This window comes from Paenibacillus sp. J22FR83 (genome assembly GCF_059691955.1).
The window spans coordinates 1-115343 of the sequence record NZ_JCAUAM010000011.1 but is presented as its reverse complement, the minus strand read 5'-3'; the positions used below and the strand labels follow the sequence as shown (position 1 = coordinate 115343).

The 115343-nt window shown below is 44.6% G+C and carries 113 protein-coding genes, 3 tRNA genes, 1 pseudogene and 1 other annotated feature; of the genes and pseudogenes, 82 read left to right on the top strand and 35 right to left on the bottom strand.

Features of this window, described 5'->3' with window-relative positions:
* Positions 1-186: 186 nt before the first annotated feature.
* From pyrR to pyrE, 7 genes are all read left to right on the top strand, one after another.
* Positions 187-735, top strand: coding sequence for a bifunctional pyr operon transcriptional regulator/uracil phosphoribosyltransferase PyrR (pyrR, locus tag AC58PV_RS20415; protein ID WP_497434204.1), 549 nt, complete (start codon positions 187-189; stop codon positions 733-735).
* Entirely contained in the window at positions 732-1640 is a 909-nt protein-coding gene (locus tag AC58PV_RS20410; RefSeq protein WP_497434202.1) for an aspartate carbamoyltransferase catalytic subunit, read from the top strand. The genes pyrR and AC58PV_RS20410 overlap by 4 nt, the downstream gene beginning before the upstream one ends.
* A gap of 21 nt (positions 1641-1661) precedes the next feature.
* Positions 1662-2945, top strand: a complete 1284-nt coding sequence (gene pyrC / locus AC58PV_RS20405; protein ID WP_497434201.1) for a dihydroorotase — start codon at positions 1662-1664, stop codon at positions 2943-2945.
* A gap of 183 nt (positions 2946-3128) precedes the next feature.
* Positions 3129-4301, top strand: a complete 1173-nt coding sequence (gene carA / locus AC58PV_RS20400) for a glutamine-hydrolyzing carbamoyl-phosphate synthase small subunit (RefSeq protein ID WP_497434200.1) — start codon at positions 3129-3131, stop codon at positions 4299-4301.
* Complete coding sequence (carB, locus tag AC58PV_RS20395) at positions 4288-7497, top strand: carbamoyl-phosphate synthase large subunit (protein WP_497434198.1); 3210 nt, start codon at positions 4288-4290, stop codon at positions 7495-7497. Before carA ends, carB begins: the two co-directional genes overlap by 14 nt.
* Before the next feature lie 15 nt (positions 7498-7512).
* On the top strand, positions 7513-8244 hold the full coding sequence (gene pyrF / locus AC58PV_RS20390; protein WP_497434197.1) for an orotidine-5'-phosphate decarboxylase: 732 nt from the start codon (positions 7513-7515) through the stop codon (positions 8242-8244).
* Positions 8245-8283: 39 nt separating this feature from the next.
* The gene (gene pyrE / locus AC58PV_RS20385) at positions 8284-8925 is read left to right on the top strand and encodes an orotate phosphoribosyltransferase (RefSeq protein WP_497434196.1); all 642 of its coding nucleotides are present in this window, start codon (positions 8284-8286) and stop codon (positions 8923-8925) included.
* A gap of 192 nt (positions 8926-9117) precedes the next feature.
* On the opposite strand, the gene AC58PV_RS20380 is transcribed toward pyrE, so the two are convergent.
* Positions 9118-9999 carry a LysR family transcriptional regulator gene (locus AC58PV_RS20380; RefSeq protein WP_497434195.1) on the bottom strand — a complete coding sequence of 294 codons (882 nt, stop codon included), beginning with the start codon at positions 9997-9999 and terminating at the stop codon, positions 9118-9120.
* Positions 10000-10120: 121 nt separating this feature from the next.
* On the opposite strand from AC58PV_RS20380, the gene dapA reads away from it, so the two are divergent.
* Both dapA and AC58PV_RS20370 read left to right on the top strand, forming a co-directional pair.
* Positions 10121-10996 (top strand): 4-hydroxy-tetrahydrodipicolinate synthase, encoded by an 876-nt coding sequence (gene dapA, locus AC58PV_RS20375; RefSeq protein ID WP_497434194.1) that lies wholly within the window; start codon positions 10121-10123, stop codon positions 10994-10996.
* Positions 10997-11018: 22 nt separating this feature from the next.
* Positions 11019-11417 carry a RidA family protein gene (locus tag AC58PV_RS20370; protein WP_497434193.1) on the top strand — a complete coding sequence of 133 codons (399 nt, stop codon included), beginning with the start codon at positions 11019-11021 and terminating at the stop codon, positions 11415-11417.
* A gap of 389 nt (positions 11418-11806) precedes the next feature.
* Here AC58PV_RS20370 and AC58PV_RS20365 read toward each other — a convergent pair whose 3' ends face one another.
* Both AC58PV_RS20365 and AC58PV_RS20360 read right to left on the bottom strand, forming a co-directional pair.
* A complete protein-coding gene (locus tag AC58PV_RS20365) occupies positions 11807-12310 on the bottom strand; it encodes a GNAT family N-acetyltransferase (protein ID WP_497434191.1) in 504 nt (167 codons plus the stop codon).
* 30 nt (positions 12311-12340) lie between these two features.
* The gene (locus AC58PV_RS20360; RefSeq protein WP_497434190.1) at positions 12341-13741 is read right to left on the bottom strand and encodes a dipeptidase; all 1401 of its coding nucleotides are present in this window, start codon (positions 13739-13741) and stop codon (positions 12341-12343) included.
* 225 nt (positions 13742-13966) lie between these two features.
* Between AC58PV_RS20360 and AC58PV_RS20355 the strand changes: the two genes are divergently transcribed.
* The 3 genes from AC58PV_RS20355 to AC58PV_RS20345 all read left to right on the top strand — a co-directional run bounded on the left by AC58PV_RS20355 (position 13967) and on the right by AC58PV_RS20345 (position 14381).
* Positions 13967-14131, top strand: a complete 165-nt coding sequence (locus AC58PV_RS20355; RefSeq protein WP_164483565.1) for a hypothetical protein — start codon at positions 13967-13969, stop codon at positions 14129-14131.
* 89 nt (positions 14132-14220) lie between these two features.
* Positions 14221-14297 (top strand) — tRNA-Met (locus tag AC58PV_RS20350).
* A 10-nt stretch (positions 14298-14307) separates the two neighbouring features.
* Positions 14308-14381: transfer RNA gene (locus AC58PV_RS20345), tRNA-Ile, on the top strand.
* 132 nt (positions 14382-14513) lie between these two features.
* Here AC58PV_RS20345 and AC58PV_RS20340 read toward each other — a convergent pair.
* Complete coding sequence (locus AC58PV_RS20340) at positions 14514-15125, bottom strand: DUF7010 family protein (RefSeq protein ID WP_497434189.1); 612 nt, start codon at positions 15123-15125, stop codon at positions 14514-14516.
* A 158-nt stretch (positions 15126-15283) separates the two neighbouring features.
* On the opposite strand from AC58PV_RS20340, the gene AC58PV_RS20335 reads away from it, so the two are divergent.
* From AC58PV_RS20335 to AC58PV_RS20305, 7 genes are all read left to right on the top strand, one after another.
* The gene (locus tag AC58PV_RS20335; RefSeq protein ID WP_497434188.1) at positions 15284-16537 is read left to right on the top strand and encodes a hypothetical protein; all 1254 of its coding nucleotides are present in this window, start codon (positions 15284-15286) and stop codon (positions 16535-16537) included.
* Positions 16538-16597: 60 nt separating this feature from the next.
* A complete protein-coding gene (locus AC58PV_RS20330) occupies positions 16598-17323 on the top strand; it encodes an ABC transporter ATP-binding protein (protein ID WP_497434187.1) in 726 nt (241 codons plus the stop codon).
* The gene (locus tag AC58PV_RS20325) at positions 17310-18062 is read left to right on the top strand and encodes an ABC transporter permease (protein WP_497434185.1); all 753 of its coding nucleotides are present in this window, start codon (positions 17310-17312) and stop codon (positions 18060-18062) included. The genes AC58PV_RS20330 and AC58PV_RS20325 overlap by 14 nt, the downstream gene beginning before the upstream one ends.
* Positions 18063-18074: 12 nt before the next feature.
* Positions 18075-19499: a sensor histidine kinase gene (locus AC58PV_RS20320; RefSeq protein ID WP_497434184.1), complete on the top strand. Its 1425-nt coding sequence runs from the start codon at positions 18075-18077 to the stop codon at positions 19497-19499.
* An 18-nt stretch (positions 19500-19517) separates the two neighbouring features.
* Positions 19518-20213, top strand: coding sequence for a response regulator transcription factor (locus tag AC58PV_RS20315; protein WP_497434430.1), 696 nt, complete (start codon positions 19518-19520; stop codon positions 20211-20213).
* A 112-nt stretch (positions 20214-20325) separates the two neighbouring features.
* Complete coding sequence (locus AC58PV_RS20310; RefSeq protein ID WP_068670629.1) at positions 20326-20604, top strand: DUF2277 domain-containing protein; 279 nt, start codon at positions 20326-20328, stop codon at positions 20602-20604.
* A gap of 132 nt (positions 20605-20736) precedes the next feature.
* Positions 20737-21477, top strand: a complete 741-nt coding sequence (locus AC58PV_RS20305) for a DUF1906 domain-containing protein (protein ID WP_497434183.1) — start codon at positions 20737-20739, stop codon at positions 21475-21477.
* Positions 21478-21530: 53 nt separating this feature from the next.
* Here the strand turns inward: AC58PV_RS20305 and AC58PV_RS20300 are convergent, their stop codons facing one another.
* Positions 21531-22670: a hypothetical protein gene (locus AC58PV_RS20300; RefSeq protein WP_497434182.1), complete on the bottom strand. Its 1140-nt coding sequence runs from the start codon at positions 22668-22670 to the stop codon at positions 21531-21533.
* Positions 22671-22844: 174 nt separating this feature from the next.
* Between AC58PV_RS20300 and AC58PV_RS20295 the strand changes: the two genes are divergently transcribed.
* Together AC58PV_RS20295 and AC58PV_RS20290 are read left to right on the top strand one after the other, a co-directional pair.
* Positions 22845-23675: an alpha/beta hydrolase family protein gene (locus AC58PV_RS20295; protein WP_497434180.1), complete on the top strand. Its 831-nt coding sequence runs from the start codon at positions 22845-22847 to the stop codon at positions 23673-23675.
* Between the two features lie 245 nt (positions 23676-23920).
* Positions 23921-25867 carry a methyl-accepting chemotaxis protein gene (locus AC58PV_RS20290; RefSeq protein WP_497434178.1) on the top strand — a complete coding sequence of 649 codons (1947 nt, stop codon included), beginning with the start codon at positions 23921-23923 and terminating at the stop codon, positions 25865-25867.
* A gap of 140 nt (positions 25868-26007) precedes the next feature.
* On the opposite strand, the gene AC58PV_RS20285 is transcribed toward AC58PV_RS20290, so the two are convergent.
* Positions 26008-26079: transfer RNA gene (locus AC58PV_RS20285), tRNA-Val, on the bottom strand.
* A gap of 203 nt (positions 26080-26282) precedes the next feature.
* On the opposite strand from AC58PV_RS20285, the gene AC58PV_RS20280 reads away from it, so the two are divergent.
* On the top strand, positions 26283-26477 hold the full coding sequence (locus AC58PV_RS20280; RefSeq protein WP_028558119.1) for a hypothetical protein: 195 nt from the start codon (positions 26283-26285) through the stop codon (positions 26475-26477).
* Between the two features lie 506 nt (positions 26478-26983).
* Here AC58PV_RS20280 and AC58PV_RS20275 read toward each other — a convergent pair.
* Together AC58PV_RS20275 and AC58PV_RS20270 are read right to left on the bottom strand one after the other, a co-directional pair.
* Positions 26984-27196 (bottom strand): alpha/beta-type small acid-soluble spore protein, encoded by a 213-nt coding sequence (locus AC58PV_RS20275; protein WP_497434176.1) that lies wholly within the window; start codon positions 27194-27196, stop codon positions 26984-26986.
* Between the two features lie 150 nt (positions 27197-27346).
* Positions 27347-27508, bottom strand: a complete 162-nt coding sequence (locus AC58PV_RS20270; protein ID WP_497434174.1) for a hypothetical protein — start codon at positions 27506-27508, stop codon at positions 27347-27349.
* A gap of 287 nt (positions 27509-27795) precedes the next feature.
* Here AC58PV_RS20270 and AC58PV_RS20265 point away from each other — a divergent pair, with 287 nt between their 5' ends.
* The 3 genes from AC58PV_RS20265 to AC58PV_RS20255 all read left to right on the top strand — a co-directional run bounded on the left by AC58PV_RS20265 (position 27796) and on the right by AC58PV_RS20255 (position 29479).
* On the top strand, positions 27796-28122 hold the full coding sequence (locus tag AC58PV_RS20265; RefSeq protein ID WP_497434173.1) for a hypothetical protein: 327 nt from the start codon (positions 27796-27798) through the stop codon (positions 28120-28122).
* 171 nt (positions 28123-28293) lie between these two features.
* Complete coding sequence (locus AC58PV_RS20260; protein WP_497434172.1) at positions 28294-28845, top strand: superoxide dismutase family protein; 552 nt, start codon at positions 28294-28296, stop codon at positions 28843-28845.
* A gap of 22 nt (positions 28846-28867) precedes the next feature.
* Positions 28868-29479, top strand: a complete 612-nt coding sequence (locus tag AC58PV_RS20255; RefSeq protein WP_497434170.1) for a hypothetical protein — start codon at positions 28868-28870, stop codon at positions 29477-29479.
* 79 nt (positions 29480-29558) lie between these two features.
* On the opposite strand, the gene AC58PV_RS20250 is transcribed toward AC58PV_RS20255, so the two are convergent.
* Entirely contained in the window at positions 29559-29984 is a 426-nt protein-coding gene (locus tag AC58PV_RS20250; protein WP_497434169.1) for a CBS domain-containing protein, read from the bottom strand.
* Between the two features lie 136 nt (positions 29985-30120).
* On the opposite strand from AC58PV_RS20250, the gene AC58PV_RS20245 reads away from it, so the two are divergent.
* Together AC58PV_RS20245 and AC58PV_RS20240 are read left to right on the top strand one after the other, a co-directional pair.
* The gene (locus tag AC58PV_RS20245; RefSeq protein WP_497434168.1) at positions 30121-30579 is read left to right on the top strand and encodes a divergent PAP2 family protein; all 459 of its coding nucleotides are present in this window, start codon (positions 30121-30123) and stop codon (positions 30577-30579) included.
* Positions 30580-30660: 81 nt separating this feature from the next.
* Positions 30661-31098, top strand: a complete 438-nt coding sequence (locus tag AC58PV_RS20240; protein WP_497434167.1) for a GNAT family N-acetyltransferase — start codon at positions 30661-30663, stop codon at positions 31096-31098.
* Here the strand turns inward: AC58PV_RS20240 and AC58PV_RS20235 are convergent.
* The gene (locus AC58PV_RS20235; protein ID WP_497434165.1) at positions 31095-32708 is read right to left on the bottom strand and encodes an ATP-binding protein; all 1614 of its coding nucleotides are present in this window, start codon (positions 32706-32708) and stop codon (positions 31095-31097) included. The genes AC58PV_RS20240 and AC58PV_RS20235 overlap by 4 nt on opposite strands.
* 170 nt (positions 32709-32878) lie before the next feature.
* Positions 32879-33631, bottom strand: a complete 753-nt coding sequence (locus AC58PV_RS20230) for an MBL fold metallo-hydrolase (protein ID WP_497434164.1) — start codon at positions 33629-33631, stop codon at positions 32879-32881.
* Between the two features lie 135 nt (positions 33632-33766).
* Here AC58PV_RS20230 and AC58PV_RS20225 point away from each other — a divergent pair, with 135 nt between their 5' ends.
* The 3 genes from AC58PV_RS20225 to AC58PV_RS20215 all read left to right on the top strand — a co-directional run bounded on the left by AC58PV_RS20225 (position 33767) and on the right by AC58PV_RS20215 (position 35768).
* Positions 33767-34666: an alpha/beta hydrolase gene (locus tag AC58PV_RS20225; RefSeq protein ID WP_497434163.1), complete on the top strand. Its 900-nt coding sequence runs from the start codon at positions 33767-33769 to the stop codon at positions 34664-34666.
* Positions 34667-34745: 79 nt separating this feature from the next.
* Positions 34746-35363 carry a stalk domain-containing protein gene (locus AC58PV_RS20220; RefSeq protein ID WP_497434162.1) on the top strand — a complete coding sequence of 206 codons (618 nt, stop codon included), beginning with the start codon at positions 34746-34748 and terminating at the stop codon, positions 35361-35363.
* A gap of 90 nt (positions 35364-35453) precedes the next feature.
* Positions 35454-35768, top strand: coding sequence for a DUF1292 domain-containing protein (locus AC58PV_RS20215; protein ID WP_056612546.1), 315 nt, complete (start codon positions 35454-35456; stop codon positions 35766-35768).
* A 61-nt stretch (positions 35769-35829) separates the two neighbouring features.
* Here AC58PV_RS20215 and AC58PV_RS20210 read toward each other — a convergent pair whose 3' ends face one another.
* Both AC58PV_RS20210 and AC58PV_RS20205 read right to left on the bottom strand, forming a co-directional pair.
* Positions 35830-36249, bottom strand: coding sequence for a DUF1885 family protein (locus tag AC58PV_RS20210; protein WP_497434160.1), 420 nt, complete (start codon positions 36247-36249; stop codon positions 35830-35832).
* A gap of 85 nt (positions 36250-36334) precedes the next feature.
* Positions 36335-37804 carry an aminotransferase class I/II-fold pyridoxal phosphate-dependent enzyme gene (locus tag AC58PV_RS20205; RefSeq protein WP_497434159.1) on the bottom strand — a complete coding sequence of 490 codons (1470 nt, stop codon included), beginning with the start codon at positions 37802-37804 and terminating at the stop codon, positions 36335-36337.
* A gap of 172 nt (positions 37805-37976) precedes the next feature.
* Here AC58PV_RS20205 and AC58PV_RS20200 point away from each other — a divergent pair, with 172 nt between their 5' ends.
* Positions 37977-39233, top strand: a complete 1257-nt coding sequence (locus tag AC58PV_RS20200; RefSeq protein WP_497434157.1) for an MFS transporter — start codon at positions 37977-37979, stop codon at positions 39231-39233.
* 33 nt (positions 39234-39266) lie between these two features.
* Positions 39267-40436, top strand: a complete 1170-nt coding sequence (locus AC58PV_RS20195; protein WP_497434156.1) for an MFS transporter — start codon at positions 39267-39269, stop codon at positions 40434-40436.
* A 131-nt stretch (positions 40437-40567) separates the two neighbouring features.
* Here AC58PV_RS20195 and AC58PV_RS20190 read toward each other — a convergent pair whose 3' ends face one another.
* The 5 genes from AC58PV_RS20190 to AC58PV_RS20170 form a co-directional block, all read right to left on the bottom strand.
* Positions 40568-41224 (bottom strand): TetR/AcrR family transcriptional regulator, encoded by a 657-nt coding sequence (locus tag AC58PV_RS20190; protein ID WP_497434155.1) that lies wholly within the window; start codon positions 41222-41224, stop codon positions 40568-40570.
* Positions 41225-41262: 38 nt separating this feature from the next.
* A complete protein-coding gene (locus AC58PV_RS20185) occupies positions 41263-42294 on the bottom strand; it encodes an ABC transporter permease (protein WP_497434154.1) in 1032 nt (343 codons plus the stop codon).
* The gene (locus AC58PV_RS20180; protein ID WP_497434153.1) at positions 42291-43019 is read right to left on the bottom strand and encodes an ABC transporter ATP-binding protein; all 729 of its coding nucleotides are present in this window, start codon (positions 43017-43019) and stop codon (positions 42291-42293) included. Before AC58PV_RS20180 ends, AC58PV_RS20185 begins: the two co-directional genes overlap by 4 nt.
* 171 nt (positions 43020-43190) lie before the next feature.
* The gene (locus AC58PV_RS20175) at positions 43191-43877 is read right to left on the bottom strand and encodes a hypothetical protein (protein ID WP_497434151.1); all 687 of its coding nucleotides are present in this window, start codon (positions 43875-43877) and stop codon (positions 43191-43193) included.
* A gap of 111 nt (positions 43878-43988) precedes the next feature.
* Positions 43989-44627 (bottom strand): DUF1054 domain-containing protein, encoded by a 639-nt coding sequence (locus tag AC58PV_RS20170; protein ID WP_497434150.1) that lies wholly within the window; start codon positions 44625-44627, stop codon positions 43989-43991.
* A gap of 193 nt (positions 44628-44820) precedes the next feature.
* On the opposite strand from AC58PV_RS20170, the gene AC58PV_RS20165 reads away from it, so the two are divergent.
* Positions 44821-45678: a stalk domain-containing protein gene (locus tag AC58PV_RS20165; RefSeq protein ID WP_497434148.1), complete on the top strand. Its 858-nt coding sequence runs from the start codon at positions 44821-44823 to the stop codon at positions 45676-45678.
* A gap of 4 nt (positions 45679-45682) precedes the next feature.
* Here AC58PV_RS20165 and AC58PV_RS20160 read toward each other — a convergent pair whose 3' ends face one another.
* Positions 45683-46336 (bottom strand): response regulator transcription factor, encoded by a 654-nt coding sequence (locus AC58PV_RS20160; protein ID WP_497434146.1) that lies wholly within the window; start codon positions 46334-46336, stop codon positions 45683-45685.
* A 15-nt stretch (positions 46337-46351) separates the two neighbouring features.
* Positions 46352-47488 carry a sensor histidine kinase gene (locus AC58PV_RS20155; RefSeq protein WP_497434145.1) on the bottom strand — a complete coding sequence of 379 codons (1137 nt, stop codon included), beginning with the start codon at positions 47486-47488 and terminating at the stop codon, positions 46352-46354.
* A gap of 185 nt (positions 47489-47673) precedes the next feature.
* Between AC58PV_RS20155 and AC58PV_RS20150 the strand changes: the two genes are divergently transcribed.
* Genes AC58PV_RS20150 through AC58PV_RS20140 form a run of 3 tightly spaced genes read left to right on the top strand, consistent with a single transcriptional unit; the run spans position 47674 to position 50958 of the window.
* Positions 47674-48609, top strand: a complete 936-nt coding sequence (locus AC58PV_RS20150) for an ABC transporter ATP-binding protein (RefSeq protein ID WP_497434144.1) — start codon at positions 47674-47676, stop codon at positions 48607-48609.
* Positions 48610-48620: 11 nt separating this feature from the next.
* Positions 48621-49805 (top strand): ABC transporter permease, encoded by a 1185-nt coding sequence (locus AC58PV_RS20145; RefSeq protein ID WP_497434142.1) that lies wholly within the window; start codon positions 48621-48623, stop codon positions 49803-49805.
* On the top strand, positions 49798-50958 hold the full coding sequence (locus AC58PV_RS20140; RefSeq protein ID WP_497434141.1) for an ABC transporter permease: 1161 nt from the start codon (positions 49798-49800) through the stop codon (positions 50956-50958). Before AC58PV_RS20145 ends, AC58PV_RS20140 begins: the two co-directional genes overlap by 8 nt.
* 56 nt (positions 50959-51014) lie before the next feature.
* On the opposite strand, the gene AC58PV_RS20135 is transcribed toward AC58PV_RS20140, so the two are convergent.
* Positions 51015-51134 carry a YjcZ family sporulation protein gene (locus AC58PV_RS20135; protein WP_082595333.1) on the bottom strand — a complete coding sequence of 40 codons (120 nt, stop codon included), beginning with the start codon at positions 51132-51134 and terminating at the stop codon, positions 51015-51017.
* A 189-nt stretch (positions 51135-51323) separates the two neighbouring features.
* On the opposite strand from AC58PV_RS20135, the gene AC58PV_RS20130 reads away from it, so the two are divergent.
* The 7 genes from AC58PV_RS20130 (at position 51324) to gnd (ending at position 58634) form a co-directional block, all read left to right on the top strand.
* Positions 51324-51554 carry a DUF6953 family protein gene (locus AC58PV_RS20130; RefSeq protein WP_497434139.1) on the top strand — a complete coding sequence of 77 codons (231 nt, stop codon included), beginning with the start codon at positions 51324-51326 and terminating at the stop codon, positions 51552-51554.
* Positions 51555-51743: 189 nt separating this feature from the next.
* Positions 51744-52340, top strand: coding sequence for a YkzI domain-containing protein (locus tag AC58PV_RS20125; RefSeq protein ID WP_056612513.1), 597 nt, complete (start codon positions 51744-51746; stop codon positions 52338-52340).
* Between the two features lie 181 nt (positions 52341-52521).
* Entirely contained in the window at positions 52522-53526 is a 1005-nt protein-coding gene (locus AC58PV_RS20120) for a LacI family DNA-binding transcriptional regulator (protein WP_497434137.1), read from the top strand.
* Positions 53527-53544: 18 nt separating this feature from the next.
* Positions 53545-54816, top strand: coding sequence for a nickel pincer cofactor-dependent isomerase, group 22 (locus AC58PV_RS20115; protein ID WP_497434136.1), 1272 nt, complete (start codon positions 53545-53547; stop codon positions 54814-54816).
* Entirely contained in the window at positions 54813-56375 is a 1563-nt protein-coding gene (gene gntK, locus AC58PV_RS20110; protein ID WP_497434135.1) for a gluconokinase, read from the top strand. The genes AC58PV_RS20115 and gntK overlap by 4 nt, the downstream gene beginning before the upstream one ends.
* A gap of 42 nt (positions 56376-56417) precedes the next feature.
* Complete coding sequence (locus tag AC58PV_RS20105; RefSeq protein WP_497434134.1) at positions 56418-57185, top strand: SDR family oxidoreductase; 768 nt, start codon at positions 56418-56420, stop codon at positions 57183-57185.
* A 33-nt stretch (positions 57186-57218) separates the two neighbouring features.
* Positions 57219-58634, top strand: a complete 1416-nt coding sequence (gene gnd, locus AC58PV_RS20100; protein ID WP_497434132.1) for an NADP-dependent phosphogluconate dehydrogenase — start codon at positions 57219-57221, stop codon at positions 58632-58634.
* Here gnd and AC58PV_RS20095 read toward each other — a convergent pair whose 3' ends face one another.
* Entirely contained in the window at positions 58635-58955 is a 321-nt protein-coding gene (locus tag AC58PV_RS20095) for a hypothetical protein (protein ID WP_239696914.1), read from the bottom strand. It lies immediately after the preceding gene.
* Positions 58956-59124: 169 nt separating this feature from the next.
* On the opposite strand from AC58PV_RS20095, the gene AC58PV_RS20090 reads away from it, so the two are divergent.
* Positions 59125-59634 carry a shikimate kinase gene (locus AC58PV_RS20090; protein ID WP_497434131.1) on the top strand — a complete coding sequence of 170 codons (510 nt, stop codon included), beginning with the start codon at positions 59125-59127 and terminating at the stop codon, positions 59632-59634.
* 21 nt (positions 59635-59655) lie between these two features.
* Here AC58PV_RS20090 and AC58PV_RS20085 read toward each other — a convergent pair whose 3' ends face one another.
* A complete protein-coding gene (locus AC58PV_RS20085; protein WP_497434130.1) occupies positions 59656-59946 on the bottom strand; it encodes a rhodanese-like domain-containing protein in 291 nt (96 codons plus the stop codon).
* 262 nt (positions 59947-60208) lie between these two features.
* On the opposite strand from AC58PV_RS20085, the gene aroA reads away from it, so the two are divergent.
* From aroA to AC58PV_RS20070, 3 genes are read left to right on the top strand one after another with little or no spacing between them, the layout of a single operon-like run.
* Positions 60209-61507 carry a 3-phosphoshikimate 1-carboxyvinyltransferase gene (aroA, locus tag AC58PV_RS20080; protein ID WP_497434128.1) on the top strand — a complete coding sequence of 433 codons (1299 nt, stop codon included), beginning with the start codon at positions 60209-60211 and terminating at the stop codon, positions 61505-61507.
* A gap of 31 nt (positions 61508-61538) precedes the next feature.
* A complete protein-coding gene (locus AC58PV_RS20075; protein WP_497434127.1) occupies positions 61539-62360 on the top strand; it encodes a C39 family peptidase in 822 nt (273 codons plus the stop codon).
* A gap of 13 nt (positions 62361-62373) precedes the next feature.
* Positions 62374-62799 carry a CoA-binding protein gene (locus tag AC58PV_RS20070; protein WP_497434125.1) on the top strand — a complete coding sequence of 142 codons (426 nt, stop codon included), beginning with the start codon at positions 62374-62376 and terminating at the stop codon, positions 62797-62799.
* 92 nt (positions 62800-62891) lie between these two features.
* On the opposite strand, the gene AC58PV_RS20065 is transcribed toward AC58PV_RS20070, so the two are convergent.
* Positions 62892-63458, bottom strand: a complete 567-nt coding sequence (locus AC58PV_RS20065; protein WP_497434124.1) for an NAD(P)/FAD-dependent oxidoreductase — start codon at positions 63456-63458, stop codon at positions 62892-62894.
* Between the two features lie 267 nt (positions 63459-63725).
* Here AC58PV_RS20065 and AC58PV_RS20060 point away from each other — a divergent pair, with 267 nt between their 5' ends.
* The 6 genes from AC58PV_RS20060 (at position 63726) to AC58PV_RS20035 (ending at position 70408) form a co-directional block, all read left to right on the top strand.
* Positions 63726-65615 (top strand): glucose PTS transporter subunit IIA, encoded by a 1890-nt coding sequence (locus AC58PV_RS20060; RefSeq protein WP_497434123.1) that lies wholly within the window; start codon positions 63726-63728, stop codon positions 65613-65615.
* Positions 65612-67351 (top strand): phosphoenolpyruvate--protein phosphotransferase, encoded by a 1740-nt coding sequence (ptsP, locus tag AC58PV_RS20055; protein WP_497434122.1) that lies wholly within the window; start codon positions 65612-65614, stop codon positions 67349-67351. Before AC58PV_RS20060 ends, ptsP begins: the two co-directional genes overlap by 4 nt.
* Position 67352: 1 nt before the next feature.
* Entirely contained in the window at positions 67353-67895 is a 543-nt protein-coding gene (locus AC58PV_RS20050) for a type 1 glutamine amidotransferase domain-containing protein (protein WP_497434121.1), read from the top strand.
* A 125-nt stretch (positions 67896-68020) separates the two neighbouring features.
* The gene (locus AC58PV_RS20045) at positions 68021-68428 is read left to right on the top strand and encodes a hypothetical protein (RefSeq protein WP_497434119.1); all 408 of its coding nucleotides are present in this window, start codon (positions 68021-68023) and stop codon (positions 68426-68428) included.
* A 180-nt stretch (positions 68429-68608) separates the two neighbouring features.
* Complete coding sequence (gene ccpA / locus AC58PV_RS20040; RefSeq protein ID WP_497434118.1) at positions 68609-69616, top strand: catabolite control protein A; 1008 nt, start codon at positions 68609-68611, stop codon at positions 69614-69616.
* Positions 69617-69706: 90 nt separating this feature from the next.
* A complete protein-coding gene (locus tag AC58PV_RS20035; RefSeq protein WP_497434117.1) occupies positions 69707-70408 on the top strand; it encodes a 5'-methylthioadenosine/adenosylhomocysteine nucleosidase in 702 nt (233 codons plus the stop codon).
* 76 nt (positions 70409-70484) lie between these two features.
* On the opposite strand, the gene AC58PV_RS20030 is transcribed toward AC58PV_RS20035, so the two are convergent.
* Together AC58PV_RS20030 and AC58PV_RS20025 are read right to left on the bottom strand one after the other, a co-directional pair.
* The gene (locus tag AC58PV_RS20030) at positions 70485-71663 is read right to left on the bottom strand and encodes an acetoin utilization protein AcuC (RefSeq protein WP_497434429.1); all 1179 of its coding nucleotides are present in this window, start codon (positions 71661-71663) and stop codon (positions 70485-70487) included.
* Between the two features lie 76 nt (positions 71664-71739).
* Complete coding sequence (locus tag AC58PV_RS20025) at positions 71740-72378, bottom strand: GNAT family N-acetyltransferase (protein WP_497434115.1); 639 nt, start codon at positions 72376-72378, stop codon at positions 71740-71742.
* 273 nt (positions 72379-72651) lie between these two features.
* Here AC58PV_RS20025 and acsA point away from each other — a divergent pair, with 273 nt between their 5' ends.
* The gene (gene acsA, locus AC58PV_RS20020) at positions 72652-74376 is read left to right on the top strand and encodes an acetate--CoA ligase (protein WP_497434114.1); all 1725 of its coding nucleotides are present in this window, start codon (positions 72652-72654) and stop codon (positions 74374-74376) included.
* Positions 74377-74488: 112 nt separating this feature from the next.
* On the opposite strand, the gene AC58PV_RS20015 is transcribed toward acsA, so the two are convergent.
* Positions 74489-77668 carry a transglycosylase domain-containing protein gene (locus AC58PV_RS20015; RefSeq protein WP_497434113.1) on the bottom strand — a complete coding sequence of 1060 codons (3180 nt, stop codon included), beginning with the start codon at positions 77666-77668 and terminating at the stop codon, positions 74489-74491.
* Between the two features lie 127 nt (positions 77669-77795).
* Positions 77796-78061 (top strand) — a binding site (T-box leader).
* A gap of 52 nt (positions 78062-78113) precedes the next feature.
* Between AC58PV_RS20015 and tyrS the strand changes: the two genes are divergently transcribed.
* The 5 genes from tyrS to AC58PV_RS19990 all read left to right on the top strand — a co-directional run bounded on the left by tyrS (position 78114) and on the right by AC58PV_RS19990 (position 82246).
* On the top strand, positions 78114-79373 hold the full coding sequence (gene tyrS / locus AC58PV_RS20010; protein WP_497434112.1) for a tyrosine--tRNA ligase: 1260 nt from the start codon (positions 78114-78116) through the stop codon (positions 79371-79373).
* A 109-nt stretch (positions 79374-79482) separates the two neighbouring features.
* Complete coding sequence (locus AC58PV_RS20005; RefSeq protein ID WP_497434111.1) at positions 79483-79845, top strand: helix-turn-helix domain-containing protein; 363 nt, start codon at positions 79483-79485, stop codon at positions 79843-79845.
* An 11-nt stretch (positions 79846-79856) separates the two neighbouring features.
* Positions 79857-80039 (top strand): helix-turn-helix domain-containing protein, encoded by a 183-nt coding sequence (locus AC58PV_RS20000; protein ID WP_497434428.1) that lies wholly within the window; start codon positions 79857-79859, stop codon positions 80037-80039.
* A complete protein-coding gene (locus AC58PV_RS19995) occupies positions 79981-80460 on the top strand; it encodes an IS3 family transposase (protein WP_497434109.1) in 480 nt (159 codons plus the stop codon). The genes AC58PV_RS20000 and AC58PV_RS19995 overlap by 59 nt, the downstream gene beginning before the upstream one ends.
* A 268-nt stretch (positions 80461-80728) precedes the next feature.
* Positions 80729-82246, top strand: coding sequence for a hypothetical protein (locus tag AC58PV_RS19990; protein ID WP_497434108.1), 1518 nt, complete (start codon positions 80729-80731; stop codon positions 82244-82246).
* Between the two features lie 200 nt (positions 82247-82446).
* On the opposite strand, the gene sda is transcribed toward AC58PV_RS19990, so the two are convergent.
* Positions 82447-82575 (bottom strand): sporulation histidine kinase inhibitor Sda, encoded by a 129-nt coding sequence (sda, locus tag AC58PV_RS19985; RefSeq protein ID WP_497434107.1) that lies wholly within the window; start codon positions 82573-82575, stop codon positions 82447-82449.
* Between the two features lie 245 nt (positions 82576-82820).
* Here sda and AC58PV_RS19980 point away from each other — a divergent pair.
* From AC58PV_RS19980 to AC58PV_RS19970, 3 genes and pseudogenes are all read left to right on the top strand, one after another.
* Positions 82821-83294, top strand: a pseudogene (locus AC58PV_RS19980) (Y-family DNA polymerase); the annotation flags it as partial.
* Positions 83268-84056 (top strand): DinB/UmuC family translesion DNA polymerase, encoded by a 789-nt coding sequence (locus tag AC58PV_RS19975; protein WP_497434426.1) that lies wholly within the window; start codon positions 83268-83270, stop codon positions 84054-84056. The pseudogene AC58PV_RS19980 and the gene AC58PV_RS19975, both read left to right, overlap by 27 nt.
* A 162-nt stretch (positions 84057-84218) precedes the next feature.
* A complete protein-coding gene (locus AC58PV_RS19970) occupies positions 84219-84404 on the top strand; it encodes a YhjD family protein (RefSeq protein ID WP_497434105.1) in 186 nt (61 codons plus the stop codon).
* A gap of 936 nt (positions 84405-85340) precedes the next feature.
* On the opposite strand, the gene rpsD is transcribed toward AC58PV_RS19970, so the two are convergent.
* Positions 85341-85940 carry a 30S ribosomal protein S4 gene (rpsD, locus tag AC58PV_RS19965; RefSeq protein ID WP_497434104.1) on the bottom strand — a complete coding sequence of 200 codons (600 nt, stop codon included), beginning with the start codon at positions 85938-85940 and terminating at the stop codon, positions 85341-85343.
* Between the two features lie 353 nt (positions 85941-86293).
* Between rpsD and AC58PV_RS19960 the strand changes: the two genes are divergently transcribed.
* The 4 genes from AC58PV_RS19960 to AC58PV_RS19945 all read left to right on the top strand — a co-directional run bounded on the left by AC58PV_RS19960 (position 86294) and on the right by AC58PV_RS19945 (position 89943).
* Positions 86294-88279 (top strand): sensor domain-containing diguanylate cyclase, encoded by a 1986-nt coding sequence (locus AC58PV_RS19960; protein WP_497434102.1) that lies wholly within the window; start codon positions 86294-86296, stop codon positions 88277-88279.
* A 204-nt stretch (positions 88280-88483) separates the two neighbouring features.
* A complete protein-coding gene (locus tag AC58PV_RS19955; protein WP_497434101.1) occupies positions 88484-89167 on the top strand; it encodes a TVP38/TMEM64 family protein in 684 nt (227 codons plus the stop codon).
* A 116-nt stretch (positions 89168-89283) separates the two neighbouring features.
* Complete coding sequence (locus tag AC58PV_RS19950) at positions 89284-89532, top strand: HPr family phosphocarrier protein (RefSeq protein ID WP_068670512.1); 249 nt, start codon at positions 89284-89286, stop codon at positions 89530-89532.
* Between the two features lie 123 nt (positions 89533-89655).
* Entirely contained in the window at positions 89656-89943 is a 288-nt protein-coding gene (locus AC58PV_RS19945) for an Fpa/YlaN family protein (RefSeq protein ID WP_056612445.1), read from the top strand.
* A 39-nt stretch (positions 89944-89982) separates the two neighbouring features.
* On the opposite strand, the gene cax is transcribed toward AC58PV_RS19945, so the two are convergent.
* The gene (cax, locus tag AC58PV_RS19940) at positions 89983-91029 is read right to left on the bottom strand and encodes a calcium/proton exchanger (RefSeq protein WP_497434100.1); all 1047 of its coding nucleotides are present in this window, start codon (positions 91027-91029) and stop codon (positions 89983-89985) included.
* 161 nt (positions 91030-91190) lie between these two features.
* Between cax and AC58PV_RS19935 the strand changes: the two genes are divergently transcribed.
* Positions 91191-91568, top strand: coding sequence for an Asp23/Gls24 family envelope stress response protein (locus tag AC58PV_RS19935; protein ID WP_068670508.1), 378 nt, complete (start codon positions 91191-91193; stop codon positions 91566-91568).
* Between the two features lie 34 nt (positions 91569-91602).
* On the opposite strand, the gene ftsW is transcribed toward AC58PV_RS19935, so the two are convergent.
* Complete coding sequence (ftsW, locus tag AC58PV_RS19930) at positions 91603-92781, bottom strand: putative lipid II flippase FtsW (protein ID WP_497434098.1); 1179 nt, start codon at positions 92779-92781, stop codon at positions 91603-91605.
* Between the two features lie 13 nt (positions 92782-92794).
* Positions 92795-93142 carry a YugN family protein gene (locus AC58PV_RS19925; RefSeq protein WP_056612435.1) on the bottom strand — a complete coding sequence of 116 codons (348 nt, stop codon included), beginning with the start codon at positions 93140-93142 and terminating at the stop codon, positions 92795-92797.
* A gap of 206 nt (positions 93143-93348) precedes the next feature.
* Between AC58PV_RS19925 and AC58PV_RS19920 the strand changes: the two genes are divergently transcribed.
* From AC58PV_RS19920 to AC58PV_RS19900, 5 genes are all read left to right on the top strand, one after another.
* Complete coding sequence (locus AC58PV_RS19920) at positions 93349-94518, top strand: amidohydrolase (protein WP_497434097.1); 1170 nt, start codon at positions 93349-93351, stop codon at positions 94516-94518.
* A 66-nt stretch (positions 94519-94584) separates the two neighbouring features.
* Positions 94585-95034: a CBS domain-containing protein gene (locus tag AC58PV_RS19915; RefSeq protein ID WP_497434096.1), complete on the top strand. Its 450-nt coding sequence runs from the start codon at positions 94585-94587 to the stop codon at positions 95032-95034.
* A gap of 89 nt (positions 95035-95123) precedes the next feature.
* Entirely contained in the window at positions 95124-97277 is a 2154-nt protein-coding gene (locus AC58PV_RS19910) for a PAS domain-containing protein (RefSeq protein ID WP_497434094.1), read from the top strand.
* A gap of 136 nt (positions 97278-97413) precedes the next feature.
* Positions 97414-98565 (top strand): Gfo/Idh/MocA family protein, encoded by a 1152-nt coding sequence (locus tag AC58PV_RS19905; RefSeq protein ID WP_497434093.1) that lies wholly within the window; start codon positions 97414-97416, stop codon positions 98563-98565.
* A gap of 20 nt (positions 98566-98585) precedes the next feature.
* The gene (locus AC58PV_RS19900; protein WP_497434092.1) at positions 98586-99659 is read left to right on the top strand and encodes a Gfo/Idh/MocA family protein; all 1074 of its coding nucleotides are present in this window, start codon (positions 98586-98588) and stop codon (positions 99657-99659) included.
* On the opposite strand, the gene AC58PV_RS19895 is transcribed toward AC58PV_RS19900, so the two are convergent.
* Positions 99604-100530 (bottom strand): LysR family transcriptional regulator, encoded by a 927-nt coding sequence (locus tag AC58PV_RS19895; RefSeq protein WP_497434090.1) that lies wholly within the window; start codon positions 100528-100530, stop codon positions 99604-99606. The two genes, AC58PV_RS19900 and AC58PV_RS19895, sit on opposite strands and share 56 nt — an antisense overlap.
* Before the next feature lie 117 nt (positions 100531-100647).
* On the opposite strand from AC58PV_RS19895, the gene AC58PV_RS19890 reads away from it, so the two are divergent.
* The 4 genes from AC58PV_RS19890 (at position 100648) to AC58PV_RS19875 (ending at position 105153) form a co-directional block, all read left to right on the top strand.
* Complete coding sequence (locus AC58PV_RS19890) at positions 100648-100836, top strand: hypothetical protein (protein ID WP_497434088.1); 189 nt, start codon at positions 100648-100650, stop codon at positions 100834-100836.
* Between the two features lie 83 nt (positions 100837-100919).
* A complete protein-coding gene (locus AC58PV_RS19885; protein ID WP_497434425.1) occupies positions 100920-102587 on the top strand; it encodes a DNA repair helicase XPB in 1668 nt (555 codons plus the stop codon).
* Positions 102588-102609: 22 nt separating this feature from the next.
* A complete protein-coding gene (locus tag AC58PV_RS19880; protein WP_497434087.1) occupies positions 102610-104652 on the top strand; it encodes a helicase-associated domain-containing protein in 2043 nt (680 codons plus the stop codon).
* A 51-nt stretch (positions 104653-104703) separates the two neighbouring features.
* A complete protein-coding gene (locus tag AC58PV_RS19875; protein ID WP_497434085.1) occupies positions 104704-105153 on the top strand; it encodes a YlbF/YmcA family competence regulator in 450 nt (149 codons plus the stop codon).
* A gap of 170 nt (positions 105154-105323) precedes the next feature.
* Here AC58PV_RS19875 and AC58PV_RS19870 read toward each other — a convergent pair whose 3' ends face one another.
* Positions 105324-106301, bottom strand: coding sequence for an asparaginase (locus AC58PV_RS19870; protein ID WP_497434084.1), 978 nt, complete (start codon positions 106299-106301; stop codon positions 105324-105326).
* A gap of 74 nt (positions 106302-106375) precedes the next feature.
* On the opposite strand from AC58PV_RS19870, the gene AC58PV_RS19865 reads away from it, so the two are divergent.
* The 5 genes from AC58PV_RS19865 (at position 106376) to galU (ending at position 110181) form a co-directional block, all read left to right on the top strand.
* Positions 106376-106639, top strand: a complete 264-nt coding sequence (locus AC58PV_RS19865; RefSeq protein ID WP_068670483.1) for a YlbG family protein — start codon at positions 106376-106378, stop codon at positions 106637-106639.
* 269 nt (positions 106640-106908) lie between these two features.
* A complete protein-coding gene (locus tag AC58PV_RS19860) occupies positions 106909-107346 on the top strand; it encodes a hypothetical protein (protein ID WP_497434082.1) in 438 nt (145 codons plus the stop codon).
* A gap of 115 nt (positions 107347-107461) precedes the next feature.
* Entirely contained in the window at positions 107462-108373 is a 912-nt protein-coding gene (locus AC58PV_RS19855) for a selenium metabolism-associated LysR family transcriptional regulator (RefSeq protein ID WP_497434080.1), read from the top strand.
* Positions 108374-108390: 17 nt separating this feature from the next.
* Positions 108391-109221, top strand: a complete 831-nt coding sequence (locus AC58PV_RS19850) for a PHP domain-containing protein (RefSeq protein ID WP_497434078.1) — start codon at positions 108391-108393, stop codon at positions 109219-109221.
* A gap of 78 nt (positions 109222-109299) precedes the next feature.
* Positions 109300-110181 carry a UTP--glucose-1-phosphate uridylyltransferase GalU gene (gene galU, locus AC58PV_RS19845; protein ID WP_497434077.1) on the top strand — a complete coding sequence of 294 codons (882 nt, stop codon included), beginning with the start codon at positions 109300-109302 and terminating at the stop codon, positions 110179-110181.
* An 84-nt stretch (positions 110182-110265) separates the two neighbouring features.
* On the opposite strand, the gene AC58PV_RS19840 is transcribed toward galU, so the two are convergent.
* Entirely contained in the window at positions 110266-112023 is a 1758-nt protein-coding gene (locus AC58PV_RS19840; protein WP_497434075.1) for an Rqc2 family fibronectin-binding protein, read from the bottom strand.
* Between the two features lie 227 nt (positions 112024-112250).
* Here AC58PV_RS19840 and AC58PV_RS19835 point away from each other — a divergent pair, with 227 nt between their 5' ends.
* On the top strand, positions 112251-115064 hold the full coding sequence (locus tag AC58PV_RS19835; protein WP_497434074.1) for a calcium-translocating P-type ATPase, SERCA-type: 2814 nt from the start codon (positions 112251-112253) through the stop codon (positions 115062-115064).
* The last annotated feature ends 279 nt before the right edge of the window (positions 115065-115343 follow it).

The window sequence follows — 115343 nt, the reverse complement described above, 5'->3', positions numbered from 1 at the left end:
AAAAGTCGGGTAATACTGAGTCGAGTATTCAGTAAGCTTAAGGATGTGCGCATCCACTAGCCCCGCTCTATCTCTTTATGCACTCGTAAACTCCTTGCCAAGAATTGGGCAAGGAGTTTTTTGGTTTTACCGCCATCAAACGTATGTGAATGCTGACGAAGATAGTTTAGCCAGGAGGCGAAAACGATGAACGAGACCACCGAACACACCATTATTGATGAAATGGGAATTCGCAGAGCACTTACGCGGATTGCACACGAGATACTGGAAAAGAATAAAGGTGTAGAGAATTGTACCTTGATTGGTATTCGGACCCGAGGCATTTACTTAGCGAAGCGAGTAGCAGAACGGATTCTTGAAATTGAAGGCGTGCCGATGCCAGTAGGAGAGATTGACATCACGTCTTATCGCGATGATCGCGTGAAAGTCAGGTCGGTGGAAAACGTCCAAGAAGGCGGCAAAATGCAAATCCAAGATCGCAAAATCATCCTGTTCGATGATGTGCTGTATACCGGAAGAACGGTTAGAGCCGCGATGGATGCGCTAATTGATTTGGGCAGACCGCAAATGATTCAATTGGCTGTACTTGTGGACAGAGGGCATCGGGAGCTTCCAATCCGACCTGATTATGTGGGCAAGAATGTACCAACGTCCAAGAGTGAGAGCATTGAAGTGATGTTAACTGAAATTGATGATAAAGATGAAGTTATTATCCAAAGGGGGAAACAGGAGTGAGTAGCGTGAGTACATATACAACTAGACATTTCTTGGGACTGAAAGGCGTAAGTGCAGAGGAGATCACAAGCATTCTTGATCGTGCAGCCTATTGGGAACAAAGCCCTAACAAAGTCAATAACCAATTCAATGGCAAATTCGTATCGAACTTATTTTTTGAAAATAGTACAAGAACCCGGTTCTCCTTCGAACTAGCGCAAAAGCGCTTAGGCGCAGATGTGCTGAACTTCTCGTCAGCTGAATCTAGTGTGCAAAAAGGTGAGTCCATTTACGACACAGTTCGTACGCTGGAATCCATGGGGATTGACGCCGGTGTGATTCGACTGAAGCCCAATGGCGTGCTGCAAGAGCTCGCTGAGAAAATCAAAATCCCGCTCATCAACGCGGGAGACGGTAATAATGAGCATCCAACGCAAGCGTTGCTTGATTTCTATACAATGCGCAAGCAATTCGGCGCGATCAAAGGGTTGACGGTCTCCATCATCGGAGACATTCTTCACAGCCGAGTAGCACGTTCAAATCTCTGGGGGTTAATCGCCCTGGGAGCGAAAGTTCAGTTCTGTGCACCTGCGAGTATGCAGGCTCCAGAATTAGCGGAGTTCGCGCCATATGTTTCTTTCGAGGAAGCATTGAAAGCGGACGTCGTCATGATGCTTCGTGTGCAGTTAGAACGCCATGATACAGGATTGATCAAATCTGCTGAAGAGTACCGCGAGCAGTACGGTTTGACAGTAGAACGCGCAAGCCGCATGGCCCCTCATGCGATCATCATGCACCCAGCTCCAGTGAACCGCAATGTGGAGCTAGATGATGAACTAGTGGAACATGAGAAGTCCAAAATTTTCACGCAAATTGCGCATGGCGTGCCGATTCGTATGGCAGTCATCGAACGAGCTCTATCATAAATTGGAGGAGGATTTCACAAAATGGGAATTTGGATTCTAAACGGACTTACCGTTGATGCGAATAATGTTCAAACGAAAAAACATGTTTTAGTCGAAAACGATAAAATTGCACAGGTTGTTGATGCTTCGACTGGTGATGTACCACAAACAGAAGGTCATGAAGTGATCGACGCTGCAGGCAAGCTAGTATCGCCAGGATTCATTGATATGCACGTACACTTGAGAGAACCTGGTTTCGAACATAAAGAAAACATTGCAACGGGTACACGTTCTGCAGCAAGAGGCGGTTTTACAACGATCGCTTGTATGCCGAATACGCGCCCTGTAATTGACACGGTAGACACTGTCAACTACATATTGGACAAAGCGGCAACAGAAGGCGTCGTTCGCGTCATTCCTTACGGAACGATTACGAAGAACGAGCTTGGCCGTGAGTTAACGGATTTCGCAGCGTTGAAAGAAGCGGGCGTTATCGGATATACAGACGATGGCGTAGGCGTACAAAGCGCGCAAATGATGAAAGATGCGATGGCACTAGCAGCATCACTTGGCATGCCGATCATCGCACATTGCGAAGATGACACGTTGGTTGTAGGTGCCCCTGTAAACGAAGGGACTTTCGCCACGAAGCATGGCCTGAAAGGGATCCCGAACGAATCCGAAGCGATTCATGTTGGCCGCGACGTGTTGCTAGCGGAAGCAACTGGGGTACACTACCACGTATGTCACGTCAGTACAGAACAATCGGTTCGATTGATCCGTCACGCGAAACAGTTCGGAATCAAGGTTACAGCAGAGGTTTGCCCACATCATCTGCTGCTATCGGAAGAAGACATTCCAGGAATGGATGCGAACTGGAAGATGAACCCGCCGCTTCGCACACCACGTGATGTACAGGCTGTCATCGAAGCGTTGGAAGATGGCACCATCGACATTATCGTGACAGATCATGCGCCGCATACGGAAGAAGAGAAAGCGAAAGGCATGTTGCTAGCACCATTCGGAATCCTTGGTTTCGAAACAGCATTCTCCTTGCTCTATACAAAATTCGTGCTTACTGGCAAATGGACACTTGGTTTCCTAGTGGATCGTATGACGAAGAAGCCTGCTGATGTATTCGGTCTTCCATACGGAACATTAGAAGTAGGCAGCGCGGCAGACATCACAATCGTTGATCTCGATACAACGAAAGCGGTTTTGAAAGAAGAGATCGTATCCCGCAGCAAGAACACGCCATTCATTGGGTGGGAGCTGCGCGGTTGGCCGGTTGTGACGATTGCTTCGGGTAAAGTAGTGTACTCCTAAGTTCAAGAAATAGCCTTAATTAGAAAGCCCAAATCACGAGAAGCATCTATACGATGCATCAAAAATCGTGTATATTTATACAAGAAGATTTATGTTTATGCAAGATCGTGACATGTAATATCGTAAGCATGACATCTGCGGTTCGAGAGAACCGCCTGACAATAGCGAAGGAGTTGAAAGAACATGCAGGCAAGATTGTTGCTGGAAGACGGCACTCTTTTTACAGGAAAATCGTTCGGTAGTGAAGGTGAATCCGTCGGCGAAGTAGTTTTTAACACAGGTATGACTGGTTATCAAGAGGTACTTTCGGACCCTTCCTACTGTGGACAAATCGTAACGATGACGTATCCACTTCAAGGGAACTACGGTGTGATTCGTGATGATTTCGAGTCCGTGCGTCCATTCATCCATGGTTTCGTCGTGCGTGAGCATGAAGAAATTCCAAGTAACTGGAGAGCGCAATACACGCTTGGCAGCCTGTTGAAAGAATACGGCATTGTTGGCATCAGCGGCATCGACACACGTATGTTGACTCGCAAAATTCGTCACTATGGCGTAATGAAAAGTATCATTACGACTTCCAATAAATCCGTCGAAGAATTGATGGCTACTCTTAAAAATACACCGCTTATGACGGATCAAGTTTCCCGTGTTTCCACGAAAAGCGTTTTCGGTGCACCTGGTCACAAAGAAAGAATCGTACTTGTTGACTTCGGCGCAAAAAGCGGGATTATCCGTGATCTAAGCAAACGTGATTGCGACGTAGTCGTCGTTCCACAGAATGCAACAGCTGAACAAATTCGTCGCTTGGCACCAGACGGCGTATTGCTATCCAATGGCCCTGGGGATCCGAAGGATGTTCCACACGCAGTTGAGATGATTAAAGGCTTGCTAGGCGACATTCCATTATTCGGAATTTGCTTAGGTCACCAATTGTTCGCACTTGCTTGCGGCGCGGACACTGATAAATTGAAATTCGGTCACCGCGGCGGTAACCACCCAGTGAAAGATTTGATTTCCGGACGTTGCTACATTACATCGCAAAACCATGGCTACACGGTAAAGGAAGATTCCGTACAAGGAACGAACCTTGAAGTGACGCACATTAACAATAACGATCGCACGATCGAAGGCTTACGCCACAAGCAATACCCAGCATTCTCGGTGCAGTATCACCCAGAAGCAGCACCTGGACCATTCGATTCCAGCTACCTGTTCGATGATTTCATCTCGCTGATTCGTCAGCACAAACTAGATAACCCACAGCAGCCGCGCCAAGCGCAAATGCTTGCTCAGTGGAATGCTTCCACGGCATCGACATCTGTGAAGGAGGAACTGCAATATGCCAAAAAATAATACACTCAAAAAGATTCTCGTTATCGGTTCCGGACCGATCGTTATTGGTCAAGCGGCAGAGTTTGACTATGCAGGAACACAAGCTTGCCAAGCTTTGAAAGAAGAAGGCATGGAAGTTATTCTGATCAACAGCAACCCAGCTACGATCATGACAGATACGAACATGGCTGACAAAGTATACATCGAGCCAATTACACTCGAATTCGTGACGCAAATCATTCGTCAAGAGCGTCCAGACGGTTTGCTGCCAACACTTGGCGGACAAACGGGTCTGAACATGGCGGTTGAACTTGCTCGTGCAGGCGTTCTAGAGAGCGAGAACGTTAAGCTACTAGGTACACAGTTGACGGCGATTGAGAAAGCGGAAGATCGTGACCTTTTCAGAGACTTGATGAGAGAACTAGAGCAACCTGTACCAGATAGCGTTATCGTGACTACAGTGGCTCAAGCCGTTGATTTCGCTAATGAAATTGGCTTCCCCATCATTATTCGTCCTGCTTACACACTGGGTGGAACAGGCGGCGGTATCTGTAACACAATGGAAGAGCTGACGGAAATCGTTGCTTCCGGTATTCGTTACAGCCCGATCGGTCAGTGTCTCGTAGAGCGCAGTATCGCGGGTATGAAAGAAGTCGAGTACGAAGTTATGCGTGATGCGAACGATAACTGTATCGTTGTGTGTAACATGGAGAACTTTGATCCAGTTGGCGTACATACAGGCGATAGTATCGTAGTAGCACCAAGCCAGACATTGTCGGATCGTGAGTACCAAATGCTGCGTTCCGCATCCCTGAAAATCATTCGCGCCTTGAACATCGAAGGTGGTTGTAACGTACAATACGCACTTGATCCACACAGCTTCCAATACTACGTCATCGAAGTTAACCCGCGTGTAAGCCGTTCATCCGCGCTTGCATCCAAAGCGACAGGCTATCCGATTGCGAAAATGGCAGCAAAAATTGCGATTGGTTACACGCTAGATGAGCTTGTTAACCCGGTTACTGGGCAAACTTACGCTTGTTTCGAACCAGCACTAGATTACATCGTATCCAAAATCCCACGCTGGCCGTTCGATAAATTCACTGCGGCTAACCGTAAACTAGGTACACAAATGAAAGCGACTGGGGAAGTCATGGCGATTGGCCGTACTTTCGAAGAGTCCATTCAAAAAGCGGTTCGTTCCCTTGAAATCGGCGTTCACCGTCTGTTCTTGAAAGAAACGGATTTGCTTGATACAGAAACATTAGAATTGCGTCTACAAAAACCTGATGATGAGCGTCTATTCTTACTAGCTGAGGCGTTCCGCAGAGGTTATACCGTGGAACAATTGCAAAACATCACGAAAATTGACTGGTGGTTCTTGAATAAAGTAGGTGCTTTGATTGCTTTCGAAGCTGAAATTGCAGCTAAAGATCTGACTGCTGAACTCATTTTCGATATCAAGCGCAAAGGCTTCACAGACCGCGCTGTTGCGGAAATTCGTACACTGGCAGGCTGCAGTACCTTCACGAAAGAAGCGGATGTAAGAGCATTCCGTTTGCAACATAACATCAAACCTGTTTATAAAATGGTAGATACTTGTGCAGCTGAGTTCGAAGCTTCGACGCCTTACTACTACTCCACATATGAGCAAGAAGATGAGGTAACTGAGACTGAGAAACAAAAAGTGGTTGTGCTTGGATCGGGTCCAATTCGTATCGGTCAAGGGATTGAGTTCGATTACTCAACAGTTCACGCTGTGTGGGCAATTCAAGCGGCTGGTTATGAAGCGGTTATCATCAACAATAACCCAGAAACAGTATCAACAGATTTCAACACATCGGATCGCTTGTACTTCGAGCCACTATTCTTCGAAGATGTAATGAACGTAATCGAGCGTGAACAACCAATCGGCGTTATCGTCCAATTCGGTGGACAAACTGCGATTAACTTGGCAGCACCGCTGCACAAAGCAGGCGTTCGTATCCTAGGATCTGACCTAGAAAGTATCGATACAGCAGAAGATCGTAAGAAATTCGAAGCTTTGCTTAGCAAACTTTCGATTGCACAGCCTCCAGGCGGCACAGTAACGTCCGTTGACCAAGCAGTCGGTACAGCAGCGAAATTCGGATACCCGGTAATCGTTCGTCCTTCCTACGTACTAGGTGGTCGTGCAATGGAAATCGTCTACTCCGATGAAGAATTGCTAAGCTACATGGAATATGCGGTAAAAATTAACCCTGAACATCCGGTTCTTATCGACCGCTACATGCTTGGTAAAGAGGTAGAGGTTGACGCGATTTGCGATAGAGAAACCGTGTTGATCCCAGGGATCATGGAACACGTGGAACGCGCAGGGGTTCACTCCGGTGACTCGATCGCGGTTTACCCGCCACAATCCATCTCCGATGAGATCAAGCAACAAATTATCGATATTACGACGAAAATCGGTCTTGAGCTGAATGTCGTTGGTCTTGTGAACATCCAGTTCGTTATTCATAACGATCAAGTCTATGTGATCGAGGTTAACCCGCGTTCTTCCAGAACGGTTCCATTCTTAAGTAAAGTGACGAACATCCCAATGGCGAACGTGGCAACACGCGTTATCATGGGTCAAACGCTTGCGGATATGGGTTATCAAAGTGGTCTATGGCCAGAAGATAAATATGTATCTGTCAAAGTGCCTGTGTTCTCCTTCGCGAAGCTTCGCCGTGTAGATACAACACTCGGGCCTGAAATGAAATCAACGGGTGAAGTTATGGGCCGTGATGTGAACTTTGCAAAAGCACTATACAAAGGTCTGATCGGTGCTGGTATGAAGATCCCTGCTGCAGGTTCCGTCGTGGTAACCGTAGCGGATAAAGATAAAGAAGAAGCGATTGAAATCTTGAAAGGTTTCTACCGTCTTGGTTACAAAATCATCGCAACTGGCGGGACAGCGGATGCAATTGCACAAGCAGGTCTTCCAGTAACGACGGTTAACAAGCTTAGTGAAGGTTCCCCGAACATTCTTGACCTCATCCGCAGCGGTGATGCGCAGTTCGTCGTGAACACATTAACTAAGGGCAAAACGCCTGAGCGCGATGGCTTCCGCATTCGTCGTGAAGCAGTTGAGAATGGTGTCGTGTGTATGACATCCCTTGATACTGTTAGAGCGCTAGTGAATATGCTTGAAGCAATTAACTTCTCCTCACGTGCAATGCCAATACATGTCTAAAGGACGGTGCCAAAGATGAGTACGTTAACTCGCAACGATGTTACCGGACGCATTATGGTCGCCTTGGACTACGCGAACGCGGAAAGTGCCCAAGAGCTGCTTAAGCAGCTCGAAGGCATTCCGTGTTATGTAAAGGTAGGAATGCAGCTGTTTTATGCTGCAGGTCCTACCTTTGTCGCGAGTCTGAAGGATCGCGGCTATAAGGTGTTCCTCGACGTGAAGATGCATGACATTCCGAACACGGTCAAGGGTGGTGCGGAGAGCGTGACGCGCCTTGGGGTTGATGTGTTCAATGTGCACGCTGCCGGAGGCAAGTACATGATGGAGGCTGCCTTGGAGGGAGTCGACAAGGGACTAGCCGTTGGGTCATCAGTACGCCCGATCGTGATCGGCGTGACGCAATTGACCAGCACCTCGCAGCAGGTGCTGAATGATGAGATCGGCCTTGCCGGTACAACCGAGCAGGCCGTCATTCGCTATGCCCGCTTGGCGCATGCCGCGGGGCTGCAGGGCGTCGTCGCGTCACCGCTTGAGGTGACGGCGATTAAGGCGGCATGCGGTGATGGATTCATCACCGTGACGCCAGGCATCCGCCCGGCTGGTGCCGACATCGGCGACCAGTCGCGTATTATGACGCCGGCTGAGGCGTTCGCGCAGGGGACGGACTACGTCGTGATCGGGCGACCGATCACGGGCGCAGCGGACCCAAGAGCTGCGATTGAAGCGATTATCGAGTCGATCGTGTAGGTACTTGCATTTTAACCTTGAAGGGAACGGTGAACGTGAATGAGTAAACTTGACACAATCGCGCAGCATATTGCAGCGTCCTTATTAGAGATTGAAGCGGTGGCGCTTCGTCCACAACAACCTTTTACATGGACATCAGGACTGAAATCTCCGATTTATTGTGATAATCGTTTGACGATGTCGCACCCTGCGATCCGTGAGGCCATTTCCGATGGTTTCGCCCAGTTGATCAAGGAAAAATTCCCTGAGACTGAAGTTGTAGCGGGAACAGCTACGGCTGGCATTCCTCATGCGGCTTGGGTAGCTCAGAAGCTTGGCCTTCCGATGATCTACATTCGTGACAAAGCAAAGGGACATGGCAAAGAGAACTTGATTGAAGGTTCCGTGAAACCAGGACAAAAAGTCATCGTGATTGAAGACTTGATTTCCACTGGAGGCAGCTCGTTGAAAGCAGCGGTTGCGGTCAAAGATGCAGGAGCTGAAGCGCTTGGTGTTCTGGCGATTTTCTCCTATCAACTGGATAAAGCAACGGATGCGTTCGCGGCGGCTGAGATGCCTCTTCATACGCTTTCTAACTATTCAACTCTGCTTGAAGTCGCTTTGGAAAAAGGCAAGATCCAGTCCGAAGATATGGAACTCTTGCGTTCATGGAGAGTAAATCCATCTGCTTACGGTGTATAATTAATCGCTGTTGTGACGAGATTTGACGAATGGTGTAGGATTCCTCTATACTAAAGTGGTCTTGTAACGACGGCAAGATTTTGCGAAACCATGCAGGTTACCGTACAATCGGCGCCTTATCGGGGTGCAGATCTTGAAAATAGCTAATACGTAGAAGAAGCTCTACCTTTTCGCAAAGGTGAGCTTCTTTTTTCATTCTCGGGGTTGTTTCGTTACGAATTGAATGAACGTTTCCAAGGGTTGGGACATCCACTTTTTGGGATGCAGCACGAGTTGTAAGTCCATTGTTAATTGGTTATGCGTAAAAGGAAGCTGTACAAGCTTGCCGGTGGCCAGCTCACTCGCGACTGTGATTCGAGGCAACAAGGCGATGCCTAGGCCGCTCATCACACATTGTTTGATGGCTTCGACGTTGCCGAGCTCGAATCCAATTTGCAAGGCGACGGCATTGTCTTTCAGCAATCTTTCAAATTTGCCGCGATAGATACATCCTTCTTCCGTGACAATAAATTCTGTACTCCCCAGATCAGCAAGTTGAATATCTTTTTGCTGCGTTAAAGGGTGATCTAAGGGTGCAACGAAGACGAGTTGTTCTTCACGTACACTTGTACAAGCGAGAGAGGGATCTGCTGGATATTGATCTAATAATAGGCCGATATCATAATCTCCTTCTTTGACTTTGGTGATTATGGAAGCTTCGCTGTCAGGAAAGAGTTGAATACTTAAACCTGGATACAGCTGTTTGAGCTTATGTAAATAGGGAGGCAAATAATAGGCGGCTAAAGAGTTAATGGTCCCAATGGTCAATGTTCCACTAACTTGATTGGCGATCATTTCCTTGGATTGGTCATAGAGCTCAAGCAATTGTTGCGCGATCACTAACAAGCTTTCACCAGGTGGAGTCAGGCGTAGCGTTCGGCCGTACCTTTCAAATAAAGGAGCACCGTATTCACGTTCCAACTTTTGAATTTGCATCGTAATGCTCGATTGGGCATAGCCTAATTCCTCGGCAGCACGAGTGAAGCTTTTCCTACGGGCAACCTCCCGAAAGGTGCGGAAATACGTAAGATCCATGTATAACCTCGCTTTGTTATCAATATTTTTGATGAGTTCTATCATTTATTATAGCTAACTGTGATGAAGAGTTCCATGCTAAAGTGAATGTACAAACAAACGAGGCAGGGAGTTGGTTATTTTGTTAAAAGAACAAGACCTACAGGGGTTATTTGTACCCATCGTTACACCATTTGATGAAGAGTATGAAGTGGATGCTGCATCTTTCTATAATCAAGCTTACAATTTGTTTCAAGATGAAATAGATGGATTAGTTGTAAATGGGACAACGGGAGAATCACCAACGATTACGAAAGACGAGCTTGGGGTGTTGTTCGCGACAGCTCAAGCTGCACGCGACGCTGCTCATGTTGAGGTACCTTTAATTGTAGGAGCCGGCACGAACGATACACGTTCAACGGTTAGGAAAGTAGAAGAAGCGGGCAAACTTGGAGCAGAAGCAGTTCTCGTTGTTGTACCCTATTACAATCGGCCTAGCCAGCAGGGAATTATTGAACATTTTCGCCAAGTAGCAGGAGTTGGCGTACCGGTGATTCTGTATGATGTGCCACATCGTACAGGGGTAACACTTGAGGTGGATACGGTTAGGAGCATCCTTGATCTCAATGGAGTTATCGGGATGAAGGACAGCACGCCTAATATTGGATTAGTCACAGAATTAAGTAGACTGGGTTCTAAACCTGTTTTGTGTGGTGAGGACACCTTGCTGTATGCAGCTCTGCAGGCAGGTGCCAAAGGGGTTATGAGCGCTTCAGCGAATGTAGAGACGGAGAGATTTGTTTCTTTTATTCGCAGTTTTGGTAATGGAGCCCATGAGGAAAGCCGACAAGAGTTCGAGGCGTTGCTTCCACTCATCCGACTCCTATTCCAAGAACCGAATCCCGCTCCGATCAAATGGCTGCTTCACCAGCAAGGTGTCATTGATTCCGGGACATTACGATTGCCATTATTGCCGGTGACAGCGGGATTACAAGATAAATTAGCAGCGTATCTGTAAAAAAGGAAGGAGCGATTGTGTAATGAATCGAACGAGAGTGTTTACGGGCTCACCTTGGGAGCCTGTAGTCGGGTACTGTCGAGCCATCCGTGTCGGTGACCGAATTGAGGTAGCCGGGACCACAGCGATGAAAGACGGAGAGGTTGTTGGCGTAGGCAATGCCTATGAACAAGCTCGATTCATCCTTCAGACGATTGAACAGGCGCTCCAAGAGCTTGGTGCACAGCGATCTGACGTGGTGCGAACCCGGATGTTCGTGACCGATATCTCGTTATGGGAAGCGTTCGGCAAGGCGCATGGGGAGTATTTCGGTGATGTGCAGCCCGTTGCTACGATGGTTGAAGTGAAGGCGCTGATTGACCCGCGATTACTGATTGAGATAGAGGTAGAGGCAATTGTGGCGATGGATGAGTTGGGATGAGTAGGTTCAGCAATGTGAAAAGTAGTGAGTATGGGTTTGAGTAATCTAGTTTAGCAAGACTTTAGCGGATAGATGGATTTTATCCATCTATTTTAACGAATTTTAACCTTTTTTATGAAATAGATGGAAAATATGCAGCTAATTTCAGCTCGTTCGATCATAATCCTCGTTTTCGTCAAGATTAGCTGTAGGAAATCCATTTATTTCTATAATTAATATAAAATCGACTGATTTACCTGTATTTTTTCCATCTAAATGAGAAAAGGGTCGCGTTCGTACGCGGTGTTACCCACATGACGAACACAAAAAAGCGCTATACCTCACCTACATCCCGATTATGATCTCGGCGAGTAGGGAGGTGTAGCGCTTATTCATGATGCGAGTGGGGACTAACCAACACGTTTGCCCAAAATGATCAGATCCCGCTCAACGCCATCCAGCTCAGCTACGCCAGGTAAGTGCGCCCAATCGGTGAACCCGAATTTGCGGAAAAGCTGTAGGCTCGGCTCGTTATGCCCAAAAATAAACCCTAACAGCGACTTGAGCCCTAGCTTAGGACTAGCTTCCAGTGCTTGTTCCATCAAATATCGGCCGATCCCTTGGCCTCGATAGGCTTCATCCACATAAATACTGACTTCCGCCGTAGCGTTATAAGCGGGACGTCCATAGAACGACTGAAAACTCAGCCAGCCACAGATGCCGTTCCCATTATCAAGCACCCAAAGCGGACGGAAATCAGCAGAGTGTTCGTGAAACCAGTGCTCACGTGAAGCGGTTGTGACGGGCTCAGTATCGGCAGTAACCATACGTCCTGCAATTGTGGAATTGTAGATACGCACGATTTCTGCTAAATCTTCTATTCGTGCATCTCGCACGTGTAATTGATTCCCCATTGAAGTTACTCCTTTAATTGTAGCTCTAAATTAAGCATTGTTAGATTCTGTAGACGTTGCACTCAGTTCAGCTAACTTCATCCAGTAACGACTAATCGTCTCTGTTCCATTGTCCCAGTTCATTAAATGGAAATGTTCATTCGGCGCATGAAGATTCTCTCCTGGTAAACCAAAGCCCATGAGTACGACAGGTGCGTCCAAGACGCGTCCTAACACCTCGACAATCGGAATTGAGCCCCCGCTACGTGTGTAAACTGGCCACTCACCGAAAGTTGCTTCATAGGCTTCTGCCGCTGCTACCATAACGGGCTCATCTATCGGTGTAATGAATGGATTACCTCGCAATTGGCGATCTAAGGTTACGGACACACCTGGAAGAGACTGTGCCTGAATATGCGCTTCGACCAGATCCATGATTTCTTCAGGAACCTGCGCAGCGACTAGGCGACATGCAATCTTAGCTGTGGCTCGATTCGGAATGATAGGTTTAATCCCTTCACCTTGGAAGCCGCCACTAACCGAAGTGATTTCAAGCGTAGGTCGGGATGTTGTTTGCTCGTAAAAGGAGAAGCCGTGCTCCCCATACAGCTCTGTGACGTTCAAATTCGTACGAACCTTGCTTTCGTCAGGTTCTACTTGCTTGAACGATTCGCGCTCTTTGTCCGAAAGTTCGATCACACGGTCATAGAACCCTTGCACAGCTACACGTCCTTGCTCGTCATGGAACGAGCTAAGAAGCTTGCTCATTGCGTGAATAGGGTTCTGTACCGCGCCGCCGAAAAGACCCGAATGCAGATCGCTATTCGCACCGTCGATCGTAATTTCGAAACCAGCTAAGCCGCGAAGTCCATACATAAGTGCGGGTTTACCTGGGCCGTGCATTTGCGTGTCGGATAGTACGATGGAATCAGCCTGCAATTTGGCAGCATGTTCTTCAACAAAGGAAGGAAGATGCTTACTTGCAATTTCTTCTTCACCTTCAATGCAGAATTTCACGTTAACCGGAAGTGAACCATGTGTTTGAAGAAAGGCTTCAACAACCTTCACATAAAGCAGCAATTGGCCTTTGTCATCTGTGCTGCCGCGGCCGAACAGCTTATTATCTCGGATTACAGGTTCAAAAGGAGGTGTTTCCCACAACTCTAAAGGCTCAGCAGGCTGAACATCATAATGACCATAGATCAATACCGTTGGTTTGTCAGGCGCGTGCAACCAATCCGCATACACAACGGGGTGACCTTTCGTAGGCATGATCTCAATGTTTTCGAGACCGGCCTTTTGTAGGGATTGAGCTGTCCACTCCGCGCATTTCAGCATATCTGGTTGGTGCTGGGCAACTGCGCTTATGCTTGGAATCCGCAGAAATGCCATGAGTTCCTCTATGTGTTCATCCCTATGCGTATGTAGGTAGCTTTTGATTGTTTCGATCATGTGCGTGTTCTCCTCTTTTCTGTTGCCAAAATAGTCTACATCACTTAACTTCCCCAAAAACAGGTGAAATCCTGCTATCCGTGTAAACCGTCACAATTTAATTATCATATGGTCAATTATATCGTTTTTTTCATTTTCAATCATAGGTGAAGACAGCCTGCTAATAAGAGAACCTTATTATGGATAAGCTACAAGTAATGAACTGAATACAATGGAGTGATAACTATGAACTGGATCTATTGGGCGAAATTATATGATTCGAAGTTTCAAGCAGGCGTTTTGGCAAAACGTATGGAAGAAGATTGGTGGATTTATGGCTATGAGTGCCCGCAGGAAGTGGAGGTTTACAAGTCGAAGAAAGGTCGCTTTGGTGTCAGATACAATACGTAAACGAAATGATTATGCATAAAATTAACGCTTGACTAAGCCATCGCCGTTAGTGTATATTTATTTTTGTCGCTGTTGATCGGTACACATGACGCGGGGTGGAGCAGCTCGGTAGCTCGTCGGGCTCATAACCCGAAGGCCGCAGGTTCAAATCCTGCCCCCGCAACCAAATTTCATTAGGGCCTATAGCTCAGTTGGTTAGAGCGGTCGGCTCATAACCGATTGGTCGGGGGTTCGAGTCCCTCTGGGCCCATAGCACGGAAACCCTTGATAGATAAGGGTTTTTATTTATTTTAAAGACTAACCAAGCCCCTCGTTCTCAACTTCATGTTGGTGGAAGGAGAGGCTTGTTTTTGTTTATGCACGCTTGTGCACACGACACGAATCATTGAAGCTTTAGTTTTTTTAGCATCGTCATCCAGATTCTCAAACCCGTCACCCATAACGTCAACGCTGAGCCAAAACCAATAAACGTAGACATGAGAACGACAGGTACATCACCATCACCGAACGTAATGTTCATTGGTAAGAATAATGAAATGATACCTAATATACACAGTACAATCCCCGTACCATAATAAAATTTTTCTCGAAACAAAGATGCCAAAGGAAAGAAATGAATGCCAACAATCATCGCCATCACAGGGAAAAAGACTTCAAAATAATCGAGTTTATTACAAATGATGCTGGCAATAAAAATCGCAAGACCTTCCAACCCAAATATCAAGCCAAATTTTCGATTGATTTGTCGCGTATCTTCCCTTTCCTTAGGTGTAACGGTAAGATTTATGCTGCGAGCTGTAAGAAAAAGTGAAATGGCTCCGAACAATAAGATGACAGTCACGATAATTGCAAGAACAAGTGGCCAGAGAGGAACAAGTTGATGTGAACCAACAATGCCAATGGACGACCATAGCGCACCGAAGAAAGTCATGAACATGACGCCATTTGCTGCCCCCAGGACAGCTGATTTAGATAATTTTACATTTTCACGCAATATGCATCAGACTCCTATCATTCAACTTAGTTTCTACATCGTCATGGAAAGAGTTAATACTTTGTTAATAATCCATTTAGATGGATTCAATAAGCGTATACTAAAATAACTAGTAAGGAAACGTTTCCCGCAAATTGATAGAAAAAAGGAGAAGAGAAATGAAACTTAGTAAAAAATCAATTACAGTCCTTTCTTTTTCGGTTGGAGCTTGTTTATTCGTATCTACGGCATTCGCTGATGCGCTGTTAGGATCTGGGTATGACCGGTTGAAGGGTTCGGTGAAAAATACCGCATCCGTGATGGAAAGCGGCCTTAGCAACTATTCGATCGAGACGATGTATACATTGAAAAATAATGATCAAATTTTACTTCAATCGTCCAATTTTCAGAAAATGGATACAGTGAACCAAGTGAAAGAGAACAACGAGGTAACGAAGAACGCCAAAGGTGAAACGACCACTAGATATACGTATGTGGATAAAAAGCAAACCATTGACAAGAATGAATCGGACAATACATATTATGTATTTGAAAATTCGACAGACATGAACCCAGACCGTAAAGGACCAGCTGATTTTAGGAATCCTTTTAAAGAAAAGGGAGCATCAGAAGTTGAGAAAATTGTTGATGCTGTAGTGGGGTCATTGAAAGATAATGTACAAGTTGAGGAAGGAACGGATGGGGGTAAAGTATATTCGGGAAGTTTGTCCGAGACACAAGTGCCAGCCCTCGTGAACGCAGTCTCCTCCTTCGGGATTAAGCAGATGTTAGATAGTGAAAGAGATTTACCAGAGATAGAGAGCGATATTTTCGTGAAAAAGGTAGTAGGAACGGCGAATGAGAATAAATCAGGTTATTTAGAAAATTTGATGGGTGAAGTCACGCTATCAGGTAAGGATAAAAATGGGGTTCAGCATGATTTGAACCTGAATGTAATTTTTAAACTGTCTGAAATTGGCAGTACGAAGATTACAAAACCTGATCTAACAACAGTCAAGGTTGAAAAGGTTAGTCGTAATAGTGGATTCAGCTCTAAATATGTGGGAACGTATAAAAACGATATTATTATGGACAAAGATGGTAAGTTTGTGAAAATCGGTGAGCGAACAGTTTCAATTACAAGTGTAGATGGCGACAAAGTAGCTGGAACGTATGCTGAATCCGTGAATGCTGGTTATGAGAGCGAATATCCAAACAAGGATGCGTTTAGTTTCGAATACAATATGTCGACAACTCCTATGTTTACTTACACAGATTCGAAGGGTGAAAAGAAGCAGGGCATGATTCATCCGAATATGGCAGGTAAAATTTATGTGGATATGAATCTTGAAGTTAGTGATAAAAATGCTTACAAACAAAGCAACACCATGAAGCCTTTCTATGATGGCGAATTTATCCGCGTATTTGAATAGACATGATGCTCAGGAGGCGGCGAATAGCGGCTTCCTGAGATTTTTTAGGGAGATGATGAATTGACGGTCAAGGCGATTGAAATAAAAGACTTAACCAAGTCATATACAAATGGCAGAGGGATCAGCGATTTGAACTTAGACGTCGATCAAGGGGATATTTTCGGATTTCTCGGACCCAATGGTGCAGGGAAAACGACGGCCATGAAGATGATTACAGGACTCATAAAGCCAGATCGAGGCGATGTGAAGATTTTCGGAGCGAGTGTAGCAGAAGACTATGTGAACGCAATGAAACATGTCGGTTGTATTATTGAAACAGCAGAATCCTATCCCTATTTGACGGCAAATGAGAACTTGAGACTGTTTGCAAGATTTTATCCGGAAATCGATCAGCGTCGAATTGATGAATGTCTAGAAATCACGGGGATGCTGAAATATAAAAATGAGAAGTCACAAAAATTTTCACTTGGGATGAAACAAAGACTGGGGATAGCAGCGGCGATTCTTTCGAAACCCAAGTTGTTAATTTTGGACGAGCCTCTAAACGGTCTGGATGTAGAAGGGATGCTGGAGATGAGGAAGTTGATCAAACAGCTTTCCCAGGAAGGCACTACGTTCTTCATATCCAGCCACTTAATTCACGATGTAGAATTGACGTGTTCGAGGATTGGCATTATTTATGGAGGCAAGTTGGTGAACGTTGAATATACCCAAAATATTCTATCTTTCTATTCATCGCTTGAGAATTATTTTGTTAGTGAGGTGGACAGGAATGGTAGGGTTTAAAGCTGCATTTATTAATGAAACAGTGAAGCTGCGTAAAAAGAAAAAAATTATGGCAGCCGCAATATTATCCATTCTTGCCGTCGTGATTGGCCAAATTGCCGTCACAACGATTAAGCATGGCCTTGGACTGAGAGTTGTTGGCAGCGTTGAATTTCCTATCGCCGTACTGACGTTCATTGCCTATACCTTATTACCGTTATTTGCAATATTCGTAGCCATTGATATGTTTAATGGGGAGTCTTCGTCGAATACGATGAAAATAACGCTGTTGAGACCGGTTTCCAGATTTGGCGTGTTTACGGCTAAAGTTTTGAATTTAGCGTTATTTATCGCGGGTAAACTGTTGTTTATCATGATTCTATCCTTGCTAGCTGGGTTTATATTCAATCCTTCGTCTGCCAGTCTCATTGGAATCGTAAAGGTGTTTGTATCGTATGGTTTAACTTTCTTCCCTGTATTTGTGTTTGCACTTATCGTTGTGCTGCTAGCCAATCTCATTCAGGGTGGTCTAGCTGTGTTCTTCCTCGCCATTCTTGTGTTTATTGGATTTAATTTCCTAGGTATTGTATTTTCATCCTATTCGAGCTTTTTTATCACCTCGATGTTTGATTGGTATACCCTTTGGATATCGGAATCCATCAACTTCTTCAAAATTAGCCGGCAGATTTTAATTATGTCTGGTTGTGGTATCATGTTATTTACGATGGGCTATTATTTGTTCGATAGAAAGGACATATAGAAAGGACTCTACATGCACTTAACGAAACGTTTTTTCACGATGAATACGCTGGCTGTACTGCTTTCCATTGGGTTGACGATCTTGGCGGTCATTATTTTTATTGCCATGTATACGAAAGTTTTGGGCCGCGAAGCGGGTATCGAGCAGTTTCAACGAGCGTTTGAGGTTCGTGCAGCCATCAGTGAAATACGTAAAGAAGCGCTTACCCTGGGCTTTGAGGGACTTTTGGATACGAAGTATCAACAAGAGCTTGCTGATCGCGTGAACGTTTTGAATGCCAGTGCGATCCTTATTGTGGGTAGAGAGGTTAAGTTCGCTACGCGCCATTTTAATCCAATCGATATTGAGAAAAGTTTGATGCTGTCTAGTGAGTCTAATCGCAATGAGATCGAGCTTGATGGCCAAACGTATCTGTTTAACCGAGCAGATTTCGAACTTCCATCTGGCGATCCGGGTATTCTGCTGCTGCTTGCGCCAATCAAGGTAAATACGAAGGTATATTGGATGCTGGGCATTTTTACAATTTGTTTTTTCACTGTCGTTTTTTTGTTGATGAATGGTTGGATCTCCTATAAATTCTCCCGCAGAATCATTATTCCGATCTCCCGATTAACGGATGCTGCGATCAAAATTCGGGAAGGTGATTTAAGCGGGGAAATTTCTGAAGATGGCGAAGGGGAGATTCGGGAACTTGGGATAACCTTGGAGTTGATGCGAATCAAGCTCAAGGAATCTGTTTATTTACAGCAGAAGTATGATGATAATCGAAAGTTTCTTGTCTCAAGCATTTCTCATGACTTAAAGACACCGGTGACGTCCATTAAGGGCTATATTGAAGGGATTATTGATGGAGTTGCCAAAACACCTGAGAAGATGGAGGAATATCTGGAAACAGCTCGTTCCAAAGCGATTTTGGTCAATGCGATGATTGATGATCTACTTCTCTATTCCAAACTTGATTTGAATCAGCTTCCTTTCCATTTTGAGAAGACTGATTTAGCTAGTTATTTCGAGGATTGCGTTGCCGATCATAAATATGAATGTGAGAAGGCGAATATAGCCATTGCTTTGATCAATGAGTTAAAAGAGCCTGTCAAAGTGTTAATGGATGTCGAAAGATTAAAAAGGGTTGTGCAAAACATTATTGATAATGCGATGACGTATGCCGGAACTGACAATGGCAAGATTGCTATTATACTTAGGGAAACCAGGACATCCGCAATTATTGAAATTAAGGACAATGGAAATGGCATTCCTGAGGACAAGCTTCCCTTTATTTTTGAACGGTTTTATCAAGTAGATCCATCAAGAAAGAACGGAAGTGGACTGGGGTTAGCCATTGCCAAACAAATTATTGAAGGGCACGACGGGAAAATATGGGCGAAAAGCACAGTAGGTGAGGGAACAGGGATCATGATATCTCTTAAAAAGTTCTGACTATGTTCGGAGGTTATGATGAAAAGAATTTTGATTGTTGAGGATGACCAGAGTATTGCCAATTTGCAAAGGGATTATCTGGAGCTAAGCGGTTACTCCGTTAAGATGGTAAACAACGGCACGGATGGTCTGAGAACGCTCAAAGAAGAAGCATTTGAGTTAGTGATCTTAGATATTATGCTGCCCGATATAGATGGATTTGAAGTACTGAAAACCATACGTGAGCAGGATGATATTCCTGTACTCCTGGTATCAGCGAGAGCAGAAGAGATTTATAAAGTGAATGGATTAGGTCTCGGTGCAGACGATTATATTACGAAGCCATTCAGCTCAGGGGAGCTTGTAGCTCGAGTAGGTGCTCATCTGAAGAAGTTCGAGCGGATGAAAGAACGGTTTGGTAAAGGTACGGAAGGAAGTACGATTCAGATCAGGGGGCTTGAGCTTCAGAAGGAAGCCAGACGCGTATTTGTTAACGGAAACGAAGTTATTCTGGCGCAAAAGGAATTTGACCTGCTTCTGTTCCTCGTTCAATACCCGAATCGGGTATTCGGCAAGGAGGAGTTGTTCGAGCGGATCTGGGGCATGGATGCGATGAGTGACGCCTCTACGGTAACGGTTCATATTGCCAGGATTAGAGAGAAAATCGAGGAAACGCCTTCCAAACCACAATACATAGGTACGGTATGGGGATCTGGGTATAGATTTATTGTATAGATAGGATGTCCAGAGCCAGATGTACACGAGCTTGATAAAACCAAGGGCAACCCTTATATTGAAGACAGTGTAAGTAAAAGGGAAACCATGCCCGAAGGAGTGCGAGTGAGACATGTGCCGGAATATTAAACCATTATTCAACTATGAGCCAGTCGTGACAGAAGATGAAGTTCGTGCGGCATCCCTGCAGTTCGTGCGTAAAATATCAGGGTTTACTGAACCTTCTAAAGCGAATGAAGCAGCGTTCCAATTGGCTGTACAAGAGGTTGCTTTGGCAGCCCAGAAGCTGATGGATTCATTAGTCACGCATGCAGAGCCACGGAATCGAGAAGTAGAAGCACAGCGAGCCAAGGAACGAAATGCGATCCGTTTTGGCACGAAAGAAGTTTAATGGAATGGGCTTATCTCCCTGGAGATAAGCCTTTTTGCATGACCGATAGCAGGACTTTAGATACTTGGTAGTGTCGGGTGTCGTTCTTTTGGCATATCCTGTGAATACCACATGGAAAGTAGGTGATGGCAAGTGGCGAAAGGGTTTGATTGCTCAACACCGCTTACGGCACAAAAAGCGGCTGCTTTCGTCGGACAGGGTTTTACATTTGTCGCTAGATATTTGGTGCCAAGTGGAGCAAAGGCATTAACGAAATCAGAGTCTGACGTCATTAGTGCAGCTGGTTTACAGTTAGTTTCTGTGTATGAAACAACGGCGAGTCGTGCTCTTGGCGGTAGAAGTGCGGGTTTAGCAGACGGTGCAACAGCTTTGCAGGTTGCCGCGCAAGTTGGGCAACCTGAGGGTAGTTGCATCTATTTTGCTGTTGATTTCGACGTATCGTCTGCCCAAATGCCTACGGTTATCGCATATATCAAAGCAGCAAGTGAAGCTACGCCAACTTACACGACTGGTGTGTATGGTTCATACGCCGTGATGGAGGCGGTTTATGCTGCAGGTGCTTGCTCACGATTCTGGCAAACCTATGCGTGGAGCGCAGGTAAGAAATCGTCATTTATTCATATTTATCAATATCTTAATGATGTCATGTTAAATGGGATTGCGATTGATTATGATGAATCGTATGGGAATGAAGGTTGGTGGAATAAACGTAAACCGGAACCACCCAGTTATCCACTAACAGTGAAAGATGCTAATGCCATCATACCGTTCCTCTCAGCGGGATACGGAGCGACTTCATCCGTACCTGCACAGAATGAGTTTCATCGACTCGCCAACGAATTACGTAAGGCGTCTGGTCAAACCTTGCAATAATAAAAGGAAGCCCGGCTGTGATGGAGCAACTCCATCGTTCCGGGCTTTGCTTATTATTGGATCACTGCACTGCGTATGTACCACCGATCTTGTACGGTGGTGCGTTCGAGATGAAACAATACGCGGCGACTCGTCACCGCGGAGGCTCTAGCCGCTGTCATGGTTACATCGACAGCTGTGTCGTACTGCAGGAGCTGGGATGTATCCTGCTCCTGGAACTTGGACAGGCGGCGCATGCTTCGCACATGCATCGCCTGTTCTTGCCCTGTGGCGACCTGCAGCAGCTGCAGGTCACCTTGGTGGGCGCCGCTGATCCAGACGTCGATCAGCGCCCAGGGCGAGAGCTTGCTGACGTAGTCGTTCAGCAAGCCTGCCGCTCGGTGCACCATGACTTGGTGCGCCGGGTCAACGGAGCGGGAGCCGTGCGTCACGCTCCCGAGGAAGTGAATACAGAAATGACCATTGAAGTCATTTCCGGGTATACCATCACCGCCATGCGGCATGCCATGCATAGAGGCGGCAAGGGTGCGGCCGTTCAGCTTCACTAGGACCGCGCGGCGGTCCCAGCTCCACGCGCCGCCATAAATGCGCTTGAGCGTCGCGGAGTCGGTTTTCGTTAGCGGCTGCACATCCGCATGGTGGGAGCCCGCGCGACGCTGCCCTTCAAAGCTAAGTCCACTCATCACGTCTACAACAGTGAAGGAACTGAACTTGGGAAGCACGAGACTTGCTTCTTCCCAAGGCAGCATCTCGCCATAATGCTTGGCACGAAGTGCCTGGACTTGCGCTTGCAGCGCTTCCTGAGCGGATGGTGGGAGTTGCATGCGCCTCTTCGAAGTCCAATCAACAACATCTCCGCTTGGGGTGACCCCTAGGAGGATGGTTTGCCCCTTTTTATCATACTGGAGTGTGGTATCTGGAGGAATGGCTTCTAAGGTTGCATCGCCTACTGTAGCCTCCTCCAGTGCACGCTGTAATGGTTTATTGACGAAAGTTAGCTCTGTTTGATAAAGTGCTCCCGGGGATGCTTTCACTTGAAGCCGAATGCTTGCCTGCTCGGCAGCTGTCCTTTCCTGTATGGGTTCCAATTGCTGTGCTTGTGACCGACTAGTCACTCCTTGACTCAAAAGCGGAGTTAGAAGGAAGCTAAGAAATAGTAGACATAATTTACGACGATTTAGGCTTGATAACACAGAAACTTCCTCCTTATTCGTTTGGCATTTGTGTCAAAGATGCGATTTGGCTGTATGTGTGAAATGAAGCATACAGTCTTGTGGCTAAAGTTGAGTTGTCTAAGTTAGATTGTGATAAAATGACAAAAGTATACGATTGATTAATGTTTTGGTAACGATAGGAAGGAGAAACAGATGGAGAACGCTATAGGAATACCTTTTGAATTACATATGTCAGAGCAGCGAATCTTACGAGGCGATATGTATAAAGCCAAGCAAGAACCAAGTAATGGCACATTATTACTATTACATGGTTATAAAGGCTTCAAAAACTGGGGAATGTTCCCCTATGTAGCCAGCGAATTAGCGGAAGTTGTTGATGTTGTTGCCTTGAATTTTTCCCATAATGGCGTGGGTGAAGATTTGATGGAATTCTCAGAGCTAGAGAAATTTGCTGGAGATACCTATTCTAGAGATCTAGAGGACGTACAGGTTATTATATCGGATATACATAAACACGTGGGCAAGGATCAGCCAATCCTATTACTAGGTCATAGCAGAGGAGCGGGCGTAAGCTTGATCTATGCTTTGGATCATCCAACAGAAATTACTGGCGTCATCAGCTGGAATGGGATTGCACATGTCGATTTGCTCACACCTGAGAATAAAGCGGAGATGAGGGCCACCGGCCGCTCCTATACCCTGAATGGACGAACGAAACAGATGATGCCGCTCGATCTGGAAATCCTAGAAGATATGGAACGCAACGCAGAGAGATTTGATATTGTTGGCAGAATTCATGAAGCGACATTCCCAATTACACTTGTTCAAGGCACGGCAGATGGGGAAAGGTTGATTCGTGGATCTGAGCAGTTGATTGCTAATAATCCAGCTATCCAATGGGTGAAAATTCCTGACGGAAACCATACTTTCGGGAGTGTTCACCCGTACCAGGGAGAGACGCAGCCGCTGCGAATGGCGATTGAGGAAACTAAGCGTGCAATACGCAGCATGTTGAATTTGTAGGTGTTAAAAGGCTTCCTAGGCGTAGATGATTCTACACTAGGGAGCTTTTTTAGTGCTATTTACCCAGCGGATTGTAATCTTCCGTCGAATGTTAGATATTTTTGGAGGAATATGTTGGAAGGTGGTGAAGTAGATTACTTAGAATCTTTAATACTACACAAAAGGGAGAACAACATGGCGATTCAATCAATTAAGTACAAAATCATCTGGCTCTTATTGGTCGTATTGTTGTCGTATTGTTTGCAGTGTCCGTAGGGACAGCGACAGTTACGTATCAGCAGACAGCTGAAAGTCTTCACGAGAAAGGATTTACAACGTTAGAAACAGCTAGAATTGGAATTGAAAACGCTATAATTGCGAGAAAGACAACAGAAAGCGTCATGGAGAAAGAGATGATAGGGCAAGCAACCTTACTATCCTATATGTATGATAAAATTCCGATGACCTATAAACAGGCAGTTGATATAGCTGAGCGTTCCGGCATTGATGAGTTCTGGATTACCAACGCGCAGAGACAATTACTACTGACGAACGCGGGCGAAAAGATTGATTTCAATTTCGGCGGTGATCCTAAGAATCAAGCATATGAGTTCATGGACCTCATTTCGGGCAAGCAAAAAGTTGTCACACAGCCAGCCCAACAACGAAGTGTTGATCCTAAAGTATATAAATACGTTGGTGTGTCCGGTTGGACATCACCTCGCATTGTTCAAACAGGAAGGGATGGAGCTACTCTGACGGAACTCGATAGTAAAATAGGAGCAAAGCCAGTGTTGACGCAATTAAAGTCGGAGCTGGGCGGAGATGTGCTTTTCGCGGGAGTCGTTGATTCCACCGGCAAGCTCGTTGCCTCATCCGATGAGAGCATCACGCAGTTAGACGCGAAGCTGTTAGACTCCCTTAGTGTAAGTCTATCTGGAGAGCATAAAGCGTTCGAGAAGATGTCGTACAATGGAACCAAAGCTAAGTATTACTTTAGAGCGTTGTCGACGAGCCAAGTACTTGTATTGGCATTGTCGGAACAAGTGTTGACAAACTTCTTCTACACAACTTGTATTGCCACATTAGTAAGCTTGCTGATTGCGGGAGCAGTTTTATTTTATATCGTTAATCGTCAGTTTAAAAGGTTGGAGAGACTGCAGTCCGCTATGGTTGCGATTGCTCAGGGGGATGGCGATTTAACAAGAAGACTTCCCGATAACTCGATGGACGAAATCGGCAGATTATCCACAGCGACGAATCAATTTATCGAGAAGATTCATGTGATTGTGAAGGACGTGAAACAATCGGCGCTTCTGAGCAAAGGCAACGCCGATCATATTAAAGATTCCATGAAGCAAACTAATACGATTTCTCATGAAATTAATACGACAATTCATGAATTGGCAACGGCTGCAGGAAGCCAAGCAGAGGTAGTAGAGGATGGACTGAATGGCGTCCATGAATTGGCGGAATTGATTGATGACACGAAGGAACATGTTCAAATTCTACAAAACAATAGTGTAATTATTCGCGAGAAGGAAGAACGTGGCGCTGAAGCGATGCGAGCGATGATTGAGTTGATCCGGAGTAACGTTACCGTGACCAAAGAAGTAGCATCTAGCGTAAGCAAGCTTATGTTGGATATTGACGCCATTAAAGAGATGGTCACCACGATTCATGCCATCTCGAGACAAACGAACTTATTAGCGCTCAACGCTTCAATTGAGGCTGCACGTGCCGGCGAAAACGGCCGCGGATTCGCCGTAGTCGCTGCTGAGGTGAGAACGCTTTCCGTCCAAGCCGGCGAGGCATCTGAGCACATTCAGACGTTGATTGAGAACGTTATGCATTCTGCACAGCTGACATCCGCAGCGATGGAGCAATCGCTTCATATCGTAGGCTCGCAAGAAGAGAATGCAGGGCAGACATCGGATACATTTGATTTCATTAACGCCTCTCTGAAACAAATCCATGAATCGATTGAAAGCATTTCTGCCGATATGGAGCATGTCGATAACCGCAAAAACATCATTGTTGGTTTTATCGAGCTTTCATCTGCGAGTTCAGAGGAAACAGCGGCCAGTTCCGAGGAAGTTTTGGCTAATGTGGAGACACTGGGACAAATGTTCGAGCGTGTACATAGAGAGTCGATTGAGCTGCATGATCAGATGACAGGTTTGCAAGATGTGGTTGATCGATTTAAGGTGTAGGGATAATTCGGGAGAACCCTGGGAGGGGTTCTTTTTTTCAGGAATTTAGAGAATATATTAGAATATGAGTTATTTGTATCATTGTTAACAAACACAAAAATACCCGCGAAGTAATTCGCGAGTAATTTTTTTGTTTCATATAGGACGAGTGGGGATCGAACCCACGACCCCTACCCTGTCAAGGTAATGCTCTCCCACTGAGCTACCGTCCTTTAGAATGGGAACTTTTTTAGTATACAATGGAAAAAAACATTTTTCAACTCCTCGTTTCATTTAGTTTACCAAAAATTCTTATAGTGCTCTAACCAGAAAGGAATGTAATATTCCCTATTTAACCGATGTTTCCTCATATAGCTTTCATCTTGGGTGAATTTATGGTAACTTGAGAACATTAGAGTTTTTGGGAGGATTAGCTATGACGAAACAACAGCATCGTTGGAATTTACGATTGAAGAGCAGTAATGTGTACTTAGGTACAGTATACCTGGGCGATCCGCTTCCTGAAGTGGAAGATGTGATCATGATCGGTGAGAAGAAATACACAATTCTTGAACTCGGAAGCACACGTGACGCAAGTGACGTTTTTGTAGAGGAAGTAAAGAAGAAGTAACGGAGTAGGCGAATGATAATTGCCTCGGCGTGAATTAGTAATGGGCAGCGTCTTTCGGGTTAATGGTGCTTTGAGATTTCAGCCAAATCTTCCGCTTGCCCAAACTGTCCTCTGAATCTGTCACACGAGGCAAAGATGCAAAAGAGCATCTTTTTTCAGTGAAAACGGCTGATTAACGTAAAATTAGTGCAAAAGAGCATCCTTTTGGACAAAATAGGTGTCTATATGAGCCCAAATAGCAGAAATAGTTGCACTTTTGCACGCATTTCCGTTGGAGAGGGATTCTCGACAATAAAAGGTTGCACATTTGCACTTTTGCATGCATCACCGCCACCTTTCGTTTGTGATAGAAGCGCCAATTCATGGCAGTGGATCACCTTTCTTTTCTGAAGAGAGGAAATTCAAGGGAAATCAGAGGAATTTGAAGGAAAAAGAAAAAGACTGAAACCACTCTAAGGAGGATCGAGTGATTCAGTCTTTTTTGAGCTTGCTCCTACATCAAAGGATTAGCGTCTGTAGCCGCCTAAAGATTGCTCAGCGATTTGCACTAATCTTTTTGTGATGGTGCCACCGATTGAGCCAGCATCACGTGTTGACAAATTACCGTTGTAACCAGAAGGGGAGAGAGGGACACCAATTTCCTGAGCGACTTCATACTTCATTTGATCAAGTGCTGCCTTTGCTTCTTGTACGACTAAAGTGTTTGATCTGTTAGCCATTCAAAATCATCTCCTTTTTTATGGTACACCAGTATTATTTGAATGTTCAGAATATTTATTCGCGATAATCAAAAAAAAGTTTATAAAATCAATAAACCCCCAACTGTGAAGTTGAGGGGGGATATGTGTTCATGTATGATAACGGTTACATTATTCTTTGGATTGTTCTGCTTCTTCCTCTGCAGCAGCTGCTTCTTCAATCGCTTCAGCGATTACTTCTTCAGCCTCTTGACTCACCACTTCTTCTTCAGTGGATTCAGCAGAGATTTCTTCTTGCTCAATGGATTGTACTACTTCTTCTTCTTGGCTCATATTTGTCACCTCCTCTGATACGTATAGTAACATTGTAGCACTTCTAATAGGTTATACAAGCAGGTCAGGAGCGAATCTATCATATTTAATGTAGGCTTAATGGTTTTGTCATTCTATAGCGGAAGTGTTGTGCAAGATGAGTCGAATACAGGGAGAAAATCCATTGTTTTCACGGTTTTTGGCTTGTGTGCATGTTTTATTTTTCTATGAATATATATGAGGCTAAGCAACAATATTTCATGATTTACTATGCCGAGTTTCTGTGAAAACTCATAGGAGGAATCCGAATGAATCGGTCGGATGTTATTTTGGAGTTACAACTTGTACCGGAATTGTTGAAACAAGCGGAAGCGATCTATGTCGATGCCGTCTCTGAATTGAATTGGGCCAAACATATGCTTCTAACGAAGGAGTATGAAGTAATTGGTGAAGGTCTTGTGACAGGAAAGAATGAGCTTCAGCGGCAGGCGGAATTATGGCCACACACGAAGGATTTGCAAAAACAGGTTCTACAGATGGAAGATGCGGTTGAGCATACGAAGGTGGAATTTCACTTTTACAAACGAAAGTTAGAAAACCTACAAATTATTGCAAAGCTCATGACTATTTTATAATCTCAATAGACGTACATGAAGGATGCCTGTAATCGAAAGATTGCAGGTTTTTTGCTTTTTTATAGGATGATTTAGAAATTTATTAAGGATCATGTGGTTATCGAGAAGGGCAGTTGTGCATCCTAAGGGTAGAATATACCAATGTGTGGTTTTACAGGAGGATTGTACAAGATGAAAATAGTTCAAATAATGATGACCACTAGCGTGGGTCTCATGATGTTGACAGGCTGCCAAACAGTGAGCAGGACCTCAGTAACAGAGGCCGCCATATCGCCGGAAACGATACGTGTAGATCTCATTGGCTCGAATAACCAGTCAGTAGGTTCTGCGCAATTAACTGCGGTCAGAGACGGTGTACAGATGGATGTGCAAGTCAGTGGGCTTTCACCTGGTGTCCATGGCTTACATATACATGAGAAGGCTGTTTGTGAAGCACCAGCGTTTGATTCGGCAGGTGGGCATTTCAATCCACATATGAAGGAGCATGGCTTCCTAAATCCCAAAGGGGCACATGCTGGCGATCTGCCAAATTTGATTGTGGATGAGCAAGGCAATGGGAGATTCAGCAGCGTTACGAAGGCGGTTGTCTTAGAAAAGGATAAGCCTAATTCGCTGTTCAAACCTGGCGGGACTAGCTTAGTTATCCATGAGAAAGCAGATGATTTGAAAACAGATCCATCTGGTAATTCGGGTAAGCGGATTGCTTGCGGTGCTGTGAAATAAGGGAAGGAAGGGTTTCGACAACATGATCAAAACACAGGATCTCAAGCTGCAAATGGATGAATTAACCAAACAAAACGATATGGTGCTCATTGAATTAGAGCAGGTCAAAAAAATGTTGATTTCCAGTGCGCAAGGCTCTCAAGACAGCCAAGGTCAGCAGCAGGCGTCATCTAGCAATGGATCTGCCGCGTCAAATGATTCAGCGAATGATACGTCCCAAAGCCAAGCTAATTCTCAAAGTCAAGATCAAAGCCAAGGCCAAAGTCAAATGCAAGGGCAGAATCAGAATCAGAATCAGAATCAAGGCCAATTTCAAAATCAAAATCAAGGCCAGAATCAAGGTCAAAATCAAGGTCAAAATCAAGGTCAAAATCAAGGTCAAAATATGAAATCAGATCAAGGCAACTCGTCAAATAATCAGCAAGTAACAGATTTGGCGAATGAACTTTTGAAAATTAAAGATTTGGTCGTGAAATTGGAACAAAAAACGTCGCAGTACGTCAGTAGTCAGTCGAACGGCTCACTAACGGAAAAGGATGCGGTGAATCTTATTTTGACATTAATGAATGGAATGGTTGACTGGGCAAGCGAGTTTGTCTCGTCTAAGGCATCTTCTAATGGTCAAGTACAATAACCGTGTCCTCTGTGGACAAAGCAAAAAGGCTGAGCGTTCTCAGCCTTTTTGCTATTCCTATAAGGTAATTACTTAATAATTAGGACTTTACAGCTCTGGCTTGTAAATTCATTTGTTTGGCGCAATACTCAATAATTTCACTACGTCTGACAATCCCAATGAATTTGTCGGAATCATCGACGACAGGTACGAAGTTTTGTGATTTTGCCAAGTCAATCAAGTCTACCATGTCCGCATGAATATGAACGGGTTTATTATTGACACGTAATGGAACCTCTTCAAGTACATGGCGATGAGCGTTCTCAAAGCCGATATGCGTTGAATTTTTGAGATACCAAAGTAAATCACCTTCCGTGACGGTTCCTACATAATGACCATCATCAGATAGGATCGGGACAGCCGTATATCGGTGATACTCCATGCGTTCCAAGATTTGACGAAGGGTCGCTTGTGGAGTCGCGGTAATGACTTCCGATTTAGGTAACAGGAAAAAAGCGATATTCATCAGTCACACTCCTAAAAGTTTTCGAAGAAAACTGGCTTCGTAAGTATAAGCTCAAAAGAATCAATGTGTCTAGTATAACAAACTTTACGCATAGAATCTAAACCTGTGATGGATGCTAATGGTGAGGTGAATAGAAATGAATCGAGCATTGACTACAGCTGTGATCGGTATTGGTGCCGCTCAAGCCATCAAATTACCTTTAACGTATATAACGAGTAAGAAGTGGGATTGGTCACAATTGGTTCAAACAGGTGGCATGCCGAGTTCGCATTCTTCAGGAGTCACCGCACTAGCTACTTACATTGGGATGAAAAGAGGCTTCTCAGCTGTTGATTTCGCGGTGAGTTCCGTATTCGGGGCTGTCGTCATGTACGATGCGATGGGCATTCGTAGATCGGCTGGCGAGATCGCAGTAGAGGTGAATGATTTGGACGAACAGGTTGAACGAATAGCCAAACAGCACCCAGGGATCTATCATGCCAGAAGAAGGAAAGCGCTCAAGGAACGTTTAGGACATTTACCGAGGGAAGTTGCCGCGGGTGCCCTATTAGGATTAGCGATTGGTGCTTGCAGTTACTTACTGGAGCGAAAGTAAAAGTGTGAACACGGTACAAGTGGACAACATTTCCGGAATGGGATAAGATCAAGAAACGATCTTAGAGAGGAAGATGCCCACATGGATACGATTCGTGTTTCAACAATGGAACAACTGAAAGCTTGTTTTGCAGTGCGATTTAACGTATTTGTTGATGAACAGCAAGTACCTGCACATCTTGAAATGGATGAGAAGGACGAGTCCCCTGAGGCCTGTCATCATCTGCTTATCATGGACGGTGAAACGCCGATTGCGACTTCGAGATGGTATGAGTACCAAGAAGCAACCGCCAAATTGCAACGTGTAGCTGTTTTGAAAGCATATAGAGGAAGATCGCTTGGTAAACAACTCATACTGGCAATGGAACAACAAGCTCTCGAGCTTGGATGCAAATATGCGATTCTAGATGCGCAATGTCAAGCAGAAGGTTTCTACAGTCAGTTAGGTTATAAGGTAATCTCAGATGAGCCATTCTATGATGCCGGGATCCTGCATGTACGAATGAAGAAAACACTTTAACTTACATTTGAACTGTCATTCCCAGAAGTCATATTAATGACAAGAGGGAAAGTCAAAATAAATCGTGTCCCTATACCGAGCTCACTTTCTACTTCTAATGTACCTTGATGATCCTGTACGATTTTATAACAAATCGATAGTCCTAAACCCGTACCTGTTTCTTTGGTCGTGAAGAAGGGATGGAAAATCTTCTCGAGTTGATCACTCGGTATACCGGGACCATTATCTGCAATAACCAAAGTCGCGTTCTTAGGATCGCGGCTTAATTTGATATGAATGGAACCGTTTGCTTCCATGGCTTCGCAAGCATTCTTCATCATGTTTAACAAGAGTTGCAGCATCTTATCCTGATCCATTAGCATATGTACGGCATAGGTTGACTCATGAAAATGTATTTCATGTCCAAAGCTGGTCGCTTCGGATTCAATGAGGGATATAACTTTGAGAACGCATTCATTTAATGAATGCGTTTGAAAGACTGTTTGATGCGGCTTAGAGAATTGAAGGAACTCACCAGTCAAATCGCTCATCCGATCAATCTCATCCATGATGAGACCATACCAGTTTTCAATATTGTAATCGCTTGCTTTTGATAATTGCAGAAAACCTTTGACCGTTGTTAAGGGATTTCGTATCTCATGTGCCATGCCAGAAGCAAGTTCACCGACGACGCGAAGTTTCTCGGAGCGTTGCATTTGTTCTTCACGTTTTAACCAAGATTCACGTTTCTTCATAAATAGATTATGCTCGGCGTGCAAAATAAGATCATCTTTCGTCAGCGCGTCTTGTGGAAATATGGCAATACCATATGTATTTTGAATGCCAGTAAGCTTAGGGAGCTCAGAATCAAGCTTCTGTTGAAAGGAGGCTGTTGTCAGAAAATCTTTATGTAGCGGCATGACGACAGCGAATTCATCACCGCCATATCGCGAAATAAACAGTGCTTCTTTGAAAAGAATTTGAAGGAGATCAGCCATCTGCTTCAGAACGAAATTGCCTGCTTGAAAGCCACCCGATGTATTCATTGCTTTCAGATCGGTGCAGTCGATAAGAAATAGAACCAACGGTTGATGAAGTTTAATCTGCTGTTCGAGCCTGCGGTGACATTCTTCATAATTATATAGACCAGTAAGGGAGTCTTTTTGCGATAATAAATGACGTTCTGTGCGGATGCGTTCCAGTTTGCCGCTTCGGAGATGGATGGTTCGTGTTAGCCAAGTGGTGGCAGCAAAGTCGAGGATACTCATGAATCCAAACATAGTCTCTCTAGATGCGGAATGCGTTATGAAATTAACCGTGGATAAATAAATAATCATAGCGATCGCAGAAAGTACCCATGCTTTGGATTTATTCTCTTCTTTGTAGGAATAGTGGGATAGTGTTAGTAAATATAGAGGGTAACAAAGGGCAGATTGTCCAAGTGCGTGAAGAGAACCTATGAGGAGTAGTTGAAACCAAGGTATAGCCGGATGTGAAGAGTGGAAGCGTACCGTTAAGATAAAAAGACCAATTGCTAGAAGAAACAAAGGGATATTCAAGACTGTGTGCAGATACATCGTATATAGGCCATACAAGATTACATACACATAATATACTACATTGATAATCACCGTATCAGCTCCCGATTGCAAATTTCCGCCGTTCACATACCCTTGTGACATGTTCTATACTTGTCATAAAATTCCTGCTGTTCTCCAAAAAAAATGAAAATGAAGGGGGAATTTATCGAAAAAGAAGCCCTGAGAAATGAAATTTCTCAGGACTTCCGTGAAATGTAAGTTCAATTGGGTATATCGATGATTTCATGTTTGTGAATAAAGGTCATGTGACCTGTTTGACCAATGAAGTCTGACATTCGATCCCCATAATGCATCAGATAGATACGTTTCTGAATATCATCCGGGAGTGTAAGTAATTCTGCTAACGTTGTATGTACGTATCCAGGTCCATCTAATTGACAATCATGGAAAATGGTGTGACAATTTCTTGTACGAATAACTTCGTTGATGATCAGATCCTGATTAAATTGCACATCTGCACTATAGAATGTTAAATGATTAATAAAGATTGAATAGTTAAGTTTTTGTGCAATATGCAAGGTTGGGATAATTTCAATGGTAAGGTCAGCAGCGATTTGATAAGGCACTCTTTCTTGTAAATAAACAAGTTCGAAATAATCCTCAAGTTGATGGAAACCTTCTTCTGGATTATAAAGCCCGCCTTTCAAACTATTCTCCCAAAGCACTTCCGCTAAAGCCTCGGTAACATAAAGCTTCACTCGTTTACGGTTACATTGATAGAATAAACGAAAGGCCACTTCCTCAAGGCCGCCTACATGGTCAGCATGAATATGTGAAATGAGGATTCCATCAATTTGATCGAGCTCTAATTTAATCTCGCAAAGTGATGTGGGTACTGTTGGCCCGCAATCAATTAGAATTGTGGCATTAGTAGATCGAATTAATGCACTTGTATTGTAGTACAATTTGGAAAAGGCACTGCCGGTTCCCAACATTTGAATTTGCAAACTCATTCAGTGTCCTCCAATTTTCGACAAAATCCATCTTTTTCTAATGTAACATGGGAGGTTACCGACTTTCAACCTCTATATGAGGGAAATAAAGAAACAGTAAAGGTAAAGTAAACAAATAGAGGTGTTGATTTCATAATGATTGGATTATTTGTAAGTCTCATTCTTGTGCTCGTCATGCTTGGTATAGTTGGACTTTCTACCTACGTGGGGTGGCAGCTAACACATCCTCAGCGAAAGATCGTAGATGATTTCCCTGAGAATTACAACTTGCACCGAGAAGATGTTACATTTCCAAGTCGTACAGATGGCGTGTTATTGGATGGTTGGTACTTAGAGTCGCCTAATGTGTCTTCCTTAGCCAAATCTACGACTGTCATCATGTCACACGGTTATGCGGGTACACGACTTGAAAAAGGGCTCCCAGCCTTGTCATTAGCTCAAGCCATTGTCAACGCGGGATATCATGTTCTCATGTTTGATTTCCGAAACTCTGGACGATCAGGAGGAAATACAACAACGATAGGTTTCTTGGAGAAGGAAGACATCCTCGGGGCTATCGATTGGGTACAGAGCTATACTAACACGCCAACTGAAATCGTCTTACTTGGATTTTCTATGGGTGGAACTTCGTCCTTATTAGCTGCTGCAGAGGTGAAAGCTGTGTCGGGCGTAATTACAGACAGTGCGTTCAGCCAATTGCTTCCCTATCTCGAGGAAAACTTACCGGTGTGGTCTAAGCTCCCACGTTATCCGTTTACGCCATTTATTCTATTTATTTTGCCAAAATTAATAGATATGAATCCACATGCTGTGGATGCCTTAGCTGCCGTTGACAAGATAGCGCCTAGGCCGATTCTGTTCATCCACAGTAAGGACGATTTAGCTATTCCATATACCAATAGTACTCAGATGTTCAAGCGTCACCCAACGGTTTTTGAGCTATGGATTACGGAAGGTGCAGGGCATGTCGGCTCATTTCAACTTCAATCTGAAGCGTATATTAAGCGTGTGCTGAATTTTATTGCAAAATGTTAATTTCATCGCAACTCTTCCTACTTATCGGCGTATATAGATGCAGACATATAGACGACTAACGAGGTTGGAGGTTAAAAAGATGAAAGTTCAGCGCATTTTTACGTTGATGGTTGTGTTCTTTGTTTTGAGTACGGCTGCGGCAGTAGCCTCATCGATATGGGGGGATTATAAAGGGTATAGTATTGCTAGATTAGTCGTTAACAATCAAACGAAAGAATTCGCAGATTCCGATGTGCCGCCGCTTATTGTGGATGGCAAGACGGTACTTCCGTTACGTGCAATGAGTGACGCATTACAGTCCTTGCTCAGATGGGATGATGCGAGCAAAACAGCTTATTTGTTCAAGCCCAATGTACATATGTTCTTTACAACGGAAGTTCGGAAAGATTCTGCAATCGTTCCTTTCGGCGTTGTTGAGCGTGGCAAACAAGCAGACTTTATCGTATTCGCACAAGTAGACAACTTGAAAACAGGTATCAACTCCGTTCGCGTATCTATTATTTCGCCAAGTGGAAAAAGTGTGATCACACCTGTTGATAAATCGATCGCCGATTCCAAAGAATCGTTCTGGTTGAAGGTTCCTGTCTATGGCGTATCATTCGATGAAGCGGGTACATACGTTGTTAAATTTGCTATGCAGCAAAATGGAAGCAGCGAGTATTCCGTCGTTTCGGAAAAACAAATTCAATCGGAATAAGGCGAGCAGGGATTATCTGGTTTGACCTCTTAATATGAAAATGTTAGGATATTTAAGTAACTTATTACTTAATGAAATGAGGTTCTGCCTGTGAGCGATGAGAAGCATGATCATGTGCACGGCCCAGACTGTGACCACGATCACGACGAGCAAGGGGAAGACGTTTTTATCGTTACGGACGAGAACGGTGTAGAACATGAAATGGTCATGGTATATACCTTCCAATCTCAGGAGCAAGCTTATGCTGTTTTACTAGATCGTAATGATCCAGAAGCAGACGGTGTGATTTTCCGTGTTGAAGAAGAGGACGAAGATGCGTTCCTTGTTAACATTGAAGATGAAGAAGAGTGGGAACGTGTAGTAACGATTTACAATGAAATCGTGGCTCAAGAAGGCGAAGAATAAGAGCTATACATAAGAACCCCCTAGCAGAGTGATCTGTTAGGGGGTTTCTGTTTGTGTTCATTCATTTTCTAGGATTGAAATACATGACTCTACCGTTAAATAGATGAAGTTCAGCTTTCAGAAGTTTGCCCAAATATTTGCAGAATTCATTGCCCTTGCTCTTGTCACCATGTGTGGCATTGTCGGGCAATACGAATTGCACGAATTGACGCTCTTGCTCCTGGATTTGTTCAGAACCGACCCCAACTACGATTGTATGATATAATGCGTTGGTGCCTTTCAGATAAAACCACTTGCCTTCGCCTTCGGGCTTCGTCTCAATCGTATAAGGGAATCCGGCTTCGTCATACTCCCAACCAAGTTGCTTGGCTGTTTGGCTAAGTTGATCGCGATAATGCAGCAGCTTGTCCTTAATCTCATCAAGGGTAAGTGCAGCAACAGCGGATCCTGTTACGAATTTAATATAAGCGCTTTGAGCCATTCCTTGATCACCTCATTCGCAAAACATCACCCATATCATAGCATCATGTAAACGGTTTTACAATATATCCCTTAGGGTAGGACGCTTAGAAAATGGCTTGTGTTTCTACGATTACTTTGACCTGTTGGACACTGCGATCTTCTGGCCCTTTGACTGGCAATCCGACTTCTACATGCTCAACGATATAATCGATCAGTTCTTGGGTAATAACTTCACCAGGAAGCAAAATCGGAATACCAGGCGGGTAAACATAGATGAATTCAGCAATGATCCGATCCGCCGAGTCTTTGAATGGCAGAATTTCCGTTTCTCCGTAGAAAGCATCACGTGGTGTCAACGTCAGTTGTGGAATTGCAGGGACCTTGATCACAACTTCTTTCACTTCTGCAACATCATCATTGATGTGTGATAACTCACGCAGAGCTGTAAGTAGTATCTCTACATTCTCTGATGTATCACCTGGCGTGAAGAGACAGAGGATATTGTACATGTCACTCATCTCGACTTCGATATTGTAATGTTCACGCAGCCAGTTCTCTACTTCGAAACCAGTAACTCCTAGTTTACGGACATGTACGCAGATTTTGGTAGGATCATAGGCGTATGTAGCCTCATCCCCGAGAATCTCTTCTCCGAAACAATAGAGGTTCGGAATCTCGTTGATTTGTTTGCGTGCATAATGAGCAAGCTGAATGGTGCGTTCTGCCATCTCACGACCATTGAGAGCGAGGTGACGACGGGATGTATCTAATGAACCTAGTAAAATATACGAAGTCGACGTCGTCGTCAGCATCGAAATGATCGTCTGAATACGTTTCGGATTCACGCGATTTCCTTTGACATTGAGGACAGAGCTTTGCGTCATGGAACCACCAAGCTTATGTACACTCGTAGCAGCCATATCAGCTCCAGCTTCCATAGCAGACATCGGCAGCTTCTCATGGAAATGAATAAGCACACCGTGCGCTTCATCAACTAGAACAGGCATATTGTAGCTGTGAACGAGATCTACGATTTCCTTGAGGTTCGTACATACACCATAATACGTAGGATTAATGACTAGCACGGCTTTGGCATCCGGATGCTTTTCAAGTGCACGGCGCACAGAACGAGTCGGAATGCCGTGATCAATCCCTAGATTTTTATCGCGAGCAGGTTGGATGAATACCGGTTTGGCTCCAACGAAAATAATCGCGGCTAGTACGGATTTATGGACATTCCGCGGCACGATAATTTTATCGCCTTCGGAACAAACGGTCATAATCATGGTCATAATCGCTCCGCTCGTGCCTTGCACAGAGAAGAACGTGTGATCCGCGCCAAATGCGTGCGCTGCCAGCTTCTGAGCTTCTTCAATAACGCCCATTGGCTGATGAAGATCATCTAGCGGTGCTATATTGATGAGGTCGATGGACAGTGCATTATCGCCGATGAAAGCGCGAAACTCCGGGTCCATGCCGACTCCTTTTTTATGGCCAGGAATGTGAAACTGAATTGGATTTCTTTCCGCATGCGCAAGCAATGCAGAGAACAGGGGTGTACGGGTATGATCCACCTGATTATCGCTTCCCTTCTATCGTGGATTGTCTGTCCAAAAGTTGCAACAAACAAAATGAGTATATCAAACTAGAGCTATGATGCAAGTTAATTTTTTCAAAATAGTTTGCACAAAATGAGGCCAAACTAACACGAAGATGTATAAATAGCTCAATAAAAGGAGAAAACCGATGATTTGGATGCGAAAATGGCGAGAGAATCGCTTATTCTCACCATTTGTGATGGAATTGTTAATTATTATGTTTGTCGTAGAATTTGTAAAAGGAGCCTTGCTCATAACCGTTTTGCCAGTTTATATGACGACATCGCTCGGTGCATCAGCATTTGTTATAGGTTGGTCATTAGCCGCTCAATATATTGGCGATAATGTATTACGTACACCTGTGGGTTGGATTATTGATCGTCTTGGCTACCGTGTGACAATGTTAACAGGCGTGTTGTTAACTTTCCTTTCCGTTATTATCATGGCGATCTCAACCGAATACGTATGGATGATTGTTGGTTGTGCGTTCCTTGGATTTGGGACGGCCCCACTATGGCCTTGTGTGATAACAGGAACGACTGAAGTAGCAGGGGATGAGGGCAAAGCGACGATTATGAGCGTCGTATATATGGCCTGGTTGTCTGGGGTAGGGCTTGGACCTGTGGTGATTAACTTCTTCGTTGGTGAAAATAACTATGCGTTTGCATTTAAGCTGCTTATTGGATGCATGACGTTAGTTGTGTTAGTCGCGCTCATGCTTCCTCGTAAACAGAAGGTAAATGTGAAATTAGAAGAGCAGATGGTTGTCCAAACGTCGGAGCAAATACATAAGACATCTAGGATGCAGCGTGTATCTACCTATCTAAGCGAAGTTCGGAGATCCATGTCGATGAGTCCGCTGATGTTTCCGGCCATGTTTGCCCAGACATTTGCGCTAGGGATATTAACGCCGATTCTAACGCTCTATGCCAAAGAAGTATTGATGCTATCTTCTTTTCAATACAGTCTTTTTTTGGTCGCAGGTGGGGCGGTTACCGTCATTTTTCTAGTTCCAATGGGCAAAATGGTAGACCGTTTAGGGATTCGCCCATTTCTGCTAATCGGGTTTTCGCTTAGTGCAGCAGCTTTATTACTCTTCACTTACGTGAAATCCATGAGTATGCTGTACGTCTTAGTGGGTCTGCTTGGTGTGGGCTATGCATTCATTATTCCCTCTTGGAATGCGTTGATTGCTTCTGCCATCCCGCCGGAGAAAAGAGGGGCAGTTTGGGGGTTTTTCCTCACAATTGAAGGTTGTGGGATGATTGTTGGTCCTATCGTGTCAGGGAAACTATGGGATGTATATGGCTATCATGCACCGTTCCTGACGAGTGGATTCGTATTGATCCTGTTGCTTGTTCTTCAAATGTTCATTTCCATCCCCAAAAAAGGTATGGTACGATAAGGAAAAAGAATTGGTTTGGAGGCTTAATGCATCATGAATAAACAGATTGGAGTCATCATGTTGTTGTTGATGACGATCTTTATAGGTTTCGGAATTATCATTCCCGTGTTGCCAGAAGTCGTGACTGGCGCAGGAGCAAAGTTTCATAATGCCGTCCTCTTGTCGGTGTACTCTGCAGCTTCCTTCTTGATGTCTCCCATCTGGGGAGGCTTATCAGATCGTGTTGGTCGTAGACCGATTATTCTAGTCGGACTTCTAGGCTTTAGTGTGAGCTTCTTGATTTTCGGATTTGCTAATGATCAATTATGGATCATGTATGTATCCCGCATTTTAGGCGGCTTATTCTCAGGAGCGGCGACAGCATGTGCTGTAGCATATGTTGCAGATATTACAACTGCTGAGAATCGGACTAAAGGGATGGGCATGGTAGGAATGTCGATTGGGCTAGGATTTATCTTTGGGCCAGCACTTGGTGGGATTGTTAGCAAATGGGGAACTTATACGCCGTTCTTCGTAGCTGCTGCCATTTCATTCGCTTCGTTCCTTCTCGCGGCTGCGATTCTTAAAGAGTCTTTAACGTCGGACAAGCGCAGATCATCCAAAGAAAAAGCACCTTCGCGCTGGACTGCTTTCGATGGGGCTTCGAAGTATTTGTACGTACTGTCTTTCTTCGTATCGTTCACGTTGGCAGGACTTGAAGCAACGCTTCAGTATTATCAAATGGACAAAATCGGCGCCACGCCGTTTGATATCGGCATGATGTTCCTCGCGAGCGGCATCGTCGGTGCTTTAATCCAGGGCGGCGTTGTACGCCGCCTAGTGAAACAAGGTGCCGAACAGTTCGTCATCGGCATCGGGTTACTGCTCTCAGCAGCCGGCTTCTTCCTGCTGCTGTACTCCAGCAGCGTCGTAACCGCTGCGATATATTTATCGGTCTTCGGCGCGGGTAACGCGCTGATCAGACCGTGTGTGACGTCGCTGATTACGCAGCGTACGAAGGTTGGCCAAGGCGTCGCGACAGGGCTCAGCTCCTCCATGGACAGCCTGGGCCGCATTGCGGGCCCGCTCCTTGGCGGAGCGGTGTTCGCGATCGCTCACTCGCTGCCGTTCATCATCGGCGGCGTGCTTTGCCTAGCTGCAATCTTGCTGCTGCAGCGCTTTATTATGGTTGACCGCCAAGCCAGCGCGCAGCGCGCGGTTTAGCGCAGAAAAGCTGCCCATCCCTTTCTCCAGTAGGAGAGGGATGGGCAGCTTTTTGGTTTGCGCTGGCGCCCCCCTAAGTCGAAAAAATCGACTTACAGCGCCCTGCGCGCGATCTTACGCCGTCCCAGCTTCTATCGCGGAGAAAGACCGTACAAAATAAACTTAATCGTATAGTCGATTTCTTTCTCTTCATCCCACTCGGAATCAGGCACAAGCAGAAACCGGGTAATGAGAAATCCCATTATCGTGGAAACGATCAACCGCATTGCCGTGGGTTCAGGGAGATCAATGAGCTGACCCTGCTTCTGGAAATGGCGAATTGCTTTATATGCTTTCTCTAGAACTAATACGGCTACCGTTTCTTTAAATTGTTCGCGAAGCTCGTTGTGGAATGGGATTTCATGCATGAAGATTTTGATGATTGGAAAGTGCTTGCGAGCAAATTCTAAGCGATTCACGGTAATGGCGCGTAGGAATTGTTCCACAGTTGGATAGTCAGCTTCCAACACTTTCGTGAAATCTTTAACCGCGAATGGCGCAATGAGCTTGGTCATCATCGGGGCTACGATCGAGAGGAGCAGCTCTTTTTTTGTTTTGTAATGGCGAAAAATTGTGCCTTCGGCAACGCCAGCTTTCTGAGCGATTTCGCTTGTAGAGGAGCCTGCAAAACCTTTCTCTGAGAAAATCTCCACAGCCGCTTGAACAATCTTAATCTGTTTATCGGTCATTTTCTCTTCTTCGTCGTTCAGACGCAGCAGTTCAGTTAACCATGGCTCGATATCGGACATTGCATTCACCTCGTTATCTCTTCATAAATATCCATTCATTATATCTTACGATGCTTCTTTAATGCCACAATATTCAAGATCATAAAGACTAGGGTAAAAGAGGCTAGAACAAGAACATCAAGCCAAATGCGATCCCATCCTGCGCCGCGAATCATAATATTCCGCAGAGCGTCTGCACCGTAATAGAGCGGCATCGCATGACCAATCCAGCGTAGGTAAACAGACATCGTGTCTAAGCTGAACAAGCCGGAGAAGAAAACTTGTGGCACAATGATGAGCGGAATAAACTGAATCATTTGGAATTCGTTGTTCGCAAAAGCAGAAATCAGTGTGCCTAAGGAGAGCGCAGACAGGGCCAATAGTAGCGTGATCAAGAGCACATACCAGAAGGAACCTACCATCATTAGGCCGAGGACGCTCGTAGCAAACCAAGCAATTAGTGTAGCTTGCAAGGTGGTGAAGATCCCAAATCCGAGGATGTACCCGACAACGATTTCCCATCGACGCAATGGGGTAGCGAGCAGACGTTCCAAGGTTCCACCTGTTCGTTCTCTTAGAAAAGATACGCCAGACAAAAGGAAAACGAAAAAGAAAACGAAAAACCCAATCAATACCGGTCCGAAATTATCAAATGCGGCCATATCAGCTCCACCGTGTAAATACGTAATAGTCGGCGTAACTGCTGTTGCAGTGCCGGTCGGGGCTGCGCTCTGCAACGCCTTTTGCAACAAGAAGAGAACCGCTTTGTTCTTGCTAGGATCGCTCCCTTCCAGGGTAAGCTGCGGTATTGTGCCATTCATGACGAGAACAGCGTCCAAGTGAACATTGTTCAGTTCTGTCTGCGCTTCTTCGGCTGTGTATACGGTAATCTCTGCGTTCAACTCTTGCAATTTCTGTATAAGTGGGGTAGGGACATTCACAGCGCCAAGTTTGGGCACATAGGTATTGCCATTGAATACTAACGACATCATGAACAAAATAAGCATTGGAGCTACAAGCATCATCATGAGTGTTCGTTTATCATGGAAAAATTGGCGAAGAATGCGGATGACAATAGCACGAATTCTCATGCGTGAGCACCTCCATAAACTAAGAATGCTTCTTCAATCGTGGAGGAAGAAGTGGCCTGTTTCAATTCCTCAGGCGTGCCTACAGCGGTGAGACTGCCATCTCGTATCATACCGAGTTGATGACATTTGTCGGCTTCATCCATCACATGTGTGGTTAGAAGAATCGTCGTTCCGTTCAGGCTCAGATTCGTAAGCTCCTGCCAAATCGATTTACGCAGAACAGGGTCAATCCCTACAGTGGGTTCATCGAGAATAAGAATGCTAGGTTCATGAAGCAGGGAAATAGCAAGCGATAAGCGTCGTTTCATACCTCCTGAGTAGTTGCTGACTTGCTTCTTAATGTGATCGCTCAAATCAACGAGCTCCATGACAGCCTGGATACGCTGCTTACATTTGGCTCCCTTGAGACCATATAAGGCTGCGAAGAATGCTAGGTTTTCCTGCGCTGTCAACTCCGTATATAGGGCATCTGATTGTGCCATATAGCCGATTTGGGAGAGCATGGCTAGCTGTGGCATCTTCTGGCCAAGGACGGTCACCTGACCGGATGTGGGGGCATCGATGCCCGCGATCATGCGGACAAGTGTCGTTTTACCTGAACCGGAAGGCCCCAACAGTCCAAAAATCTGCGCACGAGGCACGGCAAGTGTAATGTTCTTCAGTACCGTTTTCTCACCAAATTGCTTGCTGACACCTTGCACTTGAATCGATAGGGGGGAGATCATGACCTGCACCTCTTTCAAATAGTTTTAGAGTGAGTAATCACTCACTTTTTTACGCTAAACCCATCATACGATAAACTTATGCCTTTGAAAAGTGAGTAATCACTCATTTTTCAAAATTTAGTTGCATAACAAAAAGGCATTCCGCAGAATGCCTCCTTTTCATACTTAAAGTTATTTCTTCGCTTTTGGTTCCATTTTGTGATCAACCCACTTCTCAATGGAAGGTGTTAATTGATCTTTAATCGATACCACTAGCTTGTCTTTGGAGATACCTTTTGCTTGGGCAATTTCGGTCAAAGACTTACCTGCATGCAGCTGCGAACGGAGTTCGTCTTTACTCATGCCTAGCGATTTTGCAAGCTTCTCGGTGTCTGGCTTTAGACCGAACTTATGCTTGCCGTGTCCCGGGTGGTGAGCCAGCAAGTTCTTCTCATTGAGAATGAACTTAAGATGCTCGCCAAGCTTCTGCTTCATATGATCGCCTTGATCGGAAGTCAGCTTACCATCTTTGACAGCAGTTTCAATCTTCGTCGTCCGTAGTTGTTGCAGTTTGGCTGTTAGATCAGCTTCGGAGATGCCTTTTTCAGCGGCGACCTCTACAATGCTTTTCCCGCTCTTCAGGGATTTGAAGAGAACTTCTTTGTCGACACCGATAATCGTTGCGGATTCTTCAATGATCGGCCATTTCCGTTGATGGTGTCCACTTTGGCCTGCTTCGTCTGCTTGTTGCCATGTAAGTGTTGGCTGTTCTTCGGCATCAGGCGTTTGTGCAACCGCGACAGCGGCAAGGCTTCCACCCAAGATACAGGTGAGCGCGATGGAGCTGATGAGCAGTTTCCTTATGTTTGTTGGTTCCAAGGGAATCGAGGCCTCCTTTCCTGTGTATTGGGAATTACAGGATTTAGTCTGCGCAGGAAAGCCTAGTTTTAGTTGAAAACAACCTTAATTTTACATAAATATTTCATGAAATTAGAGCGAAGGTGTATCGACTGCAAGTTGGTATAGCGGAAGCAGCTTCTCGAAAGTTTCCGCGATTAGTTGCTCCAACTGATCGGGATTTGCTAACACAGGGTCATCGAAACGGAGGTTTCTACCGATGAGCAGCTCTGCTTTTTTGACATCGCGGAAGCGAGAGAGGGCTTCGTTCCAACCGGTGGTGTCAAGCTCAGACACGGGAATTGTATCTTTTTTCATATGATCAAAGGAAAGTTGGAAGTCTGTTGGAATTTCGGCTTGAATCTGCTTCAAGTTGTTCATGTATGTCGTAGCGATGTTGCCTTTATTCGGCAGTTCATAAATGAGAGCAAGCCAGATGAAAACACGATCATCGAATAGACCAACCTGGAAGTGAGGCACTTGCTTATAACCGCGTTTATTCGGGCAGATGGCCATCCAGGTATCGACAGGCGGGTTAATTTTACGACGCAGATGTTGAGCAATATGAAGGAACATTTCGGTTCCAGACTTCACGGATAATCCGGCTGTTAGCGTATCGCCAAGCGCTTTGAATTTCGGCTGTATTCGCTCGCGAATGGCGGCCATACGACCATCTAATCCTTCTATAGTGAAGGTATCAAAATCATGTTGTGTAAATCCAGTAAAACTCATGGTATAAGGTCCTCATTTCAATCCTATTTTCCAACTATTCTAAAGTAATTTTCAATATCTCGCAATAAATCGCATCTTTTCGACGATATCGTATAGGCTTAAAGTTCGATTTTGTCGAAAGAAGGAGGTAAATTAAGGTAGCTGTCGAAAGAGTTAAAGTAACGAGCGTAGGAAAGGTACAGGAGGAATTGAAATGAAGAAGATGCCGAAATGGTCAAAAGTTGCAATCGTCGGAACACTGATGGGCACTTGCTTTGGTGCAGGTGTGTATGCCCAAGATGTACTTCAACGTGTCGATGCGTATCTCAGGAGCGATTATAAAGTTGTCGTGAATGGTCAAGCTGTTCAACTCGCGAATCCGCCTTTAATTTATAATAATTCAAGTTATTTGCCTGTTAAGGAATTGGCTGGTCATTTAGGCGCTGTCGTAAATTGGGAGGAAAATACCAAAACGATTTATGTCGTTCCACGCGTGAATTCGAATCAGCCGACGGAAGGAAACGAAGCGAATTACACGGAGATTATTCTGCAATACCCTTTTGCACAATATATGGACTACCAGGGAGCAACCTACTCTGTCTTAATGAATAACACAGATCAAACATATTATCGACTTAGTGATATTGAACGCATGGGAATTCGGACGGATGGTTTACGCAAGGCCAAAGAAAAGTTTACGGGCCAGCTATATGTTAGTGAATCTGAACTAAAAAATGTATGGGGGAACGTGCCCCCACAAATGTCCTATTCCAGGTTTGAGAACCTAGTTGTGTCAGGTGAGACGGATACACTGAAATTAAAGGCGTTGAAAAGCTATGTTGAATCTTACCGTTATTTCGTCGTAGATAAAGTTAGTTACTCATGGAATCCAGTCATTATTGATAAGTTACCTGAAGAAAACACCTATAACTACTTGCTGAATAATAATGGCCATTTCTTCCAAACGACGATTAAGTTAACTCCTTTTACTAACTATAACAATGAAATTTCGGATTATTTAGTCGCAAGTACTTCCGTGGAAGACATAGAGGCAGGTAAAGTTGTAAATTAACCTTTTAATTTTGCGTTCTTTTTAGGTAAAAGATAGCAATTTGCGTACGGTCTCGGAGATTCAATTTACTCAAAATTTCAGTAACATAGTTCTTCACCGTACCTTCGCTCAGGAATAGTTCCTGGGCGATTTCTTTATTTGAAAGGCCATCGGAGATTTTCGTAATAATCGTCTGCTCACTCGCAGTCAAGCCGTAACCATCAATTGGTGAGCTGGACGCATCTGACTTGGACGGACTTTCTTGAATGAAACTCGTTAGTTTCTTAGCGATATCGGGATGAATAAGCAAATTTCCTTGCTTCACCGTCTTAATGCCTTGAATGATATGATCTGGGGAAATATTTTTTAATAAATAGCCGCTGGCACCATTACGTAACGCTTGAATGATATAAGTATCATCATCGAAAGTAGTCAGAATGAGGATCGCGATTTGGGGATGCGCTTCCTTGATAAGTTTAGTGCCCTGTACGCCATCACAAAGGGGCATTCGGATATCCATAAGAACGACATCTACTTGTGTCCCATTCTGAATTGTCGTGAAAGCTTCATTTCCATTCGTGCAAGTGCCAACAACCGTGATTTCAGGATCGAGCCCAATTATTAATTGCAAGCTTTCGCGAATGAATGGATCGTCATCGGCGATAAGTACGTGAATCATTGACAGAAACCCCCTTTACTTTGTTCCATTGTTTCGAAAAGCTGGTAATACCGTTGTTACCGTAAAATTCTCTTCATTTGAGATAAATAATTGCCCGCCGATCACTTTGAGTCGTTCTTCCATACCAGATAAACCTACCCCTTTAACCGTAGGATCATAATGTGTTGTGCCATTATTGGAGACTCCCATGGTCACTTGATTGGCATCGTACTGTAAGGTGATCTGAACGGACGTAGCAGCGCCATGACGAATGGCATTTGAGATTGCTTCTTGCGCATTTCGGTAAAGGATGAATTCAAGGCTAGGATACAACTCATAGGGCATTCCTTGGATGTCAAGAGTAATGTCAATCGCGTTCTCTCGCGTTAGCCCCGCAATTAATGTACCCAAGGAATAACTTTGCAGCGAATGCTCATTGGGCTTCAAACGACGAACAGTAGAACGAAGAAGTTCCATGCTTTCTCCGAGTTGATCGCGAACAGAACGCAGCATTTCGGTACCTTTGTTTGGTTGAGAGGGAAGGATGGTGAGTGCGGCTTCCATCATCATCTTGAGCCGGATTAACTTATGGCCTAAATCGTCATGCAGATCGTGTGAAATGCGGTTGCGTTCTTCCGTTTGGGCGATATTCTCGACTTTGCGGGCATAATCCATTAATTGTAGGCGGTCTTCGTCTAATGCATAGTGCTGTTTTCGGAGATGATCATAGAGGAGCTCGACTTCATCTTTACTTCTTTTCATATGCTGAAGTTGGAAAGAAAGGATAGCGAGAGTGGTAAACATAACATTGGCGATGGTGTAATTCACAGCTGGTTGATGATGCAAGGAGAAATTAAGGGCGATAAGCTGGAACAGAAGTGCACCTAATTGTTGTTGCCGATTCAGCTGGGGTACATACGTCAATAAGGTTGAGAAGAATGAAATAAACCAAACGCCTTCATAGTGATAGCTCATCCAGCCTGTACTGCCGATTTCGAGAAATAGCATCCACCCCGTATTCGGAAAAAGGGTTCGCCTGATTTCAATCAGCCCGATGAATAGGAGTACGAAGAGGGCATAAGTGTCATAGGAGGTATAGGTTTCCAGATACATGGAAGCGATCGCAGGTACGAGTATGAGAAGATAACGTGTGAATATAAGTTGGTTTTTCAATTGGAATCCGCATCCTTTACCTTAGTAAAGAAAGTATATCATACGCCTATTCATTGGATAACCATTTTCTTAGCAAAAAGAAGGTGACTTTCGTCACATTGTTTAATGACTTCTTCTACCTGTCGGTATACTCGCAATAGCGTACAATGACAATAATCAGTGCAGGGAAGAAAGGGAGAGAATAGATGAGTTTTGTTCAATTGAAGCAAGTAGTTAAGAAATATGACGATCGTATTTCAGTCGATCATCTGAATCTGACGATTCGTGAAGGTGAAGTTTTTGGCTTGCTAGGACCTAATGGAGCGGGTAAGAGTACAACGATTAACATGCTGAGCGGGCTGCTGAAAATTGATCAAGGCGATATCCTGGTAGGTGGCAAATCCGTTATTAAATTCCCGATGGAAGTTAAACGTAATTTGGGGCTCGTTCCCCAAGATTTAGCGATTTATGAGAACTTAACAGCTCGGGAGAACGTTACATTCTTCGCTAAACTTTATGGGCTGAGAGGAAAGCTGCTTAAGGAACGAGTGGAGGAATCTTTAGCATTTGTGGGTCTTCTAGACCGTGCGAGTGATAAGCCCAGTTCATTTTCAGGTGGCATGAAGCGAAGGCTAAATATTGCTTGTGCGATCATGCATCATCCGAAGCTCATTATTATGGATGAACCAACCGTAGGAATCGATCCTCAATCGCGCAATCATATTCTTGAATCCGTAAGAGAATTGAATCGCATGGGCTCAACAATTATTTACACTTCCCATTATATGGAAGAGGTTTCAGCACTTTCAACGAGAGTTGGCATCATGGATCATGGTCGTCTCATCGCTTGTGGAACACAAGATGAACTGCGCGATCAAGTCTCGCAAGATAATAAAATTGTGCTTCAAATTACGAACCTTACCGATCATGCCGTTAATGAGTTGAGAGAGCATCCCTTGACTAAACAGTTAAATGTGAGTGAACAATCGCTCGAACTGATCGTAAAAGCGTCGCAAAGTTATTTGCAAGATATCCTCTTTATTTTGTCTAAACATCAGGTTAAGATTCAATCGCTCACTCAGGTGGAGCCTGATCTAGAGGCCTTGTTCCTGTCCTTGACCGGAAGAACCTTGCGAGACTAGGGGGGATTCACATGCCAATATGGACCATTGCTAAGTACGAAATCATAAGAAAGCTGCGGACGCGCCATGTGCTGTTGATTCAATTCTTAATGCCATTGCTGCTTATTTTTATTCTAGGGTCAGCACTATCGGGGGTATTTAAGGTTGAAGATAAAGTTCTACAGCCCGTCAAGGTTGATATTGTTCAATTCGATACAGGCGGCTTACGTGAAGGTTTTCAAAGCTTTTTGGAATCGCCAGAGACTCAAAAGCACGTCATCATCCATACAGTTGCATCGCGTGAAGAAGCTATTAAGCGGTTGAAAGATAGAGAGTCAGAATTTGCAGTCATCGTCCCGAGTGAATTCAGTCTTCTCGTGCAGGAAGGGAAGGCAGCTCAGTGGGAGATGATCCTAGGTTATGATGCTTTGCAAAATCTAACAGCACAAATGGTATTTCGCACATACTTCGATAAAGTGAATCAGATTCAGGCCATGGGGATGACGGCTCGTACAACTACTGTGGAGCCTCCCAAACTAATCGGAGGAATGACAACACAAACTGCTACTGGAACCCCTTCACTGGTGCATGTAGGCTATTTAACGGGAGCAAATAACACCTACACCGCCATGCAATATTATTCGGCATCGATTCTCGTCATGTTTTTATTGTATTCGGGAATGATTACTGCTTTCAGCCTACAGAGTGAAAAGGTGAATCACACGCTATCACGCTTAAATGGTATGCCTATTCATGATTATCAAGTTTTACTGGGCAAAATTGGTGGGAATATGTTTCTGTGCATCGGTCAGGTCGCAGTCATCATTGGAGCGACAAAGCTTATCTATGGTGTCGATTGGGGTTCTCAATTACTTACATTGTTTCTCATTTGCTTATGTATCATTGTCGCTTCTATGAGCTTGGCTATCCTGATTATGCTACTGTCCAAGTCGGATAAAACCATTGCAACAACATTCCAAATGGTTATTCTCATCATGACGTTCTTAAGTGGAGGCTTTACACAACTTCCAGACGGATTTTTGAAGCAACTGGGTTCATTCACACTAAACTATTGGGGGATGCAAAGCATGTTTCAACTCATGCTCGGAAGCGAAGCTGCGGTAGTAGGTCATCACCTATTGATTATTGGTTGTATGGCGATGGGCTTGTCACTGCTTGCATTTCTTGTGTACCGAAGAGGGGGATATCATGAATAATAGCTTTGTGATCGCTCTCAATATGCTTCGCCGGTCTCTTTTTCAAAGAAAAGGATTGCTTATGTACTTGATTATTCCAGCTGCCGCGGTTTCACTGATTATTGCAGTTCTTGGTAAACAAAGTGAGAATCGAGCAGAAATCGCCTATCTCAATTTAGACCAAGGTACGATAGGTACACAGATCATACAAGAATTAGGTGCATATCCTGATTACCGATTCATATCGGCAGCATCTGAAGCTGAGTTGAAAAGCGATGTTATTAAACAGAAGGTCACAGGTGCCTTCATCCTTCCTGCAGATTTAAGTGAAAAGTTATTCGCAGGAGGAACTCCACCGCAGCTTGACATGTATCAATTGAACACGAATGAAGCAACGGTTACGCTCCAAATAAGTCTAGATGGGATCTTATCCAGGTATCAAGATACGATTTCCACATATAGACTTCAAGGACTGACAGGGGCTAATTTACGAGAGCACACGCTGCAAACAATAGCAAATATGCAAAAGCACCAAATTAGTCCTGACATCACGGATTTGCATATGTATACCAATCCCAACATGCATATTGTCATTGGCTTTATGCTGATCTTTATGATGAGTTTAATCAATAGTACGGTGTCCCTCGTTTTGGAAGATCGACGATTTCGCACCATGGCAAGAACGTACACAGCGCCAGTACGGGCAATTGAAATTGTAGCAGGGAATTTCTTGGGCAGCTTTATTGTAGGCACGCTTCAAGTGCTTGTTATTCTCATCATTACGAGATACGCAGCTGGTTATGAGTATGGCCTCCCATTCCTGCCTCAGTTAATAATTTTAGAATTCTTCTTGCTAGCGAGCATGGGAATTGCTAGTACTGTAGCAAGTATGGTCAAAAATGCAACCAATATGAACGTGATTAACTCACTCCTTGTCACGCCAACCTGTATGCTCGGTGGATGCTTTTGGCCGATTGGTCTCATGCCGGATTGGATGCAAAAGCTCGCCAACTTTGTTCCGCAAAAGTGGGCGCTCGATGCAATCGAGCGAATGTCAGCTGGTCAACCTTTATCACACATGTGGATGCATATGGGGATCTTGGCCTTATTCGGGCTTATCTTGATGAGCATTGGCTCAGCTATTCTCAAGCCGATGGAGTCTGATGCAGGTTAATGAACTCAAAGGGCAGCTCCTGACGTGCAGGGCTGCCCTTTGATATCTGTGAAGTATTAGATTACAAAAGCGCTAGTGATAATAACCAACAAGATGAAAAGAACCAAAATTGCTGCAGAAGATCCATATCCGCCGCCACAGCCAACGCCACCTACACCTGCTACGCCATAACCCATTTCATTCACCCTCTCTGTTGTAAGACCTCTTCATTGACTTTCGACATAGCATATGGAGCAAGGGGGGAGATGGAATGGGCTAAGTACGACTTTTGCAATGATTGTGCTCGTGTCCGTAGTCAGGTGCGGATTTTGCATGGTTATATGGTATACTGATCGAATGGACAAGGAAGGGAGAAGGGTTGGCGTATGACGGCGAATGAAGTTGCAGAGTGGATGTTGAATGAGCTGAAATCGGCAGGGATCTTGTATCAAAAGGAGGCCGTGGACTATATTCTTGCGAATTTTGGGGAATCCTTTATTTATGTGAACGACAATGGCAATCAAGCTATTTCCAAAGAGGTTAAGAAAATCTTCAAGAAATTGCATGGCGGTAGGGCAGCGTGGGAACGCGATGGATTTTTTTGGGGCTGGCATTAATCATAGGTTGGCGTGGCATGGGCTGTAGCTGATGGCAAACAGGCATCGGCTTTTTTGTGCGCTTTCTTTTAAAAAAATATCCATAATCCAAGTTGCTAAAACATAGAATTCATAATAAGATAACTGTAAGAACACAAGTTGTCTGAATATTTAAATAAATGGTTTGGGCCAATTATGGAGGGGATTGCCGTGAGTAAGAGTCATGAAGTGGAATATTGCAACCTAGAGTTACGATTTGATCGCCGGCTAATCCGGAACTTCATTAAAGCACTCATCCAAGAAGGCTACTCGCTCTACTGGAATGAAAGTGAACTTCAGTTTATCATTTCTATTCGTACTGGACGCAAGTTGATTAAGCTGAAATTCGAACGAATTGGCGAGAAGTATAAGATTGTTGGCAATTATTCATTCAAAGATGAGAAGCTTGCTGAAATGATGGAGAAGCTGATTGGCGATACGCGAGGTCATGCCGTAGTTAAAAGATTTAAGGATCGGCAAATTCTCATTGAGAATATTATGTTCGGGGAAATCATCCGCATGGTGGAGATTAGCGGAATCGAACATAAGGTGCTGTATCAGAAGGAGCCTGCTGTGACCGTAGAAGAAGTCATGCAAGCACTAAGATCGAAGAGAACAGACGAACGCATCCCAATTCTGCGCATGGAGCTTGATTACGAGTTAGCGACGTTGCAAGATGCACTGTCATCAGGGGATACCAAGGCCGCGATGGAAAGTAAAGTGAAATTGATCGAGTTGAGACAAGAAATGCTTCTATTGGAGATGTGAGAATGAATAGTGTGCTGGGATGAAAGAGAGCCTGTATGAACGTATACGGGACTCTCTTTTGTGTGTTTATAAGCAATAAAATAGGTGATGCACTCTCTGGGAAGGGAGTTTTTTTTGTCTTGCGAAAAGACTATTGTTAACGTGTGCATAGATGTGATATGCTTCTATCTGAGGTGAATGTATGAGCGCAACTATTAAGGATATTGCGAAGCTCGCGGGTGTTTCCCACACGACAGTTTCCAGAGCGTTGAACAACAGTCCGCTCATCCAAGAGGAGACGAAGGAGCGCATTCGCATCATCGCTGAACAGCTGGATTACACGCCGAATTATAATGCGAAAAGTTTAGTGCTGGATCGTTCGTATAACTTGGGGCTATTCTTTACCACACTAAGCAATGGAACTTCCGCTGGTTTCTTCTATGAGGCCATTCGAGGGGTTAACTCGGTAATTCGAGATCGCTACCAATTGATTGTCAAAGGCATTGATGATTACACGAGCTTTCATTCCATCACCAAGAAGAGCTTTGACGGCATCATTATTGTTAGTCAAAGTGATGATGATGGGCCCATCATTGAACATATTGCGAACAAAGGAATTCCGCTCGTCGTATTGAATCGGCCCGTGGACACCCCTGGTGTTCTGAATGTCCTCTCTGATGAAGAGCAAGGTGCTTTCCATGCAGGATCTTTCCTTGTCAATCAAGGACATAAGAAAATCGCGCTAATCGAGGGACGTAAGGGGTTTAAATCGGCACAGAATCGCAAGGATGGCTTTGAACGCGCAATGGATCATTATGGGATTACCATTCCAGATTCGTTCCGAATGCCAGGTCTTTATGATTTGGAAAGCGGTCATAAAGCCATGCGGCAATTTTTGAGCCTCCAAGAAAGACCAACAGCGGTTTTTTGCTGCAATGATGAGATGGCATTAGGAGCCATTAAAGCTGTTTTTGAAGCAGGTTTACAAGTTCCTAAAGACATATCTGTCGTCGGGTTTGACGATACTGTTTTCGCGGCTTATGTGACTCCTGCCTTAACAACAGTGCGCAGGCCGATCGAACAAATTAGCGAAGAGGGCGCATTGCGGCTTCTAGGTAATATAGAGAACAAATTGAATGAAACGGAGCAAGTGCTCTTGCGAACAGAGTTAATTGTTCGAGAATCCGTGCAACCAATACATGCATAAGGAAAGTGGGAGAAATCGATGAGTGTTTTACGAGAGCTGTTAAATGATATTCCGATTCCACAAATGGTCAAAATTCGCCAGAAGTTCGATCGTACGATCTTGGACAATCCTCTGCAGGAGCTAGCAGATAAGTTGGAAAGCAGCGGGGTTATGCCTAGCATTCTTCCTGGACAGCAGGTCGCTGTTGCTGTAGGAAGCAGAGGGATTGCGAATATCGCAGGCTTCACGAAGACAACCTTGGATGCGATTAAGGCAAGAGGTGCACATCCATTTATCGTTCCTTGCATGGGAAGCCATGGCGGGGCGACGGCAGATGGTCAGACTGAGGTGCTTCAGCACTTCGGTATTACCGAAGAAACGATGGGGGCACCGATTCGTTCTTCCATGGAAGTTGTTCAAATTGATCAGCTGCCTAACGGTTTGCCTGTGTATGTGGATCGCATTGCATCTGAAGCAGATGCCATTGTCGTGATCAACCGTGTTAAACCGCATACAGCTTTCCGCGGACGCATTGAGAGCGGCATCATGAAGATGATCGCAATTGGTCTTGGTAAACAAAAAGGTGCGGAAGCTTGCCATCAGCTCGGCTTTAAATACATGGCTGAGAATGTGCCAGCGATGGCGAATTTGATGATTGAGAAGCTGCCGATCGTATTCGGAGTAGCGCTTGTGGAGAATGCTTACGACGAGACTTGTCAGGTTGAAGTATTGCCTGCGGCTGAGATTGAGGCGCGTGAGGAGCTTCTGCTTGTGGAAGCGAAATCTCGTTTGCCCAAAATTTTATTCGATGAAATCGATGTCCTTGTCATTGATTATATCGGTAAAAATATTAGCGGGGATGGCATGGATCCCAACGTGACAGGGCGTTATCCTACCCCTTATGCACATGGCGGACCGGAAGTGTCGAAGATGGTTGTTCTTGATTTGACACACGAAACCAAAGGTAATGCCAATGGCGTGGGGACAGCTGATTTTACAACACAACGTTTGGTTGACAAAACAAATCTAGAATTCACCTATGCCAACGGATTAACATCGACGGTATGTGCACCAACGAAAATTGCGACTACGCTAGAAAATGATTTCTATGCGATCAAAGCAGCTGTGAAAACGTGTAATATTTTGGATTACACGACTTGTAAGCTTGTTCGCATCCAAGATACACTTCACCTCGGTGAAATTGAAATTTCGGTGAACCTCCTTGACGCTGCTCGTCAGCATCCGGATATCGAAATTTTATCAGAGCCTTATGATTTATTATTTAATGCAGAGGGGAATCTTCGCACATGACCGAAAGTCAGAAGCCCTATATCATTGCGGCTGATATTGGTACCACGAGCACTAAAACACTGGTCATCAATCGGGATGGCCAGGTACTTGCCTCCCATTCGATCGAATATCCATTATTCACACCTGCCGCAGATCGAGCTGAACAGGATCCTGATCAAATCTTTGATGCGGTGGTACAGGGGATTGGCGCCGTTGTTCGTAAGCAGAACATTTCGCCTGAACAAGTCCTTTGCGTATCGTTCAGCTCAGCGATGCATAGCATAATCGCAGTGGATGAGCATAATAAGCCATTAACCCAATGTATTACATGGGCAGACAATCGTGCCGCGAAATATGCGGAGGATTTGAAACAGAGTGGACTTGGCCAACAGATTTATGCCAGAACAGGCACACCGATTCATCCGATGTCACCACTTTTGAAATTGAAGTGGTTCGGAGAACATGAACCAGCGCTTGTTCAACTTACACATAAATTTATAGGAATTAAAGAGTATGTGTTTGCCAAGCTGTTTGGTCAATTTATGATTGACCACTCGCTAGCAAGTGCCACTGGCTTGTTCAATCTCGAGCAATTGGATTGGGATGGCGGGGCACTTGACTATGCAGGCGTAACGCCGAAACAGCTCTCTACGCTTGTGCCTACCACACATCGTGTACAAGGTATGAGCGCGGCGTATGCCGCTGTAATGGGCTTGTCCACGGAAACGCCATTTATTGTCGGCGCTTCTGATGGCGTACTTGCCAACCTTGGCGTAGGCGCCTTCGAGCCTGGTGTTGTCGCGGTTACGATCGGCACGAGCGGAGCAGTTCGCAGTGTCGTCAACAAGCCGCAAACGGATCCCGAAGGTAAGTTGTTCTGTTACGCGTTAACGGAGAACTTCTGGGTCGTTGGCGGGCCGATTAACAATGGGGGGATCGTCTTCCGTTGGGTGAGAGATCAGATCGCGACAGCAGAAGCCGAGGAAGCTCGCCGCATGGGCATGGATCCATACGATCACTTGACTGCACTTGCTGCTGAAGTGGGTGCTGGCTCTGATGGCTTGCTATTCTTGCCTTTGCTATCGGGCGAACGTGCTCCTTATTGGAATGCGAATGCACGCGGCGTTTATTTCGGTCTATCGCTTAGTCATCAGAAGAAGCATATGATTCGTGCTGCATTGGAAGGCGTCATGTTCTCCATTCAAGCCGTTGCCACGTCATTAGAACGAATGATGGGACCTGCAACTGTGATTCGAGCATCAGGCGGCTTCGCTCGGTCGGAGTTCTGGCGTCAGATGATGACCGATATGCTTGGTACAGCCGTAACCGTTCCAGACTCCATTGAGGGCTCGGGAATTGGTGCAGCTTTGCTTGGTTTACTTGCTATGGGAGAGATTGACGATTTATCGCATGCGCACAAATGGATCGGGGTAGGACAGGCTCACGAGGTGAATGAAAACGATTATCGCGTATATCAACAATTGACATCTATTTATACGAGCGTATATCATCAGTTAAAAGATCAATTCGACGCGATTACCGCTTTTCAAAGTCAGCACCTACGGAGTCCTCAATCATAATGTATTTGAGACCAAACACTAGTATTCGAGAGGATGACGACAATGAACTTATTCGATCTTTCTGGGAAAACAGCAGTAATTATTGGCGGTAATAGCACACTTGGTGGCTCCATGGCTTTAGCCCTTGCTGGACATGGTGCAAAAGTAGCTATCGTTGGACGGAATCAAGAGAAAAGCGAGCAGGTTCGTGAGGCTATTGCGGCGATTGGCGGCGAAGCGAAGACTTTCCAAGCAGATGCTACGAAACGCGAAGATTTAGAGGCAGTCCTTCAAGATGTTATCGCTTGGTCTGGCAGTGCAGATGTCCTCATGAATTGTCCAGGTAAAAATAGTGCGACACCTTTCTTTGACATTTCCATGGAAGAATGGGATTCTATTATGGAGGTCAATTTGAAAAGCGTCGTGCTAGCTTGCCAAGTATTCGGGAAATACATGGTTGAACGAGGAGAAGGCGGAAGCATTATAAATATTTCATCCGTTTCTTCAGATCCACCACTTTCTCGCGTGTTCACTTACTCCGCTTCCAAAGCAGCTGTGAATAATATCACACTAAACCTAGCTCGTGAATTTGCTCCGAGCCGCGTGCGTGTGAACGCGATTATTCCTGGCTTTTTCCCAGCAGAGCAGAATCGTAAGATTTTGTCACCTGAACGGATCGAATCCATTATGCGTCATACGCCAATGAATCGATTTGGTGAAGCTGCAGAGCTTCAAGGTGCTGCGGTGTACCTGGCTTCAGAGAAAGCTTCAAGCTTTGTAACAGGAACAGTTTTGAGAGTAGACGGCGGTTTTGGCTCGATGACGATTTAAACTATTTATATATCGGAAGGGTGTATGAGAGACATGTCTAAGCAACAAATAGGTGTTGTAGGTTTAGCAGTAATGGGGAAAAACTTAGCATTAAACATTGAGAGCAGAGGCTTTACGGTATCCGTATTCAACCGTTCTGCTGAGAAAACGAAGGAGCTTCTAAGTGAAGCACCAGGCAAGCAACTTGTAGGTACATACTCGATTGAAGAATTCGTTCAATCCCTTGAAGTTCCGCGCAAAATTTTGATCATGGTCAAAGCAGGCGGACCTACGGATGACACAATTAACCAATTGCTTCCGCATTTGGATAAAGGCGATATTTTGATCGACGGCGGGAATGCATTCTTCCCAGATACACAACGTCGCAACAAAGAGCTAGAAGCTCACGGAATTCGTTTCGTTGGAACAGGTGTTTCCGGCGGTGAAGAAGGCGCGCTTAAAGGACCTTCGATCATGCCAGGCGGCCAAGAAGACGCTTATAAATTGGTTGAGCCCATCCTTACTGCTATCTCTGCCAAAGTTGGCGAAGATGCTTGCTGTACGTATATCGGGCCAGACGGCGCGGGTCACTACGTTAAAATGGTGCACAACGGTATTGAGTACGGAGATATGCAATTGATTTGTGAGGCTTACCAGTTGCTGAAAGATGTGCTTAACGTTAGCACAGAAGAGCTTCATGAGATCTTCACAGAGTGGAACAATGGGGAGTTAGACAGCTACCTAATCGAAATCACACGTGATATCTTCACGAAATATGATGCTGAGACAGGTAAGCCAATGGTTGATGTGATTCTGGATTCCGCTGGACAAAAGGGAACAGGAAAATGGACCAGTCAAAGTGCTTTGGACCTTGGCGTGCCGCTTTCCATCATCACGGAATCCGTATTCTCCCGTTTCATCTCAGCGATGAAGGCAGAACGCGTAGCAGCTAGCAAAGTACTCAAAGGACCTGATGCTCCAGCATTCACAGGGGATCGCAAAGCGTTTATCGAGGCTGTTCGTCAAGCTCTTTACGCAAGCAAAATTTGTTCGTATGCACAAGGTTTCGCTCAAATGAGAGCAGCTTCCGAAGAATATAACTGGGATTTGAAATACGGCAGCATCGCGATGATTTTCCGCGGCGGTTGCATTATCCGTGCTCGTTTCCTTCAAAATATCAAGGATGCGTATGATCGCAATCCAGAATTGAAAAACCTATTGCTTGATTCTTACTTCACAGACGTCGTTCATAACTACCAAGGTTCATGGAGACAAGTAGTTGCAGAAGCGGTTGCTCGTGGTATCGCAGTTCCTTCTTTCGCATCCGCACTTGCTTACTATGACAGCTACCGTACAGAAAGATTGCCAGCTAACTTGTTACAAGCACAACGTGATTACTTCGGGGCTCATACGTTCCAACGTGTAGACAAAGAAGGATCCTTCCATTTCAACTGGATGGGTAACGAGTAATTATTGCTTATCTTGTAAGCCGTAAGCCGCTTCTCGCAGCCACATCTTCAGACGATCGGCTTCTTGATCGAAGCCATTGCGTTTGTGGATCAGCATGAGGGAAATCTCGGCAAAATAACGGAAATTTCTTAATAATCGTGGTTGAGTTAGACCTTGCAACATCGGGTCTTCTTCAGCCACTTTTTTCTTAATAAATTCTAGAATCCAGACGACATCCTCTTTGCATAGCGTATAGCTCGGGTGCAATATTTGCTCCAGTTTGCGTTGTGTGCGGTTCGTAAAGGCGGTAGTTTGGTTGGGCTGCAGCACAGTTGGGTTCAAAGCTCCATCTCTCCTTACCTTGGTGGTCTATCTTCCAATCTTAACTGTTTGTGCTAGAATTTATTCACACTACTATATGATTTTTTGTTGGATTGTATTCATGCTGTAAGGGCTATGGTATGATGTTGGGAAAGTTTGTATGACTAGCGTATGGGAAAAGGGGATTTGTGTGACAGTCAGAAATATTGTACTTGTTGGATTCATGGGAACAGGGAAATCAACTGTAGGCAAGAAACTTGCAGAGCGTTTAGGATGGAGTTTTTGCGATTCTGATGTTGTGTTAGAGGAAGTGCAACAGACGAGTATATCGGAAATATTTCGGAATCACGGCGAAGCACATTTTCGCGCCCTGGAAACCGAGACGTTGGCACGTATATTAGATAGTGAGGGACAAGTTGTTGCGACGGGTGGGGGTGCAGTACTTGCAGAGTCTAATCGAAAATGCATGTTACAGCATGGTTTTGTTGTTGCGTTGAATGCGGCTGCAGAAACGATTATCCAAAGAGTAAGTAGCGATACGAATCGACCTTTGCTGCAGGGGGATTTGGAAGAACGTGTTCATTCGTTAATGGAACAAAGAAAGCATGCCTATGATTTCGCTCATACGTCCATCGATACGACAGACTTAAGCGAGGATGAAATCGCGGATCGCATCATTCAGCAAGCAGTGCGCCACTAAGGAGAAGATAAGCTTTTCAGCTTAATCTTCCCACTCGAGCATGCCGCCGGTCATGTTTTTAAGTCCTTTATAACCGTTGGCTTCTAGATAGCCTAGTGCGCGTCCACTTCGATTGCCACTGCGGCAGACTAAAATGAGTTCATCAACTTGCGGGATTTCGCCAAGCCGCTCAGGCAATTGGCCTAATGGAATGTGTAGGGCGCCTTGAATCATTCCTTCCGCTACTTCCTCGTCCTCGCGAACGTCGATAAGTGTTAGCTGCTCTCCTTGCGCGAGTCTTGCTTTGATCTCGGATGGTAGAATCGTGTCCATGATACGCCTCCATGTTTGTATTTTCAGAAGAAATCTTCTTACTTAGTATGATAGAAACATAACACCGTGATGTCAAACGAAGTGTTTCAATTAGCTACCCTCTCCTTGATGTCTCAGCTAGGGGAGAAGGTTCCCAAGTTACAATTCGTATGGTACACTGTCAATAAATCTTAGGATCTATCATCCTGCTGATGTTTGGCTGCTTGGCATTCATTGTGCTGGATATACATATAAACTACTTGCGAAGGAGTTAACAATCGTCATGAAAGCCATCGTAAAGCCAACTTCCCATCTTCAAGGGGAAATTAATGCGTTATCCTCCAAGAACTACACAACTCGCTACTTGCTTATCGGTGCATTAGCGAATGGGACAAGTACGATCTATTACCCTGCTCATAGTGAAGATAGCGATGCAATGAGACGTTGTGTACGTGATCTTGGCGCCATTATCGAAGAGGATGATGAGAAAATTGTCATCACAGGCTTCGGTAAGAACCCTAAGCATGTGTCCGAATTGAACGTAGGGAATGCGGGTGCAGTGCTTCGCTTTTTGATGTCTACGGCTGCTTTCTGTCCAGAAGTGACATTCGTAAATACATATCCAGAATCATTGGGGAAACGTCCTCACGATGATTTAATCGATACTTTGCAACAAATGGGTGTAGAAGTACAACATAATAACGGTCGTTTGCCGATAACAATTAAAGGGGGACAACCTCGCGGTGGTAAAATTACCGTTTCTGGTAATGTGAGTTCCCAGTTCCTGAGTTCTTTGTTGTTTATGACGCCACTATTGGAAGAAGACAGTGAAATTGAAGTTCTGCATGATTTGAAGTCCAAAATTATTGTAGGACAAACGCTTGAAGTATTAGCGCAGGCTGGCATCGTCGTTCATGCAAGCGAGGATTTGATGCACTACCGTATTCCAGGTGGGCAATCCTACGAAGCGAAGGAATATGTGATCCAAGGCGACTATCCAGGTTCAGCAGCCATTCTTGCTGCCGCAGCGGTTACGAATTCCGATGTTCGCGTGCTTCGACTAGAAGAGAACAGCAAACAAGGCGAGAAGGCTTGTGTGGATGTTCTGAAGGCAATGGGTGTTGATTTAACGCATGACAACGGTGTTGTACATGTGCGTGGGAATCAGCGCTTAGTAGCGGGAGAATTCGATGGTGATCATTTCACAGATGCGGTACTTGCTATGGTTGCTGCGGCTGTGTTTGCAGAAGGTACTTCGCGATTCTACAATGTTGAGAACCTACGGTATAAAGAGTGTGATCGTATCACAGATTATTTGAATGAGCTTCGCAAAGCTGGAGCGAATGTAGAAGAGCGGCAGAGTGAAATTATTGTTCATGGTAAACCACAAGGGGTGGAAGGTGGCGTAGAAATTAATGCGCATTTCGATCATCGTGTGATCATGGCTTTAACTGTAGTTGGTCTACGCTCTGAGAAGGGTTTAACGATTCGGGATGCCCACCACGTGGCGAAATCGTATCCACAATATTTCGACCACTTGCGTTCGATTGGCGCACAGGTTGAGCTAGTGAGCGAGTCCTAGAATCTCAATTACATTGAATGGGTGAGTCAACATGAGGATTATTTGGCAAGGATTGAAAGTGACGTTTGGATTGTTTCTCGTAGCAGGTCTTACATTTGCGAGCAGTGTATTTGCTGTATTGCTTTATGCGAAGGCTACAGGGAAAGAACCAGCTTTATTCGCTTCTGGTCCGGTAGTCTTAGCCGTTGATAAGCCCACCCCTGCGGTGAAGGAAACCGTGAAGCCGACACCGTCGCCTGCGGCAGCAAAGGTCGTGTCAGCCATGTTGGATGTCCCTATCGTACAGCAATTACCTGAGCTGCCTGCCGGTTGTGAGATAACAAGTCTCACAATGCTGTTGCAATACTATGGTGTTAACAAAACCAAGATGGACTTGGTCAGTGAAATGCCTACAGATATGACACCAGCATCATTGGATGGGAACGGTAACATCACGTACTGGGGCAATCCGAACTCAGGTTTCGTTGGAGACGTAACTCGCAAGAAACGAGGCTTTGGTATCTATGCCGCAGGTTTATTTCCACTTTTGAAAAGTCATATTCCTCAAGCGATTAGCATTACTGGGGAACCATTTGAATTGTACGAGGGGCAAGTGGCCAATGGGATTCCAGTTGTCGTCTGGACGACAATTGATTATAATCTACCTTACAAATGGGTAACCTGGGATACGCCAATCGGTCCGATAAAGACAACATATTCGGAGCATGCGGTTGTCCTTGTGGGATTTGACGAAACGAATGTTTACTTAAATGACCCTTTGAGTGGTAAAAAGCAAGTAAAAGTGAACAAAGCTCAGTTTATTGAAACTTGGACAGCAATGGGGAAACAAGGTCTAACCTACTTGAATAAATAGGAGTGCGATCCACATGACATTTGAGAATCCGTCAAGGGAACATATCAAAGAACTGCTTGCCAATGCAGGTAATATCGCAGTAGTAGGCTTATCCGATAAACCAGACCGCACATCGTATATGGTCTCAGCTGCCATGCAAAACCGAGGATACCGGATTATTCCCGTTAATCCGAATGCCGAGCAGATTCTAGGTGAGAAATGCTATCCATCTTTATCCGACATACCTGAGCCTGTGGATATCGTCAATGTGTTTCGTCGAGCCGATCAGGTTGTTCCAGTCGCTGAAGAAGCCGTTAAAATTGGAGCAAAAGTGTTCTGGCTGCAACTGGATATCGTGAATGAAGAAGCAGGACGTATTGCAAGCAGCGCTGGCTTAGAAGTCATTATGGATCGCTGCATTAAAGTGGAAGATGCCATTCTGAACCCACGCAACAATTAATGCAGATACGATGAAGTGAGTGCTCTTCAAATAAAAAACCGCTAGTCGATCACCTGTGAAGGGACCGATTAGCGGTTTTCTCATACATGGAACTAGGCTTTCAACACATCGTGATCCACATAACGTGCGCCGTTTAGTTCACTAATAATATTGATAGCGACTTTGGCTCCATCACCAGCTGTGATAATCGTGTGCATGCTGACGCCAGCTGTCGTACCTGCTGCCCATACACCTTTGAGACTTGTATTTCCTTGCGCATCGCAATCAACGATGGATTTAATACGCGGTTCAGTTCCTTCTTTTGTTGCGATACCAGCTGCTTCAGCAAGTTCAACGGATAGTCCAGTTGCTAGAATAACGTGCTTGCCTGTATATGTACCATTTTCTGTAGTAACTTCAAAGCTATCGTCGTTTTTTACGAGTTGAGTCGCTTTGCCTTGCACGAATTCAGTTCCGAATTTTGCAGCTTGTTTCTTGCCGATTTCTACTAAATCGGGTCCGCCAATCGCTTCGACACCATAGTGATTCTCGATCCATGCACGTTTCGTAACACTTTGTTCATTATCGATAACGAGTGTTTTCTTGCCTGCTTTTGACGTGAATAGTGCAGCACTTGCACCGGTAGGACCAGCACCAATAATAATAACATCGTAAGACATAAGGGTGTTTCCTCCTCGAATTTTGAATTTGGGTACAGGTAAAGTATGACAGCATGTAGGTGACTTAGTCAACTTTTACGTTTACTATGTAGAATAACCCTGTAAAAACATGAGATCTGCTTATTTTTTTTGACAAAAGGACGAACAAGCTTTACGATTTGATAAAGAGAATCTTAGGATTATGGGGAAGAATCTCTTCGAAATTGCTGAGGTAGATGCTTACGAAGTCAGGTTTCTGACGAAAAGTTTAAGGAGGTTAGCATTCGTTTGAACTGGATGGGGAACTTACAACAGCTTGGCCGCTCCTTAATGCTGCCTACCATTGCGCTTCCTATTGCTGCTGTGCTGCTTTGTCTAGGGGATCTACCTTGGGATGTCATACATGCTTCAAGCTTTGGGGACATGCTGTCTTTGGCTGGAAATACAATCTTTGATTATATTCCAATCATATTCGCTGTTGGTGTGGCATTGGGACTAACTGAAAGTGCCGGAATTGCTGGTTTATCGGCCATGCTTGGATATTTCATGTTTACGCGGCTCATCGAGCATGGGTTGGGTACGCAATTTCAATTAGGCGTTTCTGGCGGCATCTTGATTGGCCTCTTGGCTGCAATCATCTATCATCGCTGCAAGGAGATTAAGCTTCCGGAGTACATACAATTTTTCGGTGGGCCCCGGATGGTGCCGCTCGTTATGGGCCTTGCAACGCTCATTGCCTCTTATATTATGATTGGGATTGGTCCCTTTCTAGAGACGCTTATGGGCAAAATTTCAAGCGGCTTACTCGGATTAGGCGGCATCGGTGCATTCATTTATGGGATTGCTCATCGCTTGCTCGTACCTTCAGGCTTACATCATATCTTGAATAATTTTTTCTGGTTTCAAGTGGGGGCTTACGAAACACCATCTGGACAATATGCGTATGGCGATTTGCCGCGATTTTTTGCTGGCGATCCTTCCGCAGGCATGTATATGGCCGGTTTGTACCCCATCATGATGTTTGCATTGCCAGCAATTGCTTTTGCGATTATCGGAGAAGCGAGAGAAGATTTGAAGCCGAAGATCAAAGCGACCTTCTTAACGGCTGCATTAGCTTCCTTTTTAACTGGCGTGACAGAGCCGATTGAATTTGCCTTTCTTTTTGTAGCACCTTATTTGTTTATCATCCATGCCATCCTTTCGGGTGTAGCTATGTGGATCGCATATGAGTTAAACATCCATCATGGTTTCTCTTATTCGGCTGGAGCGATTGACTATATCATTAATCTGCACTTATCACACAATGGCTTATTATTGATTCCGATAGGACTGGTCTATGGTTTGCTCTATTATTTCCTATTCCGATGGGCAATTCAGAAGTTCCGAATTCCTACACCGGGTAGGGAAGAAGGTTCATCGCTAGAAGAGTGGGCAGGAGACATTCCATATCGTTCGCCATTAATTTTGCAGGCACTGGGTGGGAAAGACAATATTAAGAAGATTGAAGCCTGTATTACTCGATTGCGACTTACACTTGTCAATGATCGTCTGATGGACATCACGGCATTACGACACTTAGGAGCAGCAGGCGTCATCCGTCTTGGAGGAGGCAACGTTCAAGTCGTGTTTGGGACATTTTCAGAGCTTATACGTGAAGAAATCATGAAGGTATTGCGCAAAGATATTCATGTCGTTTTATTTACTTCTCCGATGCAGGGACGTATGATCCCGATTGAAGAAGTGCCAGATCGTATTTTTGCCTCCCGACTCGTCGGGAATGGTGTTGCTTTTATTCCTGAAAAAGGTGAATTGGTTTCCCCTGTTGCAGGAACGATTATGCATATTTACCCAACGATGCATGCGCTAGGTATTCTAACTGAGGAAGGTCTTGAAGTTCTGCTTCATATTGGAATTGACACGTCCAGTTTACCAGGAAAGTGCTTTAATGCCGTGGTAAAGGAAGGCGATCGTGTGGAAGCAGGTCAATTGCTTGTGAAATTCAACTATAATAAAGTGAAGAAATTCGCTTCTTCTTTAGCGACACCTATGATAATTACGAACCCAGATATCGTGAAATCTTGGAGTTTCGCTCCGTTTAAGCCAGTTAAGAAAGGACAAGGCTCTGTTATGTCCGTAGTCCTTAAGCCAACTAAATCCGAGGGGGGGACGAACGGATGATTAGAGGTGTAGGTGCTTCTTCGGGAATTGCAATGGGTCAAGCGTTTGTTATTCCTACTTGGGAATGGGATTTTCCAGAGAAAATGATTGATGTGACGGATTTAGCCTATGAATTCGAGCGATTGTATGATGGCATTCGTCATTCCAAGGATGAACTGGAGCTAATCAAACAAGAGATCAAGGAAGTTGTTGGACAAGAACAAGCCTATATTTTTGATGCACATTTGGCCATTTTGGAAGATCCCATTTTCATGAATGAGATTCAAGGAATTATTGAATTGCAGTATAAAGCCGCAGAAGTCGCGGTGAAAGAAGTCATTGATAAATTTGTTGGCATGTTTAACTTAATTGATGATGAGTACATGAAAGAACGTGCTTTGGATATTAAAGATGTGGGTAATCGTCTTTTGAAGCATCTGTTAGGGGATACAAGCTCGTCAGTGCCGCCCATCGACCATCCCTATATTTTAGTTGCGAAAGAACTGACTCCATCACAGCTTGCTCACCTAGATCCAACGAATGTGCTAGGACTGTTAACGATTCTAGGAGGCACGCACTCGCATGTGTCGATTATGGCCAGAGCGATGTCTGTTCCTTATGTACTTGGGTTGGAAGGTAAACTGCTGCGTCCTATTCAAAACGGTGATTTCTTAATTATTGATGGTCAAGAAGGTACCTTGTATATTAACCCGGACAAGATTACCATAGAACGCTATCAGGCACGTAAGAAGAATTGGCTGGAGTTCAAAGAAAGCTTGCAAGGAATTGCTGATGTGGCTCCATTGACACTAGATAAAAGCTTGGTTAATTTGCATGCGAATATTAATTCTGTCATGGAAATTGACCAAGTTTTGCGAAATGGTGCATCAGGTGTGGGGCTGTTCCGAACGGAATACTTGTATATGGATCGGGATTCATTGCCTAGTGAAGAGGAGCAATTTGAGGTTTATCGCCACGCGGCGATGCAGCTCAAAGGACGTCCAATCGTGATCCGTACCTTGGATATTGGCGGCGATAAGAAGTTGGATTACATGCCGCTTGCCAAAGAAGATAATCCATTCCTCGGTTACCGGGCCATTCGGATTTCACTGGATCGTACAGATCTCTTCATGACGCAGTTAAGAGCGATTCTAAGGGCTAGTCATTATGGGAATGTGAAGATCATGTACCCAATGGTAACCTCGGTAGATGAGGTTCGGCAGGCGAAAGCGCACTTGGAAAGAGCAAAACTTGAGCTAAGTAGTCTTGGTGTGCCCTTTAATGCAAATATAGAGGTCGGACTTACAATCGAAGTACCCGCTGCTGCGATTATTGCTGATGTGCTTGCCAGCGAAGTGAATTTCATGAGTATTGGTACGAATGATTTAGTTCAATATGTGTTGGCTGTTGATCGAATGAACGAGAATATCGCGCACTTATATAATCCTTATCACCCAGCCGTTATTCGATTGCTCAAACTCGTGATCGACGCAGGCAAGCGTGTTGGTATTCCAGTAGGTGTATGCGGGGAGATGGCTGGAGATATCCGGGCTCTGCCGATATGGCTAGGACTGGGCATTGAGGAGCTAAGCATCTCGGTTCAGACACTCTTGCAAGTTAAGCACAGACTGCTTAGCAGTGATGCCGCGACATGCAAGGCATTAGTCGATCGCATTTTGATTTGCAGAACAAGTGATGAAATCTTGGAGCTTCTAGCTCAAACTGAACAAACGGAATCCATTGTAGGAGGTAGTTAGTATGGAATTAGCTGGCCTAAAGGTGCTTGCTTTTGTTGATGAAGAATTTGAAGATTTGGAAATGTGGTATCCTGTCTATCGCTTGCGCGAAGCAGGTGCCATTGTAGATATCGTTGGACCTAAAGCGAAAACGGTCTATCACGGCAAATATGGCGTACCCATCACGACCGATTATGCGTTCGATGAAGTAAAGTCTTCGGATTACGTGGGTCTTTATGTACCTGGTGGCTGGGCTCCTGACAAACTACGCCGTTATGCGGATGTGCTTAGACTCACGCAGGAGTTTCATGCTGATGTGAAACCTATCGCACAAATTTGTCATGCTGGCTGGGTTTTAATTTCTGCCAAAATTGTTCATGGTTACACGATGACGTCCACGCCAGGCATTCGCGATGATATCGAAAATGCAGGCGCTATTTGGCTGGACGAAGAAGTGGTCGTAGATCGCAACCTTATTTCAGGACGTAGACCGCCAGATCTTCCGGCATTTTCCAAGCGATTTGTGGATGAACTCATCTCATTTAGCAAACAACAGGAAAAGTAACACTTCGCTTCCATAGGTGGCAAAAACTACTATGTATAGATCAGAAGGAAATCTGATGGCATCGTAGAATAACATAGTACAAGCAATTCATGTACATGCCGCCAGGAAGTAGAAGGAGTGTTAGAATGCAAAAGTATTGTAAGTGCGGACGCACGATGAACCTTCGTCTGCGCACGGTTATTTATCAAAGTAAAGTAGATATTGAGAACGTACCTATTTATTCCTGTGAGGCCTGTGGACGAAGTGAGGTCGTACCTCATGTAAAGCCTGAACTTACCGGCCTGATCGGTAGGCTGGGAAGCAAGCCAGAGAAGCAGCAGTTCTTCTTCCATGAAGTTTCGGAAGTTGCCTTTCTGCTACTAAAAGTAACAGAAAAAGAACGTATGAATGATTCTATGGAACAAATTGTTGAGGAACGAATCAATGAGCTGCTGGACATCTTGTTACTAGCGCAGTCGCTGGGAGATGAGCCATGGGCGGAGGAAATCCGTAAACGATTATCCCAAATCACTCAAAGCGCAATTTCAACCTAAAAATGGGCTGCCAATCTCGATTAGAGGTTGGCTTTTATTCTATTTGTGACCCTTTTGAAAATAAAATGAAAATTATTTTCAAAGCATTTTCATTTTGCATTGCAAGATGGATTAATTTGTCGTATCATAACGATAATATACTAGGTTCGCAGAATACTTGTGAAAATGGAGAGAGCAACCGTGACCGTAACCATTTATGATGTAGCGAGAGAAGCAGGCGTTTCCATGGCAACCGTATCTCGGGTTGTTAATAATAACCCGAACGTTAAGCCACAAACACGTAAGAAAGTTTTTGAAGCCATTGAACGATTGGGTTACCGTCCAAATGCGGTAGCTAGAGGATTAGCAAGTAAAAAGACGACAACGGTTGGCGTTGTTATTCCCGATATCTCCAATTCTATTTTTGCTGAAGTAGCGCGTGGGATTGAGGATATTGCGAATATGTACCATTACAATATTATTTTGTGTAATGCGGACAAGAAGAAAGAGAAAGAAATTCGTGTAATTAACACGTTGCTTGAGAAACAAGTAGATGGATTGCTCTTCATGGGTGGTGTTGTAACGGAAGAACACATTCAAGCTTTCCGTACATCTTCCGTTCCGGTTGTCCTATGTGGCACGAAGGAAGAGAATCAAGTGATGGCATCTGTTGATATTGATCATGAAGCTGCTGCATTTGATGCGGTGAACGTACTTATTGCAGCTGGGCATCGTGATATTGCTATGATTTCTGGTACGCTACAGGATCCTGCAAATGGATTTGCTAGATACCAAGGATACAAACGTGCGCTTGAAACGGCTGGTATTCCAGTACGAGATGAGTATGTACGGATTGGGAATTATCGTTACGAGTCAAGTGTAGATGCAGTTAATTACTTCTTGGAACTATCTCCTAAACCGTCCGCCATTTTCTCGGCAACGGATGAAATGGCCATTGGCGCTATTCATACAATTCAAGACAATGGGCTTCGTGTTCCTGAAGATATTGCTGTTATCTCTGTAGACAATATTCGCATGGCTTCTATGGTAAGACCAACATTAACGACGGTAGCTCAACCGATGTATGATATCGGAGCTGTGTCGATGCGACTTCTGACGAAGTTGATGAATAAAGAATCAACAGAAAACATGCAAGTTATTTTACCGCATGAAATCATTAACCGTCAGTCGGTTAAAGCTCAAGCTTAAGTGAAAAATAAACCTCTAATCGTTTCCTTCTCTAGTGGAAGGGATGCGATAGAGGTTTTCTCATGTAGGAAGAGAGAGAGGGATATGACGATGTCTTGGAATAAAATCGCATTAATTGGCGCTATGAATGAAGAAATTGAATTGCTCGTGTCTCATATGACGAATATCAATGAAACGGTCAAAGCAGGCATCACATTCCGCGAGGGTACCTATTTCGGTAAAGATGTAGTTGTATGTCGTACTGGCGTGGGCAAAGTGAATGCAGCAGTTACCACGCAAATTCTGATTGATCAGTTCGGTGTAGAAGCTGTGATTTTCACGGGTGTAGCAGGGGCGTTAGATCCTGAATTGCAAATCGGTGATCTCGTTATCTCAACGGAATGCGTACAGCATGATATGGACGTAACGGCACTTGGGTTTCCGCGCGGCGTAATTCCCTACGCAGACAATTCGGTATACGTGGCTGATCCCAAGCTGGTAGCGTTAGCTGTAGCTTCTGGAGAGAAGTTATTTGCGGGTAAAGTGAAACAGGGGAGAGTATTATCAGGTGACCAGTTCATTGCAAGCCGTGAAGTGGTTGCAAGTCTATATCAAGAGTTGAATGGTGTCTGTGTGGAGATGGAAGGATCCTCCGTTGCGCAAGTATGTGCAATGAATGGTGTTCCTTACGTTGTCTTACGTTCCATGTCTGATAAAGCAGATGGGTCTGCGCATGTGAATTTCGCAGAGTTCACAGTCATTGCTTCGGAGAATTCGTATAAGATGGTTGAAGACATGGTGAAGCAGCTGTAAAATAGCCCTCCATGAATAAAGCTCAGAGTATCGCCTAGTTGGCGGTGCTCTGAGCTTTTCATTTCTTTGGAAAGATTTATTTCAAATACATCATCGCCAGTTCCTTGGTCTGGCGATTCTTCTCGGTGATCACCTGGCGCCTCGGAATCGGCGCCCAGGCTTCGACCGGGTCGAGCCATGTCTCCACGAGTGGGACGGGGCTCTTGCCCTGCCAGGCGTCCAGCCACGCCTGGGGCAGCCTCAGCTGGGGCTCCGCCTCCAGCTGGCTCAGGGTCGCCTGCTCGCTCATCACGAGCCAGAGCAGGCTCCAAGCCCGCGGTACGACACGCCAGATGTCGTACCCGCCGCCCCCGAGCGCGACCCACCGACCTTCGCACCACTGGTGCGCAAGTCGATGGATGAGCTCGGGCATGGCCTTGTACACGCGCATGGAGCAGTGGACATGCGCGAGCGGGTCGAATGCATGGGCGTCGCACCCATGCTGCGAGATAATGACGTCCGGCTGGAAGCGGGCAATCAGCTCGGTTAACACCTCGCTGAAACACTCCAGCCAAGAATCATCCTCGGTGTAGGGCTCCACCGGGATGTTCACATTCGTTCCGAACGCGTCGCCTTCTCCGCGTTCGTTCACTGCCCCAGTGCCGGGGAATAAATATTTCCCCGTCTCATGAATGGACAACGTGCCGACCTGCGGGTCGGCGTAGAAACTCCACTGCACGCCATCGCCGTGGTGCACGTCCGTGTCGATGTAGAGCACCTTAGCGCCATACTTCTCTTTGGCGTAGGCGATTGCCGCAGATGCGTCATTATAGACGCAGAAACCCGCGCCCTTGCTCTGCAGGGCATGGTGAAGGCCGCCGCCTAAATGTAAGGCATGAGGCGCTTGTCCGGACATCACGAGGTCAACGGCATGGATAGAGCCACCTACGACCTTGGAAGTGATGTCATGCATTTCTGGGAAGTACGGCGTATCGTCCGTATCGAGTCCAAAGCGGGTAGCTTCCCGTACCCAGCACTCGTCAGGATTAGCTGCGCTTAATGCTTTTACCGCCTCGATGTATGGAGCTGAATGCACCCGCAAGAGTTCTGCATCAGTCGCTGATCGAGATGTAACTACCATACTGTCTGGGAGTGCCCCAGTCTTGCGAAGCAGATCAACTGTCATGACAAGTCGATCCTGATTGAAGGGATGTGTCTCATTAAATTTATAATGAATTTCCTGATCGTCATAGATAAACACAGGCTGCTTAATCATCATGTTCATTTCCAAATTCCCCCGAATTGGCTAACAATTTCGTTTGAAAATCTGCTACTAACTGCATCTCATGGAGCTAATACATAAAGCGCTGCTGAAAACGCACGCGATCAAACTGCTCGACTGATGAGAGAGGGACTTGTTTCCCGATTCTCACCATCAGGCAGTTGGCGGGATGTGAGCAAATCTCTGGATCATCCGTTGCAAACCAGATCATATCGACGCTTTTCATCAGTTTCTCCATCATTTGACGATATTCCCAAACGGTTAATTTGCTCGTTTCCAAATCCCAATGCCAATAGTATTCAGTCGTGAAGCAAATGACATTTTCCATTTGATCTTCTTCAAATGCCAGCTGTATCATCTTTTTGCCTAAACCCATCGATCTGTAATCATCAGCAACCTCAATGGCGCCGAGTTCGATTAAATCCTTCATATTTCCTTGTGACCATCGTTCGATTTCATCAGCATAATGGAAAGTGACGTAACCAACAATCGTGGAACCATCCCTTGCAAGGATGATTCGTCCTTCAGGTAATCCGGCAATTTCGATGAGCGCTTCGAGTTGTTCTTTCGGTCGACGGAAGGCATCGAGTTTCGCATGCATCGTGAGTTGCTGCAAGTTGTCTGGTGAAACGGGACCCTCAATTATAATTTCTGGGAGATCTGGAGCCCTGCGCAAGCTTTGTGAGTGATAGATTTTGATATGCTGCATAACCTTGGCTCTCCTTCTAAAAAAAAGCATGATGGGCGTTTCCTTTGCGAAAATATAAGAATGGATAGGTTTCATCTAAACGAGTCGGAGTCGGCTATATTTAGATTCATAGTAATTTTATACCAAACTTTAGTTGGAAACCATAGCGAAACTTAAACGTAGGCGAAATATTCTGAGTGTGTTATAATAGAACATGTCAAAAATCGATCACATTTTGCTCGAATTCATCAGTAAAGTGAAAGCGGTTTATCTCGTGAGGAGGGTTTTACGTTTATGGATCAAATCAATAATGAACTCATTAAATCAGTATCCCTTAATCCTAACATGGCAAATTACGAAGAAACACATGCGTCATTCGATTGGAAAGACATCGAGAAAAACTTTTCCTGGTACGAAACAGGTAAAGTGAATATGGCTTATGAAGCCATTGACCGCCATGCGGAAGGCGCGAAGAAGGACAAAATCGCTCTATACTACAGTGACAGCACACGGGATGAAGCGATTACATTTGGACAAATGAAAGAAAGATCCAATCAATTCGGTAATGTGCTTAGAAATTTAGGCATCGGCAAAGGTGAGAGGGTTTTCATTTTCATGCCGCGGACGCCTGAACTGTATTATTCTTTACTTGGATCGCTCAAAGTAGGCGCAGTTGTCGGACCGCTTTTTGAAGCGTTCATGGAAACGGCAGTTCGAGATCGTTTGGCGGATAGTGAAGCGGTTGCAATTATCACAACGCCTAGCCAATTATCACGAGTGCCATACAGTGAACTTCCACACTTGAAGCATGTGATCCTTGTTGGGGAGAACATTGAGCTTGGTGAAGGACAAGTTGATTACCATAAAGAAATGGCGAACGCATCAACTGAGCTTGAGATTGAATGGCTGGATCGTGAAGATGGATTGATTATTCATTACACTTCCGGGTCAACAGGGAAACCGAAAGGTGTATTCCACGTTCAAAATGCGATGCTGCAGCACTTTTATACGGGACAAATTGTCCTTGATTTGAAAGAAGATGACATTTACTGGTGTACAGCCGATCCAGGTTGGGTAACAGGGACTTCCTACGGGATCTTCGCTCCATGGTTGAATGGTGCGACGAATGTCATTCGCGGAGGACGTTTCAGTCCACAGGATTGGTATAATACCCTTCAGAAATATAAAGTAACAGTTTGGTACAGTGCTCCGACAGCTTTCCGTATGTTAATGGGAGCAGGCGATGATGTTTCTGCAAGTTATGATTTGTCAGCTCTTCGTCATGTACTGAGTGTTGGTGAGCCGTTGAATCCAGAAGTTGTGCGTTGGGGAATGAAGGTCTACAATCAACGTATTCATGATACATGGTGGATGACAGAGACAGGCGGTCAGTTGATCTGTAATTATCCTTCCATGACGATTAAACCAGGTTCCATGGGACGTCCAATACCAGGTGTTGATGCTGCTATTATTGATGATGCGGGTAACGTTCTACCACCGAATCGGATGGGGAATCTCGCGATCAAAACGCCTTGGCCATCCATGATGCGTAAAATTTGGAACAATCCATCTAAATATGAAGAATACTTCCGTTTGACAGGCTGGTATGTTTCCGGAGATTCTGCTTATCAAGATGAAGATGGTTATTTCTGGTTCCAAGGTCGTGTGGATGATGTGATTAACACAGCGGGAGAGCGCGTTGGTCCATTTGAAGTAGAAAGCAAGCTTGTTGAGCATCCAGCTGTTGCTGAAGCAGGGGTTATTGGGAAACCCGATCCTATGCGGGGAGAAATCATTAAAGCGTTTATCGCGTTGCGTGAGGGATTTGTACCTTCAGATGAACTGAAAGCTGAAATTTCTAAGTTCGTCAAAGAAGGCCTTTCTGCACATGCAGCACCACGTGAGATTGAATTCAAGGACAAGCTGCCCAAAACACGCAGTGGGAAGATCATGCGCCGTGTGCTTAAAGCATGGGAGCTTAACCTTCCGACAGGTGATTTATCGACAATTGAAGATTAATAAAGGTTCATTCCAAGCTTTCTTCGTACCCACAGTGGTGCTGAGAAAGCTTTTTTATGTTACGTAAACAAAAGAAGAACCTGACAACCGCCAGGTTCTTCTTCTAGGACTCTTATTTATTATAAGCGATGGTGGCAGAGAATTTGGATTCTCCAGCATCATTAATGGCTGTTAATTTATAAAAGCCATTGAATGCGGCCGCATAGTAATGGAATTCAGTTCCATTTTCCACGGTGCCTAGTTTCGTGTAAGTGCCTTTCTCTTTGTCACTAAAGTACACGACATACTGTTTAACTTTGTCTTTGGCATCATTCGCTTTCCATGTTAGGACGAGCGAAGCTTCTTCAGCCTTAGCCTTGATTCCGGTAGGGGCAGAAGGGGCATCTTTGGATACTGGCTTGCCTGTAGGTGTGCTAGTTCCAGTTCCAGTTCCAGCTCCAGTACCTGTTCCCGCGCCTGTGCCGCCATTCGTTGTTCCTGGCGATGGACTGGTAAGATCTTTCAATGGATTGCCATTGCTATCGACACCAGGGAGTATTAATGCGTCCAGGGAGCTTCCATCCGTATAGGAGGACCTACTTGGCGTGGATTCTTTGCCTGTTACATCAACAGCTGTGACATAGTAGCCTGTAATTGCTGCCGTTTGTAGTTGATCAACAAACTTCGCTTCAGCGCCTGCCAGCACGACTTTTCCTCCCATGAGCTGGAACTTGCCTTGATTATCCGAACGGTAAATGCGATAACCTACGATATCTGCATCCGTGTTCGGTTGGAAGGTAATTGTCGCCGTATCGCCTGATTTGACTGTTACGACATTCTGAGGTGCTGGAGGTGCTTTCCCATCATCAACTCTTGGATCGACGTCGGAAGGAGCATCTACGTCATAATCCGTTGGCTTATAGAAATCGATAGGCTTTCTGCTTTTCTCTGGGAGCTTTTGCATCGCGACTTCAATTTCTTTGAGCAATTGTGTGATTGATTTTTGGCGTTTAATCACCACTTTTTCAGATACGAAGTCAGCAGGCGTTGTTTCTTGAGCGACATAATTGAGCCCATTCAACGAGCTGATTTTCATTTTAACCATGACATTATCGGTTGCTGTAGGTAAAAACTTTTTGTTGAAAATATCGGTCACCAGATGTTCCGAGCTTGTCGTTAGTTCGCTTGGAAGCATACCGGATAAGCTGGAGACAGTGGATGAAACAATACCATCTGGCTTCGCGAATGTTTTGTTCGGGAACAGATTTGGTTTTTGCTCAATGGTTTTGTTCAAGATGAGCGCCCAGATATCTTTGGCATGATTGGTTTGGCCTGTTTTGGAAGACAGTTTATTAATCGGTTGATCATAACCGATCCACACACCAACTGTGACATCAGGGGTAAAGCCCATGAACCAAGCATCAGCATCATCCTGTGTAGAACCTGTTTTTCCGGAGATCTCGATTTTGCCATAGGATTTGAATTTTTTCATGAGATCTGTAGCGGTCCCTTGGCTAGCATTGCTAATAACGGTTTTCATCATATCCGTAATTAGGTAAGCTGTTTGCGGTGAGTACACCGTAGTAGGCTTCAGTTCATGGGAATAGATGACTTTGCCATTGGAATCTTTAATTTCACGAATTAAGTAAGGTGCATTAAACACGCCTTTATTCGGAATCGATGCATAAGCACCTGCTAATTCTTTCACGGACGTTCCGCGACTTAAACCGCCTATAACACCCGTTTGGGCGACGTTGTCTTCTTTGGTAAGAGACGTAATCCCAAGTTTCTTAGCGAAATCCCATGCTTGCGTAATGCCTACTTTATTGAGGAATATATCGATAGCTGGGATATTATAGGATTGATTTAATGCTCTTCGCGCCGTCATAAGTCCATGAAATTTATGGTCCCAGTTCTCTGGTAGATGGAAGCCTTTAACACCATCTTTGAGAATGATTGGGATATCATCTACGATGGTCGCTGGCTGCAAGACCCCTTTTTCGAGTGCAGGGATATAAGCGGCAATTGGCTTCATTGTAGATCCAGGCTGTCTGAAAGCTTGTGTAGCATGATTCAACTGCTCATCGAAGAAGTCGCGGCCTTCAATCATACCTTGGATTGCGCCCGTTTTGGAATCAATCATAATGGCACCGACCTGCTCAATGCCGCCTTTTTTCTCATCCGTAGGTGCGAAATTCTTTTCATTGCTAGAAATCTCATGCATGGAATCATAAATGGTTTTGTCAATTGTGGTGTAAATTTGATAACCGCCGCGTAAGAGCTGTGTATGTATGTTCTTGAGTGCTTCATTGTAAGCGGCTTGGTTTGTTTTGGGATCAAGCTCAGGATGTTGAATCTTCAATAAAATCTCAGATGCTTCCTGCTCGGTCTCAATCATGAGATAAGGGTAAGTTGTATACGCCTTTTGGGCAGCTGCTGGCATCGAAGCTTTGAGATCGAATTTCAAGGCATCTTGATATTGATCATTGGTAATTTTGTTTTCTTCCATCATCCGCTTTAAGACTAACTGCTGTCGGGTTACTGCTTTCTTAAATCCATCTTCATCGAATGTTGGCTTACTTGTGAAAGCCGAATATTGCGATGGGGATTGAGGTAATCCAGCTAAATACGCAGCTTGTGCAATATTCAATTTGGCTAAATCATCAATATTGAATAGGCCTTTGGCAGCGGCTTTAATGCCGTATAGATTATAACCAGTTGCCCCATTGCCGTATGGGATTTTATTCAGGTAAGCAAGTAAAATTTCATCCTTCGACATGATGCGTTCCATCCGAAGTGCAAGCAGCAACTCTCTTGCTTTACGTCCGTCATCGCGATCTAATGTGAGGAAGACACGTCTAGCTAGCTGTTGCGTAATGGTACTTCCACCGGTTTGCACATCTTCATTCAGAAGCTTCTGTGTGACTGCACGGTAGAGGCCACGGAAATCAATGCCGCGATGGTTGTAGAAATCCTTGTCCTCGATGGCGAGAACCGCATCTAACAAGTTCTGCGGGATATCTTCAAGTTGGGCAAGTCGGCGATCTTCTTCGGTTCGTAATTGTCCAATCACAGCATCATCATTGAAATAGGCGAATCCTGTGATGGCATTCTCTTGCATTTGTTGTCGAATCGCATCTTCGCTGCGGATAGGATCTTTCTTGACAAGTGCACTTACATATCCGAAAGCGGCGGATCCACCTAGCAGTCCAGCCAAAAATACACAAATAATGGCCCATTTTAATGAAATTCCAATTACTTTAAATGTCGTTCTAACCCAGGGACGATTCCATTTTGCGAAAAAATTGCGCATAAGTTCCAATATCCTCCTTACATGACCCCTAATAGTATACCATAATTGCACCTTTTGCGGTAATGCTGATGGGAGAAAGGATCAGTTCTAGGTTTGACAAGCATCAGAAACCTGTGTTATAACAAGAACACATGCGTTGATGGATCAGCAGTAGGTAGCTTGTGGATGCTTTCAGAGAGCCGGTGGATGGTGCGAACCGGTACCTGCAGGTTAGTGAATTACGGTCTTGAGCAGTAAATAGGAACCTGTAGGAATGTGCCTGCACAAGTAGTATTTACCGATTAAACCTCGTTATCGGTTCTTGAGTGAAAATAGCATGCCGTGCCTTTAAATAGTACGTAACTGCTGTTTTAATTAGGGTGGTACCGCGAGTCAAGTCTTCTCGTCCCTTTGGGATAAGAAGGCTTTTTTTGTTTGTTCATTTTATCATAAAGGATGGTTGTACATGAGTATTCTGAAGGATTTAGAGTTTCGTGGTTTGCTGCATCAAATTACAGATCGAGAAGGTTTGGACAAAAAGCTGAGCGAAGAGCGCGTTGTCCTATACTGCGGTTTTGATCCGACAGCAGATAGCTTGCATATCGGCAGTTTGCTGCCTATTTTAACCTTGAGAAGATTCCAGCTTGCTGGACATGTCCCTTTAGCCTTGGTAGGCGGTGGGACGGGGCTTATTGGTGATCCAAGTGGTAAGGCCAATGAACGCACATTGAACGGGCCAGAGGTTGTTGAGGCGTGGTCGCAAAGCATTAAAAACCAGCTTTCTCGTTTTCTTGATTTCTCGACTGACATTGAAAACAGTGCTGAGTTGGTAAACAATTATGATTGGTTAGGCTCCCTGAATGTAATTGAATTTCTGCGCGATGTAGGTAAAAACTTTACGGTGAACTACATGCTAGCTAAGGATTCTGTAGATTCACGTATTACGAAAGGCATTTCGTTTACCGAGTTCAGTTACATGATTCTTCAATCCTATGATTTCTTGAAATTAAATGAAACGAAGAACTGTTCCGTACAAATTGGTGGAAGTGACCAATGGGGGAATATTACAGCTGGACTTGAGCTTATTGGTAAATCAACGGATAGCCGCGCTTTCGGAGTGACGTTGCCGCTTGTTACCAAGAGCGATGGACAGAAGTTTGGGAAAACAGAGGGCGGAGCCATCTGGTTGGATGCGAACAAGACATCACCGTACCAGTTCTACCAATTCTGGTTAGGGACAGCTGATAATGATGTGATCCGATTCTTGAAATATTTCACATTCCAATCCCAAGAAGAAATTGAACGACTGGAAGCAGAAGTGGCAGCGCAGCCTGGGAAGAGAGAAGCTCAAAAAGTACTGGCTCGCGAAGTTACGAAGCTTGTTCATGGGGAAGAGGCACTAGAGAGTGCGCTTAATATCACATCTGCCTTATTCAGCGGGGATATTCAGTCGCTATCTCGTGTTGAAATCGAAGAAGCGTTCAAAGATGTGCCTTCAACAGCGCTCGAGCATGATGATGTCGCATTAATTGATTTGCTTATTTCTGTAGGTGCTTCACCATCTAAACGTCAGTCTCGTCAAGACATTGAAAGCGGAGCGGTCACGGTAAATGGTGTGAAGGTGACGGATCTAGAAGCGACGACGCAACAATTGGGTCGACTAGGTGATTCCTATCTCATTATTCGCCGCGGTAAGAAGAATTATTTCTTGGTCAAATTTGAATAGAGCTGCGCAATGAAATAACCCCCTTAGGGAAATTTTGAACCGCACCCCCAAAAATAGACATTAGAAAAAGCCCCTGGGTTAATCTAAACTATTCTAGGGGGTGTTTGGCATGGCAACAAAAGGACAGAAGTTAAAAACATATAGTCAAGAGCTGAAGTTGGCTGCTATCAAAATGAAGTTAAAAGGAATGACAAAACGCCAGATTTCTGAAGAACTTGGGATTGAAGATCATGACCGTGTTAAGATCTGGATGCGTAAGTATAAGCAACTTGGTGAGTACGGGCTTATGGATAATAGAGGACGACGTGAAGTGTACATGGGCGAAGACAGACATCTTCAAAAGCTTACTCGGGAGAATGACAGATGGCACCCGGTTATACAGTGCATAGGATTTGCGAGATTATGCAAGTATCTAGAAGCGCCTATTATCGGCATTATTTACATACATCTCAACTTGACCGTGATTGAGTAACCAAAGAGCGAATACAAGCTATCTATGATCTACGTAAGGGGATATGCGGGTATCGTAGGATTCAAATGGAACTAGAACGTCTATACGCTGAACTTGCTAACCATAAGCGAGTATATCGTCTCATGAAAGAAATGGGTGACAGATATTACACAATACCGCGTGTTGGATCGCAAAATATACCTATCTGCCATTAAAGATTTATTTAACGCTGAAATTATCGCCTATCCTATAAGCTTTAACAATGACAATCCGTTGGTATTACAAACGTTTGATAAGGCATTTAAGCAACATAAAGACGCGACTGGAAAGATACCCGATTTAATCGTTCACAGCGATCAAGGGAGCCAGTACACGTCTCATGCCTACCATGACATGCTGCCACAGGTTGGCGCCCAAATCAGCATGTCACGCCGAAGAAATTGTTATGACAACGCCTCTATGGAGAGCTTCTTCTCCCATCTGAAAGCTGAAGCACTCTATCCTTATGATATACGAGATATTGCCGAAGTTCAAAGACGTATTGAAGATTACATCCGTTTTTATAATGAAGAACGAATTCAGAAAAAACTAAAGCAGCGGACTCCGGTCGAGTACCGTCGCCAGCTGCTTGCCTAGGGCTTTTTTCAATGTCTACAAAATTGGGGCCTGACCAATTATCCCTTGGTTTTTTTGATTATGTATCTCTAGCATTTTTGGAATTCAAAAAGCGCTCTTTACTGTAATGGGATAGTGGGCTATTTTCTAATATCTAATAAAATATGAAAAATCCATGTTTTTCTATTCTATTAATCAAATATTACATAATATACCATTCTATGTTTAGACAAGATATAACAATGATTGTAATATTATATCAGAACATGCACAAAAAGGAGAGTTTATATTGAAAAAGACATTATCTGTACTTTTATTGACAATGCTTTTATTGATGTTAATTCCCGTTCCATCAGCTTTTGCAACCCCCATTTTATTGACAAGTGGTATGGTGGGCACGTTATCAACTGATCATGGGCAAGGTCTTACGAAAAATTTAACAGCATTTTCAGACGGTGATGATACTACATACCTAACTATGTCTCCTGCTGGACAAAGTAAAGAAGTGTTTCAGTATAATAACCCAGCATTAATGAACATCACAGGTTACAGAATTAAGGCGGATACAGGAACTTATCAACTGGTATTCATTGATTCGAATGGTAATATATTAAAGCTAGTGAAACCCCCAGTAGTTACAGGAGTACAACAAAACTTCGTAGAAATTAATAATGTAAGATATATAAATTTTTATAATTTAGGATCAACAACTCCCAAGGTATTTGAAATAGAGGTATTTGGTGAAATTCAGAATCCCCCAGCTCCACAACTAACTGGCGAAATTAGCAGTAATTCAGTTACTCTAAATTGGACTCCTGGGATGTTCAGTAATAAGCTCTTGTACACGATCTATAGAAATTCAGAACCAATCGTAACAGTTCCTGGTGATGTGTTGAGCACACCTTCATACATTGACTCTAATCTAACTGAAGGGTTAACCTACACTTACTATGTGACTGCTACCGAGACAATTACTTCATCAAAAACATCAGTGCCTTCAAATAGCGTTACTTTTTCACCGACTATTCAAAAACCAGTTAATCCATTAGATTTAGTGACAATTGGAGGGGATGCTAAGGTTGATCTTAATTGGACGCAAGTAAATAATGCTACCAGCTACAATGTAAAGAGATCGCAGACTCCTTCTGGTCCATACACTACAATTGCTACAAGCGTTACAAGCACTACATATTCAGACACAAACGTAACCAATGGCATAGCCTACTACTACATCGTCACAGCGGTTAACACGGCAGGGGAGAGCACACCATCGAATGAAGCATCAGCAACACCACAAGGGAAAAATAGAATCATATTAACTATCACTATGACAAATGGCCTTTCACAAGAATATGATATTTCTAAGACGGAGTTTGATGCTTTTATTAACTGGTATGATTCAAGGTCAGTAGGGAACGGGCCCATTAAATATACATTTGATAATCAACACCCAAAAGGATCATTCTCTTCTCGTAAAAATAGCTTAGTGTTAGACAAAATTATGAAGTATGACTACGACGAATATGCAGTAGATGGAAGTAAAGCGACAACTGAAATTACACCAATTACAAATGGTGTTGCATTAACAATTACACTACAGAATGGAATGCTAGAGGAGTTCATACTATCTAATGCTGAATATGATACATTTTCAGCATGGTACGATGCAAAAACAAGTGGAAGTGGATTGGCTCGTTATACATTTGTTAATCCTCTTGCTAAAGGACCGTTTCTTAATCGCTCGAATGTTGTTATCTTTGATAAAATCACTGAGATTGATGCAGATACGTTTGGAACGAATAATTAAACACCATTAATCCAGGAGCACTGGTAAAACGAGCCTTGGCGGGAAAGCGTCCTGTCGAGGTTTTTTTGTTTTAAGCAAAATCTTTATAATTAATCTCACCCTGCTAATTCCTCGCTAGCAAGGCTTTACGTGGTGAAGGGATAGAACCCATTCACCTATTAATTTTTAATTAAGCATTATTTTTCATTGTGATCTTCTTTTTAACGTTGTTTTAAAATAATGCCTCTCTTAATCAACTCTTTTTTAAGTATCTCTTTTAATACTTCATCTAGTTTATATTCAAGAGCTTCTAAATAGGATGATAGTAATCGATCGTCACTTAGTTTCAAGTTATGACTCCCCTTGTAGCGAATTGGATTGCCCCCTCACCTTAGGTATTATGGACTATGTGGAATATATTGGGTAATGAAATCGACAAAATTTTCGGTGTAACGATTATGTGTATAAAAATTTCTTCTTTATCGGATGAATTATATAGCTGGGGACTTCTTTACTTGCTTGCAGAGGACCCTTTCGTGTAACTGGAGTTTAGCCTAGTGCTAAAATATACTTGTTAATGATTAAATAGAGAGATATGATAGGTGAAATTACCAATATTTACGTATGTGCTTCGGTTTTTCTTTTATCTTTGAGGGGGGAGAACACCTATGATTATGCTTATTGGGGACTCTCTTCCAAGTTCGTTTATAAAATTACGGAGGACAGTAGGTTGTCAGAACGTAATAAGCCTATTGCAGTAGGTGATCCAGCGCGGCGTGGAGGTATAGTCCTCGCCGCCTGTCCAATGGCTAAATCGATGGGTGTCACAACAGCTATGAGGAACTTTGAGGCGCTTTCAAAATGCCCAGACCTAACTATTATTCGTCCTCGGATGCAGACGTATATAGATGTTTCATTACTAATTACAGAGATATATGAGAAATTCACTGACTTGGTTGAACCCTGGAGCATTGATGAATAGTTTGTTGACGTGACTGGATTTATTTCGCTATTTGGATCAGCTGAAGAAATAGCTAAGCAGATGCAATCAAAGGTGATGCTTTCGACTGGCGTGTGGATACGCGCTGGCATCAGCTCTACGAAAATTCTTGCGAAAACTGCGACAGATAACTTTGCGAAGAAAATGCAGTCATGTATTTTTACACTTAATGATGAGAACATCAATACTGAACTAAGGCCACTTCATGTAAGTAAGATGTATATGGTTGCTTCTAAGATGACATATCATTTTGAGAAAATGGGCATAAGCACGATTGGTGATATTGCAAGAATGGATCTTAGTGAGTTTAAACAGCGAATGAGAATACGAATGGGTCGACAATCGGATATCTTTGCTGAATACTATTGGCAAACAGCCAGGGGAATCGATCCGAACCCAGTAGTTTCCAACCTAGATCCAACACCGAAATCAATTACACGTGGCAGAACAGTACAATACACGAAGTATAAAACTCTCGAAGAAATTTGCCCCCTGGTACTTGAATTGGTTATTGAGGTATGCCGAATTAGTCGAAAACATGGCAGGATGGGCCGTATAGTAAAAGTTAGTGTAGGAACAACGGAAGGGGGATTTTCGCGGCAAATGACTATTGAGCAGCCTAGTTGTTTAGAAACTCATATTGTGGAGATTGCATGGAAATTGTTTCGGACTTATTGGAATTGCGCTCCCATCACACATATTTCAATAGACCTATCTCAACTGTCAGACAACAGCATATATCAGTTGGATATGTTTGAAGATGTGGAACGAAAAATGAAGCTTGCCGCGGCAACGGACGCTGTGAAAACAGATTTGGTAGTGCGTCAATAATTCGAGCATCTTCTCTACATGATACAGCTCAAGCTCTGATCATGTTGACAATATTGGAGAAGAAGAAGGTTGAGATGGAACTCTCTGGAGATTCACTCAAACGCTTATATGCAGCTGCAGCAGAAGCTTTAATGAAGCGAGTTCACTCTGATTTACTATGAAGTGAAAAAAATGCTCAAAGAGAAGAAAATTAAAGTATATCAAGAAGAGAGTGACGGGACAACAATCCATTACCTGTTTATCTGCCGTGGTTACGAGGATTCCTTTCCGATGATGCGTGATCTAGTTCGAGCAGAGATTAGTCTGAGGCTAGGTAAATATGTTTCGGAGTTGTTTGTAAACAAATGATTCGAACACTGTGAGAGGGAGACTAGGATACAGAAAAACAAATTGAAGGCCAAATGAAGTTGGTTGGTGGTAATTGAAGTGGTTTTTACTATTCATCGACCTATGAACCAGACAAAGATTGAATGCTTGAGGCTCTAAGATTAGTTTTGGCTATTAAACAAAAGCATTGCGTAAAAGGGGGGAATGGCAGACTAGAAATATAAAAATCAATCGAATCATTGCAATTAATATGTGCCAAGATTTTTTTTCTTTGGCACAAATTTTTATGCTTGCTTCACAAATGTACCGCTAAATACCTGCCTATTTCTTTCGCAGTAACCACTTCCTTCGTTTTCCCTTGAGAAACATCTACGTAAGCGCAGATTGCATGTAGCGAAGCTCTGGACACACCTGAAGGGGTGTTACGTATTCGTCTCATTCAAACCCTTTGGTTGATGACGCAGTAAGATGGATTCCCTAGTCTAGGAAGCTTAAGACATCCATTTTCCACATGTTTTATCTAAATCTAGAGTCAATGAAAAGTTGCGTAGGGACGATATTCCTATGAGACTATTTAGTGTCCCAGAGTCTACAAGTTCTGTAATTTGCTGACGTTGCATTTCCTAACTTGCGTTTTGTTGATTCTTACATTGAACGTAAAAATAGCTCCTCAGTAATATATTTTTATTGGACTACAGATTACTGAATTGAGCTTGAATTTCTGATGTCATTTAAGCAGGTTGTGTAACGAATCTAAATCAATACATGTTGTGACTTAGAAATATAAGAGTGTCTACCCACATAATTTTCAGCCCCAAACTAAGCCACATTTTGCCCCAAATTGGCGCATTACTATTCATTATCTTGCATTTTTGATTTAATAAAGAAAAGCCCGAAACCGCCTAAGTATAAGGGGGTTTCGGGCTTTTTTTCGTAGAGACTTGCGTCTCATCAAGATTAACGGCTGTAGAACTCGACGATTTGTTTCTCGTCAATTTCTTGTGGAAGCTCGGAACGTTCTGGTAAACGGATGTATTTACCTTCTACGCTTGCGTCGTTAAACTCAAGGTAAGTTGGAAGGTAGTTACGGTTAGCAAGAGCTTCTTTCACAGTGGAAAGGCCTTTGCTTCTTTCGCGAAGTGAAATCACATCACCAGTGGAAACGATGTAAGAAGCGATATCAACTTTTTTGCCGTTCACAGTTACGTGACCGTGAGCAACGAGTTGACGAGCACCTGCACGGGAGTTGGAAAGAGCAAGACGGTAAACCAAGTTGTCTAGGCGGCTTTCAAGCAATACCATGAAGTTTTCACCGGCAATACCTTTAAGCTTGGAAGCTTTGTCGAACAAGTTGCGGAATTGTTTTTCGTTCAAACCGTACATGTGACGAAGTTTTTGCTTCTCGTTCAATTGTACACCGTAACCGCTCATTTTTTTGCGTTGTCCTGGGCCATGTTGACCTGGAGGGAATGGGCGTTTCAAGTCTTTACCGTTACCACTTAGAGAAATACCAACGCGGCGGCTTAATTTAAATTTAGGTCCTGTATAACGTGACATTTAGGGAAAACTCCTTCTCATGACAATTAGTTTAGTAAATAGCATCTAGATGTCAGGGTGAAGACAAGTGCCCGATTTTGCTAACGAATCATCATATGTGATTCCCTGTCAAGAGTAGTCAGCCGCTGTCTTGGCAGGAGCAAAAGCAGTGAGGGTGATCACAAATGGCATTCACCGAAATCATGGTGTTACTCGACTTCTAATTTTATTAAAAACCGGACCATGTGTCAAGTCTCTCATCTCCAGAATAAGAGGAAAATATCGTGCAATAGATGTGAAAAAATAGTATGATAAGATAAAGTGATTTTTAAATTGGTACTAGAGGACTATTGTTAGTGAGTGAAGGAGAGCCTATGAGTGAACTTCGCAGTATACCAAAGCATAGTCGCGCAGAGCACTTTGACGTGTTTCTTCGGCAAGGTTTTATACTTTCTGGCAACTTTTCTTACGATGGTTTGCAGTCAAACCCGAACTTATATCAAGTTTTTGAAAATTGGAATCAGCAGTTCGGTCCGAACATGCTGCCCTCGCAAACTGCACTGTTATGTGTCAACGAGCATCTGTGTGTAATTGACTCTTGTTCGAATGACGCGCCTTCGATAAGCCATTATCTGCAACCAGGCATCTCTTGGAAAATGGCAGATCAAGGAGATAATCCGCTTGCTCGCTGTGAAAGTGCAGGTCAGTTACAATTGATGACTGGCGATGACTGGCATGTGCGAGAACTGCAACCCTATTTAATTGCTGTTACCCCTGTCTTGGATAATCATGGCAAGGTGCAATTTTATTTGGGTCTTTTTACCCAATCTCGCATAAATATGGAAAGTCTAGCGCAAATGCTATATAGTCTTGCACTTACTTTTCAAAGCTCTATTCATAATGTGGAAGAACGCAGAAAGTACGATCGCTTAAATAACCTTCACCATTTGAAGGAAATGGAGTCTAAGAAGCATGTCATTCTTTTTGAAGCTTCCAAGAAACTCCTTGCTAAGATTGACGTACATTCCGTTTTAACTGAAGTGATTGATTGTTTGGGGCGTGTTTATCCGAATACGCGTGTTGATTTGCTTCTTTCACAAGACAATGATTCAACGAATCTATCTGTTAAGCCTTTGAATTTCCAACGAACAGAGTCAGATATTCGAACACGTGCTTTTATGGAAGGGCAAGTCATTTTTGAACCAACCATAAAAGGGAGCGCTTCGAGCACAGGCAACATCGCGGCGCCTTTATCAGGGAAACAAGGTGTGTACGGTGTGCTGTACATGGAGTTTACCGATGAACGGATTGATGCGTCGGATTTACAATTCATTTCGCTGTTGGCGGACTCTGCCGGTACAGCCTTTGAGAACGCGAAACTTTATGAGCAATCGAATCTGATGATTAACGAATTGCGTCTCATTAATGAAATTACCAAACAGCTTAATCAAAGTTTACGTCTAAATGAAATTTTCAATTCAGCTTCGAGCGAATTTTTGAGTATTTTTGGTGCTGATTATAGCTGTATTCTTCAAAACTCCAAAGATAGTAATCAACTTATTGTTCAAGCTACGAATTTACCTGCCATGTTTCAAGAGACCTTTACACTTGATCAAGGTTTCTCTGGTCTGATTTATTCCACCAAAGAACCGATTATTATTTCCGATTATTGGAGTAATGATAAAGTGAATTCTAGCCTCATGCAGCGTACGAATTCTCGTTCACTGATTGGTTCACCTATCCTTGTAAACGGTAACGTAGAAGGGGTAATCCTCATCGTCCACCGTTTACCTAACTTCTTTTCGTATGACAATTATAAGCTCTTACAAGTGCTCTCAAGTCATATCGGACTAGCCATGACGAACGCATCTTTGCACGCAGAAGTGAAGAGAATGGTGATTACGGATAATCTAACCGGCCTTTATGCTCGGCATTATTTGGATGAACAAGCGAACTTGATGCAAAAGAAAGATTTCTGCGGATCTCTTATTGTCGTTGATATTGATAACTTTAAAAAGGTGAATGACACCTATGGTCATCAAATCGGTGATAAAATTCTTATTTCTGTCAGCCAGATCATCAAGTCCAGTATTCGGGAGTTGGATATCGCGGCTAGATGGGGTGGAGAAGAACTCGCTGTCTATTTGCCTCAAGTGTCTAAGGATCAGGCGATTCGGATTGCTGAGCGCATTCGTAGACGTGTCATGGAAGAGACACAGCCCCAAGTGACTGTCTCTTGCGGTGTATCGGACTGGAACTGGGAAGAGGATAAGATAAGTGTAGAGTCGCTCTTCTACCGAGCAGATATGGCTCTCTATCAGGCCAAAGATAATGGCCGTAATCAAATCCAAATTGGTTGACGCATGGTGGTGCTTGTCTTCGGACAGGCACTTTTTTCTTTGTTGATTCAACTAGGTGTAGCCGAGGGTACACTTGTATATAACCAATGGAACGTAGTTCTCAATCCAGTAGCTATTACAGGAGGATGACGATCATTTGTTTGCTCTTCCTGAACCTGTTGTAACATGTTACAATGATTTGGTCTAAGGGAGGATGGTCGAATTTTGTCGGCATTTAAAAGTAAACGTACAGGACTGCTTATTTGTATTTTTATTGTGCTTATTGGCTTGGTGTATTTCTTCTTCTTTAATCCTGTAGGCATTAAACTTGCACATAGTAATTTGCGGCAATTATCTGGACATTTAAGGGACATTGGCTGGCCTGGTAAAATAATTGGCATGAGTTTAATTTTCTTCCAAACGTTCTTTCCATTTATTCCGTTCGTTCTCGTAGCAGGTACTAATGTTGCAATTTTCGGAATCAAAATGGGGTTTCTTGTAAACTATGTGATGTCGTGCTTAGGAGCCGTTGCTTCTTTTTATTTTGCGCGATATTATGGACATGCTTGGGTAGAAAAGAAACTGGAGCGATTTCCGATCGTTACACAGTTCAGTAAGCGAATGGAAAGACACGGATTTTTCTATGTATTAATCGGACGTTTGATTCCGATTTTGCCATCTTCTGCCGTTAACTTCTCAGCAGGCCTTACTCGAATGAGATTTCAGCATTTCTTGTGGGGGACATTACTGGGGAAACTTCCTATCGTATTCCTGGAGTCAATGATTGCCCATGATTTGTTTCATTTTCAGAAGTATAAGGGAAGACTACTCTTGTTGCTGGGGATATTAGTGTTATTAGTATTCCTAGGAAATAGCGTGAAGAAGGCATTAGCTCCGAAGACGAAATAAAGGGCTTACATGGAGAAAGCAGGAAATTTTGTAGTTGCTTTCCCTTCCTATTCCAAGTTATCATAGAGGAAGTAAGACGACCAACTCATTACGCGACTATAATGGAGGAATGAAATATGCCAAGTGCCAATAATGCAGCAATTGTTGAGATTTCCCAAACAGCTAATAAATTCAGATCTTCTATCGTTCTTCAATATGACAATAAGTATATCGATGTAAAAAGTATCCTTGGCTTGTTTACGACTCTCCTTAGCTCCAGCAACTATGATTTGCACGTTCATGGTCCGGATGCTGATGAAGCGAAAACAGCTATGGCTGAAGTATTTGCGAAGCATAATCTTGGCGTAAACGTCGTTCAAGATTAGTTTTCAATAGAGAGAAGGTATTCTCAGAATCTCTGAGGGTACCTTCTCTTGTATATTACGGCAATTTCGCTTAATATAGATCATATAAGGACGGATGACTTTGCGTATAGGGGGAAGTTGGGAATGTCTTCATCTGATTTATTGCTGGATATGAATCAAAAGGCGCTTAATCTTCTTCAAGAAGATGCAGATAAAATCGAAAAGCTGATCGAAGTTCAGATGGAAAACTTGACGACACGTCAATGTCCACTGTACGAAGAGGTATTAGATACGCAAATGTACGGACTGTCGAGAGAAATTGATTTTGCCATTCGAGCGGGACTCATCTCCGAATTGCCAGGCAAACAAATTCTCAATAAGCTTGAACGTAATCTTGCGCAGCTGTATGAAGCGTTGAACAATAAAAAGTAACCCCGAGGGGTTACTTTTTTTGTTAGCCATACAGGTTATTTAAACTAAGAAGAATACGACACCGAGGATGATATAGACGAACAAGAGGAGTAGGCCTTCGTACCAGTTGGTGGACCCATCTTGAGTAATGGATTTGGTGATGAAGACGGCGACGCCGATGGCTGCAATCTCATAGGTGGTAAAGACAATGTTCATTGGTGTACCACTGATGAAGAAGCTGAGAAGGATTAGCACTGGCGCAACGAATAGAGCGATTTGTAACGAGCTTCCGACCGCAATTTCCACGGCTGCACCCATTTTATTCTTCATAGCCATCATGACCGCGGCACTATGTTCGGCTGCATTACCGATTATAGCAATGAGGAATGCACCTACAAATAGGTCTGATAAGCCGAATTTACTTTTGACTTCCTCTATGGTTCCTACTAACCATTCACTTGTAAAGGCCACCATGGCAGTCGCAATGATGAGGAATATAATCGAGGTGCCTTTGGACCATGCAGCTTCGCCATGTTCAATGGCTTCATCCGACAGCACACTTTTGTGAGTAACCATGGAGAAGAATAACCAGAGCAGGTATGCTACGATGAGAACAATCGCGACAATCATACTCATGGAGGATGTTTCGTCAGTTGTTAATCCACCAGAGAATATCGCCGGAATGAAGAGAGCAACAACACCCAGAATCATCAGTGAAGAATTATGAGAGGCTAACTTCACGTTAAAGGATTGTTCTTTGAACTTTAATCCGCCTGCGAATAGGCTGAGTCCAAGTACGAGTAACAAGTTTCCGATAATGGCCCCAGTTAGACTCGCTTTGACGACTTCGAACAATCCGTCTTTTACTAAGAAGAAGGCAATAATGAGCTCAGCTGCATTCCCGAAGGTCGCGTTGAGAAACCCACCCATGCGGTCTCCTGCATAATGTGCAACACTTTCTGTTGCTTTTCCTAAGAAACCAGCCACAAACACGATGGCAATACAAGCGATTACGAATTGCAACGTTGTATTCTGGTGCGTATAATGTGCGATTCCGGCTGCTATGAATGACACTGACAAGCCTATGTAGAACAATTTTCCTTTCAATGGGAACCCTCCGAATCTAATATATTGGGAAATTTTCACTTCTTTTAATATACCTACTTTGTGTAGCATTGTAAATTAAAATGGATACACGCAGGCAGTTCTTGCTTTAAGCTTTTGTTCTTATTACAATAGATTTATACCAAGTTTAGGGAGTGATCCGTATGTCCGAAGACAATCAAACTGGCTTAATTCGTATTTCTGATGACGTAGTATCGACAATTGCAGGGCTTGCAGCCCTGGAAACAGCAGGCATTGCGGGCATGTCAGGTGGTATCTCAGAAGGCTTAGCTAAGCGTTTAAGTGGTAAAAATGTGCAACGTGGTGTTTCTGTTGAAGTAGGACAAGTTGAAGCTGCGATCGACTTACGAGTGATCGTTAAATATGGCTCCAGAATTCAGGATGTTTGCAGAGATCTCCAAGAGAATGTTCGGGAAGCCGTTGAAAATATGACTGGGTTAACTGTTGTGGAAGTTAATGTGAAGGTAGAAGGCGTCGCATTTACGGAAGAAGAGATAGAAGATCAGCTTCGAGTTAAATAATGCTCGCCATAAAAAAGACCCTATCGACGTTATATTATGTCGATAAGGGTCTCTTTTTATGGTTCTTTTGCGTTTTATGTGATGCTGGTAAATCTTTGAAAGATTGTTCACGTGAAATTCCGAGGATTACCCCCATACTGATGAGAGAAACCATCATAGAGGAACCGCCTGCTGAAATGAAGGGAAGTGTTACCCCTGTGAGGGGAATGGTATTCGTGACGCCGCCGATATTAATAAAGGCTTGTATGGCGAACATGACCATGATGCCAACTCCAGATAACATCCCGAACATGTCTGGGCAACGAACGGCAATGAGAATCCCTCGCCAAATGAAGAGCAAGTACATGAGAAGGAAGAGAGAGCTGCCGATGAAACCGAGCTCCTCGCCTATAATAGCAAAGATGAAATCGTTGTGTGCTTCTGGCAAATAGTGAAGTTTCTGAATGCCTTGTCCGAATCCAGCCCCAGTCAGTCCGCCATGTCCGAATGCATACAAGGATTGCACAACCTGTAAGCCTGAACCTTGCGGATCGGCAAAGGGATCCATAAAGGAAGTTATGCGATTGAGTCTAAAGTTAGAGTCGGTGTTACCTAATAACAAATACAAGAGAATGGCAATACCGAGAAAAATGGTAAGAATAGTTCCAAGATAAAAGATATGCTTGAGGTTAGAACCACCCACCATGATGACAACGGCAGAACACGCCAAGAGAATCATACAGGAACCGAAATCAGGCTGTAGGAGAATCAAGCCGCACACGAAGCCTACGATCAAGATGGCAGGGAGTAATCCCTTACGAAAACTTCTGAATTTCTCTTCTTTATTACTAATCAGCGAGGCTAAGTAAAGGACAACAATTAATTTGGCAAACTCCGTTGGTTGTATCCCGTATCTGCCAAGTGAGTACCAGCTGCTCGCCCCATTCGCTTTACTCGTAAAGACGACGAAGATCAAACCAAGTACAATGAAGAAGAAAGCAGGGATAACGAGCTTCTTTAACTTCGTGTAATGGATATTCATGCAAAATAACATACCAATCGTTCCGATCCCGACAGCAACGATCTGCTTCCTCGTAAAGAACCACGGGTCGTCCCACCGATAGGCACTTGTCATTGAGCTTGCGCTGAACACCATGACTAAACCAAAACAGACCAACACAAAGGTTAATAAGAGCAGCAGAAAATCCGGCGTTCCTCTTCGAGGGGGATTCATGCTGATTCCTCGCCTAGTCTGCTAATAATTGTTGCAGTTGGTCTAATTTTTGTTTGGAAATCTTCAGTACGTTCTCTGGGATTGGAGAATTGTAGTCCAAGCCATGTGGGAACGTTTCTTTGCCTATGTAAGCTTCCTCTAGATACAACACAGCATAGGGAGATTCAAGCTTGCCTGTTTCTACTCGTGCATTTACACGTAAGAAGTAAACAGCTTTGCTTGCTTTATCTTCCATTTTAAAATCGTAAGTCGCACGGGTATATTCCCATTGCCAACGAACGAAACCAAGTTTAGTTGTTACTTCGTCCAAGTGAGCCAAATCGCTTTTTAGGCCTTTTAAGCCAGTTGCTTCAATAATCAATTTTAACGCCTCCATATTGTACGTATGCATTCTTTTCTCATGATAGTATGTTTCTAAAGGTTCTGCAAGTCGATTGCCATCTGTAAATTCTAATATTTGATGGCACTTTAGAGATGAAACCGTGATTGATATTTGATAGAATAGGTTGCAAGAGATCATTTTAGATATATAGTTAGGTGATCACGCCTTAGGAGGTGGATGAACGTATGAATCATTTTCATGAAGATCTCCAAGCCATTTACGAAGAAATGGTAGGTTGGAGACGTTATTTGCATCAGCATCCTGAGCTATCCTACCATGAATATCAGACCGCAGAATTTGTAGCGAAGCATTTGCTAAGCTGGGATATTGAAGTGCGTACTGGCGTTGGCGGTAATGGTGTTGTTGGCCTGCTCCGCGGTGGCGGCGAGGGCCCGACGGTGGCTCTACGTGCAGATATGGATGCTTTACCCATTCAGGATGAGAAGAACTGTGACTATACATCAACTAAGAAAGGGATTATGCATGCCTGTGGACACGATGCTCACACGTCGACTTTGCTAGGGATTGCCAAGGTGGCGAGCATGCATCGGACGGAAATCAAAGGGAACTTGGTCTTTCTATTCCAGCATGCTGAAGAAATTTCACCAGGCGGAGCGGACTCGATGATCCAAGACGGCGCGCTGGAAGGCGTAGATGCTGTATTCGGTGTTCACTTATGGACCCCGTTCCCCGTAGGCCATGTTTACACACGATCTGGGCCTTTCATGGCCGCGCCAGATGAATTCACTATTCGTGTTCAAGGAAAAGGCGGACATGGCGGTTTGCCTCACCAAACGATTGATAGCGTGTATGTGGCGTCACAATTAGTCGTTAATTTGCAATCGATTGTGAGCCGTCAAGTTGACCCGGTCGAGCCTTGTGTGGTTAGTGTAGGCTCTTTCCATGGTGGTACAAGCTTCAATGTAATTGCTGAAACGAGCGTGCTTAACGGAACGGTACGTACCTTCAATCCAGAATTAAGACAAGAAGTGCGAACACGCATGGAGAGAATCGTACAGGCTACTTGTGAAATGTCACAAGCGACATATGAGCTGGAATATAAGCTGGGCTACCCGACTGTAATTAATGATGCTGGGGAATCAGCTCGTTTCTTCCAAGTAGCCGCGTCGCTATTTGGTGAGGAGGCTGTACATGAATCCCCACTTATTATGGCCGGAGAAGACTTTTCCTATTATTTGCAAGAGAAGCCAGGTTGCTTTATGTTCGTAGGTGCTGGAAATGTCGAATCTGGCATCGTCTATCCTCATCATCATCCGAAATTCGATATAGATGAAAAATCGATGCTCAACGCAGCGAATTTGCTCCTGTCTATGGCCTTGGATTATATGGCATGAATGCCCTCTGTGATTTGGTGAATGCTAATAAAGCAATTATTGTTGCTTAACATGACACCAAGGAGGATGATGAAGTTGTCAGATAAACTAGTGAAAGACATCATGAGTAAAGACTGCGTGACGGTTACACTATTGGATAATGTGTACGAGATTGCTTTGAAAATGAAACAACACGATATTGGGTTTGTCGGGGTTCTGGATGGGGATACCTTCATAGGAGGTGTGACGGATCGGGACCTTGTTGTTCGAGGCTATGCGGAGAAGCATTCAGGGTCAACGGCTGTAGAAACCGTCATGACGAAGGGGATGACAACCGTGAATCCGAATACGACTGTGGATGAAGCTGCTAAGATTATGGCACAGCACCAGATTAGGCGGTTACCTGTTATAGACAATGGCAAACTTGTTGGTATTGTAGCCATTGGCGATTTGGCTGTTAGAGGAAATTACGAGGATGAGGCTGGCGAAGCCTTAAGTCAAATTTCAAAAGAACGAACACTTGTTGGAAGTCATTAGACAAGCCTGTTCAAATATAGGAGCAACTTTTCCCGGATGTGAGGGGGAGGTTGCTTTTTTTGTATCTTCTCTTTACGAGGTGCATCCTAGTGAGCGATAATAAAAACGATAAAGTGAAGGGGGTCCGTATAGAAAAGATGAACACGTTTGAAGAGAACGCTTCCATGGGATTTATCATTCTAGATTCAAACTGGCATTTTATATACGCAAACGACTATGGTGCACAAATTTTAAATCGATCACCTGAAGAACTTATTGGTTTAATCGCATGGGCGGAGTTTCCAGCTGCTATTCGGCACGCTTCCTACAGTCATTTTCATCATGCTCGGAAAAGTGGCCAAGAAACATCATTCAAAGAATATGTAAAGCCATCCAATCAGTGGATACACGTTAATGCCTTTCCGGTTGGTGAGAACTTACATATTGTGCTCCGTAAAACAGAAATGCTTGACAATCATTTGGACATGGAAAAGAATCTCTATCGGAATTATACGAATTATGTTCAAGATCTCATTACGTTAACATCCAAGGATGGAATTCTACTTTTTGTTTCAGCATCCATCAAAAACCTTCTTGGGTACGAGCTGGAGGATATGTACGGAGCTAGTGTTTTGGCTTTTTGTCACCCGGAAGATATCGATGGGCTGAAGAGTATTTTCATCAACGACAAAGAAGATGCTGCGAGTGATCGAGGTATAGTCTGTTGTCGTTTCCTTCATAAGAAGGGTTGGTATGTTTGGTTGGAAAATAATTTCAAGTGGCTGACGGATGAACAAGGTACACGTATTCAGAGTTTGGGGATTTGGCGTGATATCTCCGAACGTAAGATTGTTGAAGAACGGTTCGTACAGGCGCAACGTTTAGGTCAATTCGGTAGTTTTGAACGAGATTTAGATGAGGATTCAGTTGCATGGTCAGTCGAGATGTTCCGAATACACGGGCTTGAACCTGCTTTAAGAATTGATGTGTGTAAAGCCATTGAACCAATCGTAGAAGATGACCGTGAGAAAGTAGCACTCGCAATCAAGCGGGCCATACTGGTTGGAATGTCAGATATAGAATACAAAATTTTACGGCAAGATGGCGAGATTCGCCACTTACGTTCTCAGATCGAGCGAGTGGTTCTAGATGGGGGACGAATGGCTGTACGTGGATTGGTTCATGATATTACCATTCACAAACGAATTGAACATGAATTAACCCAAAGTAAAGCTAAGTTGGAAATTGCGCAAGAAATCGCAGGGTTAGGCCATTATGAGTGGGATACCATTCATAACATGGTGTATATCTCCGATGAATTGAACGCATTATTTGGCTGTAAAAATGATGTCAAGCAGATGCCGATGGAGGAGCTTCTTGAGAGTATTCACCCTGATGATCAGTTGAAGACGAAAACGGCTATCAAAAATGCGCTTCATGATGGATCATTAGATCTCGTCTATCGTATTGTCATAAGAGGCGAAATGCGATTCTTGCATACCCTAGCAAGAACGACGTATGACGAGTGGGGTAGAGCACTAGGTTTATTCGGAACCGTTCAGGACATTACGGTTCAGAAGCAAACAGAGGAGCTGCTTCGCAAAACGGAGAAATTACATGTTGCTGGCCAATTGGCAGCAGGTATCGCACATGAAATTCGCAATCCGCTGACAGCGTTGAAGGGCTTTGTGAAACTCATGTGCCATGCGAACGAAGCGAGTAAGCTGCGCTATTATCACATCATGCAAGAAGAGTTTAATCGGATCGAGCTGATTCTAGGCGAGCTTCTGATACTTGCGAAGCCACAAGCTATTGCTTACCTGCCGCATGATCCGGTAACCATACTAGATGAAGTCATTCAATTATTAAATACGGAAGCCATCATGAATAATGTGGAAATTATACTAATTGCCAATACGATTCTTCCGCCGGTCAATTGCGAGCGAAATCAAGTAAAGCAAGTTTTTGTCAATGTGATCAAAAATGCGATTGAAGCGATGCCATCTGGTGGCACGCTGACGATTACTGCGCAAAAACAAGCTAACGGCATCAACCTGCAGTTTGTGGATCAAGGCCAAGGTATTTCAGAGGATAGATTGCCTCGGATCGGTGAACCTTTTTACACGACGAAAGAAAAAGGGACTGGGCTTGGTATGATGGTGAGTTTTACGATTATTGAAGAGCATCACGGTGTGATCCATTATCAAAGTAAGCTTGGCGTGGGAACAACGGTGACTATTCAGTTACCCGCAACTGCACAGTAAACTTGCTCTCAATCGTGTGTAACTGTCAAAGTTCGCAATAAGGTAGTCAATCTGAGACAAGATGCGCTCTCTTAAATATGCTAAAGTGAAAGCGTGCTTAATAATTGTGAATCTGACAAGAAAAAGGTGACGTACAGTGGAGAAAGTAAGGATTGGTATCGTTGGTCTAGGAAACATGGGAACTGGACATGCCAAATATTTAGTGAAAAATGAAGTCAAGGGCGGCGTACTTACCGCTATTTGTGAACCGCGAGCAGATCGTCTAGAGTGGGCAAAGGAAAATCTTGGTGAAGGTGTCAAGTTATTTGACAATCTGGATGATTTTCTGGCTTCTGGCTTGATTGATGGGGTTTTGATCGCAACGCCTCACTATGATCACCCTGAAACAGCTGTACGCGCATTCCAAGCAGGCCTGCATGTTATTTGTGAAAAGCCGGCTGGCGTGTATACCAAACAAGTGCGTCAAATGAATGAAGCAGCAGAAGCTTCAGGTAAAGTATTCAGCATGATGTACAATCAACGTACAAATCCTCTATATAAAAAATTAAAGGATCTGGTTTCTTCTGGTGAACTAGGTGAGATTCGCAGAACGAACTGGATTATTACCAATTGGTATAGATCACAAAGCTATTACGATTCAGGCGGCTGGCGTGCAACTTGGGCTGGAGAAGGCGGCGGTGTACTTATTAACCAAGATCCGCATCAACTGGACTTATGGCAGTGGACGATTGACATGATGCCGAAACGTGTTCGCGCGTTCTGTTACTTCGGGAAGCACCGCAATATCGAGGTTGAAGATGATGTAACTGCATTCGTTGAGTATGAAAATGGTGCAACAGGACTGTTCGTGACGACAACTGGTGAAGCACCAGGGACGAATCGTTTCGAATTGTCTGGCGACCGCGGTAAAATTGTCATTGAAGATGGCAAATTGACGTTCTGGCGCTTGCGCGTTTCCGAAAGAGAATTCAACGAAACGTACAAAGGCGGTTTTGGTCAACCGGAATGTTGGAAATGTGAAATCCCTGTAGAAGGTACAGAAACTGGCCACATGGGAATCACGCAGAACTTCGTTGATGCAATTCTTCATGGAACACCGTTGATTGCTCCAGGAGCAGAAGGCATCAAAGGCTTAATGATTTCCAATGCGATCATGCTCTCGACTTTCACAGACAACTGGGTTGATCTGCCGATTGACGAAGATCTTTTCGAACAGCATTTGCAAGAGAAAATCAAAAATTCCAAATCAAGTAAAGAAGCAGGCGCCTTTAAAACACTTGATGTCTAAGATCATGGGGGATATTCGATATGCAAAAAAATGATGGCATGAATTATGCGCCTAAAGGGAAACCGAACCTTGTTGTTCAAAAAGGGGAATTTACCTTTGCGGTTATCGCATTGGATCATGGTCATATTTATGGCATGAGTAACGGACTTCTAGAAGCTGGTGCTGAACTCAAATGGGTGTATGATCAAGATCCTGCGAAAGTGGAGGCATTTGTTGCCAAGTTTCCGCAGGCCAAGGTCGCTGCATCCGAAGAGGAGATTCTGCATGATCCTGAAGTGAAGCTAGTTGCTTCTGCTGCTGTTCCTTCAGAGCGTGGTCCTCTAGGGATTCGTGTGATGGAGCATGGCAAGGATTACTTTACGGATAAAACACCATTTACTTCTCTGGACCAGCTTGCTGCTGCGAAGGCTGTAGCGGAAGCGACAGGACGTAAATATGCCGTGTACTACAGCGAGAGACTTCATGTGGAGAGCGCTGTTTTCGCGGGCCAACTGATTGAAGAAGGTGCGATCGGTCGTGTAGTTCAAGTTATTGGCTTAGGCCCTCATCGTTTGAATGCGCCAAGTCGTCCTGAATGGTTTTTCGAGAAGGATAAATACGGCGGTATTCTATGTGATATCGGCAGCCATCAAATTGAGCAGTTCCTCTTCTACTCGGGCTGTAAAGATGCGACAGTTGTTAGCAGTAAAGTAGCGAATTATCATGCGAAGGACTATCCGGAGCTAGAGGATTTCGGTGATGCGACACTGATTGGGGACAATGGCGCGACGAATTATTTCCGTGTAGACTGGCTGACGCCTAGTGGCTTAGGGACATGGGGAGACGGACGTACGTTGATTCTCGGTACAGAAGGCTATATCGAGATGCGGAAGTATATTGATATTGCTCGCGACCCGCAAGGGGATCAGTTGTATCTCGTCAACCAACAAGGAGAAAAGCACTACAGTCTGCATGGACAAGTAGGCTTTCCTTTCTTCGGCCAGTTGATTCTGGATTGCATCCATCGTACGGAAAGTGCGATGACGCAAGCACATACGTTCAAAGCGGCTGAATTGTGCTTGATTGCCCAAGAGAAAGCCGTTCGTGTGGAGTAGCTTCGCACATCAGCCCAATGAAATTTTTCATGGGTACAGATAATTGACGTTTGGCATGATAGCATAATTGCACATTCAATTTAAAATTCGGGTAGTTCAGCGGTAATATCGCTAACTGCCCGTTTTGTGTTTCCGTCGATACGGTCGTTCTTGGTAGTAAGCACAGGCCAAGCCCGTGCATGGCGCATTTTTTGATCGTTTCGTAGTTATTGATTTCATAGGTGAGTGTATATTGCACGTTATGCTTACGCAGCATGGTTTCAAACAATTTGCGGCAACGTCCTCCTGAGACGGACATGAGAATTTCTGCGCCACCCAGATCCTCTGGTACAATAGCAGATTTCGCGGCTAAGGGGTGATCAGGTGCTGCAACAATGACAAATTCCTCTTCTTGAATCGTCCTGAAGATCAAATCAGGATCACTCAGCTCCTTGTCGACGATGAACCCTAAATCGCATTCGCCTGCCTTTAACGCACGGGATGTATCATTTTCCAATAATTCATGGATGGTGATCGTAATGTTGGGAAAGCACTTTTTGAAAGCGCCGAGGAACGGCGGCAGCATATAGGAAAAGAGTGTTGTCTCATGCGTGCCAATCATGAAGCTGCCTGTCGTTTGACCAGCCACATTGATTTTGGATTCCTCATACAATTTCAGCATTTTCGCTGCGTATCGCAGTAATATGTCTCCTGCAGGTGTTGGTCTCATCTTCTTATCAATGCGTTCAAAGATCTCAACCCCGTATTCAATCTCTAGCTTTTGAATTTGGGAGGTCACACTCGACTGTGCATAGCCCAATTTCTCGGAAGCCTTCGTAAAGTTCTGCCACTTCGCTACTTCGAGAAGTGTTTTGTATAAGGTAAGATCCATCTGTATGCACTCCTCAACCATCACTATTTTCGATCGAATCCATCATTTTTTATAGATAACTCTGGTACTTCTTGCCATGTTAAAATCAATTCCAACCAAAGGATGGGGGGAATGACCATGTGGAACTTATACGAGATAGAGAAAAAATTCGAAGATCATGTGAAAGAGATTGAAGCGCGCGCGCGGAAAGCACATTGGTACACGAAAGAGAAGAATGGTGGTGTACGTCCTGGTGTCATTGCAAGTTGGGTGTCACTATTTGCCATCATCATTGTCGGGATTCTTGCCGTGTATGAACTCTTTTGAGATACGTTAGCATGGAGTCCATGTTTAAATCAAGTACTTTCCCTTCATACTACAGGTAAAAGGAGGGAATATGCGAATTGACTATGGATCCTTCAAAGCCTCTGATTGTTCAGAGTGATTTATCTGTCCTCCTTGAAACGAATCATCCAGAATTTGGTAAGCTCCAAGGTACGCTGGCTCGCTTTGCAGATCTCGTGAAAAGTCCAGAGCATCTCCACACTTATCGGGTTACGCCATTGACTTTATGGAATGCAGCTGCAGCAGGTATGGCGTTGGAAGAGATGACATCTTGCTTGCAGCTCCATGCCAAATTCGGTGTACCTTCATCTGTGCTTAGCACGATTCGCAAATATACAAAGCGTTATGGGCTTCTACGCATGCTGCATGTGGGGAAGGAATTATTCTTGGTAAGCGAGGATACCGTCGTTTTCAAAGAAATTTGTGCCTATGAATCCCTGCAAAAATATCTCAAGGATGCCCGTGGTGAACGGGCTATTGCTATATCCCCAAGTTATCGTGGGATTTTGAAGCAAGAACTAATGAAACTTGGCTACCCAGTGGAGGATCTAGCTTCTTACCGCAGCGGCGAATTTCTAGAGATTCCTTGGCGTGAGGAAGATGGGATGGATGAGCCGTTTCAATTGCGTGATTATCAAAAGCAAGCCGTAGACGCTTTTCAGCAGGTTGGCCATGGGGGAAGCGGTGTTCTAGTGCTTCCTTGTGGAGCGGGTAAGACGATCGTAGGGATCGCTGCCATGGCAAAAGCTAGCTGTGCAACACTGATCCTCACATCGAATGTAACGTCTGTGAAGCAGTGGAAGCGGGAAATATTAAGTAAGACGAGCCTGACTAGCGATCAGGTTGGTGAGTATAACGGCACGACGAAGGAGATTAGACCGATCACGATCGCCACCTACCAAATTCTTACGCACCGCGGGAGCAAAGATGCTGAATTCTCGCATTTGCGGCTATTTAGTGAAAGGGAGTGGGGCCTCATCATTTATGATGAGGTTCACCTTCTGCCAGCTCCTGTTTTCCGTGCAACTGCGGAGATACAGGCCACACGCAGGCTAGGTCTAACAGCTACGCTAATTAGAGAAGATGGCTTAGAGGGGGATGTGTTCTCGCTGGTTGGCCCCAAGAAGTACGATATGGCTTGGAAGCAGCTTGAAGGGATGGGTTGGCTGGCTAAGGTGACCTGCCAAGAAGTACGCGTACCTCTGTCGATCATGGACCGCGATCGTTATCATGCCTCAGAAGCTAGGCATCAGTTCCGGATTGCGGGGGAGAATACAGCGAAGCTTGAAGTTATTGATCATTTACTGAAGCTTCATCCTGACGAACCTACGTTAATTATCGGTCAATATATTGATCAACTTGAAGAGATTGCTGCGCATACAGGTGCTCCCATGATCTGCGGCAGTATCCCGCATGAACGTCGAGAAGAGCTTTACGAGCAATTCAAAAAAGGGCAGCTTCCTCTGCTGATTGTTTCCAAAGTGGCGAATTTCGCGGTCGACCTCCCAGATGCGGCAATCGCTATTCAGGTGTCGGGAAGTTATGGTTCGAGGCAAGAAGAAGCGCAACGACTGGGTCGAATTCTTCGACCGAAGCGACAGGGTGAGAATACAGCTGTCTTCTATTCGCTCGTTAGTACAGACACGAAAGAACAAGATTTCGCCATGAAGAGGCAGCTATTTCTTGTAGAGCAAGGCTATCAATATGAGATTTCAAGCTGGAATCAAGCATAAGATGAGGAGGTAGGCATGGATAATGAAGTACGAACAGATGGAAAGGAAGATGCCAGTTTCATTAAAGGAGTCCATTGTGAGACAACCCTGGTGCGCTGCGCTTCATACGTCAGGGAAGTCATTAGAAGATATTCTTACGCTGCCTGCTCACTTAGCTGAACTGTACCGTGAGCTTTCGTCTGACGAGAGACGTACGCTGCGACTGGTGATGTCAACGTTCGGCTGTCTGCCTTTTACAAGGGAGAGATTAGAGAAGGAAGCGGTGCTCCAAATGGCTGGTGCTCAAGTCAGTTTGGGGTTATGGGGACTTCGTCGTTATGGGGTTATAGTTGCTTTCCGTAAAACATGGGGAGAACAGTTGTATGCGCTGCCTGAGGATGCTTTTGCTGGGTGGCAGAGTTTAATTTTTCCTGGCTCTGGGGTCCTCAAGCAATATGCTACAGATGAGTTTAGCGATCTCAGTAACCGCCTGATGGAGATGGATGAAGGTGAAAGTACTCTGTCAAATCCACGCGGGCTCGCCCAGCAATTGTTTCATTGCATGGTCAGTTGCTCGCGGCAGCCTGAGCTACCCCTCACGAATAAAGGAACCTTACATAAAAAGCCGTTGCAGAAGGTCACCGAACACGTAAGTTTACCTGCAAAAATTCTTACATCCTCAGGACTTACTTACGCTTTCACAGACGTGTATGATGAGCCTACTGCGTTAATGCTTGAATTAGGCATGCGCATGGGTTTTCTATATAAAAATGAAGTGGGCAACCGATTCCTATTCCATCATCGACACTTTGAGAGCTGGCTTCAATGTTCCTATGAACACCAGCAAGCTCAGCTGTATCGTATTTGGCGGCAAGCCTTGATTCCAGCGCCTGTTTGGCTGGAGCATGGGATCGCTTCGATGGAGAAGGCGACTGTCTTACAGTGGTACAGCTTATCGGAGCTGGTACAAGCCATTTGCACTTGCTGTTCGATAGGGCCTAAATCAATGGATGAAGAGGCTCTTGGTCAGGAACTGACGGCTGTCTGGATTAGACCGCTGTCTATATTTCGGTTTATTGAATTGGCGGAAGACCAAGAAGGAGGTTCTTGGTTCCGATGGCTGATTACACCTAATCTGACATCGGATGTGAGTTCATTCGAACAGTCACTCCAAAGCAATCCATCTCTCTACGTTCAGCCCGATTTCGATATACTTTTACCCCCGAATGCTTCTTTACGCTTGGAATGGGCGATTTCCGCATTTGCTGACCTGCAGAACGTTGATCTCGTACGTACTTATCATTTGACCAAGGAAAGCTTTGGGCGCGCGTTAGATCATGGTCTTAGGAGTTCAGAAGTGATTCAAATGCTGCGAGATCATGCTTACTATGAAGTCCCGGAAGGGGTAATCGTCACCTTGCAGCAATGGGAGGAGCAGAAGGATAAACTCATCTTAACGGATGTGACGCTGCTTCGCTGTCAAACAAGTGAGGTTGCGGAAGCTTTGCTTCGGAATGAGAAGTGTCGCAATTTGCTCGGAGAGCGTTTGGGAGAAACCAATTTTATTATTCCGCGTGCGCATGTGAAACATTTGACGAAATGCCTGGAAGCGATGGGCTTCCATCCCAATCCCAGATTAGCTTCCAATCCATCGCGTGATGAAGAGCAGGAGATGCCTTCGTGGAATGGGCCTTCTCTGAGTCTATGTTACTCTAAAGATACGATTCAATTGTATGAAATTGATCCCTATTTGCCTCAGCGGGAAGAAGATTTGTATCCAGATATGCAACAAATTCCTACAAGTTGGATCAAAGAGCTGCGAGACTATCATACTTCCACTAGGAAGGATATGATCCGTAAAGCGATTGAATGGAAGAGCGTGCTTCAGTTGAGAAAAGAAGGGCGCGACTGTTTCATTATCCCCCGTATGCTCCGCGAAGATCGAACAGGGTGGATTCTGGAGGGATGGGAAGAATATGAGGAGATTGCTTGGACCAGCGATGATTGGAAAGAAATGAAGCTCATATTACCAGGAATCAACGACGGGTCTGTAAGAGAAAAGGAAGAAACTCTTCGCGAACTGTGATATGATAGAGGTGTTATAGACTTTTTCGCGAGGAAGGATGAGGTTGTCATAATGTTACAAACATTGGAAACAGAAACACTGGATATGTCGGCTATCCTTATGCAGGCCTACGATATGGGTGATATGATTAATTCTTCTGCGGAAGTTGCAGATTATTTATATTGGAAGACCGAGGTTGAGAACAGCAGAGAAGTGAAAGACTTACAAGTAGTTTTTGCTAGGAAGAAAGATGCTTTTGAGGAATGCGAGCGCTTTGGGCACTACCATCCGAGCTATCACGATGCATTAGCAGCCGTGAATGACGTGCAAGAGAAACTCCTCGCTGTTGAGGCAGTTCGTAAGTATAAAGAAGCTGAAGATCGTTTGGACGACTTACTGTTCACTGTTTCAACAACGATTGCCCATGCGGTATCCGAATCGATTAAAGTGCCAAGTAATAACCCCTTGCCAACCGGTAAAGGCTGCAGCTCCGGTGGAAGCTGCAGCGGGAATTGCGGTTAATAAGGACTATTTCGTGATCAAAAGCTCCGGTTTTCAGCACCGAGAAGATTGAAAGGAGCTAGGAAATGAGGGGCGGAGCGTAGTGTAAGCTACGTGAGCACCGGAATTTCCGGCTGAATTCAATCTTCGATGTCGAATATGTTCATGGACAACCCGTGCTCAAAAGCGGCCTACAGGCGGAAATCGGGGCGGATGCGTCCGACCTCGGTTCCTTGCCAGTTGTGAACGGCAGGCGTGTGGAAATCCTTGAGGTCACTGACCTCGGTTTCCGAGAGATAGCCTAACTGCTTTAAGGCCTCCGTGACTGCGGGATACAGGGCACGAATGTTGCCATCTTCTACTTTTAAGACGAAGCCGATGGCTAGATCGGGGATGGAGAGGGCGAAGATGCCTTCAGCGCCCATTTTGCCTATGACGCGGCCCTTTGTTACCTCGATTAATCGCGTATCGAAGCGATCGCTTCCTGCGAGTAATTGAGGATATTTTCGCACAGCATTGACAATTCTATGGCAAGCGTTTGCACGCTGGGCTGGCAGCCCTTCAGGGTTGCCTAACCGGGCAAAAGCGAGCGCGAGATGGTTGATCGGCATCCCGAACACAGGAACGCCGCACCCGTCGATTCCGAGCTCTATCTGTTCCTTAGGCATGTCTGACATGCCACTTACGGCATCTAGCATGGAGACTTGAACTGGATGTTCAGGGCTCATGTAGGTATCTGGTGACGCCCCAAGATAACGGCTTAGGGAAAGCATCCCCGAATGTTTGCCTGAGCAATTGTTGTGTAAAGTCGACGGGGACTCTCCCCGTTCACGCATCGCCTGCGCTGTTGGCGCATGGTAAGGTTCGTGCGCACCGCATTGCAGATGCTTGGCATGGTACCCTAGCTTGCCAAGGATGCCGCGGGCCGTGCTTACATGCTCAGCTTCCCCATTGTGGGAAGCGCAGCATAAGGCAATTTCGGCCTCTGTCAGGCCGAAATGATCAGCCGCGCCGGATTCGATGACCGGCAAGGCTTGAATGAGCTTCGCCGTCGAACGGGCGAAGGTAAGCAGATGCGGATCGCCTGCACCGTGCAGCAGCGTTCCTTGGTTATCAACGACAGCAAGGTGGATGCGATGTATGCTTTCTGTTATGTGTCCGCGAGACACGCGGACAATAGTGTCTGATGGCTTCATGTTGTGAGATCACTCCATACTAGGATTATTGAAAAGAGGTTGCAATCATGATGATTGAGCGAAGCGGATTAATCATTTGGGTTAACGATATCAAAGCCGCCAGAAACTTGGAGCGGTTCGGTTCCCTTCATTACATATCCAAGAAAATGAATTATGCCGTTCTTTATATACATGCCAGCAAGTTGGAAGAGACGACACGCAGTCTACTTAAGTTGCCTTACGTTAAGAAAGTAGAGAAGTCATATCGTAATGAAATTCCAACAGAGTATAATAGTGACGTTCCTGACAAAACTAGATTTTACACGCTTTGAGGCTGCAGTGCAAAATGAAAGCTTCGTGAGAAGCTTTTTTCTTTTTTTCACATCAGGGAGACCCTTGATCGTTCTCGTTTTGAATGACTTTGTTAGAAGTTTTCTCAATTTTCCGAAAATTAGGCATAGTTTGCTGTCTTCATAAATAATTATTAATAATTTTATATATTCTTCCATGGGAAAAAAAGTTATAATACAGTAAAATATAACTTACAGAACTTCTGGGAGTAGGTATTCGGTCCCATTTAAATAGGAAAGGGGATGTGATCATGAAAGATAAGGTTATGGGGAGATGGAGTACTTACGAACCATTCTTCGTACAGCTAGGTGATAAAAAAGTGGCGGATATCGTGATCACGAATCATGCTAAGCTAAGATGGAGCGATCGTATTTCTAGCGACAACAATTCACTTGAGGAAATCTGTGCGTTTCTTTGGGAGAAGCTGAAAAATGATAACATGGTCCCTTATTATCGGAACGAAGAAGATGTCTATCTGATTGATGATGACTTGGTGGTAGTGGCCGAATTTTCACATTTGGAGCATGAAACTGATCTTGTAGGCAATCCTCTGCACAAAATGATTATTGTTACCTTCCTTGGCAAAATGTCAGAGACCATGGAATTACGCGATTTGAAATCGTACTATTCCTGGTTGAGACACTCTCGTCGTATGACTTTAATCAAGAATAGTCGCAAGCGGCGCTAAATAGGTCATTGAACAGAGTATGTCTGGCGTTAGGGCAGACGTACTCTTTTTTTGCTGTCTTGATGGACTGTACGGGTTCGATTTCATATAATGGAGCAAAGAGAGGCGGTAGATCATGGCACTTAATTTTCATCAGTTACACATTTTCTATACCGTAGCGGAAAAGGGCAGTTTCTCCCATGCAGCCGGTGCGTTACATATGACACAGCCTGCGGTGACGATGCAGGTGCAATCACTTGAGGATTATTTTGGCGTAAAGCTCTTTCATCGCAGCACGAAGAAGATCGAACTGTCCGAAGCGGGACGAGCCCTGTTGCCATTTGCCAAAAATAGCATTGAGCTTATTCGCGACACTGATGTCGCAATGTCGCGATTTACAATGATGATCGAAGGGCGGCTCCAGCTTGGTGCCAGCTTAACGATGGGGGAGTATATTTTACCTCGGCTTCTAGGCCCATTCAGCAAGGATTACCCCAACATTTCCGTTTCTATGAAAGTCATGAATACGGCACAAATCTTGGATGAGGTGCTTAGTCATCAACTCAACTTCGGTCTTGTTGAGGCGCCGATTCATCATCCAGACGTGCATACGGAACCCATTCTGAGTGATGAGCTGAGACTCATCGTTCCTTCGGACCATCCACTAGCAGATGTTCCGGTCGTTACCTTGGACGAGTTGTTGAAGTATCCGTTTGTTTTGCGTGAACAGGGCTCAGGTACTAGGAGGGTCATGGAGGAAGAATTCGCGCGTTGCAATATGGACTGTTCCTCAATGAAGATCGTAATGGAACTAGGAAGCACTGGTGCTATCAAATCAGCTGTTGAAGCGGGATTAGGTATCTCTATTCTCTCCCAATCATCGGTGAAGCATGAGGTGACGCTAGGCCTTTTTAAAGTGAAGAAAATCGAGAATATCGTGTTTGAGCGCAGCTTCTATGCGATTTATTTAAATTCGACGTTGTTGCCGATTTCGGCCGTAAGTTTCATGACATTCTTAAGACAAGAAGATTTGAGTCGTTTTCTATAAAAAGGACGGGGGATCGAATGGCAGCAGATTTACATTCACATACAACAGCTTCGGATGGAACGCAATCTCCGAGAGCGAATGTCATAATGGCTGTAGAAGCAGGATTAGAGGCAATTGCGATTACTGATCATGATACCATTTCAGGGGTAGCTGAGGCCCTCGCGGCAGGCTTGGAAATGGGCATTGTCGTTGTTCCTGGGGTAGAAATTTCTACAGTGGCTAACGGTCAGGACATTCATATTCTGGGTTACTACATGAACATTGCTGATGAACAATTTCTACAACGCTTGTCGTCTTTACGTGATACGAGGGATACTCGCAATGAGATGATCATTGCACGACTACAGGAGCTTGGCATCGACATTACGATGGAGGAAGTTCTTAAAGAAGTTGCCAATGTAAAGCGCAAAGGCGATACGGTTGGACGGCCGCATATTGCTGCTGTGCTTGTGAATAAGGGCTATGTGAGCACGATGACGGAAGCTTTCGATCGGTATCTGGCTACTGGAGCGGCAGCTTATGCCAATCCGCCTCGCATCGAGCCGGCTACAGCGATTTCGTGGATCCATGAAGCTGGGGGCAGAGCGGTGCTCGCACATCCTGGTATTTATCACGATGATGCGCTCGTTGAGGCTATTACGTCGCAAGGCGTAGATGGCATTGAAGTGTATCATGCTGATCATACCCCGGAAGATGAGGAAAGATATCGACTTCTTGCAGAGCGTAAAGGGCTGCTGATCACAGCAGGCTCTGATTTCCACGGCGTCCGTGAGGGTACGGCTTTCCATGGAGCAATTGGCTCGAAACGCATCGGCATGGATGTCGTGGAACGATTACGTCAAGGGTAGGTTCTCAAGGCGAGTTTAAGGTTGCAGTTTTACACTTGGCTTACTGGGGTCACTCAATACATTTAGGAGGATCGTTTAATGAAAAAAATCCGTAAAGCTATCATACCCGCGGCGGGACTTGGCACTCGTTTCTTGCCAGCAACCAAGGCTCAGCCCAAGGAAATGCTGCCCATCGTTGATAAACCAGCGATTCAGTACATCGTTGAAGAAGCGATTGAGTCTGGCATTGAAGATATTATCATCGTTACGGGACGTAACAAACGGGCGATCGAGGATCATTTTGATAAGTCCGTCGAGCTTGAGATGATGTTGGAAGAAAAAGGGAACACTCAGCTGCTGGAGATTGTGCAGTCGGTATCTAATCTAGCGGATGTTCATTACATTCGTCAAAAGCAACCGCTTGGCTTAGGTCACGCAATTCTCTGTGCACGCAAATTTATTGGTGATGAGCCGTTCGCTGTTTTGCTTGGGGATGATATTCTCCAATCTTCTCCACCGGGGCTTAAACAGATGATGGATATTTATGAGCAGACGGAAACTTCTGTCATTGCGGTTCAAGAAGTGCCTTGGGCTGATGTTAGCAAATATGGGATCGTTTCTCCTGCATCGAGCTACGCGAACTATCGATTGATTGAGGATCTAGTCGAGAAGCCTGATCGTGATCAAGCGCCTTCGAATTTAGCAGTCATTGGCCGATACATTATTATGCCGGAAATTTTCCGCATTTTGGAGCGTCAAGAGCCTGGCCGCGGCGGCGAGATTCAATTGACGGATGCGCTGCGCGTGTTGAATAAGGAACAGCAGATGGCGGCGTATCTGATGCAAGCGAATCGCTATGATGTTGGGGATAAGCTTGGGTACATTGAAGCAACCATCGAGCTTGCCTTACAGCGTCCGGATTTGCAAGAGCAAGTAAAGGCGTATATTCTTGGATTAACTCAGCAATGGGACAAACAGTAGTCCATACATAAGGAAAAAACCTATCGAGATGCTCGATAGGTTTTTTGGTTTTCATCCCATTTGTTGTAGTCCGATATTCCGTACTCACTTGATTGTTACTTTCAATTGTTTAATTTCTTCTTCTTCCGGGGTGACATACAGTGTTTTCTGATTCACATAAATGACAAAGCCGGGCTTCGAACCGTTAGGTTTATGGACATGCTTAATCGTTGTGTAATCCACAGGAACCTGACTGGAGTTTTTGGCTTGACTGAAGTAAGCTGCTAGCTGCGCGGCTTCAAGCAAGGTGGTATCGCTGAACTCACCGCGAATGACGACATGGGAACCAGGGATGTCTTTGGTGTGCAACCATGTATCCATGGATGAGGCAAGACGATTCGTCAGATATTCGTTTTGCGTATTATTTTTCCCGACATAGATCGGAACGCCCTCGCTGGATTCGTAGCAGGCTAGAGCAGGCTTATCTTTTTTCTTTTTCTTTCGTTGCTTTTTGTTGCGGTCGCGCACATAGCCTTGCTCCATAAGCTCATCGCGAATCTCTTCAATATCCGGCAAGGAGGCAACACTCAACTGCTGCAGCAGCGTCGTGAGGTAGGTAATCTCTTGGTGCGTTTGGGCAATTTGTTCCTCGACGATCACCGTGCTGTTTTTCAATTTACTATATTTCTTAAAATAGCGCTGTGCATTCTCCGCCGGGCCAAGAAGCGGGTCTAAGGTGATGGTGATCATCGCTTGATCTTCATCGTAGTAATTAACGGCTTGAACTTCTTTGTCGCCTTTCTTGATGGTATGAAGCGAGGCGGTTAGCAGTTCACCGAGAATGCGGTACTTATCCGCATCTTTGGAGTCTTCGATCGTATCCTGGAGTTTTTCCAGTTTTTTAACATTTTTATTGACTTCATTTTGTAAAAATTTCAACAGATCAGATACACGTTGCTTCACCGTATCTCGTTCCGCTTTGTCGCCATAGAAGTGCTCCAAACACAAGCTTGGCGTTGCGTATGATTTCGACGTGCCCTTGATGTGTGTGAGTGGTGTCATTGCGAAGAACAGCTTGCCTGTCGGCTCTTGCTCTACAATGACCGGTTCGTAGCGGTTCTCGCGCATTGCGGTCATAAGTTCGCTGAACGCCTGCCAAAGCGATTGCGGATCGCTTTCCGTTCCACCTTGCAGGCTGCGATATACAATTTCCTTGGCGATCAGAGGACTGAGTCCGCTGAATGCAGCTACTAATTGCTGCTCAGGTTTCATCGGAGAGGTGGAATCCTCGCCTGCCGAAGCTGTGCGCTCCAATGCTTGGCTGAATGATGCGCTATCTACCTCAAGTGGATTTAGCTTATCTTGTTCAGGTGGTGTGACATAGGTACTCCCTGGCATGACAACCCGATACGAACTGATCGCTGGCGTTACATGATGGATGCCATCTAGAATTGTTCCCGTCACGGGATCGAGCAGGATGATATTGCTGTGACGCCCCATGATTTCCACAATAATATGCTTAAGAGAAATATCTCCTAATTCGTCACGGTGACGAATCTGTAAACGAATGACACGTTCCATGCCAATTTGTTCCACGACCTCAATGACGCCACCTTCACAGTATTTGCGAAGCAGCATGCAGAACATCGGCGCATCCATCGGATTGATCGTAACTTGTTCCGTCGTTTGGACGCGTGGATAGGTAGGGTTGGCGGAAAGAAGCAGCTTCACGTTCTGCCTTTGGGTACGAATTTGCAGAACGACGTCATTTTCGCTAGGTTGGTGAATTTTATTAATGCGGCCTCCCACATACATTTGAAGCTCGTGAACAATTGCATGAAGGACGAGTCCGTCTAAAGCCATGATGTATACAACTCCATTCTTTGAGGCTAGTTGCCATTTGACATTGCGTGTGCCTCTTTATTTCGTGGCTGGCAACTTTGCTTCTCTCTATGATGCCATACTTTTCACAAAAACTTAAGGGGCTCTGGACAGGAAAGATGATTTCAGGGATATTTTCCTGCTTGTCTGAATACAAATACGTATAAGTATGAGACAAGATCAAGTGGATGTAGGAGGGAGAAGGGCGGATGAGTCAGAATAAGTGGTACCAGTTGAACTCGGAGGATGTCTTGCAGTTACAGCAGGTGAATATGCAGCAAGGATTGCCCTGGGAGGAAGCGTGGAAACGACAGGCTGAGGTAGGGCGAAACGAGCTCTCAGAGGGGCAGCGTGTATCGCCAATTACGTTGCTGTTGAATCAATTTAAAGATTTCATGGTGCTGGTGCTATTGGGGGCGACTCTAATCTCCGGCTTGCTAGGTGAATATTTAGATGCGATTACCATCGTCGTCATTATCGTGATGAATGGGATTTTGGGTTTTACACAAGAGTTTCGAGCGGAGCGCTCACTGCGTGCACTGAAAGAACTGTCTGCACCGAATGCCAACGTATGGAGAGAAGGAGCGGTTCATCAAATCCCTGCCCGCGATCTAGTGCCTGGCGATATTATATTCCTGGAGAGCGGTGACAGAGTTCCTGCGGATGTTCGGTTTCTCGAGACGAATGGCGTCTATATTGAAGAGTCTGCCCTCACCGGTGAGTCTATCGCTGTCAGTAAAACGATTGCCTCAATTCCACACGACGAAGTGCCGCTGGGTGATCAGCGTAATCTAGGCTTCATGGGTACAATGGTTTCTCGGGGGACTGCGAAAGCCGTCGTTGTTCGAATCGGGATGAGCACGGAAATGGGGAAAATTGCGGATCTGATTCAAAATACAGAATCCATGGAAACACCCTTGCAGCACCGTTTGGAGCAGTTAGGTAAAATCCTAATCATCGTCGCTATTGCATTGACGGTTCTCGTTGTTGTGGCAGGTATCATGCATGGACAACCACCGTACGCGATGTTCTTGGCAGGGGTAAGTTTGGCTGTTGCGGCGATTCCAGAGGGACTCCCAGCGATTGTGACGATTGCACTAGCGCTTGGCGTTCAGCGAATGATTAAGCGGAAAGCGATCGTACGGAAGCTGCCTTCGGTGGAGACGTTAGGCTGCGCCTCTGTCATTTGTTCAGACAAAACAGGCACGCTGACGCAGAACAAAATGACAGTGACCCATTTGTGGGTCGGTGGTGATGTGCTCGAGGTAACGGGAGATGGTTATGCACCGGTCGGCCAAATTCTTCTGAGTGGTCAACATACAGATGCGAACAAGCATCCTTCGCTTTCAAAGTTACTTCACGTTTCAGCTCTGTGTAACAACGCAACGTTGTTTGAAGAAAAGCAAGAAGCGAAGAGGAAGAAAGGCAAAGATGGTTCCGAGGGGACAGCCTCGATTTGGAATATCAAAGGGGATCCCACCGAAGGTGCTTTAGTAGTGCTAAGTGCCAAAAGCGGGATTACGCAAGTTTCGCTGAGTGAAAAATATAAACGGATCGCCGAGTTCCCTTTCGACTCGGAACGCAAACGGATGTCCGTTCTGGTATCCTCCGAGAACGGTCGTATGGCTTGTACCAAAGGTGCGCCTGATGTTTTGCTGCAACATTGTAGTTACATTTTGTGGGAGGGGAAAGTCATTCCTTTCACGTCAACTTTGAAGCAAAAAGTCATCTCTGCCAACGAAGGCATGGCTAAATCTGCGCTGCGGGTATTGGGGATTGCCTACAAGGAGCTTAAAGCAAGTGATCGCTACGATGATCATGAGGATGTTGAGAATGGCTTAGTCTTCGTAGGGCTAACGGGTATGATCGACCCTCCGCGCAAAGAAGTGCGTGAAGCGATCTCCAAATGCCGCAAGGCGGGCATCAAGACCGTTATGATCACCGGAGATCACCAAACGACAGCAGAAGCGATTGCGAAGCAGCTAGGGATGATTCCAGCCAATGGTGTCTCCATGAGCGGTCAGCAAATTGGACAGCTATCTGATGAAGAGCTCGACGCCAAAGTTAATGATACCTACGTCTATGCGAGGGTGTCCCCTGAGCATAAATTGCGTATCGTGAAATCACTGCAGCGCAATGGACACGTTGTTGCCATGACAGGTGATGGTGTTAACGATGCACCAGCGATTAAAGCAGCTGATATTGGTATTGCCATGGGAATTACGGGAACCGATGTATCCAAAGAGGCCTCTTCTTTAATTCTTAGTGATGACAATTTCTCGACGATCGTTGCAGCGATTGAAGAGGGACGCAGCATCTATGAAAATATCCGTAAATTCATTCGTTATCTGCTTGCCTCTAACGTTGGCGAGATTATGACGATGTTCATCGCCATGATGGCGGGGCTGCCGCTGCCGCTTGTGCCGATTCAAATTCTATGGGTGAATTTAGTGACAGATGGACTGCCGGCGATGGCGCTTGGTGTGGATCAGGCAGAGAAAGACCTTATGCAGCATAAGCCTCGCTCGGCGAAGGAAAGTATTTTTGCAAGACGCTTAGGCTGGAAAATTATTTCCCGTGGTATCCTCATCGGTGTATGCACCTTGGGCGCCTTCTGGCTTATCTTACGCGTGAATCCAACGGATGCAGATACCTTGTTGAAAGCGCAAAGTGTCGCGTTTGCAACCCTGGTTATGGCACAGCTCATCCACGTGTTTGATTGTCGGAGTTCACGTTCCATATTCCACCGCAATCCTATGCAAAATAAATATCTAGTGCTCGCTGTGTTGTCCTCACTTATTCTCATGCTCGGTGTTATGTACATCGAAGCGCTCCAACCGATCTTCAAAACCGTACCGCTTGGCTGGAAAGACTGGATTCTCGTATTAATTGCAGCGGGTATTCCGACCTTCTTCATGGGGCTTGGCAGCGTGCTGTCGCCGAAACGCAACAAAGGTTCCAGAGGATCGAGAGGTTCAAGCGCCACTGTGTACAATAAATCGTCTAAACCGAGTTTCCGTTAAGGGATGCGAGGGGTGGAAAGTTGAAGAGTTGAAGAGTCGAAGAGATCAAGAGATCAAGAGATCAAGAGATGGAAGTATTGAAAGAGCTGCCGCGAGGCAGCTTTTTCCTGTTAAAGTGAATCGGCTCGTTTTGTTTTTGCTGCGGATGTGAATAGATGTATTTCCTACACAGTTGCGTGCCTAGCTAAGCTAGGTACATCTAACCGATGAAAGTTCGGTCGGGGTAAGGACCAAGCCGCCCCGTAGCTAGCAGACAGACATTGGCGAAATCCAATGGCT

What these genes read in the sequence shown, in the direction of transcription:
- AC58PV_RS20035 (WP_497434117.1), top strand. Translation starts at nt 69,707, where the DNA reads ATGTCTTGGAATAAAATCGCATTAATTGGCGCTATGAATGAAGAAATT.
- AC58PV_RS19850 (WP_497434078.1), top strand. Translation starts at nt 108,391, where the DNA reads ATGGCAGCAGATTTACATTCACATACAACAGCTTCGGATGGAACGCAA.
- AC58PV_RS19950 (WP_068670512.1), top strand. Translation starts at nt 89,284, where the DNA reads ATGCCAAGTGCCAATAATGCAGCAATTGTTGAGATTTCCCAAACAGCT.
- AC58PV_RS20250 (WP_497434169.1), bottom strand. Translation starts at nt 29,984, where the DNA reads ATGAATATCGCTTTTTTCCTGTTACCTAAATCGGAAGTCATTACCGCG.
- AC58PV_RS19890 (WP_497434088.1), top strand. Translation starts at nt 100,648, where the DNA reads ATGTGGAACTTATACGAGATAGAGAAAAAATTCGAAGATCATGTGAAA.
- AC58PV_RS20025 (WP_497434115.1), bottom strand. Translation starts at nt 72,378, where the DNA reads ATGCAGCATATCAAAATCTATCACTCACAAAGCTTGCGCAGGGCTCCA.
- AC58PV_RS19855 (WP_497434080.1), top strand. Translation starts at nt 107,462, where the DNA reads ATGGCACTTAATTTTCATCAGTTACACATTTTCTATACCGTAGCGGAA.
- AC58PV_RS19960 (WP_497434102.1), top strand. Translation starts at nt 86,294, where the DNA reads ATGAGTGAACTTCGCAGTATACCAAAGCATAGTCGCGCAGAGCACTTT.
- AC58PV_RS20190 (WP_497434155.1), bottom strand. Translation starts at nt 41,224, where the DNA reads ATGTCCGATATCGAGCCATGGTTAACTGAACTGCTGCGTCTGAACGAC.
- AC58PV_RS20335 (WP_497434188.1), top strand. Translation starts at nt 15,284, where the DNA reads ATGAAACTTAGTAAAAAATCAATTACAGTCCTTTCTTTTTCGGTTGGA.
- carA (WP_497434200.1), top strand. Translation starts at nt 3,129, where the DNA reads ATGCAGGCAAGATTGTTGCTGGAAGACGGCACTCTTTTTACAGGAAAA.
- AC58PV_RS19915 (WP_497434096.1), top strand. Translation starts at nt 94,585, where the DNA reads ATGATGAAGTTGTCAGATAAACTAGTGAAAGACATCATGAGTAAAGAC.
- pyrR (WP_497434204.1), top strand. Translation starts at nt 187, where the DNA reads ATGAACGAGACCACCGAACACACCATTATTGATGAAATGGGAATTCGC.
- AC58PV_RS20265 (WP_497434173.1), top strand. Translation starts at nt 27,796, where the DNA reads ATGAATCGGTCGGATGTTATTTTGGAGTTACAACTTGTACCGGAATTG.
- rpsD (WP_497434104.1), bottom strand. Translation starts at nt 85,940, where the DNA reads ATGTCACGTTATACAGGACCTAAATTTAAATTAAGCCGCCGCGTTGGT.
- AC58PV_RS19935 (WP_068670508.1), top strand. Translation starts at nt 91,191, where the DNA reads ATGTCCGAAGACAATCAAACTGGCTTAATTCGTATTTCTGATGACGTA.
- AC58PV_RS20030 (WP_497434429.1), bottom strand. Translation starts at nt 71,663, where the DNA reads ATGATTAAGCAGCCTGTGTTTATCTATGACGATCAGGAAATTCATTAT.
- AC58PV_RS20210 (WP_497434160.1), bottom strand. Translation starts at nt 36,249, where the DNA reads ATGGCTCAAAGCGCTTATATTAAATTCGTAACAGGATCCGCTGTTGCT.
- AC58PV_RS20240 (WP_497434167.1), top strand. Translation starts at nt 30,661, where the DNA reads ATGGATACGATTCGTGTTTCAACAATGGAACAACTGAAAGCTTGTTTT.
- AC58PV_RS19840 (WP_497434075.1), bottom strand. Translation starts at nt 112,023, where the DNA reads ATGGCTTTAGACGGACTCGTCCTTCATGCAATTGTTCACGAGCTTCAA.
- AC58PV_RS20120 (WP_497434137.1), top strand. Translation starts at nt 52,522, where the DNA reads ATGAGCGCAACTATTAAGGATATTGCGAAGCTCGCGGGTGTTTCCCAC.
- AC58PV_RS20220 (WP_497434162.1), top strand. Translation starts at nt 34,746, where the DNA reads ATGAAAGTTCAGCGCATTTTTACGTTGATGGTTGTGTTCTTTGTTTTG.
- AC58PV_RS20170 (WP_497434150.1), bottom strand. Translation starts at nt 44,627, where the DNA reads ATGAGTTTTACTGGATTTACACAACATGATTTTGATACCTTCACTATA.
- acsA (WP_497434114.1), top strand. Translation starts at nt 72,652, where the DNA reads ATGGATCAAATCAATAATGAACTCATTAAATCAGTATCCCTTAATCCT.
- AC58PV_RS20360 (WP_497434190.1), bottom strand. Translation starts at nt 13,741, where the DNA reads ATGATCGAAACAATCAAAAGCTACCTACATACGCATAGGGATGAACAC.
- AC58PV_RS20070 (WP_497434125.1), top strand. Translation starts at nt 62,374, where the DNA reads ATGACATTTGAGAATCCGTCAAGGGAACATATCAAAGAACTGCTTGCC.
- tyrS (WP_497434112.1), top strand. Translation starts at nt 78,114, where the DNA reads ATGAGTATTCTGAAGGATTTAGAGTTTCGTGGTTTGCTGCATCAAATT.
- AC58PV_RS19895 (WP_497434090.1), bottom strand. Translation starts at nt 100,530, where the DNA reads ATGGATCTTACCTTATACAAAACACTTCTCGAAGTAGCGAAGTGGCAG.
- AC58PV_RS20225 (WP_497434163.1), top strand. Translation starts at nt 33,767, where the DNA reads ATGATTGGATTATTTGTAAGTCTCATTCTTGTGCTCGTCATGCTTGGT.
- pyrF (WP_497434197.1), top strand. Translation starts at nt 7,513, where the DNA reads ATGAGTACGTTAACTCGCAACGATGTTACCGGACGCATTATGGTCGCC.
- AC58PV_RS19880 (WP_497434087.1), top strand. Translation starts at nt 102,610, where the DNA reads ATGAAGTACGAACAGATGGAAAGGAAGATGCCAGTTTCATTAAAGGAG.
- AC58PV_RS20015 (WP_497434113.1), bottom strand. Translation starts at nt 77,668, where the DNA reads ATGCGCAATTTTTTCGCAAAATGGAATCGTCCCTGGGTTAGAACGACA.
- AC58PV_RS20325 (WP_497434185.1), top strand. Translation starts at nt 17,310, where the DNA reads ATGGTAGGGTTTAAAGCTGCATTTATTAATGAAACAGTGAAGCTGCGT.
- AC58PV_RS20310 (WP_068670629.1), top strand. Translation starts at nt 20,326, where the DNA reads ATGTGCCGGAATATTAAACCATTATTCAACTATGAGCCAGTCGTGACA.
- AC58PV_RS20365 (WP_497434191.1), bottom strand. Translation starts at nt 12,310, where the DNA reads ATGGGGAATCAATTACACGTGCGAGATGCACGAATAGAAGATTTAGCA.
- AC58PV_RS20005 (WP_497434111.1), top strand. Translation starts at nt 79,483, where the DNA reads ATGGCAACAAAAGGACAGAAGTTAAAAACATATAGTCAAGAGCTGAAG.
- AC58PV_RS19945 (WP_056612445.1), top strand. Translation starts at nt 89,656, where the DNA reads ATGTCTTCATCTGATTTATTGCTGGATATGAATCAAAAGGCGCTTAAT.
- AC58PV_RS20075 (WP_497434127.1), top strand. Translation starts at nt 61,539, where the DNA reads ATGAGGATTATTTGGCAAGGATTGAAAGTGACGTTTGGATTGTTTCTC.
- AC58PV_RS19835 (WP_497434074.1), top strand. Translation starts at nt 112,251, where the DNA reads ATGAGTCAGAATAAGTGGTACCAGTTGAACTCGGAGGATGTCTTGCAG.
- AC58PV_RS20165 (WP_497434148.1), top strand. Translation starts at nt 44,821, where the DNA reads ATGAAGAAGATGCCGAAATGGTCAAAAGTTGCAATCGTCGGAACACTG.
- AC58PV_RS20180 (WP_497434153.1), bottom strand. Translation starts at nt 43,019, where the DNA reads ATGATCTCCCCCCTATCGATTCAAGTGCAAGGTGTCAGCAAGCAATTT.
- AC58PV_RS20255 (WP_497434170.1), top strand. Translation starts at nt 28,868, where the DNA reads ATGATCAAAACACAGGATCTCAAGCTGCAAATGGATGAATTAACCAAA.
- ftsW (WP_497434098.1), bottom strand. Translation starts at nt 92,781, where the DNA reads ATGAATCCCCCTCGAAGAGGAACGCCGGATTTTCTGCTGCTCTTATTA.
- AC58PV_RS20295 (WP_497434180.1), top strand. Translation starts at nt 22,845, where the DNA reads ATGGAGAACGCTATAGGAATACCTTTTGAATTACATATGTCAGAGCAG.
- AC58PV_RS20380 (WP_497434195.1), bottom strand. Translation starts at nt 9,999, where the DNA reads ATGGATCTTACGTATTTCCGCACCTTTCGGGAGGTTGCCCGTAGGAAA.
- AC58PV_RS20135 (WP_082595333.1), bottom strand. Translation starts at nt 51,134, where the DNA reads ATGGGTTATGGCGTAGCAGGTGTAGGTGGCGTTGGCTGTGGCGGCGGA.
- AC58PV_RS19920 (WP_497434097.1), top strand. Translation starts at nt 93,349, where the DNA reads ATGAATCATTTTCATGAAGATCTCCAAGCCATTTACGAAGAAATGGTA.
- AC58PV_RS20280 (WP_028558119.1), top strand. Translation starts at nt 26,283, where the DNA reads ATGACGAAACAACAGCATCGTTGGAATTTACGATTGAAGAGCAGTAAT.
- AC58PV_RS20065 (WP_497434124.1), bottom strand. Translation starts at nt 63,458, where the DNA reads ATGTCTTACGATGTTATTATTATTGGTGCTGGTCCTACCGGTGCAAGT.
- AC58PV_RS20145 (WP_497434142.1), top strand. Translation starts at nt 48,621, where the DNA reads ATGCCAATATGGACCATTGCTAAGTACGAAATCATAAGAAAGCTGCGG.
- AC58PV_RS19975 (WP_497434426.1), top strand. Translation starts at nt 83,268, where the DNA reads ATGCAATCAAAGGTGATGCTTTCGACTGGCGTGTGGATACGCGCTGGC.
- AC58PV_RS20185 (WP_497434154.1), bottom strand. Translation starts at nt 42,294, where the DNA reads ATGAGAATTCGTGCTATTGTCATCCGCATTCTTCGCCAATTTTTCCAT.
- ptsP (WP_497434122.1), top strand. Translation starts at nt 65,612, where the DNA reads ATGATTAGAGGTGTAGGTGCTTCTTCGGGAATTGCAATGGGTCAAGCG.
- AC58PV_RS20260 (WP_497434172.1), top strand. Translation starts at nt 28,294, where the DNA reads ATGAAAATAGTTCAAATAATGATGACCACTAGCGTGGGTCTCATGATG.
- AC58PV_RS20085 (WP_497434130.1), bottom strand. Translation starts at nt 59,946, where the DNA reads ATGGACACGATTCTACCATCCGAGATCAAAGCAAGACTCGCGCAAGGA.
- AC58PV_RS19885 (WP_497434425.1), top strand. Translation starts at nt 100,920, where the DNA reads ATGGATCCTTCAAAGCCTCTGATTGTTCAGAGTGATTTATCTGTCCTC.
- AC58PV_RS19875 (WP_497434085.1), top strand. Translation starts at nt 104,704, where the DNA reads ATGTTACAAACATTGGAAACAGAAACACTGGATATGTCGGCTATCCTT.
- AC58PV_RS20275 (WP_497434176.1), bottom strand. Translation starts at nt 27,196, where the DNA reads ATGGCTAACAGATCAAACACTTTAGTCGTACAAGAAGCAAAGGCAGCA.
- gnd (WP_497434132.1), top strand. Translation starts at nt 57,219, where the DNA reads ATGTCTAAGCAACAAATAGGTGTTGTAGGTTTAGCAGTAATGGGGAAA.
- AC58PV_RS20140 (WP_497434141.1), top strand. Translation starts at nt 49,798, where the DNA reads ATGAATAATAGCTTTGTGATCGCTCTCAATATGCTTCGCCGGTCTCTT.
- pyrE (WP_497434196.1), top strand. Translation starts at nt 8,284, where the DNA reads ATGAGTAAACTTGACACAATCGCGCAGCATATTGCAGCGTCCTTATTA.
- AC58PV_RS20195 (WP_497434156.1), top strand. Translation starts at nt 39,267, where the DNA reads ATGAATAAACAGATTGGAGTCATCATGTTGTTGTTGATGACGATCTTT.
- AC58PV_RS20245 (WP_497434168.1), top strand. Translation starts at nt 30,121, where the DNA reads ATGAATCGAGCATTGACTACAGCTGTGATCGGTATTGGTGCCGCTCAA.
- pyrC (WP_497434201.1), top strand. Translation starts at nt 1,662, where the DNA reads ATGGGAATTTGGATTCTAAACGGACTTACCGTTGATGCGAATAATGTT.
- AC58PV_RS20045 (WP_497434119.1), top strand. Translation starts at nt 68,021, where the DNA reads ATGCAAAAGTATTGTAAGTGCGGACGCACGATGAACCTTCGTCTGCGC.
- AC58PV_RS20150 (WP_497434144.1), top strand. Translation starts at nt 47,674, where the DNA reads ATGAGTTTTGTTCAATTGAAGCAAGTAGTTAAGAAATATGACGATCGT.
- aroA (WP_497434128.1), top strand. Translation starts at nt 60,209, where the DNA reads ATGAAAGCCATCGTAAAGCCAACTTCCCATCTTCAAGGGGAAATTAAT.
- gntK (WP_497434135.1), top strand. Translation starts at nt 54,813, where the DNA reads ATGACCGAAAGTCAGAAGCCCTATATCATTGCGGCTGATATTGGTACC.
- AC58PV_RS20105 (WP_497434134.1), top strand. Translation starts at nt 56,418, where the DNA reads ATGAACTTATTCGATCTTTCTGGGAAAACAGCAGTAATTATTGGCGGT.
- AC58PV_RS20370 (WP_497434193.1), top strand. Translation starts at nt 11,019, where the DNA reads ATGAATCGAACGAGAGTGTTTACGGGCTCACCTTGGGAGCCTGTAGTC.
- AC58PV_RS20315 (WP_497434430.1), top strand. Translation starts at nt 19,518, where the DNA reads ATGAAAAGAATTTTGATTGTTGAGGATGACCAGAGTATTGCCAATTTG.
- AC58PV_RS19900 (WP_497434092.1), top strand. Translation starts at nt 98,586, where the DNA reads ATGCAAAAAAATGATGGCATGAATTATGCGCCTAAAGGGAAACCGAAC.
- AC58PV_RS20050 (WP_497434121.1), top strand. Translation starts at nt 67,353, where the DNA reads ATGGAATTAGCTGGCCTAAAGGTGCTTGCTTTTGTTGATGAAGAATTT.
- AC58PV_RS20130 (WP_497434139.1), top strand. Translation starts at nt 51,324, where the DNA reads ATGACGGCGAATGAAGTTGCAGAGTGGATGTTGAATGAGCTGAAATCG.
- AC58PV_RS20115 (WP_497434136.1), top strand. Translation starts at nt 53,545, where the DNA reads ATGAGTGTTTTACGAGAGCTGTTAAATGATATTCCGATTCCACAAATG.
- AC58PV_RS20200 (WP_497434157.1), top strand. Translation starts at nt 37,977, where the DNA reads ATGATTTGGATGCGAAAATGGCGAGAGAATCGCTTATTCTCACCATTT.
- AC58PV_RS20320 (WP_497434184.1), top strand. Translation starts at nt 18,075, where the DNA reads ATGCACTTAACGAAACGTTTTTTCACGATGAATACGCTGGCTGTACTG.
- carB (WP_497434198.1), top strand. Translation starts at nt 4,288, where the DNA reads ATGCCAAAAAATAATACACTCAAAAAGATTCTCGTTATCGGTTCCGGA.
- AC58PV_RS19860 (WP_497434082.1), top strand. Translation starts at nt 106,909, where the DNA reads ATGAAAGATAAGGTTATGGGGAGATGGAGTACTTACGAACCATTCTTC.
- AC58PV_RS19865 (WP_068670483.1), top strand. Translation starts at nt 106,376, where the DNA reads ATGATGATTGAGCGAAGCGGATTAATCATTTGGGTTAACGATATCAAA.
- AC58PV_RS20270 (WP_497434174.1), bottom strand. Translation starts at nt 27,508, where the DNA reads ATGAGCCAAGAAGAAGAAGTAGTACAATCCATTGAGCAAGAAGAAATC.
- AC58PV_RS20160 (WP_497434146.1), bottom strand. Translation starts at nt 46,336, where the DNA reads ATGATTCACGTACTTATCGCCGATGACGATCCATTCATTCGCGAAAGC.
- AC58PV_RS20230 (WP_497434164.1), bottom strand. Translation starts at nt 33,631, where the DNA reads ATGAGTTTGCAAATTCAAATGTTGGGAACCGGCAGTGCCTTTTCCAAA.
- galU (WP_497434077.1), top strand. Translation starts at nt 109,300, where the DNA reads ATGAAAAAAATCCGTAAAGCTATCATACCCGCGGCGGGACTTGGCACT.
- AC58PV_RS20355 (WP_164483565.1), top strand. Translation starts at nt 13,967, where the DNA reads ATGAACTGGATCTATTGGGCGAAATTATATGATTCGAAGTTTCAAGCA.